Source organism: Streptomyces sp. NPDC047049, from assembly GCF_040643995.1.
Taxonomy (GTDB): domain Bacteria; phylum Actinomycetota; class Actinomycetes; order Streptomycetales; family Streptomycetaceae; genus Streptomyces; species Streptomyces mooreae.
Genome location: NZ_JBEYVM010000004.1, coordinates 1 through 113,691, shown reverse-complemented (window position 1 = coordinate 113,691; position 113,691 = coordinate 1). Strand labels below are relative to the sequence as shown.

The window sequence follows — 113,691 nt, the reverse complement described above, 5'->3', positions numbered from 1 at the left end:
CCGGCACTGGAAACTGGTCGCCGTCAACCGGGCGGCCCGACTCGTCTTCGGGTACGGAGAACTCGACCACAGCTGCCTGGTCAGCTTCTTCACCAGTGCGCACTTCCGGTCCGTGCTGTGTGGGTGGGAGGACGCGGCGCGGCAGATCGTCGGCCAGTTCCGGGCGGATGCCGCGCGCTATCCGGACGATCCGGAGTTCGGGCGGCTCGCGGAGGACATGTGTGCCGCCAGTCCCACCTTCGCCACCGTCTGGGCCGAACACCCGGTGGGCGCGGCGACCGAGGGCATCAAGTCGCTGGTGCACCCCGCTGCGGGGGAGCTGACGTTCCACTACACGATGCTGCCCGTCTCCGATCTGCCCGGCGCCCGGCTGCTGCTGTACACCCCTGCGGAGGGGACACCGACCGAGAGCCGGGTGGCCGGTCTGCTGGATGCGGGGGAACGGGCCGCGGTCCCTGCCTCGTAGGCCTTACCCGGGGGGGCAGGGGCCCGGACGGCACGGTGGCCCGGCCCTCGGCCCTGGCCGACGGCAGGTCGCCCGCTCGCGCGGCCTGAGGGTGGTGGTGACAGACCCAGGTTCAAGTGACACTGCCGGAGCGGTTCGCACCGCCGCAGGATCGTGGGCATGCAGCGATTCACGAACAAGACAGCACTGATCACCGGCGGCACCAGCGGGATGGGGCTCGCCACGGCGCGGCGGCTCCTGGACGAGGGGGCGTACGTCGTCATCACCGGCCGCGACCAGGCGCGCCTCGACGCGGCGGTCGCCCGGCTCGACGCGGTGGAGGGCCGCGTGCTGGCCGTGCGGGCCGACGCCGCCTCGCCGGCTGACCTCGACGCGCTGATGCGCCGTATCGAGACCTGGCGTGGCACGCTCGATGCCGTCTTCGCCAACGCCGGGACCGGCATCTTCAAGCCGACCGCCGAGATCACCGAGGACGACTTCGACCGCACCGTGAACGTCAATTTCAAGGGCGTCTTCTTCACCGTTCAGAAGGCGTTGCGGCTGATGCCCCGCGGTGGCGCCGTCGTCATCAACGCCTCCTGGACCCTGTACCGGGGGCTGCCCATCGCCTCGGTGTACTCCGCCAGCAAGGCGGCGGTCCACAACCTCGCCCGCACCATGGGATCCGACCTGGCCGCTCGCGGTATCCGCGTCAACTCCGTCAGCCCCGGCTACATCGACACGCCGATGTGGCGCGAGGCGAACACCGACCCGGACGCCGAAGCCCGCAACTCCGCCGAGGTGGCGCTGGGGTCACTCGGCCACCCGGACGAGGTCGCCGCGGCCGTGGCTTTCCTTGCTTCCGAGGACGCCGCGTACATCACCGGCCAGGATCTGGTCGTCGACGGCGGGCTCGTCGGCTCCGTGCCCGTCGCCTCGTCGACGTGAACCCTGGCCGGGCGCTCTGCGCCGCCCGGCGGATCAGGTCAGCAGACGGCTGGGGTGGGAGCAGCGGCGCGCCGTGGCCAGGAGGGCGTGGATCTGGGGACCGACCTGGTCGATGTCGGTCACCGGCGTCTTGAACGGCAGCCGCACGTCGTGGTGAGTGTGCGGGTATTCGAGGCGCAAGGTCACGCCGTAGCGGTCCATCGCCACCGGCAGGGCGCGCAGCATGCCGCTGCCCGGACGCGGGCGGACGAGGCGCAGCAACAGGGGAACGACCTCGGCGTGGTCGTCCAGGAGGTGGGTCAGCATGCCCGCCTCGCTCGTCGCGATCGGATCGAGGTCGGTTGCCTCCAGGGCGTGGAGGGTGACATAGGTGCGTTCCCGGGCGTCTTCGAGGACCGCCTGGCCGAACTCCATACAGGTGCTCTTCGTGGCCTCCGTGCTGTACGGGGCTGCCAGCAGCCCGGTCACCGTGACGCGGGCACGTACACGGTCCCGTACGGGTGTGGGGGCGATGTCGGTGAGCTCCAATTTCACCGGGACGCGCGTCGCCGTCCGGGCGTCGGCGTCCTCGAACGGGGGGTGCAGGTGGACGTGGCCCATTGCCCCGGTTCCGTCGAGGTGACGCACTTCGGTAAGCCTCCCGTCGCTCACCACGGTCATCGAATGGGCGGAGGCAAGGATCGACCGGACGCGCTCTGCGGCGGTCGGTGAGGCGGCGGTACGGGGGTGGAAAGGACGCATCCGGGTGCTCCAGGAGCGGTGAGAGAAGCAAGGTTGATTACTTAGGTAAGCCTAACCTAAATAGCCAGGGCTCGGATCACCCCCGGACCGTTGCCGCCGCACACCACAGGCTCTGCCCGTGACCGGTTGACCCGGTGGCGAGGAGCCCGGCTCTCTGAACCTCAGGCGACGACGCACGCGGGAAGTCGCGCAGGTGTCGCACCGGCGTCTGCCGCACCTGCGTCACCCCCTCGTGACAGGCGGCATCCCGTACACCACCCCACCCCTCGCCCCCCCCCGCAGCCGGCACCGTCCTCATCCGCTGCGGCACACCGGCCACGGAAGTCGCCCTCGATCTCTGATCGGTCGGCCAACGGCACGCGACGGAGCCCGCAGCGGAGCGGTTGCGGCCTCGCCGAACTCGCCCCGGAGATGGCGGAGCGGGGCAGCGGGGCGATCGTCAACGTCAGCACCATGGCGGCCGAGCTCGGCATCGCGGGAGCGGCGCTGTACGGGTCGAGCAAGGCCGCCGTGAACCTGCTGACCAAGTCCTGGGCTGCCGAATACGGCCCGCGCGGAGTCCGGGTCAACGCCGTGCAGCCCGGCCCGACGCGGACCGAAGGCACGGCAGGCATGGGGACGGACCTCGACACCCTCGCCGCCCAGGCACCCGCCGGACGGCCGGCCACCCCGAGGGAGATCGCCGAGGCGATCGCGTACCTGGCCGGCGACACCGCGAGCTTTGTGCACGGCGTGGTGCTACCCGTCGACGGCGGCCGCACCGCGGTGTGACGGCTCCGTCCACTGGCCTTCGCTCGATCGTCCTGCCGGCCATCGACGTGCGCCGTGCTAGCGGTCGCCGGCGGCCTTCTCCAGGAGCGAGGTGAGGACCGGTTCGGCGTGTGTCCACAGCAGTGCGCCGCCGGCTCCTGGTACGACACGGTGCTGAGCGCGGGGTATACGGGTGGCGAGCAGCGCTCCGTTGTCGGGCGAGTGGCTGGTATCCCGTTCGCCGTACCAGAGGTCGACCGGGACCGTGATCTCGTCAAGGGCGAAGGGCCACCGCATCATGGCCAGGACCGTGTCCCGGGCGTAGCCGGCCGCTCCTTGCCCGAAACCCTCGTCCAGGGCCCTGCGGTAGGCGACCGCGAAATCGCCGTCCTGGTACACGGCAAGGTCGCACGCAGGGCTCCCCGCCATGACCATGCGCCACATCGTCTCCGCGCTGAAGCCTGCGAAGAACGCCTCGGCGCCGGCCGGGTCGCCCGCGGTCCGTTCAACGAGGTCCCGCAGATCAGCCGGCAGGGCGGCAGCGAACTCCGGTGCGGCGACCTCGTCCGCGCCGGAGACGACCGCCAGTGCCGAGGCGACGCTCTCCACAGCGCAGGCGAGAGCGAACGGCGCCCCTTGCGAATTCCCCACCACGGCCGGGCACCCCAGCCCTCGCAGCTCGACGAGTTGCCGGATGTCGTCGGCGAAACCGGAGAAGGTCCGGCCGGGTTCGGGGCTGGAGGCACCGAGCCCCGGGCGGTCCACAGAGACGAGCCGCACCCCGAGTGCTTCAACGGCACCTGCCCCGAAACCCAGCCACCGGCTCGTGCCCGCTCCCGGACACAACAACACGGGCACGCCGTCCGGCGGCCCCCACTCGGCCCACCCCAGCAACCGCCCATCGGAGAGTCGGCTCTCACCGACCCGGGCGGGATCGTCGACATATACGGCCATGATCACCATCATGGCCCGTCAACTGGAAACCGCCCAACGGTTTTTCGCCGTCAGCAATTCGCCGTCAGTATTCGGCACGGGAAGTGGCAGGCGCATCGGGATCGTCCTCCCAGTCGTCTTCGGGGAAGCCGGGGGCGTAGACCGGTTCGATGAAGACGTTGCGGTAGTCGGGCTTCGCGGGGCGCGGGAGCGGGTCAGCAAGCTTGTGGTGCGGCTGCGGTGTCGTGGGGGGCATGAGGTTCCTTGGTGTTCTACGCCGCAAATGGCGGTCGGTTGGTGAGGGTCGCAGGTCAGAGCCGGCGTCGACGAAATTGCATGCGGTGCGCTGTGGTGCGGTGTGGCGTGGTGGAGGCCTGCCATGACGTCGGGGGCCGATACTCCCCCTCCCGCTCTCGGCGGGGTTCAACTCCGCCGGTACAGCCGTGGAGATGACGCGGTGGAGCCCGTCCGGTGCGGTGTCGTAACAGGTGTCAGTGCCGGCGAAGGACTGCGAATCGTGCCGGAGCCTCGATTCGGTGATCATGATACGTGCAGCGGCCCGGCGGCTCTTGTCAGGTGACGCGTGCGGGCATCCCTCGCGCTCCGCGCGAGCGGAGCAGTCTGCTCGCGGGTGGTCACGGCGGTGAGGGCCGCCCTGCCGTCGCCGGTCAGCCGGACCAGCGAGGACCGCTGGTGCGCGGGATGGGGCGCGAGGTCGACCAGCCCTCGGGTCGCGGCGTCATTGACCATGCGCTGCACGAATTGCCGGCTCAGCGCCTGCGCGCCCCATCTGCGGGACGGTCATGGGCTCGTGTTCGCGTGGCAGGTCCAAGACGGCGCGGCACACCATCCGCCGACCGGCATGAGAACCCACGGCGACACCTCCGACACGGTGCGCTACCACCGCAGCCGATGTCGCAGCTCAGCGGCCGAATGCCGCACCACAACGACCACCTTCATCCACGGCGTCGGGCGCTCCCAGGCCACGCCACGGCGAGTGGCAGGCCGGGATTCGGATCGTGCAGCTCGCGCGAGACGGTCCCGCTGGGCGGGAAGCCCGGATTCCCGCGGCTTGCTCTGGCGGCGTCACGCGGGAGTCACGCCAGTTCCACGCCGCCGTCATGGCCGACCTTTCACGCTGCAACAGATATGCCAGCTCCTCAAGACAAGGGGAAGCATCATGACGAATCTCCGGAAGCGGCTTCCGCACGTGATCGGCGCCTCGCTCCTGGCCGCGGCGCTCACCGGAACAATGGGCGCCATGAGCGCTGTGGGCGCTGAAGCGGCGCCCACGAAGGCAACAACGTCGAAGTCGGCACCGGATGTCAGGTGCCGATTGGTCCTCAACAAGAAGACCGGCAAGTTGTTCTTGTTCCCGAGGGGATGCAGGTTCATCGGCGGTGGAACCACCGGAGCCACCACAACAGGAGCCACCATCGGTGGACGCACCGGTGGAGTCACCACCGGCGCCACCACGACCGGCGCGACCACCACCACAACCGGTGCCACCAGCACCACCGGCGCCACCACGACCGGCGCGACCACCACCACAACGGGCGCCACCAGCACCACCGGCGCCACCACTACGGGCGCCACCATCGGCGGCGGCGTTGGCGGAACCACCGGCGCCACCACCACTGGCGCCACCATCGGCGGCGGGGTAGGCGGAACCACCGGCGCCACCACCACCGGCGCCACCATCGGCGGCCGCGTTGGCGGAACCACGGGTGCCACCACGACCGGTGCCACCATCGGCGGCGGCGTTGGCGGAACCACCGGCGCCACCACCACCGGCGCCACCATCGGCGGCGGCGTTGGCGGAACCACCGGCGCCACCACCACCGGCGCCACCATCGGCGGCGGGGTAGGCGGAACCACCGGCGCCACCACGACCGGTGCCACCATCGGCGGCGGCGTTGGCGGAACCACCGGCGCCACCACCACTGGCGCCACCATCGGCGGCGTACTTGGCGGAACCACCGGCGCCACCAGCACCGGTGCCACTATCGGCTGAGGTAACAGCCGCTGAGGCAACAGCCGTACGAGTGGCGCCACCACCGGCGCCACCCCCGGCTGGGGCGAGCGATGCGCAGCGCAGGGCTCGGCTCCTGCCGAAGGGCGGTCGCGATCTCGCGATCTCCCTGCACTGCGCGCGCAGTCGGCAGGTGAGGTGAACCCTGAGGTCTCTCCGGCGGATCGGCCCCACCACGGGCCGATCCGCCGGGGGGACGTTCGCCTCGTCCTGCGGGGAACGGACGGTGCGCCTCATCCCGTACAGCGGGTCAGCAGGTCAGCAGGTCAGCGAGTGAGCACGTCACTGAAGCAGTGAGTCTGTTGCCGTCGCTTCACACGCGGGCCTTCGCTCCGGTGACCTGTGGTTCCTTGTCGCGGCGAAGTGGGCGGGTGATGCGCTTCCGCGTGGACGACACCCTCGACCCGATCCAGCGCAGGAAGTTGGTCGGAAGGAAGACCATGTCCGCAACGACCATCGCCAGTGAGAAGAACGGCAAGCCGCAGATCACCGCGATCGTCGCGTGTTCGGTCATCAGGATCGCGAGCAGTACGTTCTTCACCCGGCGGTTGAGGAGGGTGAAGGGGAAGGCGACCTGGGCGACGACGGTGCCGTAAGTGATCAGCGTGACGATCACGGAGCCGCTGTCGAGCGCCTGGGACAGCGGAGTCCACGGGCTGAAGTAGTTCAGATGAAGGGGGTAGTGGAGGGCGGTTCCGTCCTGCCAGCGCGGCCCCTGGATCTTGTACCAGCCGGCCGTGGCGTAGAGCAGACACACCTGGGCGGCGATCACAAACATCGCCGAGTTGTGGACGAGGTTGGCGGTGACGTCCAATACCCCTCGCACCTCGGAGAAGCGGCTCCGCCCTGCCCAGTACCACAGGGCCTGGATCAGCCACATCCCCCAGAAGATCAGAATCCACCCCCACGGGAGCTGCGCGAATCCCGTGATCTGCGCGAGGGCGAGGCCCAGGCCGCAGAGACCCCACAGGGCCACGCCCACCGGATTCCTGTCCTCCTCACCCAACGCCGCCGCGCGCGCCCGCCGTCGTGCGTCCAGCGACCACACCTGCCCGCAGCGCGTCAGCACCAGATAGCTCGAGATCAGGTGGATGAGGGTGTCGCCACCGTCGCCCAGCAGGACGTTGCGGTTCAGAAGCGACAACACCCCGATCATGAACAGCAGCGAGGTCGTGCGGGTGTGCCACCCGACGAGCAGCAGCAGACACGCGAGGATCGTCCCGTGGTAGACCAGCTCGAACCACAGCCTGTCGCTCGACCACAGCAGCACCGTGAACGCATGGTTCGAGGCGACGAGGCGATGAGCCAGGTCCAGTCCCCACGGGCTGGTGGTGCCGTAGAGCTCCTGACGGTGCGGCCACTCGCGGAGGAGGTAGAGGCCGAAGGTCAGCGCGAAGCCGATCCGGACGACCGCGGCCTGGTAGGGCGCCAGCGTCAGCCCCGTGATCTTGTTCAGCCCTCTGGCGATGGCCCGGTCGAGCTTCGTGGCAAAGTCCTTGAAGGGGGAAGGTGCCCGGGCGGTGTCCTTCTCGACGCTCACTGGAACTCCTTCTTGGAGACCGGCCACCACGGAAGCACCTGGTACGTCGTCTGAGTGTTCACGCGCTCAGTACTCCACTTCGGCGGGATAATCGGGGTGTTCGACGCGTAGATCTGCACCTTGACCACCTGGCCGCCGTCGACACGGGGCCCGATCCGGTGTGCCGCGATCCGGCGTACATAGGCCTCGGAGAGCTCACCCCGGAGGCCGACCGGCCGCCCCTTGACGTCGTGTGTCCTGTTGTAGAAGTCCCAGGCCTGGCGAAGCAGGTTCTGGTGCGCGTGGCTGGGGGCGGGATTGCCCCTGATCGCTTTGATGTCCTGGGCGGTCAGGCCCACCCAGTTCGTCAAACGCCGGGAGCCGTCGGCGAATTTGACCTCGGCGCGCGCGTTCACGGCGATGTTCTGCTGCAGCGGGTTCGGGGCGAAGAGCTGCCAGTTCTGGTCGAACTCCGGATAGACCCAGCCGTTGACCAGCCCGGCGTACTGCCTGCTGAGGGCGTTCGACGGCGCGACGAACAGGAACAGCAGGACCACGTGGAGTGTGACGACGATCGCCAGCACCGCGATGGTTCCCGCGATCATGATCCGCGACAGCAGCGACCAGGACCCGTTGGGCGCCGGCGGCAGCGCACGGGGGGCGGTTGACGCACTCGGCGCAGGGCCTCCGTCGGCGCTTTCCGAACCGGTCTCGACCGAGGCTGTCTCGCGTGGCTCCACAATGCTCCCTCGGTCGCAGGTCCCGGACATTCGGCGGATTCACTGGCGGATCACCTGGTCTTTCATCGGATCACCGCTTCTGAATGAGAATAAATGCGCGGATTGCCGCACAAACACTCTATTGAGCCGAATGGTTGATGGGACGTTCCCCTGCAGGCGAGCACGTACGACGCCGGCACCGAGGCCGCCGGGGACCACGGAGCCGGCGGCACGTGGAACGGGTGGGACGTTGGCTGGGCGGCACGCGGAACGGTGCGGCAGCACCTTGAGGGGGAACAGGCTGAACCTCGGAGGGCCCCGACTCGGGGCCCTGAGGAATCCACAGCCATGCGGCCACGGAGGGTCACCAGCCGGAGGTGCCCACCGGCATCACCGGGCCACCGGCATCACCGGGCCCACCGACATCCCCGGGCCAGCCGGCGTCACGGGCCGACGGGCGTCACCGGGCCGACCGGAATCACCAGCCGGAACCCGGCCTCTGCAGTCCGTCCACCAAGTGGCACAGCCGCGGAGTGGGACGCAGTCCGAGCTCGTCGCGAAGGCGGTGCGTATAGCGTTCGAATTCGTCCAGCGCCTCGGACGGGTTGCCCTCCGCCAGGTGGGCGCGGATCAGCGAAGCCTGACTGCTCTCCCGCAGTGGATTCGCTTGTACGGCCGCGTGGGCGGCCGCCACCGCCCCGGCGAACTGCTTCGTGTCGATGAACGCTCCCGCCAGCGCCTCAAGGGCGTGGAGGCGGAGCTGCTGCCATTGTTCGGCCTCCCGCAGGGCCCACTCGTCGTACCAGCCGGGCAGCAGGTCGTCGGTGAGCTGGTCGACGGTGGCCGCGTTGATGTTGAGGTCCTCGGCCGGGACCCCGGGGTCGAGTATGCGCTGGGCGAGCGACCGGGCATGATGCAGGTCAACGGTGACCTTCCGCGCGAGGCGCACCTCGGTAGGGCAGACATCCAGGGCCTTCCTGCCGATGCCACGCAGGCGCGACAGCGCCGACCGCAGGTTCGCGTACGCGCTCTGTTCGCATGCCTCGGGCCACAGGCTCCCCGCAACCAGGGAGCGCGGAGCAGCGGCACGGCCGTTGAGCGCAATGAACGCCAACAGCCGCTTCGAGCCGACGGGCACCGTCACCGGGACGTCGTTCACCACAAGGTCGAAACCGCCGAGAAGGGCGATGTGCACGGTTGGCCGGCTGCTCGCGGGTGGCCAGGAAAAGATCAGGTCATCTGAGCTCATGGCTGGTGATTGCGGAGAGGGACGTCCGTGCGGCGTAAGCCGACTGGCCGTGCCCCCGATGCTCGAGGTTCGCAATCATCTGTGCACCTCCCACAACCACATGTTGCGCTGCCCTCGGTGGGTTGTCGAATTGTTCCAATTCAGCGGGACATCTTCCCTCCTGAGGCGCGTGGGCACACATACCCTCCGATGGCAAATGGGCACGCGTCCGGGACCGCTCCGCGACGACAACGGGGCGACTTCGGCGCCGCGAGGGTAAGGGCCGGGGGGCGAACCGGGGCCGCACAGACACCACGGCGCCGCACAGGCACCACAATGCGTACAGGTCCGATGACGGGAAGCGACGGAGCGGATATCTCTACGAGGTCCGGGCATGCCCATGGGCCGACGGGGGGGCACACGCTGCGTACGAGCCGGGGTGGTCCCCCTGCTGACCCCGGTCACGCTCCGCACCCCGGCCCTCCGTCTCACGGCGCGGGCAACCTCAACCCGTCTCCTACCGACGACGGTAGTTGAAGCAGGGCGCCCATTCCGGGCGGGAAGAACTCGGCGGTGGGAACCCGCCGGTGGACACTCGAGGTGCGGAGTGCGAAGTGCCAAGGTCCGGAGTGCGGGGTGCGGAGTGCACACCACGCATCAGCCGATGAGACAGAGAAGCACTCCGGGCGCGGTGGCGGAGCCGCCCGTAGTGGTGGCCGCGATGGTGACCGTGCCCAGGGAAGGGGCGGGAGCGATGGCTGCGACTTCGGTGTCGGACAGGACGGCGAATGCGGCGGGGACACCGCCGAAGATCACACCGGTGGTCGGACGCCCTGTTCCTGACGCCCTGCCCTGCCGCCGACTCATCAGGAGCCGGTGGCAGGGCAGGCGGGTGAACCGTTGCCAGGAGGATCGCTCACACGTAGGTGTATCCACCGGCGACGGTCGTGCTGCCGCCCGGGGTGGTGACGACGACGGGAACGTTGCCGAGCGACCCGGCCGGGGTGAAGCCGACCAGCGCCGTACCCGACGCATTCACCGAAACCCCCGTCGCCGCAACCCCGTTGAACGTCACCACCGCACCACTCAAACCACTCCCCGAGATCACGAACGCCGTACCACCCGCAGCACTGCCCGACGACGGCGACAGCGACGTCACCACAGGCGGGCGCGGGGCCGTGTAGGTGTACCCACCGGCGACCGCGGTGCTCCCGGCCGGGGTGGTGACCACGACCGGGACGTTGCCGAGCGGCCCGGCCGGGGTGAAGCCGACCAGCGCCGTACCCGACGCATTCACCGAAACCCCCGTCGCCGCAACCCCGTTGAACGTCACCACCGCACCACTCAAACCACTCCCCGAGATCACGAACGCCGTACCACCCGCAGCACTGCCCGACGACGGCGACAGCGACGTCACCACAGGCGGGGGTGCCGTATAGGTGTATCCACCGGCGACCGTGGTGCTCCCGGCCGGGGTGGTGACCACGACCGGGACGTTGCCTGCGGGGCCGGGCGGCGTGACGCCGGTGAGCACCGTTCCCATGGGATTGATGGACACTCCGGTGGCCGGCACACCGTTGAAGGTGACCGTTGCGCCGGTGAGATTAGTGCCGATGAGGGCGAACGCGGTACCGCCGGCGGTGGGCCCGCTGCTGGGCACGAGAGCGGTGACCGTCGGGCCACTGGGCGAAGCGACGTAGGTATAGCTCACCGAGTTGGTGTTGCCTCTCGATGTGGTGGCGATGATCTGGACGGTTCCCGCCGCGTGCGGGGGCGCGAGGACGGTGACCGAGCCGCCGGAAGGGTCCTGGGTGACGATGATGGCGGGGATACCGCCGAAGGTGACCTGACTCGTGCCCTGCAGGCCCGCCCCGGTGAGCAGGACGGTATTCCCTCCGGAGGTCGGCCCCGAGTCCGGAATGGCCTCGTAGAGCCTCGGATATCTGGGCCAGTTTCCCCCGTCCCCGCCGGGCCAGGAGCCCGAAGACTGCGGACTTTCTTGCTGCTGTACGGCTGCGGACATGGCTTCTCCCTGGGCAGCCGCCGCCCCTCCCGCTCACGAGTCCATTCGTGAACGGGTCTGGTGGGAGCGGAAGTTGCCGTCGTCGAATGTTGGGTGCATGCGACGGTAGGGTTCCCGGCCGTGCGAAAGAAGGCGCGTACGTGTCAGCAATGACGTGTACGACAATCAAGATGACAATAGGTAAATGAGCGCGGCTCCCGGGCCGCTGACCGGCGTGCGCGGGTATTCCGCAGAACCGGTTCGCGAGCCGCCCGGCGTACGCACCGGGCGGTCCCAGGCGGGCGGTCCCGGCCGGGCGGTTCCCCCCTGGGCGATCCTCTCCATGCGGCCAGTGGTGACGCCCGGGGACGCATACCGCTCGCCCCCGGGCCCCGTTTCCGTTGTTCGCTCCCCATTGTTCGTTTTCCGTTTTCGCCCCTGGGCCGAGGGGCGAACTGCTACTGGTGATAGATGGTCGCGGCCCAGTTGGCCTTCCAGTTTCCGTCGCCGAACTGGAGGTTGACGGAACAGCGACCGGTGTCGCCGTCACAGGTCAGGCTGTTCGCCGGTACGGGAGCGGCGATCCGTGTGCCCTGGGGGGACCGGAGCGCCTGGTGGAAGATGCCGGCCGACCAGCTCGCGCGCCAGTTCCCGTCGCCGAATTGCAAGTTGGCGGTGCACTTGCCGGTGTCGCCGTCGCAGCTGAGGCCCGTTACCGGTACCGGAGCGCGGTAGGCGGAGCGGGGTGCCTGGTGGTAGATGGTCGCGCCCCAGCTCGCCTTCCAATTGTTGTCACCGAAGCGGAGGTTGGCTGTGCACTTGTAGGTGTCGCCATCGCAGTTGAGCGCGGTCACCGGTACCGGAGCAGCAGCGGCCGGGCCGGCCAGCCCGATTCCCAGAGCAGCGAGTGCAGCGCAGGTGCCGACGATGATGCGTCGCATGGCCGTCCTTCCCTCATGGGCGCACGGCGCGCCCGGTTCCAGAGAAGGATTTGCTGATTTCCTGCTGCGCCAAGCCCACCGATAACGGCCTTCAGCAAAAAGAGTGCTCCCCCGCACCGACGACCGAAATCGGAGCTGGGCTGCCGGACGGCAGTTGGTGGTGAACGGCGCATGCGCGGTGGGCTCGGGGAGTGAAGAGGGTGCAGCGCCCGGTAGGGCCGACGGCCCGTGGCGTGCCACCGGCACGATCGGGGCTTCCGGGCGGCAGCCTCGCCGCGCGCGCTTCCGTGTGTGCCGGCTGCGCGGGTGAGGCGGCGGTCCGTGGGTAGTTTGTACGGTTCGCCCTTGTCCGCCGGCTTGCCGCCCACGGCGCCCTGCGTTCTCGGGGCCCCGCATTCTCGGGGCCCTGCATTCTCGGGGTCGGGGCTTCCCTTTCGCGGGGAGCCTGCCTTTCGCAGGGGCCCCTGTCTTTCGGGGGCGTGCCCCTTACACCGGCTCCGTCACGACGGGCATCGGGGGCCGCGCCTCGCCCCGGCAGGGACATGTAAGGATGCCGTCATGACTGACAACGTGTTTTTCGACATCACCATCGATGGCGCCCCCGCCGGGCGGATCGTCTTCACCCTGTTCGACGACGTGGTCCCCAAGACCGCGAAGAATTTCCGTGAGCTGGCCACCGGCGAGCACGGCTTCGGCTACGAGGGATCCGGCTTCCACCGCGTCATCCCCGACTTCATGCTCCAGGGTGGCGACTTCACCGCCGGCAACGGGACCGGCGGCAAGAGCATCTACGGCGAGAAGTTCCAGGACGAGAACTTCCAGCTCAAGCACACCAAGCCCGGTCAGCTGTCGATGGCGAACGCCGGCCCGAACACCAACGGCTCGCAGTTCTTCATCACCACCATCGTGACGGACTGGCTGGACAACAAGCACGTCGTCTTCGGCGAGGTCGTCGAGGGCATGGACATCGTCAAGAAGATCGAGGCCCTGGGCTCGCGCAGCGGCGCCACCAGCGCCGACATCGTCATCGCCAAGTCCGGCGTGGTCGCGTAGCAGCCACCGCGCCTCCGGCGTCGGCGGACCCCGTCGACGCCACCGATCAGGGCCCTCGGCGCCGATGTCCGCCGGGACGGTCCTGGGCACCGGAGCCGCGCTCGGGGCGGCCGCCGCCGTAGGTGCGGCGGCCGCCCGCGCCGGCCCGTTCCGTCACTCCTTGCGGGTGGCACGGGTGGCGTAGGCCAGAGCCTGTTCGCTCAGCAGGCCCTCGACGAGGTCGAGGAGATCCAGTACGGCTTCCGCGATCGTGTCCGGCTTCTCGCCGGCGACGATGCGTTGGCCGATCTCGGCATAGACCAGCGAGTGGAACCAGCCGATCTGGCTTGCCACCAGGCGTGGTGTGGGGTCGTCCAGCCCAGCGCCGGTCTCTTCGGCCAGAACGGTGGCGAGTGCGTCGGTCATCTGCCGGCCGAGGTCCTCCAGTCGGGCCGTGAGGGTGGGTGCCGCCCGCATCATGTGGAAGACGGGGCCGAAGCCTGCGGTCAGGCCCAGCGTGCGGTCGCGGCGCCTTAGTTCGTCCCGCAGCTGGGCGAGGACCGCCCGTGCGGCGGACTCGCCGGGCCGCCGGGCGCGCACGAGGTCGGCGAGCCGCTGTGGGGAGGCCTGGTCCGGTGGGAGGACGAGGTCTTCCTTGGCCTCGTAGTAGTTGTAGAGGGTGTTGACCGAGACCTCGGCGGCCGCCGCGACCTCGGCGATGGTGACGCGGTCAAAACCCCGCTCCACGAACAGGCCGAGGGCCACGTCGGAGATGCGTTGCCGTGTCTGCCGTTTCTTGCGTTCCCGCAGCCCTTCAGCCATGGGGTAAGTCTAGGAACTCCGCAGAGAGTGATCTTGCCGTCGGGTGCCGTGCCGGTACCCGGGCCGGCCCAGCAGTTCCCGCAGCCCTTCGGCCGCCGCGGCCACGACCGGCCGGCGGCCGGCCGGCGGCAAAACTTGTCGAGAGCCGTTTCCGCGGCTTCCCTCAGGGATTTCCCTTGTTTTCGGGCTCGCGGCTTTCTGCTTGCTCGCGGCCGAGGAAATGCGTGGGGAGCCATTGCGTGGATATTTTCGCGCGGGCGGCGAGGTGGGCGACGTAGGCGTCGCGAAGCTCGTCCGGAGTCGTGAAGCCCGGCTCGTGGGTCAGCCATTCGTCCGGGACGGCGGTGACGACCTCGCGCAGCAACTCCGGCGTCACACGGTGGGCGAGGTCGGCGTCCGCTGCCGCCATGTCAGGGCCACGGGAGCCGAGCACGTGGTGCCGGAAGGGGTACGCCTTCCCGACGGCGTCCGCCGCGGCCTCCCAGCGGTGGTGGAAGACGAGCGAGGCACCGTGGTCGATGAGCCACAGACGGGGCTCCTGGTGACCGGAGGCCGGCCAGACCATGAGGTTCGGGCTGTGCACCGTACGGTCCACGTTGGCGGTGAAGGCGTCCAGCCAGATGATCCTTGCGGCCTCCGCCGGGTCGACCTCCAGCGTGCCCGGCGTGAAGTCGGCGGCTCCCGGCAGGTAGTCCATGCCGAGGTTGAGTCCCGCGCTGGAGTGCAGCAGATCCTGGATCTCCTGGTGCGGCTCCTCGTCGGCGACGGACGGGTCGAAGTGCACCCGGACCAGCTCCGGTACGCGCAGCCCGAGTCGCCGCGCCAGCTCGCCCACGACGACCTCGGCGACGAGCGCCTTACGTCCCTGCGCCGAGCCGGTGAACTTGACGACGTAGGTGCCCAGATCGTCGGCTTCGACGACGCCGGGGACCGAGCCACCGCTCCGCAGCGGGGTCACATACCGGACAGCCGTCACGCTGCGCAGCCCGCCCTGGGGCGCTGCGGTGCCTGCCGCACCTGCCGTACGTGCCGTATCCGCCATTCCCACCCCACGTGCCATGCGTCTGCGCCCCTGTCCCTGTGCGGGGAGGCCTCGAGCTCACGCGGAGAGCCGCCCCGACCGCAACCAGCAAAGATGACCTCTACTGTAACTTTGCAGTGCATTATAGTTTTTTCGCGCGGCGCCGCGTTCCTGCCGCCGTCGCGCGTAAGGGATCTCGTCGAAGGGGAGTGGAACGTGGCAAGGCCGAAGGTTCACGACACGGCGGTGGAGCGGGCAAACGAGGCCCTTCAGACGTACACACTCTCGGCCGAGGGCTGGCGCAGTAGCCCCGGCGAGACGTTGCAGCAGATCCTCACCGACTTGCTGCACTGGTGCGACGACACCCAGCGTGACTTCGATGCGGCCCTGGAGCGGGCTCGTTCCCGGCACTCCACGGAGAGCGGACGGGGCGGCGAGGATGCCTGACGGCCCTCCGCGGCACGCCTGACGGGAGCCACCGGATCGCCGATACCGCGTCCCCACAGCGCGGGCTTCACGCGCAGGACACAGGAATCGCGGCCCCTGTGGGTCACCTCGCACCGCATCACTCCCGGCGTACGGCGCCTCGGGTGCGCTGCCGCTGGGCACCTGGCTCGACGATCTCCACCGCAACCTGCACCTGGGAGAGAACGGCCGCCTCTACAGCGAACTGGCTGCCAGCCGGCTGTGGGTGGTCGCCGGCGGCGGGCTCGCGCTGTGGATCGGCCGGAAGCGTACGCACCGCAAGCTGCGGGCCCTCACCCTGCCGGATCGCACCGCCACCGGACGGCGCCGGACGCTGTCATGGCACGGCGCGGTTCGCGCCGGCCGCGCTCGCCCTGGCGCTGATCTTCCTGATCCTCTGGGGATACCGGATGTGGTGGCAGCGTCGTCCGACCCGCGACCGTGCCCTGTCCTTCGGACGGCCGGTCGCGCGGGGTGCCTGGCGGCAGGTTCGGCTGCCCCTGCTGATTTCGCTCGCGCTCGTCGCCGTGGTGGTGGGCCGGGCGGTGCCGCTGCTCGGCGTATCGCTCGCCGCGTTCTTGGTCGTGGACAGCGTTCTGGGCGTGCTCGCACGCCCAGAAGCTCCCGCTCCGGCCCCTGCTGGGGACTGACCAGCTTCGGAGACCGTGCGGTCGTGCTACCAGTAGTGCTTCCGGCCGGCGACCGCGTGTCCCATCGCGCCGAGGAGCCACAGAATCGCGCCGATGACGGCAAGAATGACCCCGATGGTCCACAGGATGGAAATGCCGGTCACAAATCCGATGACGAGCAGAATGATTCCGAGAACGACCACGGTGTGCTCCGATCTCGCATGAGTGTGGCTTCAACTCTGATCCTCGGTTGCCGGATCGGCAAGTTTTGATAATGCGGCAATAGAGGGGGACCCCGGGCAGCTCAGCCACCGCTTGCCTTTCGCACGGCTTTCCCGGGCTGAGCGGCGGGCTGCTTGAGGCGCTTGGGCCGCTCGGGTCGCGTGGGCACGGCGGCGGCGACCGTGTCGACGAGTATGCGGGCGGACGATCCGGGGGGACCATGGAAGCCACAGCACTCACCTGCCAGGGGCAGGCCACAAAGGCACGTGGGCAGGTCAGGCCACGAACGGGTGTGGGTACACCCCGCGTGGTCCGGCGGACGGAAGGAGTGCCGGGGTGAGCGCAGACGAGGCGCGGCCGGCCGGTGCCGGTGGGCCGGCGGGTAAGTCGTCCCAGCCGAGCGGGCTGATGGACCTCCTCGCCGTCGCCGCAGTGCTGGTGAACGACGAGGGACGGATCGTGCTGTGGAGCCCGCAGGCCGCGGATCTGTACGGCTACTCCGCCGAGGAAGCACTCGGGCAGTACGCGGCGCCGCTGCTCATCCACGAAGAGCACCGGGAACTGGTGATCAAGAAGTTCGCCGAGGTGATGGAGACCGGCCGGAGCTGGGGCGGCACCTTCCCCGTCCGCCACAAGGACGGCGCAGCGCGGCTGGTGGAGCTGCGCAACATGCGGCTGACGGACGACCACGGCGATTTCTACGCCCTCGGGCTCGCCACCGACTCACCGACGCTCCGCGAGGTGGAGCGGGATGTCGCGCTGTCCACCCGGCTGATCTCCCAGTCCCCCATCGGGCTGGCGATCCTCGACACCGAGCTGCGTTATGTGGCCGTCAACCCCGCACTGGAACGGATGCACGGCATTCCCGCGGAAGACCATCTCGGCCGGCACTACCGCGAGATCATGACCGCCGCGAAGTTCGAGGTACCCGAGACCGCGATGCGGCAGGTACTCGAAACGGGCGTCCCCATGGTCGACCAGGCCACCGTCGTCGGCCGCAGCCCCTCCGACCCGGACCGCCAGCGCGCCTGGTCCATCTCGTTGTACCGGCTGGAGGATCCCCAAGGGCGGGTTCTCGGGGTGGCCGACCTGGTGGTGGACGTCACCGACCGGTATCAGTCCGCCATGGAGGCCAGCGAGGCCCGGCGGCGCCTGGCCCTGATCGCGGACGGGTCGGCCCGTATCGGCACCACCCTGGAGGTGGAACAGACCGCGCGGGAGCTGGCCGAGGTCACCGTTCCCGAACTCGCCGACGTGGTCACCGTCGATGTGCTCGACTCCATCCTGGGCGAGCACCGCCCGGCCCGTGACGAGGGCCCCGCGGTCTTCCGCGCGCTCGCCGTGAAGGGCGCCTATCCCACCGAAGCCCTCCAGGCCGCCGACCCTCCCGGCCAGACCGCCGCCTACGACGCCGACCGCCTGGCGACCCAGTGCGTACGCACCGGCCGCCCGATCCTGGTCTCGCACGCGGATGACGACGATCTGACGCGCATCGCCCGCGACGGCCACGCCGCCACATTGCTGGCCCGCGCCGGAGTGCACTCCTACCTGCTGGCCCCGCTCACCGCCCGCGGCCAGATCCTCGGCTGCCTGGGGCTCACCCGCGCCCGCAATCCGCTGCCCTTCGACGAGGACGACCTCGCGCTCGCCGCCGAACTGGCCTCCCGCGCCGCCGTCTGCATCGACAACGCGCGGTCGCACCAGAGCGTGCGCAACGCCGCCGAAACCCTGCAGCGCAGCCTGCTCCCCGACCATCCGCCCCACCTTCCCGGTCTGCAGATCGCCTCCCGGTACCGGCCCGCGCAGGCCACCTACGAGATCGGCGGCGACTGGTACGACGTCCTTCCGCTCGAAGGGGACAAGACCGCACTGGTCGTGGGCGACGTCATGGGCAGCGGTATCGACGCCGCCGCCACCATGGGCCGCCTGCGCACCGCCACCAGCGCCTTCGCCGATCTCGATCTCGACCCCGCCCAGGTCCTCCAGCACCTCGACAAGATCACTTCAGGGCTGGAGCACTACATCGCCACCTGTGTCTACGCCGTCCACGATCCGCATCGCGCCGCATGCCATATCGCCACCGCCGGCCATCTGCCGCCCGTCCTCGTCCGCAGCGGCAAGCGCCCCGAACTCCTCGACCTGCCCACCGGCACCCCGCTCGGAGTCGGCGGCGTCCCCTTCGAGACCACCACCTTCCGGCTCGGCCCCGGCGATCAACTCGTGCTGTACACCGACGGGTTGGTCGAAACCCGCCATCACCCCATCGACGAACGCCTCGACACGCTGATCCGTCTGCTCGACGCTCCCGGCCGCTCCCTGGAAGAGACCTGCGACCGGCTCCTCAGCGACCTCCGGCGGCCCGACGACCCGGATGACGTCGCCCTGCTCATTGCCCGTATACGGCCCTTCGCCGCCGGGGCGTAGCGTGCCGGCCCGGTTGACGGAGCGGTGACCGAGGACCACGCTCGCACGAGGTGGAGCCCGGCACGGTGGTCACCGGCATCTCCCCCACGGTGGCGGTCTCGTGATTCGCGGGACGGGCGGCCCTGGTGGCGTCGTCACCCTCGCGCGCAAGCCCTCCGTCAGTTGACGGATGTAACGCCGCGCCGGGACCCGTACGTTGACTCCGCCGCAGCAGGGGCCACAGCCAGGGGCGGGGCGCTTCCTGCCCTGTCCGGGCGGCCTTGCCACGGCACGAGGGCCGGTTGCCAAACCGCCCCCAGGCAAGAACTGCCCAAGGAGAACCGAATAAACATGATCACCGAGCCGACCCCCCACGGGCCAGCGCGGCGGACGATGGCCGCATTCGCCGCGGTCGCCTTCGCCACCCTCGCCACGTCAGTCTCTCCGCTCACGACCGGAACGGCTCACGCGGAAACGCCCGCCATGACCGGCCTGTCCCTGTCGCCGCGCCTGCCCCAGGGCGACGGTCTTGCGGCGTCATTGGATCTGGCGAAGGACTCGCCGGACTACGGGACGGAAATGGTCATCAACAAGTCGCCGATGGCGCATTGGAGCATCCTTCCCAACGGGGACGGGAGTTTCCTGATCCGCAACGACAAGACGCAGAAGTGCGTCGACTTCAACACCGACAACGACCACCTCGTCGAGCCGGTGTACTGCGACCGGAAGAACAAGAAGCAGAACTGGTACCTGCAGCCCTCGAACGGTGGTGACGGCTACTACCTGATCCGGAACGTCAACACCGACAAGTGCATGGATGTGTTCGGGGGAAGCGGCAACGACGGCACCACCGTGGGTATCCACGGCTGCAACGGTGACAGCAACCAGGAGTGGACCATCGGCCCGACGCCCGGCGCGGAGTACACCGGCCCCACCCTCGCGGACCTGGCCACCGCGTACGCCCTGAAGCAGTGCAGCACCGGTGCCGGCGCCGTCAAGTCGTGCGACTACGAGGTCACCGGCGACAGCGTGGCGTCCGTGGGGAACCTGCAGCGGGTCAGCTCCAACGTGTGGAACAACAGCACCGACCCCGGGGAGAGGACCATCACCTGGACGCAGACCACGTCCCAGACCAATACGGTGGGCACTTCCCTCACGGTCACCAGCGAGGTCGGGGTCAACGTCGAATTCGTCACGGCCAAGGTCAGTACGGCGCTCACCGCACGCTACGAGCACTCCTGGACCCAGACCGACACCGTGAGCGACGCGAACAAGATATCCGTGAAGCCGGGCAACTACAGCTGGGCGATGCGAGGCCAGCTGATGAAGACCGTGACGGGTAAGTGGACGTTCACCAACGATCTCGGTGACACCTGGTCCGGCGACGGCACCGCCACCATCCCGGCCAAGGACGGCACCGACAGCCTCAGCAGCAACCTGGTGCTGTGCACGAGCGACAGCCCCGCTGCGGAGTGCGTCAACAACCGGTGACCGTACGGTGCACTCCCCTCGTGATCCGGGTGCACTCCGCCGCGTGATCTGACGGCAGGCCGTCGGACCGTTCCCCGGCTCCCCGAACGGAGCCGGGGAACAACGCGTCGAGCGCCGGGGGTCAGCCCTGCGACGATGACCGCCCGGACTTCTGCCGTCGGGTCACCTCCGCGGCGATTTCGACCCGTGAGGTCATCGCCAGCTTTCTGAGGATGCTGGACACATGGGTGCTGACGGTGCTCCGGGCGATGGACAGCCGGGCCGCGATCTCGGGATTGGAACACCCTTCGGCCACGTGCTCCGCAACCAGGCGTTCGGTGTGGGTCAGGGCTTCCCAGCCGTCGCGAAGGCCGGTCCGGGGCCGGTGCGATCCCCGGCGGACAGCGACCGCACGCAGCCGGGACGTCGCCTGGGCCACGTCCCAGACCGCGCCCAGCTGCGTGAACGTGTCCAGCGCCTCATCGAGCAGGACGCGGGCCTCGGCCGGCCGCCCTCCACGGGCCAGCATTTCCGCCGCATCGGTAAGGGCCTGTGCGGCGCTGAGTGGCCGCGGAGCCTTGCGGTAGCAGCGGACCGCTTCCCCGAGCAGATCCGGGTCCCCGCTCAGCAGGCCTTGACAGCGGTAGGCGTCACCGAGGTGGTAGAGGCCGCCGCTGTGGTCGGCGCGCCGTTGCGCGGCGGCGGCGTACCGCTGTGCGTTCGCACGGTCTCCCTGGGCCAGGGCGAGGCGGACCAGATCAGGTGTCAGGAAGCTGAGGATCAGCTGGCCCGGCAGATGGCCGACACCGCTGTCGAACGCCTCGGCGAGCCGGGAGTGGGCACGCCGGGCATCGCCCCGCGCCTCGTCCAGAAGGACGTCGGCGCACAACGGCAGGTACTCGTAGAAGGCAGCGACCGTCGAGTTGTCGCCCTCGGGCAGCAGAGCGGCCAGATGTGCTTCGGCGAGGGGGCGCCTGCCTCGGTGCACGGCGATCAATGCCGCCAGCGCCCGCAGCGCCCGGCTCAGCGCGTCCTGGGCTCCGCAGTCGAGACCCGAGGCGATCTCCGCCAGCGCATCGTCCCAGCGCCCCGTGTGAAACGCGAGGAGCGCGCAGGACAGGTGGTACCAGGGCAGAAACATCCCTGCGGTCTGCTCCGCAGGGATGCGGATGGCGGCGAGGGTCCGCTGGGCGTCGTGTCCGAGATCGAGATCGACGTAGTAGTTCACCAGGGCGAGTTGCAGCCCCATCCACTGCGCCGGGTGCATGGTCTCGGGCGTGATGCGGGACGCCTGCCGCGCGAGTTCCACCGCTTCGGCGTCAGGCGTTTCGAGGAATCGCTTGGCTGCCAGTACGTGCAGGGCGCCGGCCAGGGCCTGGCTGTCGCCGGCCTTGTCGGCGGCGCGCCGGACACGTGAGGCGAGCGCACCGGCTTCGGCGATGTCGCCCAGCGCGAAGAGACACACCGCGCCGAACGACTGGAGCCGGACCGCCTCGATCGCCGGTACGTCCGGGCTCCGGCATCCGGCCCGCGTCTCCGCCAGGGCCAGGTCAGGCCGGCCACGGGCGAACGCGGCCTGGATGACGATCCAGCGCATCAGGCATTCCCACCCGGGGTCAGGCGCCTTGGCCAGGGCACAGCGGGCGCTCTCCTCCGCCTCGGCGAGGAGACCGCAGGAAAGCTGCGCAAGGGCGTGGTGCAGCCGGAGGCCTGCGTACCCGGCGTCCGTGGGGTCGCCGAGTTCCAGCGCCGTGGTGAGCAGCCGCAGGGCCATGGCCGGTGCCCGTGTGGTGAGCCGTGCCGCGGAGCCTTCCAGCCATGTGATCAGGAAATCCGGGCTCGGCAGCCCGTCCAGGAGGTGTTCGGCGACGCGTTCGGCAGCCGCCCCGGACTCGGCCAGACACTGCGCCGCTCTCATGTGCAGCATGGTCCGGACCGGCCCCGGGACCGCGTCGTACAAAGCGTGCCGGATGAGCTCGTGCCGGAAGCGCAGGCGTTGGCCGGTGTCCCTCAGCACCCCGGCCGCCTCGGCCTCCGCCATGACGGCCAGCAGGTCGCGCAGCGGAAGGTCCACCACCGCCGCGAGTTCGGCGGTGGTGCAGCCGGCGCCCAGTACGGAGGCGACGCGCAGTACCTGCAGCACGTCATCACGCAGGTAGCGGAGCCGGTGCGTCACCAGTCTGGTCAGCGAGGGCAGCGTGCAGCCGGCGGCGATCTCCGCCGTGGCCTCACCGGTCCCGATGGCCTGCTCGCGCCGCAGCGCGGCGATCAACTCGGTGAGGTACAGCGGGTTGCCGGCGGCCCCCTCGGCCATGCGGAGCAGCCGGGGACCGGCCGGCCGGCCGCACAGGTCCGCCAGCAGAGCCGCCACGGCCTCCGTATCGAGGGGAGCCAGCTCCAGCAGGGTGCGATTCCCGGCGATCGGGCTCCGTGACAGCTGGTCGACTTCCCCGACTCGGGACACGGGCCGGTGAGCACCCACCACCAGAAGCGGCAACTGATGCACCGAACCCACCAGTTTGTGCAGCACGGCCACGCTCGCCGAGTCCGCCCACTGGAGGTCGTCGAGGAACAGCGCCAGCGGCCCCTGTGCGCACAAGTCCTCGACCAGCCCGATGATCGCCTCGATCGTCGCGGCATACGCCCCGGCCGTCTCGCTCCTGGCGCCCGGCAGACCGTAGCGGGCATCCCCCCGCAGCACCTCGGCGACCTGGGCACGCCGGGGATCCGAGGGGGACTCCTCAAGCTTCAAGCAGCCCGATATGAAGGAGAACGGACATTCCTGCTCCCGCTCCTGGGCACCCCCCTGCAGCACCCGCAGGCCCCTGCGCTCCGCGCCCGCCGCGGCCCGCTCGAGCACCGCGGTCTTCCCGAGACCGGCCTCGCCCACGACGAACGCGGCCTGTCCCTCCCCCGCGAGCGTGGACTCCACCAGCCTGGACAGCTCCGCCAACTCAGCCGCACGCCCCACCAGCCAACCTTCGAATGAAGCCATCACTTCGCCCCCACGCCATGTAATGCCAGGTGCTTCTTAGCACATGTCTTGGATGTGCGTGGTGAACGACCGTCACCCGGACACGATCCGCTCGTCGGTCCAGGCAGCCGTGGAACCCGGGTGTACGGGGTGGCGGTGCTGCGCGGGAATCCGCTACTCGAAGCGCGCGGGGTCGCCGGCTCCGCGGCGGACGATCTCCAGGCCGTCACCGGAGAAGTCGATGACGGTGGTCGGCTCGGTGCCGCAGTCGCCCGAGTCGATCACTGCGTCCACCACGTGGTCGAGCCGTTCCTTGATCTCCCACCCCTGCGTCATCGGCTCGTCCTCGTCGGGCAGCAGCAGGGTGCTGGAGAGCAGCGGCTCACCCAGTTCCGCGAGCAGGGCCTGGGTGACGACATGGTCCGGGATCCGGACCCCGACGGTCTTCTTCTTGGGGTGCATCAGCTGGCGCGGCACCTCCTTCGTCGCGGGCAGGATGAAGGTGTAGCTGCCGGGTGTCGCCGCCTTGACCGCGCGGAACACATCGTTGTCGACGTGCACGAACTGGCCCAGCTGAGCGAAGTTCTGGCACACCAGGGTGAAGTGGTGACGGTCGTCGAGGTTGCGGATCGACCGGATCCGGTCGATGCCGTCGCGGCTGCCCAGCTGGCATCCCAGTGCGAAACAGGAGTCCGTCGGATACGCGATGAGCGCACCGGAGCGGATGCTCTCGGCCACGGTGCTGATGGTGCGCCGCTGGGGGTTGTCGGGGTGCACATCGAAGTATTTCGCCATCCATCGAGCGTACGGGATACGGCCTCCGGTGCTCGGGTGGCAGGAGCGGCGGGCTCGGCCGGCGCCTGGAGGCACCGGCCGAACCCGCTGGTCCACAAGCGGCTGAGGGGGTTACGGCGCCATTTCGTACGCCCCGGCCAGTGCCTCGACGCGCTCCCAGACGCGCGTCGCGCGGGCCTCGTCGACGACCGGACGCCGGACCGCGCCGAGCGCCCACTCCTGCTGCGCCGTGGTGGCCGAATCCTTGCCGTGCAGTTCGACGGCGTGCGCGGAGAAGTCGCGGACGAGGACGGCGAACAGCTCGTCGAGGACATCGGCGTCGAGGCCGGTCAGGCGCGCCTGCTCCAGGATCAGCTGGCCGTGCACGACCAGCGCGAACAGCTGGCCGACGGCGAGCAGGAGGTCGAGGTCGCGGCTTTGCTCCTCGCCGGGGGCGGCGGTGGTGACGAACTCGCACAGGGCGTCCGCCTGCTCCCGGAAGCGGGCGACGTTGGACACCTCGGCGTAGGCGTCGAAGGCGGCGCGCCAGTCGTGGAAGCGGACGGAGCCCAGGCCGCGGGCCGGTCCCTGCCGGAAGAGGAACGCGTCGTCGGCCGCGTCGAGGCGGGTCGGCACCGCCTCGTACTCGGCCGGGTTCAGCAGGTGGTTGCCCATGAACTTGAGGATCAGGGCGAGGTTGACGTGGACCGTGCCCTCCAGCTTCGGCAGGCCGCGGATCTCGGTGGCGGCCTGGGAGAAGTAGGTGTCCTTCTCGAAGCCCTTGGCCGCGATGACGTCCCACATCAGGTCGATGACCTTCTCGCCCTCGGTGGTCACCTTCATCTTCGTCATCGGGTTGAAGAGGAGGTAGCGGCGGTCGTCGGGTCCGGCGGAGCGGAAGTAGTCGACGGCACGGTCGCTGAACAGCTTCATTCCGACGAGGCGGACGTAGGCGTCGGTGAGCTCGCGGCGCACGTGCGGGAACGCGGTGACGGGACGGCCGTAGAGGATGCGGTTCTGCGCGTGGGTGACGGCCTCGTACATCGCGTGCTCGCAGATGCCGATCGCACCGGTGCAGAGGTTGAACTTGCCGACGTTGACGGTGTTGAGGGCGGCGTCGAAGGCGGCCCGGCCGGTGTGCAGGATGTCGTCCGCGCCGACCGGGTAGTCGTCGAGGCGGAACTCGCTGACGTACTTGGAGGAGTCGACGACGTTCTTCACGAGGTGGTAGGCGGGGTGGCGGCTGTCGGCGGCGAAGAAGACATAACCGTCCGGGCCCTCGATGTCGGTGCGGCGGCCGAAGACGGAGACGAGTCCGGCGGCATTGCCGTTGCCGATGTAGTACTTGGAGCCGCTGGCGCGGAAGCCGCCGGCACCGTCACTGTCCGGCTCCAGCAGCATGTCGGTGGAGTAGATGTCGGCGCCGTGGGCCTTCTCGGACAGGCCGAAGGCGAACACCTCACCCTGGGCGAGGAGTTCTGCCGCGCGGGCCCGCACGGTGGCGTTGTCGCTCTGCCAGACCGGGCCGAGCCCGAGGATGGTGACCTGCCAGGCGTACCAGTAGTCGAGCCCGTAGAAGCCGAAGATCTCGTTGAGGGCGGCGATCCGGGCGGTGTCCCAGCGCTTGTCGGGCTCCCCGTCGGCGGCCGAGGCCGGGGTGAGGAAGGTCGCGAACAGCCCTTCCTTGGCGGAGAACTCAAGGAACTCCGCCAGCCAGGCGCGGGAGCGGTAGTCCTCGATCAGCTTGCGCTTGCCGCGGTCCTCGAACCAGGCGACGGTGGCACGCAGCAGCCTGCGGGTCTCGGGGTCGAAGTGCGCCGGGTCGTAGGTGCGGGGGTTGAAGAGCAGCTGGTCGGCCATGGATGGTCGCCTTTCCTGATCGGGTTGCGGGTGGTGGCGGGAAGCTTCAGGGGCGGGCCGGGGGCCGGCGGGCGGTGGTGCGCCGCCGCCGGTTCAGCGCCCGGGACCGCCTCCGTGGAGCTCGGCGAGCCGGCGGAGGGTGGCGAGCACGTCGTCGAGCCAGGCGAGGGTCATCCGCTCGTAGGCGATGCCGCCGCGCAGCACGACGTGCTGGAGCTCTTGTCCGGCGTCGGGCGTGGCGGGGGCCTCGGGACCGGTGAAGTCCCGCCGCTCCCCCGCGAGATAGTGCGCGAGCCGGTCGGTGTGCGCCTGGTGGTGGCGCTCGACCTCACGGATCAGCGCGGCCGGGTCGTCGAACGCCGCGCCGCGGATCTTCACGGCGAGGTCGTGCCGGACGCTCTCGGGTTCGATCGGCTCGTGGAGCCATCCGGAGAGCGCGGCCCGGCCCGGGGCGGCGACGGAGTACTCCTTCTTGTCCGGCCGGGCCTGTTGCGGCACCTCGCGGACATCGACCCAGCCGTCGCTCTCCATGCGCTTGAGGACGCGGTAGATCTGCTGGTGGGTGGCGGTCCAGAAGTATCCGATGGACCGGTCGAACCGCCGGGCCAGCTCATAGCCGGAGCCCGGCTTCTCCAGCAGGGAGACGAGGATCGCGTGGTCGAGCGCCATGCCCCGAATCCTTCTATGCAACTTGTTGCATAGACAAGTGGGCACCGCCCGGGTGAGACGCGGCTCACCCCCGTGAACCCGTGCGCGGGCATGCGGCGGGGCCCGCCGGCGGAATGCGCCGACGGGCCCCGGGACGTCACTCAGCAGGCGACGTCGAGGACGTGGATCCCGGACACCAGAGTGCCTTCGAGCTTGTAACAGTGGTTCTTGTCGGCCTCGTTGATGTACAGGGGCTTGGAGCCGCCCGTCCAGTAGACGGTGACCGTGACCCCGGTCGCTTCGGCGGGGAAGTACCCCTTCCAACTGGTCCCGATCGGCCGGTCGTGCTGGCAGTAGTTCTTGCTCTCTATGCCCGCCGGGCCTTTCCACTCATAGCAGGTGTCGATGAGGGAGCCGGCGTTGTGCTCGAACGCGATGTAGTTGTCCGAGGCGGCAGCGGCGGACGGCGCGGACAGTACCGCGCCGGCCAGCGCCAGTCCGAGTGCCGCGGCACCATAGGTCAGGGAACGCTTTCTGCTTCGCATACGGGAATGCGCCTCTCGCTTCGCTGATCCGGACATGCTCTAACAGGTCTTTTCGGTGATCTTCGGGTTGAAGGTGTAGCCGCTCAGCTCGTAGCAGTGGCCGCGCTTGAGGTCCGTGATCTGCGGCGTCACATTGCCGCCCCCGATCTGGGCCGCCACCGTCACTTCGAGCTGGACGCCCTGGGCGTCGGCGGGGATTTCCACCCGCCAGTCGGTGCCCTTGGGCTTCGCGTAGTCGCACGAGTCCGAGGTCGACGAGCCCTGCCAGTGGTAGCAGGTGTCGACCAGGAACCAGCCGTTGTTGGTGAACCCGATGTAATTGCCCGAGCCCGCCGCGGCGGCCGACGGTGCCGTCATGACGGCTCCGGCCAGCGCGAGCCCCAGGGCGGCTGCACCGTACGCCGCCGACTTCTTGATTTTCCGCATGGAGTGCTCCTTAAGGGAGGGTTGGCGAGGGGGAGCGGCGGCTCAGCTGCCGTTCATCAGCTTTCCGCCGCATGCGACCTCGTCGGTGTCCGCCCGCGCCGCCGCACTGAGGGGTATTTCGGTACGGAGACCCGTGATCTTCGCGCCACCGAACTCGCCGCCCTGGATCCGCACATCGGAGACGCGCTGCTCCATGTCGTGGCCCAGCTTCAGCATGCCCTTCCGCCCCGGCTTGATGGTGATCCGGACGTCACCGCTCTTCGCCTCGGCATTGGTCTCGCTGTACTGCGCGGAGGCCCCCACTCCCAGCTTGTCCTTGACGAGGGTGATATCGACGTTGACGCCGACGTTCCAGCCCCAGGTGAAGGTCTTGCTCCCGCTGAGGGTCTGGTTGATTTCCCCTTGTCCTCCGCTGCAGTTCTGAATGGGGCCCACGCCCATGACGGTGTTCTCCACGTCGAACCACTTCGTCACGTTCTTGGACTCCACGGTCGTCGCCGTGCAGGACACACCGCTGCTGTTGCACTGGTCCATGGCCCGCTTGACTTCGTCAGCGGAGTTCACCTGGTACCCGTTGTCGTAGGTGACGGAGGGGCTGCCCTCCTGCAGCCAGTTGTTCGTGTGACCGTTGATGTCGGTGGAATCGGCGGCCGACGCCGTGGGCGTCGTCAGGGCAAGCGCGACGGTGACGGCACCGAGGGCGATACCGATGCGGGATGCGGATGTGGAGATCAACGTATTCCTCGCTCTGTGAGTGGGGGCCCGGGTCACTGGAACCCGGTTCACGGGAGACCGCGGCGGCGGAACTTCCCCGATTGCTGCGTTCAGCAGCCGATTTCCGTGAGCTTGGGCCGGTCGACGAGGCCCGTGATTTCGAAGCAGTGGTTCTTGCTGGTGTCGAATACCGCGGCACTGTCTCTCGTGGCGTAGTCCACGATGCTGGTGCTGAGGTCGATCTTTGCGCCGGTCGCGCCGTCGGGGAAATACGCCTGCCAGGTGTCGTTCACCGGACGGACATTGTGGCAGTAGTCCTTGCCCTCGACATCACGCCACTTGTAGCAGGTGTTGGCGAGAATTCCGGCGTGATTGGTGATCTGAATGTAGTGACTCGAATCCGCATGGGCGACGGGGGCTGTGAACACCGCCGACAGGCTTGCGGCGCCCGCCGCGAGAAGACCGAATACGGCCCGATGATTGAACCTCACGGTTGCCACTCCCTCTTGAACTCTCCTGCGACATCGGAAGAATGCGACGTCGTGAGATCTGAGTAAGTCATGAGCAGCCGGCCGAATCAATTGGTTCGGGCTAAGACTTCGGTACCCGGAGAAAGGGACCGGGGGTAACCACGAGAAGCCCCCCGGGAAACGGGACACCACGGCACCGGACCACGAGAACCACGGCTCTTCGCCCCTGCCCGACCACAGGCCGGCGAGGCTGCCCGCCGGGATGCCGAAAGGCCCCTCGCCAGAAGGTGAGGGGCCTTTCGGGTCCGGCCGGGCACACGCGTCCCGGAACCGCGCGTCAGGAGTCCGTCGTGCCGCTCCCCTGACGCGAGCGGTCCGCGGCCGCCATGGCCGCCGCCAGATACGGGCGTCCCGCGATCCCGAGCTTGCGGTAGGCGCCGGTCAGATGGGTTTCCACGGTCCGCAGCGAGACGACGAGCAGTTCGGCGATCTGTTTGTTGCTGTAGCCCTGTGCGGCCAGGGTGCCGACGCGCTCCTCCCCCGCGGTCAGCGCCCCCGCGCCCCCGGCCCTGCCGACCCGCCCGCCCGCGAGGTGCAGCCGCTCCTGCAGACGCGCGGCGAGCACCGGGGCACCGCACCCCACGGCGAGGTCCAGCCCGCGGCGCAAGGCGCTCCTGGCGCCCCGCTTGTCGTCCCGGTGCAGCAGGGCGGCCCCGAAGGCGTCCAGGGCGCGGGCGAGTTCGAGGCGGGCGGGGGTCGGGCCCAGTACGTCGACGGCCTCGGCCAGCAGGTCCAGCCCCGGAGGACCGCTCGTGGCGAGTCCCGTCACCCGCAGCGCGACCCCGAGGGCCCGTGGGATGCGGCAGCGCCGGGCGAGGTCGAGTTCCTGCTCGGCCAGCGCACGGGCCGACGCGGTGTCCCCCAGGGCGAGATGGGCGGCCACGGAGCGGGAGCGCCAGGGAGCCATCGCGGGACTGACGGTCCCCGCGGCCTCGCAGTGGTGGCCGCACTCGCGGAGCAGCGAGAGCCCCGCCCGCGGATTGCCCTGAGCGATCCGCAGCGCTGCCAGACTCATGAGGAAGCGGGGCCGCTCCCATGCCACTTCCGCCTGCCCGGCCACGGCATGGGCGCCCGCGATCCGCTCGGCCGCCTCCATCCGGCCCTGGGCGAGGAGGGCGTCGATCCTGAGGGTGTCCAGGGTCAGTGCGTACGGGAGCCGCCCGGTGGAGGACGCCTGGTCAACGGCGGTCTCAGCGGTGGCGAGCGCTTCGGTGATGTTCCCCCGGCGCAGCGCCAGTCCTGCCTGGTAGAGCATCAGGGAGGAGACGAGGAGTTCCATGCCCCGGCCCGAGATCTCCCGGGTCAGATGGCGGTTGAGCTGGTCGGCCGTATCGAGCTCGTCGAGGTACAGCAGCGTCTGGGCGACGAAGTAGTGCAGCGGGAACAGGTCGTGGGAGAAGGCCGGCAGGTTGACGGACGCGCGCTCGATGAGTCCGGCGACGTACGGGGCGGGCAGGGCGGCGCGCAGGGCGCGGAAGGCGCGGATCGCGAGCAGCTGGCGTTCTCCCGCGGTGCGGTCGGCCGGGTCGTCGTCCGCACCGGGGGCCGACGGCGGTGCCGGACTGGTGACGGACGGCCGCTCGAACTCCATCCATGCGCGCAGCGCCCCCATCCGCAGCGCCAGTTCGCGGTCGGCGGCCCCGGAGTCCGCCGTGCGCCGGTCGCACAGCGCCGCGATCTTCCGGTCCACATCCGACAGGTCCGTACGGGAGCCACGGGAGAGGAGCAGCGAGTAGGCGAGCACGCCCAGCGCGTCGCTGCGGGCCGTTTCGTCGGTCAGCTCCTCGAGCGCGCCGGTGACGCAGGAGATGGCCAGCGCGGCATCGTAATGGCTGGCCGCGGTGCCCAGTTCCAGGAGCACCCGGGCGCGCTCGGGATCGTCCAGCGGCTGGTGCAGGGCGGCACGCAGATAGGTCACGGCCGTCTCCGGTGCGCCGCGGTGCAGGGCCTGGCCGGCCGCTCTGCGCAGCACCGGCAGGACCCAGGAACCGTGTACGGGACCGGCCGCCAGCAGGTGGGCCGCCACTTCCTCGTCGGGGCGTCCGCTGAGGCAGGACACCTGGGCCGCCCGCGCATGACCGGCACCGAGTTCCTCGGGCGACAGCATCCCGAGCACCGTGTCGCGGACGACCCGATGGGTGAAGCGGAGGTCGCCGTCCGCACGCAGCAGGCCCAGCGACCGCAGGTCCTGGGCCGCGGAGAGCACCACGGCACGCCCCGTTCCGCAGTACGCGGCAAGCAGCTCCGGCGGCTTGCGGTCGCCCAGTAACGCCAGTGCCCGCACCAGCTCCACCACCTCGCCGGACGCCTGGCAGAGCCGGTGCGAGATCTCCCCCGCGAGCGTCGACAGCATGACCGTGGGGATCCGGTCCCGGAAGGACGCGGTCGGCCGCACCCCGCTGCGCTGCGCCTGGTGGAGCAGGGCGCGGACGAACAGCGGGTGCCCGCCCGTGGCGGCGTGCGCGGCGGCGCAGAAGGCGTCATCGGGTTCCTCCGCGCCCCAGAGCGTTTGCACCAGCTGTGTCACACCGGCGGTGTCCAGCGGCTCCACCACGAGGGTCTGGCAGTTCGCGGGACGGACGAGCTCGGCGAGCAGCGGATCGAGCCGTCTGACCTCGGCGCTCCGCGTGGTCACCGCGATCAGTACGGGGTGACTGTCCGCCCGTCCGGCGAAGTGCACCAGCCAGCGCAGTGAGGGCTGGTCGATCCACTGCAGGGCGTCGACCGCCAGGAGCAGGGGTTGCCGGCGGGAGAGCCGGGCGGCCAGGGTGTCGAGTCCCTGCAGCGTCGACGCCGTCACATCGGCCGCCTCCGGCAGCGGTTCCGTGCCGGCGGCGTCGTCCAGCGCCCGGAGCGTAGCCGCCGCGGAGCCCTCCAGGAGTCGGGCGCGGTCGGCCTCGGACACCGCGGCCAGCAGGGGCCGGAACAGCTGTCGCACCGCGCCGAAGGCGAATGCGCGCTCCAGGGGGTGGCAGCGGGCCCGCAGCACCCGGAACTGATCGTTCCGCTCCCACCAGGCGCTCAGCAGGACGGACTTGCCGACCCCGGCCGCCCCTTCGAGCTGTACGACGCGGGACCGGCCGGACAGGACCTCGGCGGCCACGGCATCGAGGGCGGCGAGCTCGCGTTCGCGCCCCACCAACGGCCAGTCGTCACCGCATGCATCGCGGGAATGTCCGAACGTCACCACTTGCTCAACTCTCGTCTTGCGCCTCTGCTGTTCGAGACGTTGCGATGCCCACCGCGGTTGCCTGAGCTGGGCACGCGGATCCGGGCCGCCGCCCCCGCCGCACGGCCGCGGGGATCTTGGGAGGCCGGAACCGCCGACGGATCCGCGGGCCCGCCGTCGTGTGCAACCACCTCGCAACGTGGCAGGGGGTTAACTGAGGCACTGCCTCCGTGGCGGCTCGGTGACCATGATCTCGGTGACCATGATCCGGTCCGTGCCGGGCCGGCCCGCCGCCGTCCCGGGAGCGCTGTCCGTTGTGGCCGGTCAGGAGAGGAACGGCACGTGTACCGAAAAGAGACCGACAATCCCCAGGTCAACGGCTTCGCGACACAGCCGGGGCGGCTTTGATGAGCGGCGCCGAACAGGCGCCTGCGGCCGCCGGAGGCGCCGCTGCGCAGGGAGCTTCCCGGATCGCGCTCAGTGCGGCGGCGACCGAACTGCTGCGTCTGCTGCACGACCGGCACGGCCCGCTGATGTTCCACCAGTCCGGCGGCTGCTGTGACGGCAGCGCCCCCATGTGCTACCCGGCCGGAGAGTTCCGTACCGGATCGTCGGATGTGCTGCTGGCCCGGCTGGCCGTGGAGGGCGTGCCGGAGCCGGTGGGGTTCTGGATGTCCGGGGAGCAGTTCGAGCGCTGGCGGCACACCCATCTGACGGTGGACGTCGTACCGGGGCGGGGCAGTGGCTTCTCCCTGGAAGCGCCGGAGGGGGTGCGCTTTCTGATCCGCTCGCGGCTGTTCACCGACGAGGAACGCGCGGTTCTCGGCGACTGAGGCCGCCCGGCGTCAGGAAAGCCCCCGGGGAGGAGCCAGGGCGAGCCGGAGAACACAGTGAGGCCCCACGCACGGGGGAGAGCGTGGGGCCTCACTCTTTACAACGGGTGAAAGGCGCATCAGGTTCCCTCACGGTGAAACTTCCGCAAGAAAATCTTGTGCGGGGTGTGCACGCCCCTGGCACGCCCCTGGCACATACCTGGCCCGGCCCCTGCCCCGCCCCGGACGACGTTCAGGCGTCGTCCTGCACCAACCGCTCCAGCATCGCCTGGAAGTCCGCGTCCGCCACCACCCGCAGTCCGCCGCCGGACGGCTCGCTCAGCGGAGTCATCACGCCCCGGCGCCACCAGAAAACCCGGGGGCTGATGGCGCCCGCCGCGTCCTCGTGGCCGGCCGCCGCGAACTGCGCCATGGCCTGCAACGCCGGGACGACCTGGGCATCGTGAATGCGGTGGAAGGCCAGCTGGTGGCGGAAGGGCAGGGCGACCAGCGCACCGTCCGGGGTGAGTTCGATGCCCATCAGCCGCTGCACCAGTTCGTCCAGCACCAGCACCCGGCTCGCGGTGAAGAAGGAGTCGCCGAGCAGCACCTCGAACGCGGAGCCGTCACCGCGCCGCACGGTCTCGTGCCCCTCGACCGGCAGGGCGCGCAGGTTGTTCATCGCCCGGATCCGCAGCTCCGCCACCTCCCCGAGATCGGTCAGCGAGTCCTCGCTCAGCATCTGCACCGCCTCGGGCAGATCGAGGGCGAGCACTTCCCGCAGCCCCGGCGCCGGGGCGCGGCCGTAGCGGAAGGAATCGGAGGCGGGCAGGGTCTCCTGGGCGACCACACGGGGGTAGAGGCAGGCCCGGATCTCGTCGGAGCTGAGGATTTCCAGCGGCTGCGGGCCGTCCATCGTACGGAGCACCTTGCCGACGTGGTCCCGGATCAGCGCGGGCCAGCTGCGCTCACCGCGCCGGTCGCGGTGGCACACCGCGGCGAGGTTGCCGAGGCCGAACTGCCGGCCCGCGGAGTCGGTGACCACGCCCGCATACGCGGTGACTTCGAGCCCCTGTTCCGCGAAGGCCTGCCGGACCTGCGATCTGAACACGCCGCCTTCGCGCTCGGAGAAGAAACCGAACTCCCCGTCGCGTGCCAGGTCGCGGGGATCCCGCTTCGGTCCTCGGCGGAACAGGCCCATCTCTTCCTCCCGGCAGCGGCCACGAACGACGGCCTCGAATGGGCCGATCGTAACGGGTGCGTCGCCGCCCACGCCGCCCTCGCCGTCTCCCTGATCGCCGCCCTCGGCAATGACGGCGACTGCCACCGTGACGACCGGTCAGCCCCCGGGAACCCGCGTCGCTTCGGTGCAAGGCTCCCCGGGTGCGCCGGGCGCGCCAGACGTGCCCGGCGCGCCGGTGGAGGCGCTGGAGGCCCGTACGACCAGCTGCGGTGCCAGCCGGACCGTGTGCCGCGGCCCCGGCTGTGCTCCGGCCGGGCCGCGGCTCAGCAGGCGGGCGGCTTCGGCGGCCAGTTCGCCGACCGGCTGGCGGACGGTCGTCAGCGCCGGGTCGGCGAGACCCGCGAGCGGGATGTCGTCGAAGCCGGTGACGGCGACCTCGCCCGGTACCTCCGCGCCCAGTTGCCGCAGCCGTTGCAGCGCACCGGCGGCGATGAGGTCGTTGGCGCAGATCAGGGCGTCCGGGCGGGACGGCCAGAGGCGGTCGACGGCGGCCCGTCCCCACTCCACCGAGAAGTCGCCGAGTGCGAGGCGTCCGGGGGCCTCGGGGTCCAGCGCCGCGGCGCCCGCCTCGTAGGCCGCGCGCCGTTCGACCGCCGCCGACGCGGTCCCGGCCGCGCCGACGAAGCACGGGCGGCGGCGGCCGGTGGCAGCCAGGTGATCGAGCACCAGCGCCATACCGGCCGCGTTGTCGACGGCGACGGAGTCGGCGACACCGGGTCCGCAGCCGCGGTCGAGCAGCACCAGCGGCACCCGGCCGGCCGCAGCGGCCACCGCTTCCCGGCTGCGCCGCTCGTCGACGGGTATCAGCAGCAAGGCGTCGACCTGCCGCCCCAGGAGGGCGTTGATCCGAGCCGCCTCGGTCACCGGGTCGTCGTCGCAGTCGGCGAGGAGCACGGCCCGCCCCTCGGCGTGCAGGGCGTGCTCCAGCTCCCGGACGAGGGACGGGAAGAACGGGTTGGTGATCTGCGGCAGCACGAGCCCGACGGTGCCGGTGGAACGGCTGCGCAGGGCGCGGGCCACCTGGTTGGGCCGGTAGCCCAGGCGCTCGGCCGCCGCGCGGACGGTGCGGGCGGTCTCGGCGCCGACCGGGCGGGTGCCGGCCAGGACGCGGGAGACCGTGGCAATGGAGCAGCCCGACGCCAGCGCGACATCCCTCAACGTGACTTCGGCCACCGTCTCCCGGCTCCCTCCGTTCGGCCCGCCCGAACCGGAGGGAGCATACGCCCCCTTGTCCGCCCGGCAAACGTTGTCCCGCCACAGGCGCACCCCCGGCCGTCGCCCCCACTCTTCGTCCCGATAACGTCCGGATGGCCAGAGATTGAACCATTGACAACCCGCGGGCCCATGGGTCAAGTTTCCGGAGAACGTTTTCCATGCTGCTCGCTCGCCGGCTGACTCCACGCCCGGGCTCACCATGGGTGACCGCCGGGCGCGCTGTGCGCCGGAGCCCATACCGGCCCGCACACACCACACCTTCATCACCGTTTTTCCGAGCAGCAGAGCAAAGGGGCTCCTCCGTTGGCCAGAAAGATCATCCTCGACTGCGACCCGGGGCATGACGATGCGATCGCCATGCTCCTGGCACATGGCAATCCCGACGTCGAGCTGGTCGCCGTGACGACCGTGGTCGGGAACCAGACGCTGGAGAAGGTGACCCGCAACGCCCTGTCCGTGGCGCGCATCGCCGGGATCACGGGCGTGCCCTTTGCCGCCGGCTGCCCGCGTCCGCTGGTGCGGGCCATCGAGACGGCGCCGGACATCCACGGCGAGACCGGTCTCGACGGCCCGGACCTGCCCGAGCCGGCCTTCGAGCTGGACCGCCGGCATGCGGTGGACCTGATCATCGACACGGTGATGTCCCATGAGCCCGGTGAGATCACCATCGTCCCGACGGCGGGCCTGACGAACATCGCCCTGGCCGTGCGCAAGGAGCCGCGGATCGCCGAGCGGGTCCGCGAGGTCGTCCTGATGGGCGGCGGCTACCACGAGGGCAACTGGAGCGCGGTCGCCGAGTTCAACATCGCCATCGACCCCGAGGCCGCGCACATCGTCTTCAACGAGCGCTGGCCGGTGACCATGGTCGGCCTCGATCTGACGCATCAGGCGCTGGCCACCCCGGCCGTTGAGGAGAAGATCGCCGCCGTCGGCACGGCGCCTGCCCGCTTCGTCCTGGAGCTGCTGGACTTCTTCCGCGAGGCCTACCGCGAGAACCAGGGCTTCGACCACCCGCCGGTGCACGATCCGTGCGCGGTGGCGTATGTGATCGACCCGGACGTCATGACCGTACGCAAGGCGCCGGTGGACATCGAGCTGCGCGGTGCGCTGACGGTCGGGATGACCGTGACGGACTTCCGTGCGCCCGCCCCGAAGGACTGCACCACCCAGGTCGCGGTCACGCTCGACCACGAGCGGTTCTGGGGCCTCGTCGTGGATGCGCTCGAGCGGATCGGCGACGTCGAGGCATGAACGTTTCCACCACTGCGCGCCCCGTCGAAGCGACGGACGGCGGCTCCGGCGTCCGGATAGGTGTCCTGCTCACGGCGCTGCTCGCGGCGTGCTTCGCCTTCCAGCTCAACGCCAGCATGCTCAGCCCCGCGCTGAAGAACATCGAGGACTCCCTCGGCGCCACGTCCGCCGAGATCGGCCTCACCCAGACCGCCTTCTTCACCTCGGCGGCGCTGTTCTCCCTGTTCCTCCCGCGGCTGGGCGATGTCATCGGCCGCCGCCGGGTACTGGCAGGCATGCTCGCCCTGATGGTCGTCGGATGTGTGGTCGCCGCGCTGGCGACCAGCGTGCCGATGCTGTTCGCCGGGCGTGTCATCCAGGGTGTCTGCGGTCCGGTCGTCCCGTTGTGCCTGATCATGCTGCGGGTCGAGGTGAAGGAGCCGAAGCGGTACGGCACCCTGCTCGGCGTGATCACCGCCGTCAACGGCGGTATCGCCGGTGTCGACTCCCTCGCGGGCGGCTACCTCGCCGACCGGCACGGTTTCGGCTCGGTCTTCTGGGCGATGGCGGCCGTTGCGGCCCTGGCCACCGTGCTGGTCGCGACCCTGACGCCCGAGTCGAAGGCGCCGGCGGCGACCCGGATGGACTGGCCCGGGGTGGCGCTGCTCGTCGTCTCCGTGGGCTCGCTGCTGATCGCGCTCAACGAGGCGGGCAAGCTGGCCGCCGCCGACTGGCCGCTGATCGCCGTCCTCCTCGTCCTCTCCGCGGCCGCCTTCGCGCTCTTCTGGCGGACCGAGAACCGCAGCGGGCACCCCCTGGTCGCCACCCGGCACCTCAAGCAGCGCGCGACCTGGGCGACCCTGCTGACCACCGTGCTCACCATGACCGGTGTGTTCGCCGTGATGAACGGGCTGATCCCGGCCTTCGCCCAGGACGCCCGGGCCGGGCTCGGGATGAGCGCCGAGGCCTCCGCGTGGTGGACGCTGTCGCCGTACGCGCTCGCCGGGCTGGCCATGGGTCCGCTGGCCGGCCGCCTCGCCGCCACCTTCGGCTACGGCCGCGTCCTGCGGTGCGGGCTGGTCGGATCGGTGGCGACGGTCGTGCTGATGCTGCTCACCATGCACAGCCATTCGCAGGTCCTGCTGCTGGTGACGTCCATCCTGGTGGGCATCGCCTACGCGGGCGTGGCGAACATCGTCCTCAACGGGCTGGGCATCGTCCTCTCCCCCGCCGAGAACCCGGGCTTCCTGCCGGGCCTCAACGCGGGCGCGTTCAACCTCGGGGCAGGGCTCAGCTTCGCGCTCCTCTACGCGGTCAAGACCGCCGCCACCCCGGCGGACCCGTCATCCCCCGGCGGCTACACCGCGGGCATGATCGCGGGCGTGGCCATCCTCGCCGCGGCCATCGGGACGTCCTTCCTGATCCCGAAGCCGGTGGCCGCCGAAGCCCAGGACTGAGGCGCACGCCTGCCACCGCTCACTCACCGCCCGCCGGCCGGACTCCGGCCGGCGGGCGGTGTGGTGCGGGGCCCCGGGTACGGCGTCCCGCGGATCACTCCGGCCCCGCGTCCACCGTCCCCCGCAGGATGGCGCCGAGCCCGCCGGTCGGTGCCCGGTCGGGGTCCCGGACCACCACGACGTCGGCCCCGGTCGCGGCCGCCGACCGCACCAGGGCGTCGTCCGCCCGGGCGACCGCGGGATGTTCCTCTCCCAGGTACGACAACTCCGTTCCGCGGACAGCGAGTTGGTCGGCGTCGGAGCCCACCCAGACCTGCCGGGCGATGTCCGAACCGTGCGGGCTGACCAGCAGGGTGTCGATCCGGTGCTCCCGCGCCGCCTCGATCAGGGCGGGGATACCGGCCGCGGCATGCGGGGCGCGCCCGTTCCCGGGCCCGGCGCCGGTGCGGAAGCGGTCCGCCACCCGCGCGATGTGTTCGCGCTCCTGTACCGCTCTGACCTGGGCGATGTCCCGGTCCACCAGGGCGCTCTCGGCACCGGGCGCACGCCCGCCGTGGGAACTCTCGTAGGTGAGGGCACGCAGCGGCTCGGGCAGCTTCTCGTGCACCAGGTGGCGCTCGCGCGTCTCGCCGACCAGGACGACGGCCTCGGCGCCGCTCTTCTCGAAGGCCTCGCGCACCGCGTCGGCGATCTCCCCGGCGTTGTGTTCCCAGGTGTTCTCCGTCTTGGTCCGGAAGTGGCGTTCGGACGGGTCGCCCGCGGCGGTGCGGGGCAGGGGCGAGGCAGTGCGGCTGTGCCGGCCGGGGCTCCCGGTGCCCCGTTCGCCGACGAGGGAGAAGTCCGCCCCGTCCCGGTCGAGACGGACCACGAGACAGACCGGGTCGTCGCCGATGGCCGCCAGCAACGGAGTGACCCTGGGTACCGGGCCCCAGGCCGCGAAGGGCATGGCCGGGGGCCCGGGGAGCGGGGTGTCGAGCACGATCTCACCGTGGGCGGCGAACAGCACCCGTCCGGAGTGCGGCCCGCGACTGCCCTCCTGCGGCGTGAGCAGGGCCTCGTGCACGGCACCGCAGGTGGCCTCGTCCGCGCCGAGCGCGAACAGCTGCGCCGTGGTGGCGCTCGCCGTCAACTCTTGCTGCTTTGCGGCGTCCTCGGTACTGAGCGGGACATTGGCATAGACGGATGCCCAGGGGCCGGGCCGGTTGATGACCGGTTTCAGGAGCGAGAGTCGCATGGCGCTGCCTCCTTGGCTTCCTCGGATTCCGCGGAATCTCCCGTGGTGGTGGGCTGTCGTCGGTGTGCGGCCGGTGTCACCGGTATGCCGTTATGGGCCGGGTGCCTTACGAATTCCCGTTCCCGAAAGCCATATGCATGGCGGGCATATGCATCTGCCGTCACGTTGCGCGCATGCCCGGATGTTTTCCGTGTGCGCGAGGGGAAAGGGCCGCCGCAGGGTGGTACCGGGTGGTGAAGGGCGCCGTCGGGTTGTTACGGCTGGGGGACCAGGGAAACTGGGAGTAACGCGTCGGGTCTGTACGACTCGTAGAGCCGGAGGCACCCATGGTCATGGAACACGGCACGGACAAGACCGGCCCCGCCCGGGATGACGTGATGAAGAAGCAACTGCGGGGGCAATTGACGGCGGAGCGCTCCCTGCGGACCGATGAGGAGCACGAACTCCAGCCGGCGGGAGAGGACCAGCCGGTGGCGGCCTGGTCCCCCGAGAGCGACTTCAGGGGCGGCACGCCGAGCGGGATGAGCGAGCGGGATGTCGGGCTGCGTTCCGAACTCGCCCAGCACCTCGGACGGAGCCTGTATCCGGCCGACAAGTACGCGATCATCGAGACCCTGCGGCGGAACAACGCTCCGGACCGGCTGGTCGCGATGGCCGAGCGGCTGCCCGCACACGAGCGGTTCGGCAATGTGCAGAGCATCGCCGAGGCCGTCGGCATCGCGACGGAACACCGGCGCGCCTGAGGCGGGCGGGAGCGTGCCTCCTGGCGCTGCCGCCGGACGCCAGGAGGCGGACAATCGGTTGTACACGCACCTGCCGCACCCCGCGGCCGGTCCGGAGAAGGCGGAGAAGGAGGGCGGTTATGTCCGACGACGCAATGGGCGACGAGGTCTATCAGCCGCCCAGGTCCGACCCCCAGGACAACCCCAACGACCTCGACATGGAGGACGCCCTGGACGAGCCGGATCTCGACGAGACGCTGGACACGGGGTATTCGCCCCCGGAGCGGCCCTTCGTGGTGAACCACGAGGGGACCACCGCGCGGGAGCTGCACGACCGCGAGACGCTCGACCACCGGCTGGCCGTGGAGGTTCCGGACGTCCGCGCGCCCGACGGCGACGGCATCGGCGATCTCCCGGGCGGGGTGGGGGAACCCACGGACGTCGAATGCGGCGAGGAGCGGGCCGGCCGGCTCGTGGGCTCCGACGAGGGATTCTGGCGCGGGGGCAGCAATGACATCGCCGCGCGGGACGTCGGGATCGACGGCGGCGCCGCGTCGGCGGAGGAGGCGGCGGTGCATATCGCGCGGGACAATGCGGGGGACGGGGAGCGGGAGAGCGGCTGACTGCCCGCGGGGATTCCTTTCCGGTGGCCCGCAGGCATTCGTTTCCGGTGGCCCGCAGGCATTCGCTTCCGGTGGCCCGCGGGGATGCCTGTCCGGCGGGCCGTGGGGATCGCTTTCCGGCCGAACGGCGGAGCGCCACGACACCACCATGTGTATCCGGCCGCTCACCGGTTAGCCGACAGGGCACCACACCCTCGGTGTGCCTGCGCGGGCCGTCCGTCACACCGGACCGCGACCGCCGCGCCCGGCCCGGCGCTGGAGCACCCCTCGACCGCAGGAGTCCACGTGAACCGACGTCGTCCTCGGATCGTGATCGTCGGAGCCGGCTTCGCCGGGTTCGAATGTGCCCGTACGCTCTCCCGGCTGGCCAGGGGGGCCGCCGAGATCGTGCTCCTCAACCCCCATGACTACTTTCTGTACGTTCCGCTGCTGCCGGAAGTGGCGGCCGGAATTCTCGAACCCCGCCGGATCGCGGTATCGCTCACCGGGAACCTGCCGGGCACCCGGCTCGTCCTCGGGCAGGCCCACGACGTGGACCTCGATGCCCGCCAGGTGCGCTACACCGGCCCCGAGGGCGGGAAGGGCGCGCTGTCCTACGACCGGCTGGTCCTGACGGTCGGCAGCGTCAACAAGCTGCTGCCCGTCCCCGGCGTCGCCGAGCACGCCCACGGCTTCCGCGGTATGCCCGAAGCGCTGTACCTGCGCGACCACATCACCCGCCAGATCGAACTGGCCGGTGCGTCCGAGGACCCGGCCGAGCGGTCCGCCAGGACCACCTTCGTGGTGGTGGGTGCCGGATACACCGGCACCGAAGTCGCCGCCCACGGAGTGCTGTTCAGCGCCGACCTGGCCCGGCAGAACACCGGGCTGAAGGACGGTCCACGCCCCCGCTGGCTGCTGCTGGACGTCGCCGACCGGCTGCTGCCCGGACTCGACGAACGGCTGTCGCACACCGCCGACCGGGTCCTGCGCTCCCGTGGCGTCGATGTCCGCACCCGTACCTCCGTCAAGGAGGCCACCGCCGACGGGGTGCTGCTCGACGACGGCGAGTTCATCCACAGCCGTTCCCTGATCTGGTGTGTGGGCGTACGGCCCGATCCGCTGGTCGACTCGTTGGGGCTGCCCACCGACAAGGGGCGCCTGTGCGTGGACAAGTTCCTGGGCGTGCCCGGCCGGCCGGAGGTGTTCGCCTGCGGTGACGCGGCGGCCGTGCCGGACCTGACGCGCCCCGGCGAGGTGACGCCGATGACCGCCCAGCACGCCCAGCGGCAGGGCAAGGTCGCGGCGCACAATGTCGCGGCGTCCTGCGGCCGGGGTTCACCGCGCGCGTATCAGCACCATGACCTGGGGTTCATGGTCGACCTGGGCGGTGTACAGGCCGCGGCGAACCCCCTGCACCTGCCGATCTCCGGCCCGCTCGCCGCGGCCGTCACCCGCGGCTATCACCTGATGGCGATGCCGGGGAACCGGGTCCGGGTGGCCGCCGACTGGTTCCTGGACGCCGTGCTGCCGCGCACCGGCGTTCAGCTGGGTCTGCTCAACTCCTGGTCGGTACCGCTGGACACGGAAGCCCCCGAACTGCCGCGCCTGCCGGGAGACGAGTCCGCCGGGACGTAGGGAGCCTGCGCGGAGGGGGCTTTCCAGGGGAGCTACTGCACCCTTTCCTCTTCCTCCTCCTCGGGGAGCCACACATCGCTCACCGCGATATTGACCTCCACGACCTGGAGACCGGTCATCCCCTCGACCGCGGAGATCACGTTCTGGCGCACGGCTCTGCCCACCTCGGGGATGACCTCGCCGTAATCGACGACGATGTCCAGGTCGACCGCGGCCTGTTTCTCGCCGACTTCGACCTTGACGCCGTGCACGGTGGTCGTGCCCCCGCCGGGTACGCGTTTGCGCAGGGCTCCCACCGATCTCGAAAATCCGCTGCCGAGGGCATGAACCCCGTCGGATTCAGCGGCTGCCAGATAGGCGATTTTGGCGACCACACCGTCGGCGATGGTCGTCCGCCCCAGGTTCCCGGTGTTCCGCGCCCCGCGCTCTGCGGATTCGGTCATCGCGCCTCACCTCTTCGCTCCATCGAGGGGAAGTCTTCGGACCCTCTCTTCACGCTATGGCCGTACGGGTGACGCTGCCTCCCGAAGCGGGGCGGGACGGCTGCGGGCAGGCAGGGGCACCCCGGCCTCCGCCCCGGCAGCATCCCGCCCTTTGCCGGTCCGGCAAGGAGTTTTTCCCGCTTGCGGGCCTTCGGCGGGCCCCCGGTACCTCACGCGGCCGGCGCCGCTCAGCAGGCGGCCAGCACCAGGACATTCACCAGCACCAGGGCGGCCAGCACGGCCAGCGCGGCCGCCAGGACACGGCGTTTGAGGCAGTCGTAGCGCTGCTGGTACTCCCGGCGGAGCTGGAGCGCCCGGCCGGCGATACGGGTGACGGCCCGCTGCGAGAGATCGAGCTGCCGGAGGGCCAAGAGGCGCACCAGCTCCTGCCGTTGGGCCGTGGTCGGCCAGTCGAGGGCGTCGACGAAGGCTTCGGCGTCGGCGCGGGCGCGGTCGGTCTCCGCCTGCCACAGCAGGTATCCCTCGATGTCGGCGATACCGGCCCGGACGGTACGGCTGTCCGGCGTGCGGCTGTCCGGCGTGCTGTGGTCGGTCATGGCGTACCCCCTCAGCGCGGTTCGTCCCCCGAAGGGCGGCCGGTGCGGCCCGGCACTCCTGGTGCGTCCACGTCGCGCCGCGCGCCCTTCCTGGCGTCTTCCAGGGCGGCGACGTCGGGGTGGTGCAGGTCGAAGGCCGGGGACTCGGAGCGGACCCGGGGCAGCGTGGTGAAGTTGTGGCGCGGCGGCGGGCAGGAGGTGGCCCACTCCAGGGAGCGGCCGAAGCCCCACGGGTCGTCGGCCGCTTGCTTCGGCGCGTACTTGGCCGTTTTCCAGACGTTGTAGAGGAATGGCAGTACCGAGAGGCCCAGCAGGAACGCGCCGATGCTGGAGAGCGTGTTCAGTGTGGTGAAGCCATCGGACGCCAGATAGTCCGCGTAACGGCGCGGCATGCCTTCGACACCCAGCCAGTGCTGGATGAGAAAGGTGAGATGGAAACCGATGAACAGGGTCCAGAAGTGGATTTTGCCGAGCCGTTCGTCGAGCATTCTGCCGGTGAACTTGGGCCACCAGAAGTAGAAGCCGGCGAACATCGCGAAGACCACGGTGCCGAACACGGTGTAGTGGAAGTGAGCCACGACGAAGTACGAGTCGGAGACGTGGAAGTCCATCGGCGGTGAGGCCAGCAGAACGCCGGTCAGGCCGCCGAAGAGAAAGGTCACCAGGAACCCGATCGACCAGAGCATGGGGGTCTCGAAGGACAGCGAGCCGTGCCACATCGTGCCGACCCAGTTGAAGAACTTCACCCCGGTCGGGACCGCGATGAGGAAGGACATGAAGGAGAAGAACGGCAGAAGTACCGCGCCGGTCACGAACATGTGGTGCGCCCAGACCGTGACCGACAGCCCCGCGATGGTGATCGTCGCCGCGATCAGTCCGATGTAGCCGAAGATGGGCTTACGGCTGAAGACGGGGAAGATCTCGGTGACGATGCCGAAGAACGGCAGCGCGATGATGTACACCTCGGGGTGACCGAAGAACCAGAAGAGGTGCTGCCACAACAAGGAGCCCCCGTTCGCGGCGTCGAAGACGTGCGCACCGAATTTCCGGTCCGCCTCCAGCACCAGCAGCGCGGCGGCCAGCACGGGAAAGGCGAGCAGCACCAGCACGGCCGTCAGCAGGATGTTCCAGGTGAAGATCGGCATCCGGAACATCGTCATGCCCGGCGCGCGCATACAGATGATCGTCGTGATGAAGTTGACCGACCCCAGGATGGTGCCGAAACCGGAGAAGGCCAGGCCCATCACCCACAGGTCGCCGCCGGTTCCCGGGGTGTGGAGCGGGCCGGACAGCGGGGTGTAGGCCGTCCAGCCGAAATCGGCGGCGCCGTCCGGTGTGATGAAGCCGCTCACGGCGATCAGGGAGCCGAACAGGTAGAGCCAGTAGGCGAACATATTGAGCCGCGGGAAGGCCACATCGGGCGCGCCGATCTGCAGCGGCATGATCCAGTTCGCGAATCCGGCGAAGAGCGGCGTCGCGAACATCAGCAGCATGACGGTGCCGTGCATCGTGAAGGCCTGGTTGAACTGCTCGTTCGAGAGGATCTGCAGCCCCGGGCGGGCGAGCTCCGCCCGGAGGGCGAGCGCCAGAACCCCGCCGAGCATGAAGAACCCGAACGACGTGCCCAGATAGAGCGTGCCGATCGTCTTGTGGTCGGTGGTCGTCAGCCAGTCCACCACCACGCGTCCGGCATTCCGCCGCCGCTTGACCGGTTGCAGGGATTCCGTCTGCTGAACGGCTGTCACGGTCCGCACTCCTCATCGCCCGCGGTCGCCCCCCTGCCGGGCTGACGGTACAGACACCTCGGAACACGCCAAAGAGGCTCGCCGTCGCAGCCCATCAGTCACATGAAGGGGGCAGCGCGGGGCGGCGGCATCGGCGCGGCTCGTCCGCTCCTGTGCGGTCAGGTGGCGAGCGGCGTCGCGGGGGCCTGGGCCATGACGGAGAAGCGGACCGTCCCGGCGGCGCAGGGCCCGGCCGAGGGAGGGGGCCGCGGTCATGTCACCGTCAAACCCGTTCACTGCCCGATACAGGAACCACCGCCGGCCGGTCCGTCAGCCGGACCGGCCGGCGAACGCCCCGTCAGCCGGCGTGTCAGCCGCCCGTCAGCCGGTCTCCACCAACTGCACATACTTCTTGCCGAGTTGCGACATGGCGTGGCCGAACTCCTTCTCCGAAATGGCCTCGTGCAGCGTGCCGAGCACCGCACGCAGGCCGCGCCCGGCTTCCGGCCGGGTCAGGCCGGTGCGCTCACGCACCCTGCGGATCGACTCGTCCGGCCCGAAGGTCTCCGTCTCACCGCTCCCCCGCTGGAGCGAGCCACGCAGGGACTCGGGAAGTTCGAGGGCCAGGTCACGGACTTCGCCGTCGCTGAGCCGAACGCCGAGCGTCTCCAGAGTCGCACGGGTGAGATCGGCCGCTTCCTGCCGCGAGAGTCCCGCCCGAACGGCCACCAGCTGGAAGAACTCCTTGTCGTCCATGCGAGCCTCCACATCGGATTCGAGGGGTGGGCGAGGGAGGCCACCTCACTCACCACCTTGCCACGGCCGCATCCCACGTGCGAGGCGCCGCGAGGCCACCCCTCGCGGGCGGCGGGTCACCCAGCGTCGCGGGACACCTGCTGCGACCGAAGGGTCACCGGTGGTGCCAGGTGGGCACCGCCCCCGCACCGCGCCGCGTCAGCTCAGCGTCCGCAGCATCGAGGCCTGGAACGGCTGGAGTTCGCCGGTGCGGCCCTCGAAGATCTTGGCCGCCCACTCCGGGTCACCGAGCAGGGCCCGCCCGACGGCCACGAGGTCGAACTCGTCGCGCTCCATCCGGTCCAGCAGCCGGTCGATACCGGTGACGCCGGCCTGTTCGGCCCGGAACGTCCCGATGAACTCGTTGTCGAGTCCGACGGAGCCGACGCTGACCGTCGGCCTGCCGGAGAGCTTCTTGACCCATCCGGCGAGGTTGAGGTCCGAGTCCTCGTACTCCGGCAGCCAGTAGCGGCGCGTCGAGCAGTGGAAGGCGCTGACCCCGGCGTCGCTGAGCGGACCGACGATCTCCTGGAGCTCGTCCGGTGTCTCGGCGAGACGTGCCTGGTAGTTGCCCATCTTCCACTGCGACATCCGGAAGAGGACCGGGAAGTGCGGCGACACCGCAGCCCGGCAGGCCGCCACGATCTCGGCCGCGAAGCGCGTACGGGCACGGAGGCTGCCGCCGTACGCGTCGGTGCGGTGGTTGGTGGCCGACCACAGGAACTGGTCGATCAGGTAGCCGTGCGCACCGTGCAGCTCGACGCCGTCGAAGCCCAGGCGTTCGGCCGCTGCGGCCGCGTCGGCGAACGCCGCGATGACGTCGTCGAGGTCCTGCTGGGTCATGGCGTGACCGGACGGGGAGCCGTCGAGGGCGAGGCCGGACGGCCCGGAGGGCGGGGCGTCCGGGAACGGCGGCGCGCCCGCCGCGCGGGCCATGCCGACGTGCCACAGCTGCGGCATGATCGTCCCGCCCGCCGCATGCACCGCCCGGACGACACGCTCCCAGCCGGCGAGGGCGTCCTCGCCGTGGAAGCGCGGCACGGCCCCGCTGGTCCCGGCGGCCGGGTGATCGACGTAGGTACCCTCGGTGATGATCAGCCCGGTGCCGCCGGCGGCCCGGCGCGCGTAGTAGTCCGCGACATCGGCACCCGGGACTCCGCCCGGCGAGAACTCGCGGGTCATCGGCGCCATGGCTATCCGGTTGGGCACGGTGAGGCCGCCCAGGGTGAAGGGGCGGGAGAGCACCTGGGCCGCGCGGGCGGCGGAATCGCTGGAATGCACGTGTGGGCTCCTGAGACGAGAAGGCGGTCGCGGAGCGCCGCGGGTGGACGCTCCGCTGTGCACCAACACGCGAGAACGGAGCCGTCATCCGTTTTCGGCTGTCGTCTGCGCCACAGTGCCCGTCCGCTTGCGCCGACAGGGGCCGGCCGTGCTCGGCCCGCTCCGGCCGGGGTGGGCCGCGCCGGAGTCCTCAGATCGCCATCGCCTCCTGGATCCACCGGTTCACCCGGTACGGCAGCCACCACAGCAGCGGCCCGGTGCGGGAGACCAGGCGCTCCTCCAGGAAGTCGGCGGCGATCCCCGCGGGTACGGCCGACAGCGGTGCGCCGTAGGACAGTTGGCCGATCGCCTCCCGGTAGCCGGGCTCGTCCGTGGTGAAGCGGCGCAGGTGGCCCCATCGGCGGTCGCGGATCTGGACGAAGCCGGGGCCCTGCCGCCACACGCACTTGCAGAGGTAGTGCTCGCCGCGCCACCCGGAGAGCGCGGCCGCCTCGTCGGCGGGCCCGCTGAGGGTTTGGGGCGGCTGGAGGTGGCAGAGCTCGCGCCAGCCGTCGGCGGGCCCGTCCGGCAGGCGCAGCTGCCACTGGACGAATACGGCACGTGCCGTCAGATCACGGACCAGGCACAGCTGCCGGACCGCGTGCGCGGCGGCGTCGGGAGCCGCACCGGGGTCGTCGACGGCGGCCAGGTCGATCTCCTCGGCGAGCCGCACCCGCCGTACCCCCAGCTCCCACAGCCGGGCGGCATGCTTCTCCGGCGGTCCGGCCAGGTCGAGTTCGCCCAGACTCATGCCGGGCAGGGTGCAGGCATCCTCGTCGTAGTCCCGCCAGGCGGCGAGCGTCAGTGCCCGGGGGGCGGGGGTGGTGGTGCAGGTCATGGATGTCTCCTCGTGGGCCGGACGGCGGCGGGGCTTTGAAGACCGGCCCCAGAAGGTGTCTCCCTAGGCGTGGACGACGTCCCGGGGTGTCTGCGGCGTCTCGTGGTGGGCGGGCGCGGCGTGGCGGTGGCGCATGAAGTCGAGGCGCAGCAGGTCCTCGTTGACGGCGGCCGGCGCCAGGTGGACGTACTGTCCGCCGTCGGTGAAGACCAGCCCGAGCGTCACCCAGCGCTGGAGGAGGGTGTGCACGGCGGCCGCGTCGAGCCGCTGTCCGGGCAGCCGTGCGGCGAGCTTGCGGGTCAGTGCGGCGGGGGCGTGCGGCTGGTCGAGCAGCTTGAAGGCCGCGATCTCCAGGGGATCGGTGAGCTCCATGACCCCCCAGCCGAAGGCGCGTCTGCGGCTGACCAGCACGATGCGGTCACCGAGGTCGGTGTGGGTGAGCCTGCTGTCCGCGTGGTGTTTGCGCCAGGCGGCCAGCGCGTCGTTGAGGGCGGTGACGATGGGCTCCCCGATGCCGCGTTCGGGGGCCTCGAAGACGTAGGCCAGGTCGTACAGTTCGGACTCGGGCAGGTCGTAGGTGAAGCGGTAGTGCTTCTCGGGCCGCAGACCGGTGAAGCCGAGTTCGGGCCGGTTGAAGTACGGGCTGAAGCGTTCGATGGCGATGCGCGCGGAGAGGTCGACCGGCGGGTCGAGGTGTTCCAGCGCGGGCAGTTGGGCGATCACCGGCTCGTAGTCGGCGGCGCTCTCGCCGGGGAAGCCGTGGAGGTAGTTCCAGCAGACGGAGAGCCCGGTCTCGGCTCCGTCGCGCAGCATACGGACGTTCTGGCAGCCGCTCACGCCCTTGTCCATCAGGTCGAGCACCCGGCTGTTGAGACTTTCGATGCCAGGCTGGACGTAGATCATTCCGGCGTCGGCGAGGGTGCGCAGCTGGGTCCGGCGCATATTGGCCTTGATCTCGATGTGCAGGCGCAGGTCGTAGCCGCTGTCGATGATGCGGGGCAGGACGGTGTTGAGGTAGCCCATGTCGAGGATGTTGTCGACCACGTACATGTCCAGCACACGGTGACGGCGCGCCAGGTCCATGATCTCTTCGTAGAAGGTCTCCGGGCTCTTGCTGCGGAACTGCATGAAGGAGCCGTTGAGGCCGCAGAAGGTGCAGTGGTGTTTCTCCCCCCACCAGCAGCCGCGGGCGCCCTCGACGACGAGTTTGGGCTCCACCCAGTTGCGGGCCACGGAGGACGCCAGCCGCTCGAAGTAGCCGGTGTAGTCGGGCGGCAGGATGGTGGCGGGCGGCAGCGGGCTGGTGCTCATCGGGTTGGCGGTGCTGGTGCCGTCGGGGCTGCGGTGGCACAGCCCGGGGACGGCGGACAGGTCGCCGCCCTCGTCGAGGGCGGTGAGCAGCTGGGGGAAGACGGCTTCGCCCTCGCCGCGGACCACGTAGTCCAGGAAGGGGAAGTTGCGGTGGCCGGCCGCGCCCTGTTCGGCGTCGCAGTTGGCGCCGCCCATGACGGTCTTGATGTGCGGGGCGAGGCGTTTGACGTACTTGGCGGCGGCGAGCGCGGCGGTGTTCTGCTGGAAGGTGGAGGTGAAGCCGACGACGTCGGGGCCCGCCGCGACGATCCGCTCGGCTGTCTCCTGGACGAACTCCGGTACCACGCGGTGCAGTTCCTGGGACATTTGCAGCCGTTCCTCGCGCAGCTTGCCGTGCATCGAGGCGCGGAACTCCGGTACCCGCCACTCGGGATCGTCATAGAGCGCGGAGGAGAACACCCAGTCGCCGCATCCCATGAAGTAGGAGGAGAGCGCATAGAACTGGTAGTCGTCCGCGGTGAACTCGGTACGCCGGGTGATCCAGTCGGTGAACTCCAGGTTGGCGTGCAGGACATCGGCGTGACCGGAGGTGCGTTCGTCGACGCTGCGCCGGAGGATTCCGAGTGCGAGGGACGGGAGGTCGATCGGTGACCAGGGCATGTTGACCAGCAGGACGCGCATGTCGGCTCCTCGTAGGCGGCGGGGTGGGAGGGGAGGTGGCCGGGCGGCCGGCCGGTGACGTGCGGCGGTCCGGCCGGCCCGGCGGTGTACCGGGCCGGCCGGGGAGGGTCAGTCCTCCTCGGTTTCCTCGGCGTTGCGGAACGGGACGGTCACCGTGATGCCGATGCTCGGCTTGCGGTTCTCCTCGTCACCCGCGAGCGGGTCGTTGTGGATGATGTCCTTCTGCATGGCTGTGTCTCCTGTTCTGCCGGATGGCGGGAACGGTTCTCACGCTTCCCGGGGCGCCGGACGGGCCGGTGCTCCCGGAGACCCCGTCCGCTGTGGGACGGGGGGTTCGGTGGGCCGCGGGGTGCGGCGCAGATGCCGGCCGAGGAAGCCCATGGCGTGTCGCAGGGCGGCCACGTGGTGCGTGCCGGTGTAACCGTCGTGGCCGGTGTCCAGCCAGCGGGACTCGTGTGCGACACCGGCCCGGTGCAGGGCGGCCAGGTAGCTCCGGACCTGGCCGGGCGGGCATTTGGCGTCGCGGGTGGCGGCGATCACCAGCAGCGGGGCACGGACCTCGGCCGCGTAGTGGACGGGCGAGCTGCGCGCGTAGCGTTCTGGCACGGCGTCGGGGGTGCCGCCGAACAGCCGCTCGTCCAGGGCACGCAGTGCGGGGGTGCCGAAGCGGTGGGCCGCGGCGCAGTCGGCGACCGGTTTGACGGCGACGCCCGCCTGCCAGAGGTCCGGCCGGGTGCCGAGCGCGAGCAGGGTCAGGTAGCCGCCCCAGGAGGTGCCCCACAGGCCGATCGCGTCCTCGCGGGCCAGGCCGCGGCGGAGCAGGTCGGCCCGGACCGCGACGAGGTCGGCGACCTGGGTGAGCCCCACCCCCTCGCCGTACGCGGCGCGCCAGGCTGGCCCGTAGCCGGTGGAGCCGCGGTAGTTGACCCGCGCGACGGCGAACCCGGAGGCGATCAGCGAGTGCACCTGCGGGTCGTAGGCGTCGCGGTCGTGGTCGGCGGGTCCGCCGTGTATCAGGAACACCAGCGGGGGCCGCGCGCCGCGGGTCGGTTCCGGTTCGCCGAGCAGGGTGTGCACGGGGCCGTCCTGGCCGGGGGTCCACAGGTCACGGTGCCGGCCGGGTCCGGGGGCCGGCAGGGCGGGGAGCGCGGGCAGCCGGGTGCCGGCGGTGGAGCCCATCCGCGGCGGGGTGGCCGTATCGGTCCAGAGGTAGTGCACGTCATCGCGCGAGTGCGGGACGGCGTCGAGCAGGGTGCCGGGCGGGGTGGGCACCGGGCTCAGGGTGCGCCGCTCCAGGTCGGCGGTGGTGAGGGCGGAGCGGCCGTGGCGGTCGTGGCGGATGAGGACCCGTCGTCCTTCGGGGTACCAGCGTGCGGTGATCTCGGTGTCGAAGCGGCACCAGCTGTGCGGCCGCAGTCCGGCGCCGGGCCGCCAACTGGCCAGGTGGTAGCCGTCGTTGTCCTCCTGGACCAGCAGGAGTTCGGTGGTGGCGGGGGTCGGCGCGAAGCCGAGCGCCCACAGCCGGCCACGCCGTCCGGAGAGCTGGTCGAGGACCGCTCCGGAACAGGTCACGAGGGTGACCGCACGGTCGGCTCCGGCCGCCCCCGACAGCGCCAGGAGCCCGCCCGACGGCGAGATGCCGGTCAGCAGCGCAGGGCCGTCGACGGTGCGCACCGGCCGGGCCGGGCCGCCCGGTGTGCCGAGGTGGACGGTCATCGAGCGGCCGTCGCCGAGGCCGAGGGCCACGGTGCCGGCGTCGCTGAGAGCGAGGCCGCACGGGAGCCCCGGGCGCAGGCCGGTCAGGCCGGGGTGCCGCGGTCCGCCCTCGAAGTCCTGGAAGTACCAGAGCCCCTGGCCGCCGCGGTCCTCGGTGAACCACCACACCCGGGCATCGGCGTCGAGGGCGCAGTGCACCGTGCCCTCCGGGCTGTCGGTGACCTGGCGTGCGGTGCCGGTGGCGGCGTTCCAGGTGAAGATCTCGCAGCGGCCGTCGGCGTCCGCGGCCAGGGCCATCCGTGCCGGGTCGCGCGGGCAGACCTCGGGGAGCGCCGGCCGGTAGACCCGGAAACCGGTGCCGGGCTGCGGTGCGGCGGTACCTGCCGCGGTGGCGGTCATACGGTCTCCTCCTTCGTCCCGCGGGGGAGGCTCGATGCCCCGCGGGTCGCGTACAGCGCGAGCACGGTCAGCAGCACCGCACAGCCCAGGAGGGTCGCTCCGGCCCCGGCGCGGCCGGCCGCCAGCCCGGCGAGGGCCGGGGCCAGGGCCGCCGCCGCGCCCGACGCGGTGGCCAGCACGGTGCCGGTGCGGGCCTGCAGTCCGGGCGGGGTGATCCGTATGATCCGGGCCTGCAGCGCCACGGTGGCCGGCGGCGTCAGGAAACAGAGGAGTCCGAGGAGGAGTCCGAACTGCCAGGCCTCGCGGGCCACCGCCAGGGCCGCGGCGGGCGGCACCATCAGCCAGGACACCGCCACCAGCACCGTAGCCGCCGCGTGCCGGCCGGCCAGTCGCGGTGCGGCCAGCGCACCGGCCAGGCCGGCCGCCCCGGACAGCGCGAGGACCAGGCCCAGCGGAGCCGCGCCCCGGCCGTGGTCCTGGAGGGCGAAGACCGTCGTGTAATACAGCGCGACGAGCAGGGCGTTGACGGCCGAGATCCAGACGAGCGCCAGTCGCAGGACGGGCTCCCGGCGCAGCAGCCCCACCCCCGCCCCGGCCTCGGCGAGCAGCGCCCGCCGGGGCCGGCGCGGCGTACCGTCCGGCGACCGCTGCTCCGGCCGCGGGGACAGACCCGAGCGCATGGCGCGGATGCCGCCCGCCGCGACGACGTACGACAGGGCGTCCACGAGGAACGGCAGCCACGCGCCGGCGGCGAAGAGCAGTCCGCCCAGTGCGGGCCCGACGACGAGGGCTCCCCGCTCCCCCGCCTGTAATCGGGCCAGCACCCGCCGGTGCTCCTCCGGGGGACACACCAGCGCCACGGTGCCCAGCGACGCCGCCTCGTAGCAGGCGGTCGCGCACCGTTCGACGAGTACGGCGGCCAGCAGAACGGCCAACGGGACCCGGCCCGCGGCGACTGCCGCGGTGACCCCGGCCATCGCCGCGGCGGACACCAGCGCGGCGCCCACCATCACCCGCTTACGGGCCCCGCGGTCGGCGGGCACAGCGGCGAGCGGGCCGAGGACCAGCGTGGCGACCGCGAAGAGCCCGGCGAGGGCGCCGACTTCGGCGGGCGAACGCCCCAGCCGCAACAGCAGCAACGGCAGAACGAACCCGGACACCTGGCTGCCGAGGGCGTCACAGGTGCCCGCCCACCAGAACAGCCGGACGTCGCGGCGGGCGTGCGGCAGAGGGGCGGCGGGGGCCGGCGCCGGCGCGGAGTGCGTCATCAGGGACGGCCCGCGGCCGGTCTCGTGGCGGTGCGGGCGGTGCGGGCGGTGCGGTCGGCGCGGGCCTCGTGGTCGGGCCGCGTCCGCGCCGGGTCCTCCCCCGGACGGGCTGCTGCCGGACGGATTGCTGCCGGACGGCTTCCCGGCGCGCCGCGGAAGAACGCCGCCGGTAAGCCGTGCGGTGAGTCGTCCGCTCGCGGGGTCGCTGCTCGCCGTTCCATGCGAAGCCACCTCACGTTTGTGGGCAGATCGTGAAGATTGCCACACCAATAGGTCAACTTGCGGAGGAAATGTGCCAGAAGCGTGCTGGAGCTTAACCAGCCAGTGACTCAGGCCACAAGGTGTCGGGCAGTGAGCCTTTTGCGGCCTCGGCGTGAGCGGGTCGTGTGGAGGGGGACGACGGCCTGACCGAGGGCGGTGATGCGGCTGGTGCCGCACCTCTTCGTGGGCGGGGAAATCGGCCGCGCCCCGTGCGGCGAGCCGTTAACTTCCGCCTGGGCACTGTGAGATGCGAAACATGGGACGGCGGCCCAGGAGGCCGGACATGGGGCCGGGGGGCGTTCCTCGCCTCACCTCCTCGGACGACCGGCGGAGCCGCCGATCGTCCGAGGAGGACCGGCAGCTCCGCCGAGCGGAACCCATCGCCGGTCAGGTCGCCGCGAGCGCCTCCGTCGGATGCAGCCGGGAGGCCCGTACCGCCGGGTAGAGGCCCGCGATGACGCCGATCACCAGGGTGGCGCCCAGACCGCCGGCCAGCGACCAGGGCGGTACGACGGCGGTCCAGCCCTGGGCGTGCGCGAAGACGGCCGTGGCGGCGGCGCCCAGTGCGGCGCCCGCCAGCCCGCCGAGGGCTGACAACAGCAGTGATTCGGTGAGGAATTGGAGCCGGATCGAGCCTTTTGTCGCGCCGAGGGCGCGGCGCAGCCCGATCTCCTGGCGGCGTTCCAGCACCGAGATCACCATGGTGTTGGCCACGCCCACCCCGCCGACGAGCAGCGCCACCGCGCCCAGGCCCAGCATCAGGCTGGTCATCCCCTCGTCGGTGGCGGCCTTGGCCGCGAGGGCGTCGGAGGGCCGGGAGACCTTCACCGAGGCCTCGTCACCCGGGTTGACCGTACGGGCCAGGACGCCCTGGACCGCCTCCACGGAGGCGTCCGTGGAGCGCTCGAAGAGCATGGTCGGGTGGCCGTCGAAGCCCAAGTAGCGCTCGGCGGAGGGGTAGCCGACCAGGGCGGTACGGTCCAGGGTCGGCACCAGCTCGATGGGCGCGAGGATGCCGGTGACGACGTACCAGCGGTCGTTCAGCAGGATCTTGGCGCCGGGCTCGGTGATGCCGAGGCGGCCGGCGGCCACCGAGCCCAGCACGACCGTGGGCAGGCGTTCACTGGCGCGGTTCAGCCAGCTTCCCTGAGCGGTACGGGCGTTGAGTGCGCCCAGCAGGTCGGTACGGGCGGCCTGGACGGTGATGCCCGCCGCCATCTCCTCCGGCACGGCGTCGCTGCGCCGCACCCGGGCGTCGACCGCGCCGATGGCGGTGGCGTGCTGGACGGGGCCGATCCGCTCGACCATCGCCGCGGCGTTCTTGGGGAGTTTGGCGGTGCGGCCCATGGCGTCCTTGCCTGCCTCGGCGGTGAGCAGGTTGGTGCCGAGCCGGTCCATCCGGTCCATGATGTCGGCCCGGCTGGACGTCGACAGGCCGATGACCGCGACCATCGTGGCGATGCCGATCGCGATGCCGAGGGCGGACAGCACGACGCGGGTGCGGCGACTGCGCAGGCCCTCGGCGCCGACCCGCAGCACATCGGCCGGGGAGAGCCGGGCTGCCCGGAGTGCGGGGCCGCTCATCGGGTCGCCTCCTCGGTGCGCTCGAGGGGCGGGCCGGGTGCGGCGGACGAGCCGGAGGCGGACGACGAGCCGGAGGCGGACGACGAGCCGGATGCGGCGGGTGCGGTTCCGGAGTCGTCGACGATCTCGCCGTCGCGGAAGCGGATACGGCGGGGCAGCGAGTCGGCGATGTCGTTGTCGTGGGTGATGACGCAGACGGTCGTCCCGCCCGCGTGGAGCTCACGGATGAGGTTCATCACCAGCTCACCGGAGGCGGTGTCCAGCGCGCCGGTCGGCTCGTCGGCGAGCAGCAGATCGGGGCCGCCGACCAGTGCGCGGGCGATCGCCACGCGCTGCTTCTCGCCGCCCGACAGCTGATGGGCGAGGTGGCCGGTGCGGTGTCCGAGCCCCACCTCCTCCAGCGCCGTACGGGCGCGGGCGCGCCGCTCCCGCAGGCCCGTTCCGCCGTACAGCAGGCCGTCCGCGACATTGTCCTGGGCGCTGCGGCCCGGCGCGAGGTGGAAGTGCTGGAAGACGAAGCCGATGTGCCGGGCGCGCAGTGCGGAGAGCTGGGCGTCGGACAGCCCGCTCACGTCGTACCCGGCCACCCGGACCTCGCCCGAGGTGGCCCGGTCGAGGGTACCGAGCAGGTTGAGCAGGGTGGATTTGCCGGAGCCCGACGGGCCGACGATGGCGGTCAGTTCGCCGCGCTCCACCCGGAGGTCCACACCCCGCAGGGCGTGCACCCCGCCCGGGTACGACTTGGTGGCAGCCCGCAGTTCGATCACGGCTGGGGTCATTGCTCGGCCGCCCCCACCTTCATGCCTTCGGCCAGGCCGGGGCCACTGACCTCGATCCGGCCGTCGGCCGTCAGACCGGTCTCGACCGCCACCATGCGGGTCTTGGCGCCCTGGACCAGCTCCAGCCCGTAGCCGCCCTCGCGCAGCGCGACGATCGCCTCGACCGGAACCGTCAGCACGTCCTTGCGGCTCTCGCTGACGAACTTCACGCTGAGGGTGCCCTGCCGGTCCTTCTCCTGGAGCTTGGTCTCGTCGTCGAGCGTGATCTCCACGTCGATGTCCTGGCTCGCGTCACCGGAGCCGGCCGGCCCGCCCGTGGCGGAATCGGACTCCTCGGGGGCCACCACACCGCTGACCTTGCCGTGCCGGGTGCCTCCGCCGGGCATGGTGATCTCCACCTTGGTGCCGGCCGCGGCCAGTGCCCCGTCGGCCTGGTCGAGCGAGGCCCGTACGACGGGCTTGGTGGAGGCGACCGTCAGGACCGCCTTGTCCGGGCCGACGGCGTCGGCGAGGGCGGCGTCCGCGGTCACCACCCGGACGGGACCGCGCTGGAAGACGACGTCCCCCTGGCCGATCTCGCCGTTGGCGGTCACATCGAGGGACTTCTGCCACGCCTTGACGGCGGCCTTGGTCGCCTCGTCATAGCGGACGTCCACATACAGCCCGGAGCCGAAGCCCAGATCGCGGAGGTTGCGCTCCAGCTGGAGGACGTCCGGGCCGCGGGTGCCGGCCTTCATCGCGCGGAACATCGGCGTCGAGCCGTAGAGGAGGACCACCGGCCGGGCGTCGCGCTCGTACAGGCGCTGCCCGAGTGCCACGGTCTTCCCCGGCTGGGCGGCCTTGGTGATCGTGCCCTGCACGGGGGACTTCACCGCCCGGCGCTGCGCGTAGTCCAGCTGTCCGTCGACGGTCTTGCTCTGCACGAGGTCGGTGCGGGTGATCTCGGTGGTGGTGGGCGGCCCCTTCGGCTTCCGGCCGTCAGCCGAGGCGTCCTGGCCGGGGTTGGTGAGGAGCATGACACCGGCGGTCACCGTGGTGGCGGTGACCGCCGTCGCCAGGGCGACGAGCGCCCGGCGGCGCTGTGGTGCGGAGCTCACTGCCTGCCGTCCAGTCCGTCGAGGAGCTTGTCCTTGCAGGCCTGACGGGCCTCCTTGTAGGTGGAGGAGTCGGTCTTGACCTCGGGCGAGGTGGGGTTCGCGTCACCGCCGGGCATGACGTTGCCGTTCTGCAGCTGCGGGTTGGTGAATTTCGATACGCCGTGGGCACGCATGCACTTGGCGTGCGCGAGCATCGACTCGTATTCCTTCTGGGTGTCGCGGGGCGGCTCCAGATTCATGGCCTTTCGCATCTCGGGCGCGCACACCCGGCCCCGGGTGCCCTTGACAAGGCTCTCGCCGCCCATCGAGGTCTCCAGCTCCTCGATCTTCGTCCAGTCGAGATAGCCGCTCAGCTTGGGGGCGGGGAAGTCTTTGGAGACGTTCTTGCGCAGGCACTGCACGTACTTCATCTGTGCGTCGTAGAAGGCGCTCTTGCCCTGGGACGCACCGCCCTTGGAACCGCCGTCCTTGGACTGGCCGGTGGTGGGCGCGTCGCTGACGGAGGCGACACCTTCGCCGGACGGCGCGGCGCCCCCACAGGCGGTGGTCAGCGCCAGAGCGGGTACGGCGATCAGCAGCGCGAGGCGCGCGGCACGGGAACGGGAACCTGTCTTCTGCGTCATGCGGCCCAATGTCGGGGCCGTAGTTGGTGGCCGTTCCATGGCCGCATGATGAGAACGTAACAATGTCGCGGCCCCGCGCTTTCGCCCTGTGGATAACCCCTGAGCTGCACAAACCCTCGCCCATAATCGTCGGCATGCCGCATGTGCTCTTGATCGAGGACGACACCTCCGTACGCGACGGAATGGAGCTGGTGCTGCGCCGGCACGGCCATGAGGTCGACGCCGTCGCCACCGGTGAGGCGGGCCTGACGCTGCTGTCGCGCCCGTGCGGCGGCGGTATCGAGATCGCGGTGGTCGACCTCATGCTGCCCGGTATCGACGGGTTCGAGGTCTGCCGCCGCATCCGCGGCCGGGGGCAGCTGCCGATCATCATGCTCACCTCCCGCGGCGACGATCTGGACGTGGTCAGCGGGCTGGAGGCGGGCGCCGACGACTATGTGGTCAAACCGATCACCGGCCGGGTGCTGGAGGCCCGTATCCGTGCGGCACTGCGCCGGGCCGGGCCGGGCCCCCGCACGGACACCGACGACTTCGCCGGACTCGTCATCGACCGGTCCGGCCTGACCGTCACCAAACACGGCGCCCCCGTCCCCCTCCCGCCCACCGAGCTGCGGCTGCTGCTGCAGCTGTCGGCCGCCCCCGGCCGGGTCTTCAGCCGGGAACAGCTCCTCGAACTCGTCTGGGAGCACGACTTCCTGGGCGACTCCCGGCTGGTGGACGCGGCGGTCGGACGGCTGCGCGCCAAGCTGGAAGACCTCCCCGCCAAGCCTCGCTACATCCAGACGGTGCGCGGCTTCGGCTATCGCTTCGGGCCGCTGTGAGCGCGATGCGGACGACCGCGACGGGGAGCACGGCCCAACCCGCTGCGAAGACCGCCCCGAGAGCCGCCGCGCGGGGGCGTTTCCGGCTCCCCCGCCTCGACGGGCTGCGCGGCCGGCTGATCATCACCGTCGTCGTGGTCGCCCTGATCAGCGCCGTCACCGCGACGGCACTGGCGTACCGGGAATCGCGCGACGCGGTCCTCAAACGGGCGCAGAGCGCCGCCGTCGATGACTTCCACAACCGCGTCGGCCAGCTGGCGACGGAACTCGACGTCCCACCCGATCTGCGCTCCCTGACCCGGTTCGCCACCGAGGTCTCCTCCGGCCTGCACGGCTCGCTGGTCCTCGCCCGGTACCGCGAGTACACCGCCTCCTCCGACGCGTCCGCCGACCGCACCCGGATCACTCCCGAGCTGCGCGCCGCCGTGCGGGACCGCGCCCGGGTCTCGCAGCAGCGGGTGGAGTACGGGGGCAAGCCGTGGCTGGTGCTCGGCGCCCCGGTCGGCCTGGATCCGGCCTCGCACGCCGGCTCCGGAGCGCCGTCCGGGGTCGAGGTATTCGCGGTCGTCTCCCTGGCGGAGGAGGAGCGCGACACCGCCGAACTGGTGCGCACTGTGCAGCGCGGCCTGGTGCCCGTGGTACTGCTGGCCGCCCTGCTGGCACTGCTCGCGGCCCGTACGGTGCTGCGCCCGGTCCGCAGGCTGGCACGGGCCACCCGCAGACTGGCCACCGGCGAACTGAGCATCCGGGTCGAGGAGAAGGGCCGCGACGAACTGGCCGAACTCGCCCACACCTTCAACGAAACGGCCGGCGCGCTGGAGCACACCGTCGGCGAGCTGCGCGAACAGGAGGCACTGGCCCGCCGTTTCGTCGCCGATGTCTCCCATGAACTGCGCACCCCGCTCGCCGCCATGACCATGGTCTCCAGCGTCCTGGAGGAGGACGCCGACCACCTCACCCCCGACACCGCACACGCGGCCCGTACGGTCAGTGCCGAGACCGCCAAGCTGGCCCGGCTCGTCGACGACCTCATCGAGATATCCCGCTTCGACGCCCGCGCCGTGGCGCTGACGGTGCACGAAGTGGACCTGGCCGAGGCGGTGCGCGCCACTCTCGCGGCCCGCGGCTGGGCCGACCGGGTCGAGGCCGATCTCCCGCCGGGCATACGGGCCCGGCTCGACCGCCGCCGCCTCGATGTCATCGTCGCCAACCTCGTCGGCAACGCCCTCCGGCACGGCGCACCGCCGGTGGCCGTCACCGTACGGGCGGCGGACGACCGGCTCACCGTCTCGGTCGCCGACCACGGCCCGGGGCTGGCCCCCGAGGCCGCCCGCCATGTCTTCGACCGCTTCTACAAGGCCGACAGCGCCCGCAGCCGCTCGGAGGGCAGCGGCCTGGGCATGGCCATCGCCCTGGAGAACGCCCGTCTGCACGGCGGCACCATCGAACTCGCGCCCCCCGAACCGGGCATCGGCGCCGTCTTCACCCTCCGCCTCCCGCTCCGTACGGAATCCGCCTCATGACGCGTCCCCGCACCGCCCTCAGCTGCTGTGTGCTCGTCCTCGTCGCCGCGGGCTGCGGCATCCGTCCCACGGGTGTCACGGACGGCGGCACCGCGCCGGCCGGGATCCCGACGGGCATGCGGGTCTACTTCGCCTCCGGCACCGGACTGCGCGGGGTGCCCCGGCCCGGCATCGATGTCGATCATTTCAACGCCGCCTACAAGCTGTTGCTCAGCGGGCCTACCGCGCAGGAGCGGGCCCACGGGCTGACCAGCCTCGTCAGCCTCGAAGAGCGGCTGAGTGTCACCTCCCACCGCGGCAATGTCACCATCGATGCCCGGCACTACAGCGCCGACTTCCCCCAGGACCAGAGCACCGGGCAGCTGGTCTGCACCTTCGCGCGTGCCGAGGTCCTGATCCACGGCACCCGTCCGGACCAGGTCCAGGTGACCCTCATCGGCCGGGACGGGCGCGCCGGGCCCTATCAGTGCCAGCAGTTCCTCTCGCGCTGATCGTCTCGCGCCGGCTCTCACGCGCAGGGCCCCGGGCCGGGATCTGCCGCTGGCCGGTGGGCCGGCACCGCCCGTCACAGGTTCAGTCCTCGACAGGTGGCAGCCCCGGCAGCACCTTCTCGATCGTGATGGGGAAGTCGCGCACACGCGTCCCCGTGGCGTTGAACACCGCGTTGGCGACCGCCGCACCGGACCCGCAGATGCCCAGCTCGCCTATGCCCTTCGCGCCCAGGACATTGGCCTTGTCGTCGTACCCGTCGAGGATGACGACCTCGACGTCGGGGATGTCGGCGTGGACCGGAACCAGGTATTGCGCGAGGTCCCGGTTGACGAAGGCGCCGGACCGCAGATCGACCACGGCTTCTTCCTCCAGGGCCGCGCCCGCTCCCCAGATCATGCCGCCGATCAGCTGCGAGCGGGCCGTCTTCGGGTTGAGCACCCGCCCCACCGAGAACACGCCCAGCATCCGCCGCAGACGGATCTCGGCGGTGTCCGCGTCGACCCCCACTTCGGCGAAGTGGGCGCCGTAGGTGTGGATCGAGTAGGCCGAGTAGTTCGGGTCGTCGCCCATGAAGAGGGTCGTGCCCTCCGCCTCCGCACCGTCGGGATGATGGCGGGCGACGATCTCGCCCATGGCCTGGGACGCGTCGCCGATGCGTACGGTGCCCTCGGCGAACACGGCGTCGGCCGGGTCCCGGCCGTGCAGCGCAGAGCGTTCATCGCCACACGCCGCGACCAGCAGCTTCTCCCGCAGGGCCGCACACGCCCGGTGCACCGCGGTGCACGAGTTGGCGGCGCCCCACGAGCCACCCGACCCCCAGCTGGAGGGCAGTCCGGAACGCCCGAGCTCGATCCGCACCCGGTCGGGCGGCAGCCCCAGCCCCTCGGCGGCGACCTGGGTCAGGATGGTGTAGGTGCCCGTGCCGATATCGGTCATGTCCGACTGGACGACGGCGGTGCCGTCCGCCTCCAGACGCACCCGCACCGCCGTCGGTCCCTGGAAGTGCCCGCGGATGGCGGCCGACATGCCGTAGCCGACCAGCCACCTTCCCTCGCGGACGGTCGCCGGGGCGGCGGGGCGGCGCTCCCAGCCGAACCGCCGCGCCCCGTCGCGCAGGCAGTCGACCAGATGCCGGTCGCTGTAGGGCACGTCCCGCTCGGGATCGACGGTGGGCTCGTTGCGGATCCGCAGCTCGACCGGGTCCATGCCGAGCGCATCGGCCAGTTCGTCCATCGCCGACTCCACCGCGAGCATGCCCGGTGCCTCGCCCGGCGCGCGGACGTCCGACCCGCGCGGCAGATCGAGCGGCGTGAGCCGGTGGCTGGTCAGCCGGTGGGGCGCGGCGTAGAGGCTGCGGGTGGTGGCGGCGGTCTGCTCGGCGTACTCCAGGTCGCGGTTGGTGTGCATGGTGACGTCATGGGCGAGCGCAGCCAGCCGTCCGTCGCGCCCCGCACCCAGCCGCACCCGCTGATTCGAGGTGGGGCGCAGGCCCACGAGTTGGAAGACCTGCTGCCGGGTCAGCGCGACCTTGACCGGTTGACGCAGCTCGCGGGCGGCCAGTGCGGCCAGGATCGTCTCGGAGTGGATGCCCAGCTTGGAGCCGAATCCCCCGCCGACGAAGGGGCTGACGATATGGATCCGCGCGGGGTCCATCCGCAGCGTGCCGGCGACCGAGGAGTGCGCCGCGTCGACGATCTGGCAGCTGGCGTAGACGACCAGGTCCTCACCCCGCGGTTCCACCAGACACGCATGCGGTTCCATCGGCATCGAGAACTCGTACGGCGTGGTGTAGTACTCGTCGACCCGCACCTCGGCGGCATCGAATCCGGCATCGAAATCGCCCACCGACGTATCGGTGGGGAGCCCGGCATTGACCACTTTCGGGATGTACGTCTCATCGTCCCCGGCGAAGTCGAACCGCCCCCGCCCGACCGCGTACTCCACCTCGACCAGCTCGGCCGCCGCTCGGGCCTGCTCGAAGGTCTCGGCGACGACGAGCGCCACCGGCTCGCCGTAATAGTGAATCTCCGGGCCGGTCAGCACCGGCTGGGCACGCCAGTACTCCAGCACAATGGACTCATCACGCGGGCCTTGCACCGGCGCGTTGTGATAGGTCATCACCATGCGGACGCCGACCGCGCTTTCGGCGTCCTCGGTGTCGATCCGGGTGATGCGGCCTTTGCCGATCGTCGCGCCGACGATGACCCCGTACAGCGGTTGGCCGGCCTCCCAGTGCTCGTAGGCGTACGCGGCCCGGCCGGAGACCTTCAACGGGCCGTCCACGCGGTTCAGACCTTGCCCGATCATCTCGCCTCCTCAGCTCGGCTCAGCTCGGCTGGGCCGCTTGCGCCAGCGTGCGGCACAGCGTGCGCCGGGCCAGTTCGATCTTGAAGTCGTTGTCTCCCTGCCCCACGGCGTCACGCAGGGCGGCCTCGGCGGCGGCGCGATAGGTGGCCATCGTGGCGGGACGGCCGGCCAATGCGGCCTCCGCGTCGAGGGACCGCCACGGCTTGTGCGCCACTCCGCCGAGCGCCACCCGCGCCTCGCTGATCGTTCCCTGCCCGGCCGAGACGACGGCCGCCACGGAGACCAGCGCGAACTCGTAGGACGCCCGGTCGCGCACCTTGCGGTAGAGCTGCCGGCCCGGCAGGGGCGGGGGCAGGGTCACGCCCGTGATCATCTCGTCGGCCCGCAGCACGGTCTCGATGTGCGGCGTATCGCCCGGCAGCCGGTAGAAGTCCGTGATGGCGACGCGGCGCACCGCCCCGTCGGCGGCGAGGAGTTCGATCTCGGCCTCCAGCGCGGTCATCGCGACGGCCATGTCCGAGGGGTGGGTGGCAATGCAGGACGCGCTGGTGCCGAGGACCGCGTGGATCCGGTTGAAACCGCCGATGGCCGAGCAACCGGATCCGGGGGTGCGCTTGTTGCAGCCCGCTGCCGTGTCGTAGAAGTAGGGGCAGCGCGTGCGCTGCAACAGATTTCCCCCGGTGGACGCCTTGTTCCGCAACTGGCCCGAGGCGCCCGACACCAGCGCCTGCGACAGCACCGGATAGCGGGTACGCACCCGGGCATCGGCGGCCACGTCGGAATTCCCCGCCTGGGCGCCGATACGCAGTCCGCCGTCCGGCAACTCCTCGATGTCCCGCAGCGGAAGCCGGCTGATGTCGACCAGATGGCTGGGGCGCTCGATGTCGAGCTTCATCAGGTCGAGCAGATTGGTGCCGCCGCTGATGAACTTCGCACCGGCCGTGGACACCGCGGCGACGGCGGCCTGGACGTCCATCGCCCGCTCGTAGGTGAAGGGCCTCATCGCGGGCCTCCCTGCGCGATGCCGCGGATGGCCGCGACGATGTTCGGATAGGCGGCGCAGCGGCAGATGTTGCCGCTCATCCGCTCGCGGATCTCCTCGTCGCTCAGGGCGATCCGCGACGCGGCCACCTCGGCGGTGGCATGGCTGGGCCAGCCCGCCTCCACCTCGGCGAGCATGCCGACAGCCGAACAGATCTGGCCGGGTGTGCAGTAGCCGCACTGGAAGCCGTCACAGTCGACGAAGGCGCGTTGCATGGGGTGCAGACCATCGGGATCACCCAGGCCCTCGATCGTCACCACCTCGTCGTCCTCGTGCATGACGGCGAGCGTCAGACAGGAGTTGACGCGCCGGCCGTTGATCAGCACGGTGCAGGCACCGCACTGCCCGTGGTCACACCCCTTCTTGGTGCCGCTCAGGCGCAGATGTTCGCGCAGCGCGTCGAGCAGCGAGGTCCGCGGATCCACCTCGAGCCGCCGCACCTGATCGTTGACCCTCAAGGCGATCGCCGACAGCGGGGCGGCCTCGCCCTGGCTCCGCCCCGCGGCGCTTGTCTCTGCCTCGCTCATCACGGCCCGCCCTCCTCGACCGGGTGCGGTGTCATGCCGGATCACGCCGGATCACGCCGGATCGCGCCGGATCGCGCGGGAAACGCATCACCCCTGTCGGGCGCGCTCCCCTGATCACCAGGGTCTCGCACAAACATGACCGCCGCACCGCGAGGCCTTCCTCGGCGCTCCTCCCGGAGGCGCCCCTACGACCTGCGGGCAGGTCCTAGAAACTGAAGCTCATGAACGCCCCGTATCCGCCCGCGGCCGCCGCCGTGAAGAAGTCGACGAGTTCTTCGTAGGAGCGCCGGAGCCAGTCCAGCCCACCTTCGGCATCGTGCGTCCACGTATGCGGATACACCTTCTTCCCCATCATCCGCTCAGGGGCGTAGTGAGCCGCCAACCGCTCCCACGGCGTCGCCTGCAGCTGCCCCGCCACCCTCGCGATCTGCTCCGCGGACCAGCCGAACAGGGTGCCGTCCTCCAGGATCGGGTACCCGTCCATCAGGAACTCCAGCTCGACGTCCGTCTCGTCGAACAGGAACTGGAGGCCGGCCCACGCCTTGTCCGGACCGCCGCTGGGACGAGCCGACATCAGGACGTCATCGTCGTCATACAGTTCGGAGACGCAGGAACGGGCCCAACTCGGGTCCTCCTCCGCCCTGTCCAGCTCCTCCGTTGTCGCGCCGATGAATCCCACACTCACGCCCATGACAGGCAATCCCCCTTGGTGTACCACCGTGGTGTACCGCGTGATCGGCCCTTGGCCCGAACCACGAAGGCGAGTGTTCCACGCAGCTCTGACAATCGGGCTCCACCCAGCGGCGAGCGGCGGTGCGGCGGGAACGCGTCCCGGCGGGCGGCACCGAGGCGAGCGGTTCGCGGCGGCTCCCATGCATGTCCCGAGGGGCGCCGAGCGTGTTCGCCAAGTGACACCGAGGCGTGCCCGGCGGATTGCGAAGGTGACGACCTGACGTACCGTCAGGAGGCTCACCGAAAGACCGGGCAAGAGCACGACCAGAGGCGACCGGCGATGACCGGAACCCGCCTCCCGATGCGAGCCGCGGGCGGCCTCTTGACCCGGGAAGACGCAGGTCGCGAGACCGCCCCCGGCCCCATCGTCACCCGATTCGGGCGATCCCCCGCGTCGCCCGAACCGGGCAGCTCGACCGGATTCCGTCGACAGACGAAACCCTGCATTGTACAAAGTATATTGGTCCTGAGCCAGTCAACGCAGGAGTTATAGGATGTCCCCCCGCAGCGCATCGGTCAATGAAGAATTGCGGCGGCGTTCCCGCGAGCGGCTGCTGCAGGCGACGGTCGAGCTGGTGGGAGAGCGCGGCTTCGAGGCCACGACGCTCAAAGACATCGCCCAGCGGGCGGGGGCGGCGCGGGGGCTGGTGTCGTACTACTTCCCCGGCAAACAGCAGCTCCTCCAGTCCGCCGTGCACCGGCTGATGCATCTCACGCTGCAGGCCGCACTGGAGCGCGCGCCACGGCCGAGCGGGCCGGCGGCGGGGCGGGAGCTGCTGGCGCGGGCCATCGACGCGATCCTGGGCCTTGCGCATGACCGCCCGTTGCTGATGCGGACGCATATGGCGGGAATCCTGACGGCCGACGGATTCATCCAGTGCCCCGAACAGCAACGGCTGGCCCAGTTGCTGCGCGAGACGGTCGTGGCGTACGGCTCCTCGGACCCCGATGCCGACTATCCGCTGCTGCGGGCGCTGCTGATGGGTGCGGTGGTGGCGATGCTGTTGCCGGGAGCCCCGATGCCGCGCGTGCGACTGCGCGCCGAGCTGTTCCAACGGTACGGACTGGACTGGGCGTTGGGCGAACCCCACGCAGACGACGAGGTGCCGGCTCCCTGATCTTCGCCGGTCAGCAGCTTATTGGTCAGCGCTTGTTGTGCCGTGGCGTCAGGAGCCCTTCGTCGCGGGCGCCGGCGATCAGGCGTAGCGCTCTTCGGCGATTACGGCCGGTGGCAAGCATGACGGCCAGCACGGGATCGCTCCCCTCCCGCTGAGCCCGGCGGTACGCGTCCGCGGCGACCCTGCGACGCTCACCGGCCCGCGAACGGGCGAGGACGGCGGAACGGGCACGCTCGGACGCCGGGGCCGCGGCGGACGACCCGGGTGACGTCGAGGGGTCGGACGGCGTCGCCGACTCGGACACCGACGGCTCGGACACCGACGGCCCGGGCGACTCGGACGACGTCGATGACTCTGACGCCTCCGACAGTGCCGAGGGCCCCGACGGCGCTGAGGACGCGGACACCGGGGCGGTCGTCGACGTAGCGGATGCCGCGGACGCAGCGGACAGGGCAGACGCGGCGACCTCCCCGCCTGTCACCTCCTCCCCCGGCGCGGCCTCCCCCTGCGTCGCAGGTGCCACGCATCCCTCTGCCATCACCCCCTGTCCGGCACCCGTCGGCCCCGGCTCCCATTCCGCCTGCGGCCCGGCCTGCGGCCTGCCGTCCGGCTCCGCCGCCGTGGTCACCGAGGTGGTCAGCGGGCCGGCCTGCCGGAGCGTGGCCCGGGTCCTGTGCGGCCGCCCGGTGGCGGACCGGAAGGCGTCGTCCAGCGGGCCTTCGATCCAGCGGGCCAGGTCGGTCAGGCCGGCGAGCGTCAGCGGCGGGTCGGCCCGTACGTCCTCGACGGTGATGTGGTCGTCGGAGACCGTCACGAGGACATCGACCCGGGCACCGTCGGCGAACGTCAGCCGGGCGCTGCACCAGGGGCCCAGCGGATCGAGCCGGGGCAGCGGACACCCGGGACCCCGGGAACCGGAGGGATCCTCCGGGGCGGCGGAGCCGGGGGCGGGAGCGGGCGCGGCCGAGCCGTGCGCCCGCAGCTCCCACGTGGGCCACTCCAATGGCGCGCCCTGGGCTTCATATCGGTGATTAACGGTATAAAAGTCACTTTCCGACACATTGAAAACCTAGCCCCCCGCTCACCCGGCCCAGTAGCGCGGCACGCTCATCCCACCGGGAGCAACCCCGATAGCGCATCTCCCGCAGCGCGTCCGCCGGTGCGATCCTGGGGGTATTCCGCGGAAGGGGCCACTCGTGCTTCGTGTCGCAGTGATCGGTTCTGGACCCAGCGGCGTCTACACCGCCCAGTCCCTGATCGAGCAGCAGACCGTACCGGACATCGAGGTGTACGTCCTGGACCGGCTGCCCTGCCCGTACGGTCTGGTGCGCTACGGCGTCGCGCCGGACCACGAGAAGATCAAATCGCTGCAGAACAATCTGCGTACGGTGCTGGAGCACCCCAGGGTGCGCTTCCTGGGGAACGTCGAGGCGGGGGCGCCGGGGCTGGGCGTCGAGGAACTGCGCGAGATCTTCGATGCGGTGGTGTTCTGCGTGGGCGCCGCCACCGACCGGCACCTGGGCATCCCCGGCGAGGAGCTGCCCGGCAGCCGTCCGGCGACCGAGTTCGTCGCCTGGTACAGCGCACATCCGGACGCGGCCGCCGTCCGCTTCACCCTCGCGGCACGGTCCGCCCTGGTGATCGGTGTGGGGAATGTGGCGGTGGACGTGGCACGGATGCTGTCCCGTGGTGCTGCCGAGCTTGCCGCCACCGATATGCCACAGGGCCCGCTGGGCGCGCTGGCGGACAGCCGCGTCCAGGACGTCTGGATGGTCGGCCGACGCGGCCCCTCCCAGGCCAAGTTCACCACCAAGGAGCTCCGGGAACTGGGCTCCCTTCCGGATACCGAGGTGTGCGTACGGCCCGAGGAGCTGGCGCTGGATCCGGCGTACCGGGATCCGGGCGGGCTGCCTGCGGTGGGGCGGCGGAACATCGAGGTGCTGCGCGGCTGGGCGGAGCGGTCGGCGGCACGGGCGGCGACTTCGGCGGGCCCGGACACCGGGGCCACCGGTGGCCGTGGGCGCCGTATTCATCTGCGGTTCTTCCTGCGCCCGGTCGAAGTGCTCGGGGATGCCACCGGGGTGCGCGCGGTCCGGTTCGAGCGGACGACGCCCGACGGGCACGGCGGAGTGACGGGCACCGGCGAATTCGAGGAGATCGAGGGGCAGTTGGTGCTGCGTTCGGTCGGCTACCGGGGGACGCCGATGCCCGGCCTGCCGTTCGACGAGACGACCGGGACGGTGCCGCACCAGGAGGGACGGGTGCTGCGGGACGGGGCGCCACTGCCCGGTGTGTATGTGGCCGGCTGGATCAAGCGGGGCCCCACGGGGGTGATCGGCACGAACCGGCCGTGCGCCAAGGAGACCGCGCGGTCACTGCTGGCCGACGCCCCCGCACTGGCGGTGCACGAGGCGGCCGAGGACCCGGTGGCCGCGCTGATCCGGGCGGGGCAGCGGCCGGTCCCGTGGCCGGGCTGGCTGGCCATCGAGGCGGCCGAGGTGGAGTGGGGCCGCGGGCTGGGCCGCGGCACCGTCAAACTCCCGGACTGGGCGGGGCTGTTGGAAGCGGCCGGGTCGGCGGATCCGACCCGCTGAATCCGCGGGCGGTCGGGGCGGCGGGTTCCGGCCCGCCGGGCCGCCGGTCCGCCGGCCCGCCGGGCCGCCGGGCCGCCGGTCCATCGATCCGGAGGGGCCCCGCGCTCCGGCCGGCCCGGCATTCCCGGCAGCCCCGGCACTCGCGCCTCCCCCGGCGGCCCCGCTACTCCTCCCCGAGGCGGCCGGCCTGCAGATCCGCCGCCCGGAGCACACCGTCGATCAGGCCGGGGAAGAGGGCTTCCAGGTCGGCCCGGCGCAGCCCGTTCATCTTGGCCGTGCCGCGGTAGAGCTGCTGGATGACGCCGTGCTCGCGCAGCACCCTGAAGTGGTGGGTGCAGGTCGACTTGCTGACCGGGAGTTCGATGTCCGCGCAGTTCAGCTCCCCCTCGGCGGCCGCCAGCGCGCGGACGATCCGCAGCCGTACGGGGTCGGCGAGCGCATGCAGGACATCGGCCAGCCGGATGTCCGCACGGGCCGGGTGCTCCAGCGACCGGGAACCCGACGGAGCCCGCCTGGAGGTCGTTTCGGTCGGCATGACGACTCCTGACTCATTCTGCGGGGCTCGGTGTGGCCTGGCGCGCCGCCCGCCCGCTCATTGTACGAGAAGCATCGTAGTTTGACATCCACCGTAGTACGACGCCTATCGTATGAGTGCGGGGCCGGCCGGCACCCGTTCGCCTCCAGGTACAGGAGCTTGCCGTGAGCGCACTCTTCGAGCCCATCACCCTTCGCGCGCTGACCGTTCCGAACCGCCTCTGGATGGCACCCATGTGCCAGTACTCCGCGGCTCCCGAGGGCCCGGCGGAAGGGGCGCCCGGCGACTGGCACTTCCAGCACCTGGCCGCGCGGGCGGCGGGCGGCACCGGCCTCATCCTCACGGAGGCCACCGCCGTGAGCCCCGAGGGGCGCATCAGCCCGTACGACCTCGGCCTGTGGAACGACACCCAGACCGAGGCCTTCCGGCGCATCACCGGCTTCCTCAAGGACCAGGGCACGACCCCCGGCATCCAGATCGCCCACGCGGGCCGCAAGGCGTCCACCGAGCGCACCTGGGTGGACCGTGGCGCGCCGATCCTCCCCGGGCAGCGGTACGGCTGGGAGCCGGTCGGGCCGAGCCCGGTACCGTTCGGCGAGGGGTTCGCGGCACCGGCCGAGCTCACCGTGGCGCGGATCCAGGAGATCGTCGCGCAGTTCCGGGCAACGGCCCGGCGGGCGCTGGCGGCCGGCTTCGAGGTGGCCGAGATCCACGGTGCGCACGGCTACTTGATCAACCAGTTCCTTTCGCCCTTCACCAACCGGCGCACCGACGCGTACGGCGGCTCGTACAAGAACCGGACGCGGTTCGCGCTGGAGGTCGTGGACGCCGTACGGGAGGTCTGGCCCGACGAACTTCCGGTCTTCTTCCGGATCTCGGCGACCGACTGGCTCACCGAGGACGAGAGCGACGCCCGCGAGGGCTGGACGGCCGACGACACCGTGCGCTTCGCCCGCGAGCTGCGGGAGCACGGGATCGACCTGCTGGACACCTCCACGGGCGGCAACGCGCCGGACGCGAAGATCAGCACGGGTCCCGGCTACCAGGTGCCGTTCGCCGAGCGGGTCAAGAAGGAGAGCGGTCTGGCGGTGGGCGCCGTCGGCCTGATCACCGAGGCGCGGCAGGCCGAGAAGATCATCGCGGACGGTCAGGCCGACGCCGTGCTGCTCGGCCGGGAACTCCTGCGGTCCCCCAGCTTCGCGCAGCACGCGGCACGGGAACTGGGTGCCCGCGCCGCCGTGCCCCAGCAGTACCACCGGGCGGTCTGAGGCCGTCAGGAGGGCGTGCGCCGGCCTCGCGGGAACGGGGCCGCACCGTCCGACCTGCGCGGACACGTTCCGGGACGCCATTGTCAGTGGCCGGGTGCAGACTTGCCCCTATCTGAGACAACGGCGTCCCGGAGGTGTTCCGGCATGACTGACGTAGTACTCGCGGTGGGCACGCGCAAAGGGCTCTTCATCGGCCGTCGGCGGCACGGCGACTGGGAGGTGAGCGGTCCGCACTTCTCCGCGCAGGCGGTGTACTCCCTCGCGATCGACACCCGCCGCGCCACGCCCCGGCTGCTGGCCGGGGCCGACAGCGCGCACTGGGGCCCCTCGGTCTTCCACTCCGACGACCTGGGAGAAAGCTGGCAGGAACCCTCCCGCCCCGCGGTCAAGTACCCGGCGTACACCGGGACTTCACTGGAACGGGTGTGGCAGCTGCATCCGGCCGGCCCCGCCGCCCCCGATGTGGTCTATGCGGGCACCGAGCCCGGCGGCCTGTTCCGCTCCGAGGACCGCGGCGAGACCTTCGAGCTGGTGCGGGCGCTGTGGGACCACCCCAGCCGGGAGAGATGGCAGCCGGGCGGCGGTGGACTGGCGGTTCATACGGTGATCACGGACCCGCGGGACGCCGATGCGGTCACCGTCGCCGTTTCCGCTGCCGGGGTCTTCCGGACCCTCGACGGGGGCGCCGGCTGGGCCCCGTCGAACAGCGGAGTGAAGGCGGTCTTCCTGCCGGACCAGCATCCGGAGTTCGGCCAGTGCGTCCACAAGATCGCGCAGGACCCGGTGCACCGCGACCGGCTGTATCTGCAGAACCACTGGGGTGTCTACCGCAGCGACGACGCGGGCGCGCAGTGGACGGACATCGGCGGCGGACTGCCCTCCGACTTCGGCTTCGCCGTGGCCGCCCATCCGCACACGGGAGACGTCGCCTACCTCTTCCCGATCACCGCCGACATCGACCGGGTGCCGGCCGGGCACCGCTGCCGGGTCTACCGCACGGCCGATGCGGGCGACAGCTGGCAGGCGCTGAGCGAGGGGCTGCCGGACGAGGACCATTACGGCACGGTGCTCAGGGACGCGCTCTCCGTCGATGACGCCGATCCCGCCGGGGTGTATTTCGGCAACCGCAACGGCGAGCTGTACGCCAGCGCGGACGACGGCGACAGCTGGCAGCAACTCGCCTCCCATCTGCCGGACGTGCTGTGTGTGCGGGCGGCCGCGGTGGCCTGAGGGAAACCCGGGGGGGGGACGGCACGGGGCGATGGACCCGGGAGCCTGGGCCATCGGTTGATCGGGAGCGGTCCTGGGCCAGTAGGGTGATCCCGTGGCTGCACGACCTCTCCAAGACATTGTCGAACCCGGCTGGGCCAAGGCACTTGAGCCCGTTGCCGGACGGATCGCCGCGATGGGCGACTTCCTGCGGGCCGAGATCGCCGCGGGACGTAGCTATCTGCCGGCCGGCAACAATGTGCTGCGCGCTTTCCAACAGCCCTTCGACGAGGTGCGGGTGCTCATCGTCGGACAGGACCCCTACCCCACACCGGGGCATGCGGTCGGGCTCAGTTTCTCCGTGGCGCCGGATGTGCGTCCGCTGCCCGGCAGCCTGGAGAACATCTTCCGCGAGCTGCACTCCGACCTCGGGCTGCCCCGCCCGTCGAACGGCGACCTGACCCCGTGGACCCAGCAGGGCGTGCTGCTGCTGAACAGAGCCCTGACGACGGCCCCCCGTAAGCCCGCCGCGCACCGCGGCAAGGGCTGGGAGGAGGTCACCGAGCAGGCCATCCGTGCGCTGGTGGCGCGCGGGCGCCCGCTGGTGTCCGTGCTGTGGGGGCGCGATGCGCGCAACCTGCGGCCACTGCTCGGCGATCTGCCGGCCGTCGAGTCCGCGCACCCCTCCCCCATGTCCGCCGACCGCGGCTTCTTCGGCTCGCGGCCCTTCAGCCGGGCCAACGACCTCCTGGTGCGGCAGGGCGCACAGCCCGTCGACTGGAGGCTGCCCTGACACCGGGCGATAGTGTGCCTGGCATGACGAATGCGAACATCCCTGCGGGCTGGTACGCCGATCCGCAGGGCACCCCCCACCAACTTCGCTGGTGGGACGGGTCCCAGTGGACCGAGCACACCCACCCGGGACAACAGCCCGCGGCTCCCGGCCAGGGCCAGGCACCGCAGCCGGCGCAGGCCGCGCCGCAACACGCTCCCCGGCAGCAGGCCCCGCAGCAGCAGATGCCGCAGCAGTCCGCGCCGCAGCAGGCGCCGGGCCAGGCCCCGTATCCGGGTCAGCAGCACGGCGGCGCGCCGTACGGTCAGCAGGGTTACGGCTACCCCCAGCAGGCGCCCGGCCAGCAGGCGCCCGGCCAGCCGATGCAGCAACCGATGCAGCAGCCGTACGGACAGCAGGCTATGCCGGGTGCACACCCGGGCGCCGTGCAGCAGCAGGTGCAACAGCAGGCCGGGGTGGCACCGGGCGGACCGGGCGGCGGCAGCCTGTTCACCGAGCCGGTGCTGGTGGTCAACCAGAAGGCCAAGCTGATCGAGGTCAGCAACGAGTACAGCGTCTTCGACCAGCACGGCAACACGATCGGTGCGGTCGTCCAGGTCGGCCAGAGCACGGCGAAGAAGGTGCTCCGCGTCGTCTCCAGTCTCGATCAGTACATGACCCACAAGCTGGAGATCCGGGACGCCTACGGCCAGCCGCAGCTGATCCTGACCCGCCCCGCGAAGATCCTCAAGTCCAAGGTGATCGTGCAGCGTCCGGACGGCTCGCCGGTCGGCGAGATCGTGCAGCAGAACGCCATCGGGAAGATCAACTTCGCGATGATGGTCAACGGCCAGCAGATCGGCGCCATCAAGGCGGAGAACTGGCGCGCCTGGAACTTCGCCATCGTGGACCACGCCGACACCGAGGTCGCCCGGATCACCAAGACCTGGGAAGGCCTCGCCAAGACGATGTTCACGACGGCGGACAACTACGTCCTGCAGATCCACCACCAGCTGCCCGACCCGCTGCTGAGCCTGGTCGTCGCCACGGCCCTGACCGTCGACACCGCCCTCAAGCAGGACGCCCGCGGCTTTGGGTGAGCCCGCGGGCCGCACCCCGGACGCCCCCGGGCCCGGCCCTTCCCCCTGGGTGCTCGGGGTCGACTCGGGCGGGTCCGGGCTGCGGGTGGCCGTCGCGCCCGCCGACGACCCCGTGGCCCGGCCGCCGGCCTCCCGCACCTGCGACGAGCCGGTGCCCACCGGCCCCGCCGGGATCGACGCGGAGCATCTGCTGTCCCAACTCCTGCCCGTCGCGGAGGAGTTGAGGCGTGAAGCGGGCGTGCACGGGTTCGCCGCGGTATGCGTGGGAGCGGCCGGTATGGCGAGTCTGGGCGAGGATCTGCGGGCCCGGCTGCCGGGCGCGCTGGCCGCCGCGTTCGGGGTGCGCCACCTCGCCCTCGCCGCGGACGCCGTGACCGCCTACGCCGGTGCGCTGGGCCAGCGGCCCGGTGCCGTCGTCGCCGCGGGCACCGGCATGATCGCCCTCGGCACGGATCTGACCGCGGAGGGCGGCTGGCGCCGGGCGGACGGCTGGGGTCACCTGCTGGGCGACTGCGGCGGCGGCGCATGGATCGGCCGCGCCGGGCTGGAGGCCGCGATGCGGGCGTACGACGGGCGGCCGGGTGGCTCGGCCGCCCTCCTGGCGCGCGCGGAAGCGGTGTTCGGGCCGGTCTCCGGGCTGCCCGGCGCGCTCTACCCGCGCCCCGACCGGCCCGCCGTCCTGGCCTCGTTCGCCCCGGAAGTGGCCCGCTGTGCCGCCGAGGACAACGCCGTGGCCCGTGGCATCATGCATGCCGCGGCGGGCCATATCGCCGATGCCGCCGCCGCGGTCTGCCCGCCGGGGGACCAGGCCGCGGTGGGCTGCACCGGCGGACTCTTCGGCCTGGGCGAACCGCTGCTGGCTCCGCTGCGCGGGGCACTGGCCGAGCGGCTGCCCCACGCACGTCCGGCGGCCGCCGCGGGCAGCCCGCTCGACGGGGCGCTGGCCATCGCCGCGGCACTGGCCGCAGGCCGTCTGGCACTGCCCGTCGAGGGGCGGTTGTTGCAGATCACACGCCCTGCGCCGGGGTAGCGCGGGCGTGACGCGCGGGATAAATCGGGACGGATACCTCTCCACCGAACCCTCCCTCCGCGCAGGGGTGGTCCGAACCGTTAGCATGCGGCGCCATGAGTTCCCCCACTGGGCCCGCACCTGGCTCGCCCGATATTGACGCCGCACCCCCGAGCCCGGGAGCCGCACCCGGCCTGCCTGTACGAATGCCGCGACGGCAGTCCGGCCGCCACCGCAAGCCGGAACCGCTGGCCGCACCCGAGGGCGCGCCCGCGCTGGTGCTGGCCGTGCCCGGCACCCCCTCCACCGCCTCGCGCAGCCTGGCGGAAGAGGTCTCCAGCATCGCCCGCTCCGAGCTCCCGGGCCTCGACGCCCGGATCGGCTATGTCGACGGCGGCGACGACGAGTTCCCGTCCCTGGAAGCAGTGCTGGCGCAGGCCGCCAACGAGCACAAGGCCCGGGAGGACGCCGACGGCCGCACCGACCCCGGCCCCGCCGCCGTGGTGGTGCCGCTGCTGGCCGGACCGGACAGCGCCCTGCTGCGCCGGATACGCCAGGCCATGATGAACAGCGGCTCCGGCGCCGAGCTGACCGATGTCCTCGGCCCGCACCCGCTGCTGGCCGAGGCGCTGCACGTCCGGCTCTCCGAGGCCGGTCTGGCCCGTGCGGACCGTGCCCGGCTGTTCACCGTCGCCACGGCGGCGGACGGCATCATCCTCGCCACCGTCGGCGGCGAGGAGGCCGTGCAGGCCGCCGGGATCACCGGCATGCTGCTCTCCGCCCGCCTCGCGGTACCGGTGCTGGCCGCCGCCCTCGACGAGGAAGGCGCCATCTCCCGTACGGCCGAGCAGCTGCGCGAGTCCGGTTCGCAGCAGCTGGCACTGGCCCCGTACCTGATCGGCCCGGAGATCACCGACGGCCTTCTGGGGGCGGCCGCGGCGGAGGCGGGCTGCGCGTCGGCCGAGGCCCTGGGCGCCTACGGCACGGTCGGCCGCCTGGTGCTGTCGAACTACGCGGCGGCGGTGGGCATCAACCTGCCGACGCAGGCGCAGGGGGCACCGGTCCGCTAGGACCTTCCCCGGAACGGACGCCGCTCACGGAAGGGCCGTCTTCGCGCACCGCGCGGGGCGGCCCTTCGTCGCGTCCGGCCGGCTTTCCGGGCACCGTGCCGGGACACCCCGCACCGTTCCCGGACACCCCGCCCCGCCGTTCCGCCGCCTTGCCTCTCCGCCTTGCCCGCCTGCCGCCTTCAGCCGGAGGCGAAACGTCCGATTCGGCTCCGACCGGCGCAGTTACCCGCCAGAAGGCCCAGGAGGCCGGCGGCCGGGTCGCAGGCGGGCCGACGGCCGTACGTCCGCCAGATGCCCGCACAGGGGGCTTGCCGTACGCCTGACGCGCCAACCGATGAGTGCGGAAACGCCACGAGGTCTACCGTCCTGCAGAGGCCACTCGCCGGCTGCTCGCCCCTCGTAGGGCGAGCGGGCCGCCCACGGAAGGAAGTTCATGTCGCACGTCGACCTCGTCCGCGCCGCCTTCGGGGCCTACCTCGGCCAGGACCGTGCCGCCATGGACCGGCTGCTCGCCGAGGATTTCGTCTTCACCAGCCCGCAGGACGACCACATCGGCAAGGCCGCGTTCCTCCACCTCTGCTTCCCCACGGCGGACCGGCTGCGCTCGCAGGAGATTCTCGACGCCGTGGCCCTCGACGGCGAGCAGGTCTTCGTCCGGTACGAGTACGAGCTGAAGACGGGCGAGCGGCACCGCAACGTCGAGGTGACGACGGTGCGGGACGGCCGGCTCGCCGAGACACAGGTGTACTTCGGCGGGCGCTTTCCGCAGGGGTAAGACGGGGCTTGCGCAGGGGGAGACAGCTCTCCCAGGGGCGAGCCGGCAACCCACCGCAGGGACGGGACGGCCGCCCTGGGCAGCTCAGGCGAAGACCACGCAGGACGCGGCCGGCGCCTCGACGGATCCGCCCCGGGCCGGGAGCCCGGTCGCCGGGTCGACGGTGAACCAGGTGACGTCACCGGAGCGCTCGTTGGCGGCGTACAGGTGCCGGCCCTCGGGGTGCAGCGCCAGGTCCCGGGGCCAGTGGCCGCCGCAGGGGACGGTGGTGACGAGGGTGGCGGTGTCGCCGTCGAGGGAGAGGACGGCGAGGCTGTCGTGGCCCCGATTGGCGGCCCAGGCGAACCGGCCGTCAAGGGAGACGACCAGTTCGGAGGGGAAGGTGCCGTCCTCGTCGGCTCCGTCCGGGAGGAGGCGGGTCTCCGCCAGCGGCGTCAGGGCACCGGTGCCGGCGTCCCATCGGCAGACCGTGACCGTCGGGTCGAGTTCGTTGAGGACATAGGCGCGGTCGCCGCGCGGGTGGAAGGCGAGGTGGCGCGGGCCGCTGCCGGGCCGCAGCCGGGTTTCGGCGTGGACGGACAGCGTGCCCCCGGCCGGGGCCAGGGCACAGCTGCGGACCGAGTCGGTGCCCAGGTCGACGCTGAGCAGCCAGCGGCCGCTGGGGTCGGGCAGGACGGCGTGGGCGTGCGGGCCCTCCTGGCGGTCGGTCCGCGGGCCACTCCCCTGGTGGACGAGCACGGTGGCGGGGCCGGTGAGCGTGCCGTCGGCCCGTACGGGGAGCGCACTGACGCTGCCGGAGCTGTAGTTGGCGGTGACGAGGTGGCCGTCGGCCAGGGTGAGGTGGGTGGGGTCGGCGCCGTCCACGGGGACGGCGGGTGCCAGCAGCTCGGGCCCCTGAGGGGTGAGGGCGAAGGTCGCTGCGGTGCCGGCCGGCGTCTCGCTGACCGCGTAGAGGAACCTGCCGTCGGGGCTCGGGGCCAGGTAGGAGGGGTTGGGGAGGACGTCGGTGGAGTGCAGCGGGGTGAGTGCGCCGGTCTCCGGGTGGACGGCCGCGGTGGTGATGCCGAGGCCGCCGGCCGCGGTGAACGATCCGATGTACGCGCGTCGCCCGTGGTCGCTCGCCACCGCTGGTCCGCCCTTCGTCACGTGGTCCGCCCTTCGTCCGCCCGCCGACCGGCGAGGCCGTTGGAGGTTCGGCGGCAAGGTGTCCGTCAAGGTGCCCCGGCGACGCTAACAGCCAGGGGCGGGGCTGCGGTCGCGATGGCCGGTTCCCGCCCACGGGCGCGCGTCGTCGTGAGCCCGGGGCCCGTCCGTGCGTCACCGAGCGCTCGGACGGGATGCCGAGGCGGGCGCACGGGGCCCGCGTCCGGCCGGCCGGCTGTCTGTCTGCCCGCCTGCCCGTCTGCCCGCCTGTCTGTCTGTCTGTCCGTGGGAACCGTGGTCAGGCGTCGACCAGCGGGGCACGCGGAGAGCTGCGGAGCGGCGCGGAGAGTTCGGCCAGCGCCCGCTCCAGGCCGTGGAGATGCGCCAGCGCGGGTTCCGCGGCGGGCGGGTGCGCCACCACGACGGTGGCGGCTCCCGTATCGCGCGCCCCGCGCGGTGTGGTCAGCGCCTCGACGGCGGCCTCCACGCGCTGGCACGCGGCGGTGAGCCGGGCATCGTGGGAGGCCTCCGGGTCGGCGGCGATGGAGGCCAGTCCGCGCACCTCACGGGCGCAGTCGTCGAGCAGCGCCAGGACCTGACGGGCCCGCGCCTTGCGGGCACGCAGCGGGCTCAGGGGGTGCACCAGAGGGGAGAGCGAGAGTCGCACCCGGCCCAGCAACGGCCCCAGCTCGGCGACGTGCGGGGCGGGGTCGGCGGTCGGGGAGCCCGCGAGGCGGGCGGCGGCCTCGGCGGTGCAGTGGTGCACACAGCGCAGGGCGCGCTCGATCCAGGCGTCGGTGGTGGCATGGGTGGTGACGGGCAGCACGAAGACCACCGCCAGCGCCGCGCCGAGCGCCCCCACACCGGTCTCCGCGAGACGCAGCGTGAGGAGACCGGGGTCCAGCACTCCCAGCAGCCCGTACAGCAACGTGGCCATCAAGGTCACCGCGAGCATCATCCACGTATACGAGACGGCGGCGGTGTAGAAGATCCCGAACACGCTCACCGCGACCAGGACGACCGTGGGGACGACGGCGCCGTGCAGCGGGACGGCGACGAGCAGACCGAGGACGATGCCGATCACCGTGCCGAGGGTCCGGCGGAAACCGCGCACCAGCGTCTCGCCGCGCGAGGTGGTGTTCACGAAGATCCACCACGTGGCGCCCACGGCCCAGTACCAGCGCTGCTCGGAGAGCAGCTGGCCCACCAGGAGGGCGAACGCGCTGCCGGCGGTGGCCTGGATCGCCTGGCGGGTGGTCGCCCGGGCGAGCCCCCGGCCGGCCGGCGGGACGGGCAGGACCGCCGGGGGCAGCCTGCGCTCGTAGCACCACACTCCGAAGCGGACGAGCGAGGAGGCGGCCAGGGCGAGGGCGACCGCGGCGTACAGCTCGGGCAGTTGGCCCGGCACCGTGTGGAGGAACTGCGCCGCGAAGAAGGTCATGAACGCGAACACCCCCAGGGCATGGCCGCGCGGTCCCCAGCGGCGGGCGTAGACACCCATGCCCACCACAGCGGTGAAGACCACGCCCCGTCCCACCGGATGGTCGTGGAGCACCGCCGCGACGGCGAGCACCGGGAAGCCGACCGCGGGCAGCAGGCCGGTGGTGACCATCTGCGCCCGGACCGTCGCGTCGGTGACCGTGAAGAGGGCGAGCAGCGCGGCGAGCCCGCCGGTGATGGCGGCGACGAGCGAGTGCCCGGCGAGACCGCACACGGTGACCGCCAGGCCGATGCCGAGGACGGACCGGGCGGCGCTGCGCAGCCGCAGCCACCCCGGATCCGGAGCCACGAACATCCTCTTCAGCACAGCGTTCCGCCCTTCGCCGTTCCGGCATGAAAAAGGCGCCGCGGAATCCCGCAGCGCCATCGACGGGGCCATCAGAACACCTCTTCGGCATATTGCTCAACAGACGCCGCAAGAGCTGTGCCATTGGTACAGCTGGATGAGCTCACGCCGGGCCAAGAGGGGGCCAATGGGCGGTACCGGGGCGGGAGCCCGGTCCGTGGGTCGGTGGCCGGCGGTCTCCGCCCGGGCTGCCTTCACCGGGGCCCTGGGTACAGTCACGACTCCCCAGGAAGCCCGCCGCCCTCGTCAGGAGGCCGTTGCCCCATGTCCGTGGATGCCCTCGACGCCAAGATCCTCAGCCTGCTGCTGGAGCAGCCGCGCACCAGTGTGCGGGAGTACGCCCGTCTCCTCGGGGTCGCCCGGGGCACCGTGCAGGCGCGCCTCGACCGTCTCGAACGGGACGGTGTGATCACCGCCTACAGTCCCCGGCTGTCCCCCGCCGCACTGGGTCACCCCGTTCTCGCCTTCGTCCACATCGAGGTCACCCAGGGCCATCTGGAGGAGGTGGCCGACGCGCTGGCGGAGGTCCCGCAGATCATCGAGGCGTTCTCGACGACCGGCGGCGGAGATCTGCTCACCCGGGTGGTGGCACGGGACGCGGAGCATCTGGAGGATGTGATCCAGCGGCTGATCAGCCTGCCGGGCGTGGTCCGTACCCGTACGGAGGTGGCACTGCGCGAGCGGGTGCCGCATCGCATGCTGCCGTTGGTCGAGGCGGTGGGCGCCGCCGGATCGCGTTGAGCCGGGGCGCTCGGGCGTGTCCGCGAAGTCCCGGCGTTCGCGAGCGCCGGGACTGCCGTTCCAGGGCGGCCAGGGGGAAGGTACGGCGCGGGTCGCGTACGACCGGCGCGGGCAGCCGGTCGGCTCTTCCCCCTGACCGGGGCCGGTCACTCCAGGTCGAGGGACTTGCACTCGGCGGCGAGACCGTCGCAGAGCAGGTCGATGCGGACGGCGCCGTCGCGGACGACGGTGTCCTTCAGGTTCTTCCGGGTGACCATCTGCGCCTTGAACAGCTGGGCGGGGATACCGGACTTGCTCTTGTTGTCGGCGGTGGCCGAGGTGAGGGACTTGATGCTCTTGCCCCGCAGCAGGCGGAAGGCGATTTCGGCGGCGGTCTCCGCCTCCGGCCTGACTTCCTTGTAAATGGTGAAGGTCTGGGTGCCGGCTACCAGCCGCTGCAGCGCGGGGAGTTCGGCGTCCTGGCCACCGACCGGCACATTCTTGATACCGGCCGACTTGAGTGCCGCTGCGATACCGCCCGCCATACCGTCATTGGCCGAGTAGACCGCGTCGAAGCCCGCCGCGCCATGGGCGTCGATGAAGTCGCCCATCTCCTTCTTCGCGGTCGCCGCCGACCAGCCGGGGATGTCCTTCTCGTAGACGATCTTCCGGACCTTGCCGTCGAGGACGGCATGGGCGCCCTTCTTGTAGGACGGCGCATTCGGGTCGGTCGGTGAGCCGTTCATCATGACGACGTCGGAGGCGGCCGCCTGGGAACCGAGGGCGGCGAGAATTCCCTGCCCCTGGAGCCGGCCGATCTTCTCGTTGTCGTAGGAGACATACGCCGCGACATCGCCCTCGGCGAGCCGGTCGTACGCGATGACCTTGACGCCCTTCTTGGCGGCGGAGTCCACCCAGCTCTTGGCCGCCGCGGCGTCGACCGGGTCCAGGATGATGACCTTGACGCCCTTCTTCACCAGGCCGTCGAACTGTCTCTTCTGGGCATCGACCTGCTGCTCGGCATTGTGGTAGTCGACTTTGCATTCGAGGCAGAGGGACGCAACGCGCGACGAAATGATGCGGCGGTCGAACTTCTCGTACCGGGCCGCTTTGCTCTCCGGAAGGAGCAGCCCGATCGAGTCCTTACCGGCACCGGTGTCCTGATGGTCGCTCCCACAGGCCGTCAACGGCGCTGCGAGCGAAAGCGCCATCGCGCCGGTGAGGGCACGCCGCATTATTGCATTCATTCCCGGTACCTCCAAAGGGGCCGCCTGACCGACCCATGAACGGCTGAAGTGAACGTCATCTCCGGCCCTACCGTCAAGAATCGAAGCAATAACGATAGGGAAGGGTCCTGTGATTTGACTCTCTGAACCCCCGTCACGCGGCGGGCATTCCGGACAGTACCGAAACGGTCAATTCATTCCGGAACACGCCGTAACGTTCCGGTTCCGGCCCCGCCACGTCGACCGCCTGACGTGGGCCGACGCCGGGGTTTCATGCTGCCGCTCGACGCGCCAACCACGCGCTACGCAAAAGGAGTTGACCGGACGCACCGAGCTTCGGCGCACACGCGACGCGGAGGCGAACGCGGACACGAGCGCAGCCCCGCACGCGGACACTCCTTTCACCACAATGCACCGGACCGCGAGCGCGAGGAGAGAAATAGATGCTGCGCGCAGCCTTTCCGGAGAACCGCCGAGCCGAACGACGAGTGGTCAAGACCAATCTGCGGCGAGACCGTGACGCCCCGAGCGAGGGGAGCACCAAAACCCTTCCGCTCAACAACCAAATGACACAACCGAAATGAAGAATCCCGGGTAATTCCTGAGATTATTTTCTGCGGCCGGGTCCCCTTCCTCAAGGGAACCCGGCCGCGACCATCCCGGGAATCGCATGCGCCGGGTCAGCCCACCCAGCCGCCGGTGAGGCCGAGTACCGCCGAGCCGTCCACGTCGGCGAGCTTGGTGCCGGTGAAGCCGCGCGCCCAGTCCGACGTCTGGATACGGAACGCGGGACGGTCCGCGGTGAGCGCCTCCAGCACGGCCCCGGCGGCCTCGGCCGGGGTCTGCGCACTGCCGGCGAACTGCGCGACGGTGCGGTCCAGGTAGGCCTGCAGCGCGTCCGCGTAAGGACCCGCGGCGGCGACCTCAGCCGCCAGGTCGACCCCGATGTTGTTGACGAACTCGGTCGCCACCGCGCCGGGCTCCACGACGGAGACCGTCACCCCGGCCTTCGCCGCCACCGGCGCCAGGCTCTCCATGTAGCCCTCGACGGCGAACTTGGCAGCGCAGTAGGCCTCGTTGAAGGGCTGGCCGACGACCCCGCCGACGCTGGTGACGGTGATCAGGCGGCCACCGGAGGCGCGCAGGTGAGGCAACGCCGCCTTCGAGACATGAAGCACGCCGAAGAAGTTGACCTCCATCACCGTGCGCACCTCGGCGACGGACTCGTTCTCCAGCGTGCCGAGGTGTCCGGCCCCCGCGTTGTTGATCACGGCGTCGAGACGGCCGTGCTCGGCGATCACCCCGTCGACCGCGGCGGCGACGGACGCCTCGTCGGTGACATCGAGCTGCCGCACCTCGAGCTCCACCCCCGCTTCCGCGGCCGCCTCGCGCAGGGCGCCGGCACGGCCGGTGTCGCGCAGCGTGGCGACGACCCGCCAGCCGGCCCGCGCCGCGGCGACGGCGGCAGCCAGGCCGATGCCGGAGGACGTGCCGGTGATCAGAACAACCTTGGAAGACATGGCGAACCTTTCGGCCCCGTAGCGACGGAGCAATTTAAGTGCGTGTACACACACCATAGACATTACGTGCACGCACACGCAACCGGTAGCCTGTCCGGCATGGCGAAAAGGAAGCTCACCCAGGCCGAGATGCCGGTGGCCGACCATGCCTTCTACGGGCTGGTCTGGGCCGGCACCGTCCTGACCGAACGCGTGGACCGCGCCCTGATCAAGGCCCACGACCTCCCGGTCTCCTGGTTCGAGGTGATGCTCTGGCTCGCCTCCAGCCCGGACCCGGTCCCGGCCTCCGTGCTCGGCAACAGCACCATGCTCAGCCGCAGCCAGGTCTCCCGGGTCGTGGACGCCCTCCGGAGCCGCGGCCTGGTCACCCGCACCCCCTCCGCACATGACGCACGCTCCGTCGAGGTGTCCCTCACCCCGGAGGGCCACCGGCTCTTCGAAGAGGCCGACGCCACCCGCCGCTCCTGCCTGGCCCCGGTGTTCACCGATCTCCTCGACCAGGAAGACCTCGAAGCGCTGAGCACGGTGTGGCGGAAGCTGAAGGCCAACAAGGACGGCTGAGGAGTCCCCGCACGGGGCTGCCGTACCGACGGGCCTACGCATCAGAGCGGACCGCCGCGGCACCGGCGGCCCTCAGTGCGCGATCGTCCGGGCGATGTCCAGGGTGAGCCGCTGCCAGGGGTCGCGCGGGTCCCGCGTGGTGAGGTCGGCGATCCGGCGCAGCCGGTAGCGCAGCGACTGCGGGTGCAGGCCGAGCTTCCGGGCGGCGGCGTTCGCGGAGCCCGTGTCGAGGTAGGTGGTGAGCGCGTCCATGAGGTGCCGCCGGCCGGGCTGGCGGAGCGGACCGAGGATCAGCCGGCTGATCTGCTCGGGAGTGGTGGCGGGGCGGCCGCCGAGGAGCGCCAGCACCTGGGCATCGCCGTCCGTCAGGACCCGCTCGGGGTGGTGGGCGTGTGCGGGTGCGGTGTCCAGCGCGTCGGCCGCGAGACGGTAGGCGACGGCGATCCGGTCCAGGCTCTCCCCCGAGAGGGCACAGCCCCGCAGCCCCCGCTCCCCCAGGACCCGGGGCGCGGACGCACCGGCCGAGGCGGGCAGCAGCAGGACGGCGCGCGAGCCCCGGACCGTCACCAGCGGGGTGAGGCCGCCGTCGTGGCCGCCGAACGAGGACAGGAGACCGGCGGCCGTCTCCTGCGTCACGCGCGCACCGTCCACATCAGCCGGCTCGGCCACCAACAGGCAGTAGGGGTCCGGGAGTTGCCTGCCCAGCCGGGCGGCCCGGTCGGTCAGCGCGCCGATGGAGGCGTGCCGTCCCGCGATCAGGTCGTCGAGGAGCAGCCGCAGCGCCCGGTCGCGGTCCGCGGTGAGATCTTCGCTGGTGGCGGTGTAGGCGGTGGCCATCTCCTCGGAGAGGGTGTCCAGGGTGGTCAGCGCCATCCGGGCGAGGGCGAAGGCGTCCGGTGCGGCCGGCGGGGGCGTCGCGGCCGCGATCTCGTCCGTCAGCACCGTCGCCGCGACCCGGTAGGCCCGCAGAACCGCCTGCATCGGGCGGCCGTCCGCGGCCCGCGCCGCGGCGATCCCGCGGAACCGGCGGAGGTCGGCGGGGGTGAGGGCGCCGTCGGTGACCCAGAGGTGGAGCAACCGGTCCAGCGCCCAGGCGGCGATGGACCGCACCTCGTGGAGGCGGCTGTCATCGAGGGCGGCATAGGCCGGGACCTGCTCGCGCACGGCGGTGACGACCGTGGCGACCACCCCGGGGTCGGCGATCAGCCGCTGCCGGATGCGCTCCCGTTCCTTCATCACAGGGTGATGATTCCACCCGCGTGTTGTGCGCACCGCGGTGGACGGGTGTGGTCACGGTCGCCAGGATCTCGGGTGAGCACGCAGTCTCAGCGACGAGAGGCGGGACGTACGGATGGCGAAGCACTGGGCGGACTTCCAGTACGAGATCTATCTCCACGGCATGACCGGCGCCGTACCGCGGCTGCCGACCGATCTGACGCGACTGGAGGAGCTTGCCGAGCGGCGCCTGGGTCCCGGCCCGGTCGGCTATGTGGCCGGCAGCGCGGGCACCGGCAGCACCGCCGACGCCAACCGGGCGGCGCTGCACCGCCATCGGATCGTCCCGCGGATGCTGCGCGAGGTGGACGCACGCGATCTGTCCGTGGAAGTGTGCGGCCGGGCGCTGCCCGCGCCGCTCGCACTGGCGCCGGTGGGCGTGCTGTCGATCATGCATCCCGACGCCGAACCCGGCGCCGCCCGCGCCGCCGCGGCCCAGGGGGTGCCGTACATCCTGTCCTCCGCCTCCAGCACCCCCATGGAAGAGGTCGCCGAGGCGATGGGCGACGGCGAGCGGTGGTTCCAGCTCTACTGGGCCAAGGACCGCGAGGTCACCAGGAGCTTTCTGCAGCGGGCGAAAGCGGCCGGGTACACCGCCCTGTTCGTCACCCTCGACACCCCGCTCCTGGCCTGGCGGCCGCGCGACCTCGACCAGGCGTACCTGCCGTTCCTGCACGGTGTGGGCACCGCCAACTACTTCACCGATCCCGCGTTCCGTGCGGGGCTCGCCAAACCGGTGCACGAGGACCCGAACGCGGCCGTGACGCACTTCCTGGGGATGTTCGCCGACCCCGCCAAGACCTGGCCGGACCTGGCGTTCCTGCGGGAGAACTGGGACGGCCCGATCGTGCTCAAGGGCATCCTGCACCCCCAGGACGCCCTGCGGGCCGCCGAGGCCGGGATGGACGGTGTGGTCGTCTCCAACCACGGCGGCCGCCAGGTGGCGGGCTCCGTCGCCGCCGCCGATGCGCTGCCCCGCGTGGTGGAGGCGGCGGCCGACCGGCTCACCGTGCTCTTCGACAGCGGCATCCGCACGGGTGACGACATCTTCAAGGCACTGGCCCTGGGCGCGAAGTCGGTGCTGGTGGGGCGCCCGTACGCCTATGGCCTCGGCCTCGACGGGCAGGCGGGCGTCGAGCACGTCATCCGCTGTCTGCTCGCCGAACTCGACCTGACCCTCGCCCTGTCCGGGCACTCCCGCCCGGACACGCTGACCCCCGACGACCTCATCAAGGAATCCGTATGACCAGCTCGCCGGAGTCGTCCTCCACCGCGCGGCCGCGCCCCGTGCGCAACGTCCTCGCCGTCGTCTCGCCGCATGTCGGCGGCCGCGCCGCCGGAGCCGCGCTGGCCGGCCTCTTTCCCGGGCAGGCCCGGGTCACCGTCGTCGAGACGACCGACGAGGACCCGGCGGCGCTGCGCGAGGCGCATCTCCTGATCACCGGCCTGGGCCCGGTCACCGCCGGCCATCTCGCCGCGGCACCGGACCTGGAGCTCATCCAGTGCGCCAGCCACGGCTTCGACTACGTCGACCTGGACGCGGCCCGCCAACGCGGCATCCCGGTCTGCAACATCGGCTCCAGCGGCGCGGAGAAGCAGAACGTCGCCGAGCAGACCTTCGCCCTGATGCTCGCCCTGGCCAAGCAGCTGGTCCCGGCCCATACGGCGCTCACCGAGGCCGACTGGGCGCTGCCGCGCCTGCAGCAGTCCATCACCGAGCTGTCCGGCAAGACCCTGGGCATCGTCGGCCTCGGCCACATCGGCGAGGAAGTCGCCCGCCGCGCCCTCGCGTTCGACATGGACATCGTCTACGCCGGGCCGAAGCCGGTCGCCCCGAAGACCGCGGCCCGCCTCGGCGGTGCCCGTCATCTCGGTCTCGACGAACTGCTGCGCACCTCCGACTACATCACCCTGCACGCCCCGCTCACCGAGCGGACCCGCCATCTGCTCGGCGCGGAACGCCTGGCGCTCCTCAAGCCGACCGCCTTTGTGATCAACACCGCCCGCGGCGCCCTGATCGACCAGGACGCTCTCGCGGACGCCCTGGCGGCCGGCACTCTCGCCGGCGCCGGTATCGACGTCTTCGACCCCGAACCGCCCACGGCGGCCCTGCGTCTGCTCAAGGCCCCGAACGTGGTGCTCTCGCCGCACGTCGCGGGGGTCACCCGCGAGACGCTGGTCCGCATCGCGCTGGCCGCCGTTCAGAACGTCCTCGGCCATCTGGAGGGCGAGCCGCTGCGGGACATCGTCTCGTAACGCCGCACCGGGCCGGCGCCCGCCGGGGCCGGTGCTCTCCGGTGTCAGCGGCTCCCGCGCGACCGGCCGAGGCCGCGCTCGTGCGGGAGCGGCCGGCCGCCGGGGCCTCTCGTGTCCCTTCGTCTCTCTTCTCTCCTGCCTTCCCTGCCTTTCCCGGCTCGCCGCACACCGCTTGGCCCCTCATTCCGGCCAATGTTCGGCGCATCGGTGCGGTACCGGTACGGCTCCGTTGTGATCACCATGGACAGCGTCCCGCCGATCACCCCGGCCGGCCGGGCCGGTTCCTCATCCGTGGCGGCCCTCCGGACCCGGAACGGCAGCCAGGAGAAACAGGAACACATGCGCGTCACCCACCAGGCACCGCTCGCGCCGATGACCACGCTGGGCATCGGCGGACCGGCGGCGGCCCTCGTCGAGCTCTACGACCCCGCGGACTTCCCCGAGTTCGTGGCGCTGGCCGGCACCTTTCCCGGTGCGCCCGTCTGCCTGGGCGAAGGGAGCAACGTCCTGGTCGGCGACGCCGGATGCGACAGCGCCGTGCTGCGGATGAGCACCAAGGGCATACGCATGACCGGGAGCACCGCCGACGGGCGGGTGCTGGTCGAGGTGCAGGCCGGTCATCCGCTCGCCGATCTGGTCAACGCCACCGTCGCCGAGGGCCTGACCGGTATGGAGATGCTGGTGGGCATCCCCGGGACCTCCGGTGCCACCCCCGTCCAGAATGTCGGCGCCTACGGTCAGGAGACGGCCGACACCCTGGTCGAAGTGACGGCATGGGACTGGACGTTGCGCCGCAAGGTGACCATGGACGCCGCGGCCTGCGGCCTGGGCCACCGCACCAGCGTCTTCAAACACTCCCGCCGCTGGACCGTGCTGAGCCTGGTGTTCGCACTGCGCCGGTCCGGCCTGAGCGCGCCGGTCACCTACCGGACGGTGGCCGCGGAACTCGATGTACCGGTCGGGAGCCGGGTGCCGCCGGCCGAGGCGGCCCGGGCGGTGCTCACCGTCCGCAGGAGCAAGGGCATGGTGCTGGGGTGCGGTGGCACCGACGACCGCTCGGTCGGGAGCGTGTTCCTCAGCCCCGAGATCTCCCCTGCCCAGGCCGACGACCTGCGGGCGCGCCGCGCACCGGTGAACCGCTTCCCCGACGGCTCGATACGGGTGAGTGCGAGCTGGCTCATCCGCCAGGCCGGATTCGAGCTGCGTCAGCCGGTCGTCACCGGCGTACGGATCTCCTCCCTGCACTACACCCTGGTCGCCGAGGAAGGTGCGAGCGCCGCCGGTTTCACCCGGGCCATCGACATCGTGTTCCAGGAGGTCCTGCACCGCACCGGAGTACGACTCACCTCCGAAGTCGACTTCCTCTGATATCAGCCCCATTCCCCGTGGGTGAGCGAACTCACGCCGCCTTATCGGTTTCACGTCCTGATGATTCGGCATGCACCCGGAGCCGAATGCCCCGAACGCAGGCGGCAAGCGGCTTCTGACGGCCCGGACGGACACACAGCGGCATTCCGTCATGCCCTTTTTCCCTCCTACGCTTTTGTCAGGCATGAGTAAACCCTTTTCGTTGAGGTGCTGTTCAAGCCATTCTTGATGGCTCGAACAGCCGGGGAGGGGGCCCCTGTTCACTCGCCCTGCCGTCAGAAAAAGGACCCGCAAGGATCCGAACCGGATTCCATCGTTCCGGAATCCCCGAGAAGCGGAGCGCACCTCCCCACGCTTGACATGACATGCACCCTCCGATGAAATGACCGGCGGTTGCGAAATCCCTTTGCAACAACCGGACACAATCCGGGATTAACACATCTTTCTTTGGAGGGGACCATGGAGAACATCATCACCAGCATGGACGAATTCGACCTCGACCTCGACATGGAAATCACGGATTCCGCCACGGTCGCCATGAGTGCGCAGGAGTCGAAGCTCATGACGCAGGTCTGTCCGGTCACCTCCTGGAGCTGCTGAGACGAGCAGCTGAGACGGCGGTGCGGGGCGGCACGGAGGACGTGGTCCCGCCGCCCCGCACCGTCGTCAGGAGAAGTGGTGGGCGGGGAACGGGTGGAGAGAGTCATGGGTGGCAAGCGCGAAGTCGATTTCACCTGCGGGGAGGTGGCTCTGGTACGGGCCGCGGCCCTGCCCCTGCCCCTGCCCCCGGACGACGCACCGGCCCGGCCGCCGCGGCCGTCCGCCGGGGACCCGGACGAAGAGCGCTGGCTGCGCCGTCAGGTGAACCGGCTCGCCGCCGATCCACGGCTCATGGAAGCGGTGAATCTCGCCAGCGCAAGCCTCGCGGCGGAGGTGGACCGAGTCGTCGCGGGAGAGCGGCTGCGGCTGAAGTCACTGCGCCGCATCGCGGTGTCCCTGATGAAGTACCACTCGCGGATGTCCCACCGCCCCACCCCGTTCGGGTACTTCGCGGGGGTCGGCGTCGCCGGGTTCGGAGCTGCCCCCGCGCAGGAGCCGGTCGGTGGCGGGCGCAGCGTGACCCGGCCGGACGCGGACTGGCTGGACGGCGTTCTGGCGACACTGCTCGATATCCCGGCCGCATGGCAGTGCGCACGGCTCACCGCCAACAACCTGCACACCGTACGGGACGGCCGGCTGGTCCTGGTCGACCACCATGACCGCACCGGGACACAGCAGTGGACCGGCTCGGTACGGCACACCCGGGTGGTCCGTCACCTGCTGGCGGCCGCGGCCCTGCCCACGCCCTTTGCCGCACTGGTGGAGGAGGGGAAGCGGGAGTTCCCTCAGGCGCCCGGGGGTGCGGTCGAAAACAGCCTCGCGCAGCTCGTCCGCGGTCACTTCCTGCTCAGCGAGCTGACCCCGCCGCCCGACTGCACCACCCCGCTCGACCACGTCTGCGACCTGCTGCACGGCGTCGACCACCCCACGGTCCACCAACTGCACGCCATCAGAGCCGAGTTACGCTCCTTGGACGCCGCGTCACCGGACTCCCGGGGCGCCCGGCTGACCGCGGTCCGTGCGCGGATGCGGGCCCTGCAGCCGGCCACGGACGTCCTCCAGGCGGATCTGGCCCTGGACCTCCGGCTGACCCTGCCGCACGAAGTGGCCCGGGAAGCGGAGCGCGCCGCGACGGTGCTGTGGCGGACCTCCCCGGTGCACCGCGGCAACCCGCACCTGCGCGACTACCACCTGGCTTTTCTCGACCGGTACGGCACCGACCGGCCGGTCCCGGTGCTGGAACTGCTCGACGAGACCCGGGGGCTGGGGCTTCCTCGCGAGGACCGGCAGCACGGTGCCCCGCTGCCGGCCTCGTCCGCCGCGTCCGCCGCCGATGCCCCCGCACGCGACCGCGTCCTCGGCGAGCTGCTGATGGACGCCGCCCGCCGCGGCAGCGCGGAAGTGGTCCTCGACGAGGAGGCGGTACGCGCCCTGGAACCGGCGGAGCGCGGGCCGGCCCCGCCGAGCATGGAGCTGGGAGGCGAGCTGGTGACACCGGGCCGGGCCGCCCTGTGCGGCGGGGACTTCCATCTCGTGCTCAGCCCTCATGCGGTATCCCCGCTGGCCGGGGCGGTGTTCAGCCGCTTCGCGCCGGTGCTCGGCGACGGGTCGGCCGGCCGGATCCGGGCTCTGGCCCGGCACACCGAACGGACCGCACCCGAGGGCGAGATCCCGGCGTGCGTCGCCTACCGGCCCAGGGTGGCCCGTTCCGGCAATGTGTCCGCCGTCCCGCAGTGGCTGTCCCACCGCCTCCCCCTGGGCGTCGGGCCTGCCGTGGCGAAGACCGCGGACGATCTGCGCCTGGAGAACCTGGCGGTGTACGCGGACCCGGACCGGCTCCGGCTCGTCGACACCTCGACCGGCCGGAGGGTGCGGCCGCTGTCGTACTCGATGCTCCGTCCCAGCAGCGGCCATCTTCCGTACGTGGCCCGGTTCCTGCTCGAACTCGGGCAGGAGGGGCAGGCCTTCTGCGCGCCGTGGAGCTGGGGCAGCTGGGCCTCGGCGCCCGCGCTGCCCCGGGTGCGCCACGGCCGGACCGTGCTCTGCCCGGCGCGCTGGCTGCCGGACCGGGCGCTGCGCGCCGCGGCCGACGGCGGGGACGAGGAGTGGGAACGGCAGGCCGGGCAGTGGCGGCAGCGGTGGGACGTGCCCCGGCAGGTGCTGCTCACCAAAGCGGACCACCGCATCGCGGCCGACCTCGACGACCCCCTGCACCTCATGGCCTTCCGCGACGAGGTGCGGCGCTCCCCCGGCCTGACGGTGGTGGAGCAGTTCGGGGGCACAGCCGGGAGGCAGTGGTTCCGGGGGCCCGAGGGCTCCCATGCCGCGGAGTTCTTCTTTCCCGTCTTCGCCCGGCCCACCGGTCGCGGCGCCTCCCGCGACACCCGGCGCGCCCTCCCCGCGCCGGTGCCGGTCCCGCCCCTGACGCGGGGCACGGACAGCGGCCGCGGTACGCGCGCTCAGCTGCCCGGTGGCGCATGGCTCTACGCCAAGATCTATCTGCCCCGGGCCCGCCAGGACGAGGTGCTGGCCCGTCACCTCGCACCGCTGACCGACCCCGGCCTGCTCCGCAGCGCGGGCGCCGGCCTGTGGTTCTTTCTCCGCTACGAGGATCCGGCACCCCACATCCGGCTGCGCTTCCACGGCAGGCCAAAATCCCTGTGGCCGGTGCTGCTGCCCGAGCTCCACTCCTGGGCGCAGGCGCGCACGGAGGCGGGGCTGCTCGCCAAGGTGGTCCTGGACACCTATGAGCCCGAGACCGAGCGGTACGGAGGCCCGGACGCGCTCCCGCACGCCGAGCGCTTCTTCCACGCCGACAGCGAATCCGTCGTCACGCTGCTGGCCGGGTCATCCGGCCAGCTGGGCGATCCGACCCTGTCGGCCGCGCTGGGCATCCTCGACATCCTCACCCACCTCGGGACCCCGGAGCAGGCGCTCGGGTGGCTCAGCACCCCTTCCGTACTGGCGCACCGCAAGGACGTACCGCGAGCCCAAAAGCAGGCCGTCGCCGCCCTGCTGGGCCCGCACGGCAGGCCCCGGCCGCCGGCCACCGCGGACGGCCGGTGCGCCGGATGGAGCACCCGCGGCCCGGCCCTGGCCGGTCTGCGCGAGGTGCTTACCGCCGGTGAAGAGGACGGGGACCGGACGGGACGGATCGCCCTGAGCCTGACGCATCTGCACTGCAACCGGCTGTTCGGCCCCCGCCCCGAACAGGAACGGTCGGCCCATGTGACGGCACGTGAAGCGCTCGCCCTGTGGCTCGGCCGGAAGCGGCACGACCGATGACCGGAACACCCCACGGTCTGTGCGGCACGGCGTCGGCCGTCGCCCACCGCGTCGCCGACCTGCTGAGCACGCCGGAGCAGGTAGCCGGCGCCGCCCGCGACGCCTTCGCCGCGCTGCCTCCCCCGCTGCGGCAGTCCGGCTGGCAGCCTGCCTCACTGCTGACCGGACACCCCGGCATCGCGCTGCTGCACACCCGCTGCGCCCGCGACGACGCCCGGTACGCGGCCCTCGGGCACTCCCATCTCGCGGCGGCCGTGGCGGCGGCCACCGAGGCCGGCCCGGCCGCCGTCGGCGACCTGCTGCTGCCCGCGCGGCTGCACGCGAACGCCCACGGTGGATACACCCGGCTGCTGGCACGCTGCACCGAGCTCCATGCCGCCTACGTCCGGGCCCGGGTCGCCCACCTCGTCGCACGACGGCAGGAACACGGCCCCGGGCTGGCATACGGCGACTACGACGCGATCGCGGGCCTGGCGGGAGAGGGACGCAGCCTCCTGCTGGCGGCCGACCACGGCGACGAGCGGTGCGTACCGGCCCTCGACGACGTCCTGCGCTTTCTCGTCGGGATCAGCCACCCCGTCCGTCTTGACGGCCCCGGCCGCACCGGCCACCCCGGCCACCCCCGCCGCTCCGGCCGCCCCGGCCGCCCCATGGAAGAAGACGGCATCCAGGTACCGGGATGGTGGTGCGCACCCGACCGGTACCTCGTCCCGCGCGACCGCCGGGAGTTCCCGAGAGGTGACTTCAACGTCGGTGTCGCCCACGGGATCTGCGGCCCGCTCGCACTGCTGTCACTGGCCCTCCGCTCCGAGCACCGGGTACCGGGGATGCCGGACGCCATCCGGCGGATGGCCGACTGGGTGCGGAGCGTCGGCTACACCGACGGCCACGGCATGCAATGGCCCGGCCGGGTCGCCTTCCCGGGCCGCCCCGGAGTGCCTTCCCGGCGCCGCTCCTCCGCGCAGGCGGGGACCCGCAGCAGAGCGGGCTGGTGCTACGGGACATCCGGCATCGCCTGGAGCCTCCACCTGGCCGGGCAGGCGCTCGGCGACCACCGGATGACAGCGCCGGCCGAGGAGGCGATCGGCGCGCTCGCGTCCCGCCCGCAGGACGGGCCGGCGTCCGACGACCCGGGCCTCTGCCACGGCCGTGCGGGCGTTCTCCACGCCACCGTTCGCATGGCCGCCGCCACCGGACGCCCCGCGTTGTGGGCAGCCGCGGACGCCCTCGCCCGGGAGCTCATCGCGGAATTCGACGAGCGAACCCCCTTCGGCTACACCCAAGTCCTGCCGCCCGCACCCTCGCAGTCCCCGTCTTCGCGGACCGCCCCGCACCGCGTCCACCACCCCGGGCTGCTGGACGGCGCCAGCGGAATCGCCCTCGTACTGGCCGACTACGCCGACGCCCGCCGGGGAGCCGCCCCCGCCGAGCGCAACGGCTGGGACGCGGCGCTGCTCATGGGCTGAAGGGACGGCCGCGGTGCGGTCACGCTCACTAGAACCCGCCGTGCGTCGGCCGGACCTCGAAGCCCGTGAGCCCCTGCGGCTCTTCCTCATGGACGGACGCGGTGTTGACGGTCGCCATGGGAGGCCCCTCGTGCGCCCAGTCCACCAGTTTCCGTACGTGCTCGGACTCCCCCTCGAACACGGCCTCCACCGTCCCGTCGGACAGGTTGCGTACCCAGCCGGCCACACCGTGCTCGTCGGCCAGGCGCCGGCAGGTGTCGCGGAAGAACACCCCTTGTACGTCTCCGGAGACCACCACCCGTCTGCGGATCATCCGTGCCTCACCTCGTTCGCTCGCCCCGGCGGTACGAGCGCAGATATATCCCGCCCCCGCGGTCAGCGGGCGGAGCCACGCCCGGACGGCGTACGGCTCACGGAGCGTCCGGTGGCCGACACGGCGCGGGCGAAGTGGCCGGCGTCGAGGACGGCGGCCCCGCCCGTGTCGTTGTTGAAGTAGGTGTGGACGTCGGCCCGCTCCGGCCAGGTGTCGGCGATCCGTCGTGCCCAGGTGGTGAGCGCCTGCCTGCCGTAACGCGGCCCGGGTTTCGCACGGCCCCCGTGGAAGCGCAGATACCCCCAGTCGGCGGTACGCCAGAGGGGTGTCACGGGCCGCGAGCCCCGGTCCGCCCAGCACAGCGCGGCACCGCGGCACTCCAGGACGGCGCGGATCTGTGGGGTCCACCACGAGGTGTGGCGGGGCTCGACCGCCACGCGGGTACCGGCCGGGAAACAGCCCAGGCAGGCATCGAGCAGCCCGGCGTCCGCGGGCAGCGTGGGCGGCAGTTGGAGCAGGACGGGCCCGAGCCGGGGGCCCAGGGCGGCGGCGCGCGACATCAGCCGCCCGACCGGTTCCTGCGGATCCCGCAGCCGCTTGATGTGCGTCAGGTAGCGGCTCGCCTTGACGGCCATCACGAACCCGTCGGGGGTGCGGTCCCGCCAGGTGGCGAAGGTCTTCTCCTCGGGCAGCCGGTAGAAGGCGGCATTGCTTTCGACGGTGGCGAACTGCCGCGCGTACTCCTCGAGCCAGAGCCGCTGCGGCTGGTCGTGCGGGTAGAGGACGCCGCGCCAGTCCTTGTACTGCCAGCCGGACGTCCCGATGAGGACGGTCATGACCGGATCCCTGCCCGGTCCGGGCCGGCGGTTATCCACCGGGCAGTGGCTGTCAGCCGGGGCTCGTCCGACCAGGTGGCGTCACCCGGCCCACCGCCCGGACAGGAAGGTGAGGGCGAAGACCGTCATCAGCGGCGCCGCGAGGCAGAGGTACACGGTTTTCACCCGCGGATCGCGCAGGCTCCATCCGGCCAGGAGGACCCACAGCGGCCACCACAGGAGGGTGGCGCGGGGTATGGAGGTGTACCAGTACGAGGTGCCCAGGGCCCACAGGCTGAGGCCGACGTAGACGGCCTCCGGCCAGCGGCGCCGCCGGACCAGCACCCCGGCGAGCACCAGGCCGACGACCATGGCGAGGAGTTCGGCCTGGGACATCAGGGCGTACCCGGTGGGCAGTGACTCGGCGAAGGCGGCATGCCAGGTGTTCCGCCAGGCTTCCCAGGGGGCGTGGAAGTCGCGGTACCAGCCGCGTTCTTCGGCGTGCTTCCAGGCCATCCAGTCGCCGGTGTGCATCCGGAGATAGGCGCTGTAGACGAGGGGCGGCAGTGCGGGGAGCGCCAGCCACGGCAGTGCGCGCCACTGGCGGCGGGTGCGGACGGTGACGGCGAAGTGGACTGCGAGGGCGGCGGCGAGGAAGAGGCCGCTGACCCGGACGGCGGTGGCCAGCGCTGCCAGGGCGGCAGCGGCGGGCCAGTTCTGCCGCTGGGCGGCGAGCCAGGCCGGCAGCGCGAGCGCGAGGAAGAGCGCTTCGGTGTACCCCGCCGCCAGGAATATCGCGCACGGTGAGAGCAGCAGGAAGAGGACGGCCCGGCGCCCGGCGCGCTCGTCGGGCAGGTGCAGCCGGGCGATCCGGGCGAGCGCCAGGACGGCGACGGCGCCGGCGACGAAGGAGATCAGCAGGCCCGCGGTGGCCCAGTCCGGGATGACGGTGTGCACGGCCCGCAGGAGGAGGGGGAAGCCGGGGAAGAAGGCCTCCCTGTTGTCCCAGCCGTTCCTCCACGGCCCGGCCTCACCGGGGAAGTAGCCCTCGCTGGCGATGTGCAGGAAGTGCCCCCAGTCCCAGCGCTGCCACGTCTCGAGGAAGGCGGCGGCGTGATGGGTCGCACGGTCGTCGGGGAACAGCCACCCGGTGCAGTAGGCGGTGGTCCAGATTCCGACCCGGGTCAGCAGATACAGCCACAGCACCTCACGGTCGGCGGGGCCGGGGACGTAGCGTCGTCGGCGGGATTCCGGCCCCGGCCGGCGGGTCGGACGCGGGCGGGTCGGACGCCAGCGGGTCGGACGCGGGCGGGTCGGACGCGGGCGGGTCGGCGGCGAGTGACCGGCCGGGCCGGTGTCGCCTGCGGTGTCGCCGCCCGGGGGTGCCGTGCCACCCGGGAGCGTCGTACCGCCCCCGATCGTCGTGCCGGCGGTGCGCGCCGGCGCCGAGGGGGCCCGAGGCCCGGCAACGGGGCTGGTGGCGAGCGGCGGATGCGTCCGGCGCAGACGGGGCGACGAAGCGGGCATGACGGGAGCTCCTGCTGTGGTGCGGGCGTGCGGGACCGCCCGGCGGCCGGACCGCCGGGTCAGGGTGCGGAGGGGTCAGCGCGGGGGCGCGGTGAACGGAGGGGACGTGCGGTGCGTGGCGGTGGCGGACGCCCCCAGGGCTCCCTGGCCGGTCCGGGGCGGCTCGGTGGTGGGCGGTGTGCCCGGTGTGGTCCGGCCGGGCACGGGAGTACTGGTCGCCGACGACGTGCTGCGGGGCGGCGTCGGCGCGGGTTTCGGGGTGGCATTCGGCCGGGAGGGAGACGGGGTGACGGCCGGAACCCCGGTACTCGGGCTGCCGGGCAGCAGTGCGACGGCGGCCGCACCGGTACCGGCGAAGACCAGGCAGGCACCGGCGGCGAGCGCGGCGATCCGACGGCGGCGCAGCCGCTCCCCGCGCCGGGCGACGAGCTCGACCGGTGCACAACGCGCACGGGACTGCCCGGTGGAGGCCGCTTCCTGGAACAACGACCGCAGCAGGTCATGGGGTTCAGGCACCGGGTGCCTCCTCAATACGCGGGTCCTGCAGACGAAGGGAGAGTGCCGTCCGGCCCCTGACCAGATGGGTCTTGACGGTGCTGGCGGACAGCCCGGTCTCGACGGCGATCTGCTCCACGGTCAGGTCGCACACGTAGTGCAGCGTCATGGTCCGCCGCTGATTGGCGGGCAGCTGCCGCAGCGCCGCCACCAAGGCCACCGATTCGGGCCCGGGGCCCTCGACATGCGGCGGGGCGCCGCTGCGCTGCCAGGCATCCGCGGCACGGCGCCGTACACGCCACCGGCTCACCGCCAGGCGCCACGCGACCGTACGGATCCAGGCCTCGGGCTGACCGTTCCGGTCGAGCTGACGCCGCCGGCTCCAGCCCCTGGCGAACGCCTCCTGCACCACGTCCTGCGCCTCGTGCTGATCGCCGAGCATCACGTACAGCTGCCCGGTCAGCCGGGCGACCGTCTGCGCGTAAAACTCTTCGAACTCCTCGACGGTCAACAGCCACTCCCCGGTTCTTTTCGGTCTCCCCCCGCATACGCCTGGCGCGCGGCATCCGGTCGACACAGAACGCAAAGTTCCGGGGTGACGGTCATCACAGACCGTGGCTCACGGGCATCCGGCACCGCCGGCCACCGGCCCGGCCCGGCCCGGCCCCGGAGTCATGCGACCACCCGCGCCCCGGCCACCCCGCTTCCCGCTTTCCCCTCGTCCTGGTGAATCGGTGTCCGGGAGCCGGTCAGCGGGGCACCCGTGCCGCCGTGGCGTGCCGCGACGATCTCGGCGGCGATGGACAGCGCGGTCTCCTCGGGGGTGCGGGCGCCGAGGTCGAGGCCGATCGGGGAACGGAGGCGGGCCAGTTCGGGGGCGGTGACGCCGGCTTCGCGGAGTCTGCGGTTGCGGTCCTCATGCGTACGGCGTGAGCCCATGGCGCCGACGAAGGCGACCGGCAGCCGCAGGGCCTCCCGCAGCAGGGGGATGTCGAATTTGGCGTCGTGGGTGAGCACGCACAGGACCGTGCGGCCGTCGGTCTCGGTGCGCTGGAGGTAACGGTGCGGCCAGTCGAGCACGATGTCATCGGCCTCCGGGAAGCGGGCCCGGGTGGTGAAGACGGGGCGGGCGTCGCACACGGTGACGTGGTAGCCGAGGAACTTGCCCGTACGGACCAGGGCCGCGGCGAAGTCGATGGCGCCGAAGACAATCATGCGGGGCGGCGGCACGCTCGACTCGACGAAAAGCGTCAGGTCGGCCGCGCAGCGCGATCCGTCCTCCGAGACCGCGAACGTACCGGTGCGGCCCGTGTCCAGCATGGCGCGGCTCTCCGCCACCGCCGCACGGTCCAGCTCCGGAGGCCCGTCGAGTCCCCCTTCACAGGAGCCGTCGGGGCGTATGAGCAGTGCTCTGCCCAGCAGTTCGGCCGGTCCCCGGGCCACACGGGCGACCGCCGCCGGCTCCCCCCGGGCGGCGGCCGCCAGCGCCGCGGCGAACACCTTCCTGCCCGGTGTGTCCGCCCGTACGGGTGTGACCAGGACCTCGATCGCCCCGCCGCAGGTCAGGCCTACCGCGAAGGCATCCTCGGCGCTGTAGCCGAACTCCTCCAGGACCGTCCCGCCGTCCTGGAGTGCCTGGGCGCACAGGTCGTACACCGCTGCTTCCACACACCCGCCGGAGACCGATCCGATGGCCACGCCCCGGCTGTCGACGGCGAGGGCAGCGCCCGGGCTGCGCGGCGCGCTGCCGGCGACGGCCACGACGGTGGCCACGGCGAAGTCCCGGCCCTCCGCCATCCATCGGTTCAACTCGTCGGCGATGTCCAGCATCTCGGTTCTCCTCGTGGTGTGCAGGTCATGGTGTGCAGGCCCTGCACGAAAGCCCGTTCGTCGCGAGGCGGACGTCATCGAGCCCGGACGCCCGCGTGCGACGGGACCGAGCCCGGACTCCCGGGCAGGCGGGAGCCGAACCGGGACGCGCGTGCAGGACCGCAACCGAACCCGGACGCCCGTGCAGGACCGGAGCCGAGCCCGGACGTCCCTGTGGGCTCAGCCGGCTCCGTTGTTCCCGATCCCGGCTCCCGTCAGCAGGACACGGTCCGGACGGATCGGCAGGTTCCGGTGACGTACACCGGTCGCGTGCCAGACCGCGTTGGCGATGGCCGCTGCGGCTCCCACGATCCCGATCTCGCCGATGCCCTTGATCCCGACCGGGTCGTCTTCGTCCGGGTCGTCCACCCAGTCCGCTTCGATGAGCGGTACATCGGCGTGCGCGGCGAAGTGGTAGCCCGCGAGGTCGGCACCGACATGGCCGCCCGACGCCTGGTCCCTGACCGCCTCCTCGTGCAGCGCCATGGAAAGGCCCCAGGTCATACCGCCGATGAACTGGCTGCGCGCGGTCAGCGGATTGATGATCCGGCCCGCGGCGAAGATGCCGAGCATCCGTCGTACGCGTACCTCACCGCTGGTGACGTCCACCGCGACTTCGGCGAACTGCGCACCGTAGGAGTGCCGTTCCTTCTTCGCCAGCGCGCCGATGGCCTCGCCGGTGTCCGCCCGCGCCGTGATGCCCTGCGGCGGGATCGCCCCGCCCAGGGCCAGTTGTTCCTTCAGCTCGCGCACCGCGATCGTGATGGCCCAGCCCCACGAGCGGGTGCCCATCGATCCGCCGGCGACCATCGCGGGGCCGAAGTCGCTGTCCGCGATCTTTATACGGATGCGTGCCGGTTCCACCCCCAGCGCGTCCGCGGCGATCAGGGCCAGCGCGGTCCGGGCGCCGGTCCCGACGTCCGCCGCGGTGATCCGTACGGTGAACGTGCCGTCCGCCTCGGCCGTCACGGCCGCCGTGGACGGGGCAGCCGCTGAGGGGAAGGTGGACGCAGCCGTGCCGGTGCCCAGCAGCCAGCGTCCTTCGCGACGGGTGCCGGGGCGCGGGTCCCGGTCCGACCAGCCGAAGCGTGCGGCGCCCTCCTGGAAGCAGGCCAGCAGATTACGGCTGCTGAACGGCAGACCGGAGAGGGGTCCCACCTCCGGTTCATTGCGTGTCCGCAGCGCGATCGGGTCGATACCGCACTTCTCGGCGAGCTCGTCGAGCGCGGACTCCAGGGCGAACGAGCCCGGGGCCTTGCCCGGCGCACGCATCCAGCTCGGTGTCGGCACATCGAGCGGGACGACACGGTCGACGGTGTGGTGCGCGTCCGCGTCGTACAGCACCCGTCCGAACTGCGCGCTCCGCTCGACGAATTCATGGACGGTCGAGGTGAGGCACTGCGCCTGGTGATCGAAGGCGCGCAGCCGTCCGTCGGCATCGGCGCCGAGTCTGACCCGCTGCACCGTGGGGCTTCGGTAGCCGATGACGGAGAACATCTGCCGTCGGGTCAGTACGACCCGGACGGGGCGGTGGAGAACGGTTGCCGCCATGGCGGCGAGCACGACATGCGGACGGGTCGCCTTCGCCCCGAAGGCGCCGCCGACGTGCTCGGACCGCACCCGCACCGAGGCCGGGTCGAGCGAGAACAGCTTCGCCAGCTCCTCCGAGACGAACCTGCTGCCCTGGTTGGAGTCGACGACTTCGAGCCGGCCGCTGTCCCAGCGCGCCATCGCCGCATGCGGCTCCAGCGGGCTGTGGTGCTCTTCCGGGGTGGTGTATTCCGCGTCCACGACCACAAAGGACGCGGCAAGCTCGGCCGCCAGGTCCCCCTTCTGCGCCTCCGTCGGCGTACCGGGGGAACCATCCGGTGTGCGCACCCCCGGGCGTCCGGGGAAGAAGGCGATGTCGTGCGGCTCCTGGTCGTAGTGGACCACCAGGGTTTCGGCGGCTTCCCTGGCCTGCTCGGAGGTTTCGGCAACGACGAGCGCGACCGGCCAGCCGGCGTGCGGCACACGGTCGTGCTGGAAGACCTGAAGGATCGGCTCGGCCGTCCCGAAGCCATTGGAGTAGTCACCGTTGAGCCGCGGGGCGTTGCCGTGGTGCAGGACGGCGAGAACACCGGGCATGGCGAGTACGGGGCCGGACTCCACGGAGCGGATGCGGCCGCGGGCGATGGTGGACAACACCAGCCAGCCGTGGGCGAGTTCGGCGAAGGGGATCTCGCCCGCGTAGCGCGCCGCCCCGGTGACCTTGTCCCGGCCCTCCAGGCGGGTGTGGGCGGTGCCGGAGGCCGGCGTCACCGCGACGCTTTCCGTCGTCGTGGTCATCGGGCGGCCTCCTCGGTGAGTTCGGACAGCACGGCCACGACGAGGTTGCGCATCAGGGTCACCTTGTATCCGTTGTGGGGCAGCGTCCGGGCGGCTGACAGTTCGGCATCCGCGGCGGCGGCGAAGGCGTCGGCGCTCGCCGGTCCCCCGGTCAGCACCCGCTCGGCTTCCCGGGCCCGCCACGGCCGGGACGCCACCGCCCCGAAGGCGAGCCGGACCTCGTGGACGACTCCCTCCCGGACATCGAGGGCGGCGGCGATCGAGCCGATGGCGAACGCGTACGACGCGCGCTCCCGGACCTTCCGGTAGCGGGACACCGCGGCAACGGGGGCCGGCGGCAGGGTGATGCCGGTGATCAGCGCACCGGGCGGCAGCGCCGTCTCCAGATGCGGGGTCGCGCCCACCGGACGATAGAAGTCCGCCAGCGGCAGCTCCGCCGGTCCGTCCGCCGTTTCGTACCGGACGACGGCATCGAAGGCGGTGAGGGCCACCCCCATGTCCGACGGGTGGATGGCCACACAGTGCGCGGAGGCGCCCAGGATCGCGTGGTTGTGGTGTTCGCCCTCGATGGCGGGGCAGCCGCTGCCGGGGTCCCGCTTGTTGCACGGCTTGGTCGCATCGGTGAAGTAGCCACAGCGGGTGCGCTGGAGCAGATTCCCGCCGACCGTGGCCATATTGCGCAACTGCCCCGAGGCACCGGACAGGACGGCCTGCGCCAACGCCGGGTAGCGGCGCCGCACTTCGGGATGGGCCGCGAGCTCGCTGTTGGTGACGGTCGCGCCGATGTGCAGACCGCCGCCGGCCCCCGCCTCGATCCGGTCGAGGGGGAGCTCCCGTACGTCGATGAGCAGCGCGGGCCGCTCCACCCCGGCCTTCATCAGGTCGACGAGATTGGTGCCCCCACCGAGCGCGCGCGCCTCGGGATCGGAGCCGAGCAGGGCGACCGCACCGGGGACGTCGAACACGCGCTGGTAGCCGAACTCCCTCATGCCGTCACCTCCGCGTCGCCCGCGTTGCCCGCGCCGTCCGCTTCGCCCGTGCCGGCAGCCGCGGCGGGGCCGCCTTCCTGCCGCGGCCCGGGTGGGGCGGACGCCGCACCGGCCCGCGCCGCCTGCGCGACCGCCTGCACGATCGACACATAGGCGCCGCAGCGGCACAGGTTGCCGCTCATCCGCTCCCGGATCTCATCGGCGGTGAGCGGCGGCACCCCCGCCTCGGGCCGTACGTCCGCGCTCACGGCGCTCGGCCAGCCCGCCGCATGCTCCTCGATCACCGCGATCGCGGAGCAGATCTGACCCGGTGTGCAGTAGCCGCACTGGTAGCCGTCCAGGTCGAGGAACGCCTGCTGCACCGGATGCAGCCGCTCGCCCTCCGCCACGCCCTCGATGGTGGTGATCACGCGCCCCTCGGCGGCCACCGCGAGCTGCAGGCACGCGACGGCCCGGCGTCCGTCGAGCAGCACCGTACAAGCGCCGCACTGGCCGTGGTCACAGCCCTTTTTGGTACCTGTCAGATCGAGGTGCTCGCGCAGTGCGTCGAGGAGAGTGGTGCGGTGGTCGACGGGCAGCGTGTGTTTCTCGCCGTTGATGTTCAGGGTGATGGCGCTGGACGTCGATAGGGCCATGGTCAGCCTTCTTTCGCGTATGGGAGGCGCGGTGGGCGTCGGGGCGTGGGCCCCGAGGCCGACGCGGCCGGCCCGGAGGCCGAGCGGTCCCTGTCCCTCGGGAGCCGGAGTGCCGGACGACGGAGGATCCCGGGGACAGTTCGGAAGACGGTGGAGGAGGAGGCGGCAGGGTGCGGGCGGCGCCGGCTCGGAGCGCCGGCGGCGTAGGCGCTGGACGGTAGGCAGGTCACAGTGGTCACCGGTCGCCCACACCGGCCGTATCTGCCGCTATGGTGGACCTAAGCGGACAACTGTCCATTACCTTCGTAACGTACCGGACAACTGTCCGGTTAGCAAGCCCGGCCATCGCTGATTTCCGGAAGGAGGACGCGTGCAGCAGAAAAAAGACGCGCCCCTGCGCTCGGACGCGCAACGGAATCGCGAACGCATCCTGGAAGTCGCGCTGGAGGAGCTGACCCGGTCGGCCGATGCCCCGCTGAGTTCCATCGCGAAGAAGGCCTGCGTCGGACAGGGGACCTTCTACCGCCACTTCCCCAGCCGCGAGTCACTGGTCCTGGAGGTCTACCGCTACGAAGTCCAGCAGGTCGCCGACACCGCGGCCCAGTTGCTGGAGACCCGCACCCCCGACCAGGCCCTGCGGGAGTGGATGGACCGCCTCGCCCAGTACGCCATGGCCAAGGCCGGCCTGGCCGACGCGATGCGCCGGGCCACCAGCGAGCAGAACGCCCTGGCCGGCCTGGGCCACGGCCCCGTCACCTCGGCCGTCACCCTCCTGCTGCAGGCGAACGAGGAGGCCGGAACCATCCGACCGGGCGTGACCCCCGACGACTTCGTACTCGCCATCGCCGGCCTCTGGCAGCTCGACCCCCACGGCGACTGGCAGTCGCGCGCCGGACGACTCCTGGACCTGGTCATGGACGGACTGCGGGCCGGCGCTCCCGGCGCGTGACCCACCCGCACCCGCCCGCCGCGAGCCGCACCGCCGCCCAGGCCACCCACCCCGACGCGACTGCCGCCCGCGACGTCACCGCCAAGAAACCCCTTACCGCCGATACCGCATCGCACACCTCGGCCGTAACTGCCGGTAAGTGATCACTTTCACTCAGCAGCCGGCCCGTCCACAGCCCATACCGGTCTCCCGACTGCCATCATCCCTACCGGTGCGGGGGCAGCGGATACCCGCGCCGACCAAAATGGCAGCAATGGCAGGGGAGTTGGCGTGACATCAGCGTGGTGGCGGTGGGTTGTCCCCAAACAGGCGGGCACCAGGGCGAGTTCCGTTCCCAGCAGGCCGGGGGCAGTCCGTCGCCCGCTCAGGGCAAGACGTTTCGTAGCGAGCCAATCCGCCGTGAGGCAATCCGCCGCGAGCCAATCCGCCGCGAGGCAATCCGCGACGAGGCGCTTAGCGACGAAGCACCTCGTCGCGAGGCGCTTGGCGTCAAGGCGTCTCACCACAGCCACTGCGGTCGCCGTACTTCTCGGCCAGCTCCTCGGCGGGCTGCCCGCCGCGGCGCAGACCAGCGCCCTGCCGGGATCGGCGTTCCCCCTCGTCCTCGACGTGGACCTGACGCCGAATCCGGTGTGCAGCGGAGCCGTCCACGGCCGGGTGCAGGTCTACGACCCCGCCGCGGCCAAGACCGGCGCCACCGTGGAATGGCGCGTGCGCGCCGGTGAGAAGCAGCTGGCCGGCGGACGCCTCGCCATGACTGCCCCGGTCGGCACAGCAGAGTTCAGCGTCCCCTTCGACCGGGTGCCCGCGGCCGAGACCGCTCTACAGGTCGACGCCCGCCTCGCCGCCTCGTCCGGGAGCCCTGCCCCCGGACACTACGGAAAGGTCTGGCGGGACACGGTGCGCCGGGGGTGCGATCCGGTGCGGGTGGCATCCGTCGGTGACTCCGTGGTCTGGGGGCAGGGTCTGGACCACGACCAGAAGTTCCCCTATCTGACGGGTCAGTTGCTCGGCCGGGAGACCGGCCGGGGCCATCAGAACATGGACTACTCGATCTCCGGCGCGGTGCTCGACGCGCCCGACCTGCCCGTGGGCAACGACGACGCGGCCTGCCTGCGCACCACGGAGAAGCAGGACCCGGACGGCGACGGGGAGATGGAGTTCGGCGAGGTCACCCGGCAAACGCCGGACGTGTTCTGTCAATTGGAAAAGGCGGGGGCACAGGCACGGGCGGGCGGCTACGGTCTCGATCTGGTCGTGATCAACGGGTGCATCAACGACCTCGATCCCTTCTTCGGCCTCGGGGCCGGGATCACCCCCGGCTCTGAGAGGGTGCCCGAGGCGGTGAAGCGCGAGTGCTCCGGCATCGGCGCGGCACCGGAGAACCCGGCCAAGGACGTCCCCTACTTCAGCGGCGCGAAGGTCGGATACGGCGGACGCGGGATGCAGGCGGCGATCGAGAAGGCCCATTCCCTGCCGGGACGGCCGAAGGTGCTCGTGGCCGATTTCTACTACGCGCTGAGCCGCAGCAGTTCGCCGATCCCGGTGCGAACCTGCTCGGCTCCAGGAGTCGCCGGGGCCCGGCTGGCTTCCTGCAAGGGAGCCCTCGGCAGGGTGGCCGAGCGCTATGAGCAGTACACACAACTCGCCAATGCCGCCTACCGCCAAGCGGCGTCCGCGGCCAACGAGGCGTCCACGGACGGTCCGTACGCGGTTGCCGCCGACGGACTGTTCACCGTGGACAATGCCGTGCTCGCCCGGGACTCCAAGGTCTGGGGCACTCCGGTGAGCGACCCGGCGTTCCCACTGCGCACCCGGGCCTGCCCCGAGCTCAGCCCGACTCCGGCGCAGTGTCTGACCGCCGCCGTCGCGCACCCCGACATCGACGGCGCCCGGCAGTACGCCGACGCCTTTCTCCTCAACCCGCAGGTCCGCGAGTGGTTCCACCTCCGCCGGCAGGGCCCCCGGGCGCAACTGAATGTCCCGGAGAACGCCCCCGTCGGCAGTGAGGTCCGCATGTCGGCAACGGTGAACGGAAAACCGCCCGCCGCCGGGTACCACTACCACTGGTACTTCGGCGACGGTACCCAACAGGAGACGAACGAGGCGGCCGTCACCCATGCCTACGACCGTAAGGGACCGTGGCTGCCACGCCTCGTGATGACCGGTCACGACGGAAGGAAGTCCCTGGTCGAGGCCACCCGGGACCTCACCGCGGACTGACGGCTCCGTCCGGGGGCGGCTCGCAGAAACGGCCTGCGGGCCACGCGGACCGCCCCTCGCACGACCGCGCCGCGAGGCGCGAGCGTACGTGCCGATACGGGCAGTTCGCGTGGGGAAGCGCCCTGTCGTACTAGCCGCCGGCCGAGACGGCCGGGCATGTCCAGAACGTCACCGTCGGCCCGTAGGAGCCGTCCTCCTCGTCGCTCACCTCGACGGTGATCTCCCGGTCGGGGTAGCGCGCGGACACGACTCCCTGCCAGCACTCCCCCAACGCCAGCGCGAGTTGGGGCAGATCCTCTCCGAGCTGATCGTTATCCGTCAAGGGGGTATTGCTGAACATGTCCCACAACTCCACATGATTGACGACGAGTTCGATACGGCGTCCGTCGCCCTCCAGACGCGTGAACCAGTCGTCGACGATGTTCTGCCGGAAGTTTTCCTTGAGGAATACGCAGCCGCGGTAGTCGACCGTCTCGGGGCAGAACAGCCAAGCCGCGGCCAGGGCGAAACGCAGGCCGCCCTCGAAGTCGAGGTAGTTGTCCGGGGAGAGCTCTTCCTCCTTCCAGTCGGTCCGCCACCGCCGGAAAAACGCCGGCAGCTCACGCCCGGACCACGCGGGTTTGCTGCGGCTCACGGGATCTCCCAGGGAAACACGGCGCGCGCACCGTCCTCGATCGACGCCCGAAGACTTCACCGCCTTCGGATCGGCCTGTTGGCACACACCCTACGAGCAAGATCTTGCCCAGGTCGTGCACCATCGGCGACTCCGTGCGGCGACTCGTCCTCACCAGCTCTGCTGCGAGAAGCGACTCGGTGCGCGGCCGTGCGCAATAGCGTGGACGGTGGCCGTGGGCAGTAGTCGTGGGCAGTGCCGTGGGCAGTGTTCGTGCCGGCTGTCCACGGCCGCGCTGCCGGTTCAGCGAACGTGCACCGTCACCACGTCAGAGGCGTGCAAGCGCACGGGCTTCTGGTCGTGCGCGCTGGTCAGGCCGTACAGCACCGCACGGAACTTCAGGTCGCCGCGGCGCGCGGACGTGCCGTGCGCAGTGACCCGCGCGTCGCCGTCGGCCACGGGGCTGCAGGTCTCCTGGTGCCACCCTTCGCCGAAGCCGTTCTCCTCCAGGCACAGCTGATGCAGGAAGCCGGCGCTGTCATCGTCGCCGTGCGCCTTGACCGTGATGGTCTTGCCGACCTGCGCCGTGCGCGGCGCCGTGATGTCCACGTCGCCCTTCGCGAAGGCCGGCCCGGCGGTCAGCGCCACCGAGGCCAGGCCCAGCGCACCGATCACCGCCACACGGCCGCCCCGCGCCTTGATCCCGGTCTTCTTCGTCCTGGTCATGGACTTCCCCTCCCGCGGGCCCCCTACCAGGGCAGACCCGCCCTTCGCGAAGACGCCCGGTGCGCCTCGCCGCCCCTCCAGATGAGCCGGCCGCCCCACGCGTTGCTCCTGGCCCGGCATCGTTACAAATTTCCGGCATAGTTCGGTAACCGGTGCCTGATCCCAACAACAGGTGCCAAATGGCTTCTTGGAGGCGCCAAGGGCGGCCCGTCACCCTGACCGCACCGCTCCGGAATCGCATCGCGAGCAGCAAGACCGCAGCGGCTCCGGCTCCGGCTCCGGCTCCGGCTCCGGCTCCGGCTCCAGCAAGCTCTCCAGGTTCTTCCTGGCGATCTGCTTGCGGAACTCCCCCTCGTAGGAGGGATCACCGGAGTCGTGCATGACCTCGGTCGTCCAGACTGCGGACGCCTGCTGCCGCCATGTGTGGTCCAGGCAGGTGTCGGAGTAGCTGTCGAGCAGACTGGAATCGTGGTTCTCGACCTGGTGAATGAACGCGCGAGCGAGCACGTCGGCGTCGTGGAGGGCGAGACTCATCCCCTGTGCGCTCATGGGTGAGATGAGATGTGCCGCGTCCCCCAGAAGGTAGAGCGCGCCGTAGCTCATGGGGCTGAAGACCACTCCGCGGAGCGGCACGACCTGCTTGCTGGTGATCGGCCCCCTGGGGGTTAACGGCTCGCCGAAGCGAGCGTCCAGTTCGTTCCAGATTCGGTCGTCCGGCCATTGCTCGATGGTGTCGGTGAGCGGGCACTGCAGGTAGAGACGACTGGCGCTCGGGCCACGGGTGATCTGGGCGGCGAAGCCGCGGGAGTGCACTGCCAGCACGGCCGGAGGATCCGCGGGTACCTCGGTCATGACGGTCAGCCAGGCGTACCCGAACTCGTGGGTGGAGCAGCTGAGGATGTCATCGGGGATGGCCGACCGGCTGACACCACGGAAGCCGTCGCTGCCGGCGACGAAGTCACAGCTGACGGTCTTGGTCGAGCCGGCGGCGTCCCGGTAGCGCACCAGAGGGTTGACGGTGTCGATGTCGTGCAGGGAAACGTCTTCGACCCCGAAGCGCAGATCGCCACCGTCGCGGAGGAAGACCTTGATGAGGTTCTGGACGAGGATCTGCTGGGGGCAGAACACGCCGTCGACATCCTCGGAGTCGTCATCCCGTCTCCACCGCCGCATTTCCCCCTCGACCAGCAGCGGCACACCCGAATCGGAGTCACCGTGGCTGTGGCCCTCGACGGCCTCGGCCAGTCCCCACTCGTGCAGCCGGCGGACCCCGCCGGCGTCGAGAGCTCCGGCCCTCTGCCGTTTCTCCACGTAGCCACGACTGTGCCTTTCCAGAACGATGCAGGACTTCCCGTTCCGCAGAAGGAAGTTGCCGAGCGCGAGTCCGGCGACCCCGCCTCCCACGATGACGACGGTTGCATTCTTGCCGGTTCGGGTCATGTGCTCCGAGCTCCTTGCAGACGGCGAGGCCGGACGCGCCTGAGCGTGAGCGCCTGTGCCGCCGAGATGGTGTAGGTCGTACTGACCACCACTGTGAAACTCGACCACAGGGGCACCCAACCGGTAAAGGGACAGCCGATACCGCAAACCCGCCAACCTGGCCAGCCTGCCAACCCGCCACACTCCGATACACGCCGCGCGTCCGCCGGTGACTCCTGCCGCTACGGAAGCGCGGGGCTGGTGCGTAGATCTGCCTGGTAGCTGCCCGGGGTCTGGCCGACGACCGAGTGGAAGGCGTCGATGAAGCTGGAGGGGTTCGACCACCCGCAGGCCATCGCTGTGTCGGTGACCGACCTGCCGTTGGTGAGGTGGCCCAGGGCGTGGTGGATGCGAAGCGTGGTGCGCCACTGGTGGAAGCTCATGCCGAGTTCGGTGTGGAACAGGCGGCTCAGGGTGCGTTCGCTCGCTCCCGCGGCGCGTCCCAGCTCGGCCAGAGTCGCGGACCGCGCAGGATCGGCGTGCAGGAGGCCGGTGACGGTGCGCAGCCGGTCGTCGCTGGATTCGGGCAGGTGCAGCGATTGCTCGGGAGTGTCACAGAGCTCGTCGATGACCACGGCGAGCAGGCGTTTGTGGGCGCCGGGGCGGGCCTCCGGCCGCTCGCCGGTGAGCACCAGGACGGCCTCGCGCAGCAGTGGACCGACGGCGAACACGCTGGGGTGGTCCACCAGTTCGCCGCACAGATCAATCGGGATGGTCAGGAGGCGGGCGTCCGTACGGCCGTAGAAGCGATGGGAGTGGGCAAAACCGGGTGGCGTCCACGTCACGCGGTTGGCCGGGGCGACCCAGGTTCCGCGCTCGGTCGTGGTGGCCAGTGTCCCGGCGGCCGCGTGGACGAGCTGGCCCTGTTCATGGGTGTGGGGGTCGAGGTGGTAGCCGTGCGGCAGCCACCCGGCGCCGCTGGGCATGGGCTGTGGTTCCGAGGGCCCCGGAGGGGGCTGGCAGGATTTCAGCATCAACTGACAGTCTGCCGGTGGCGCGTCACCCTGGTTCAGCGGCCGACGCGGAGATGGCAGGGCCGGTTGATCCGGCGGGCATGCGTAGCGGACTCGCCTCGCACAGGTGGGAGCGGACCACCGCGCGCGAGTTCTGCGGACCGTTCGCGGGTTTCGTCACCGGCTGGTCGCACTGGGCCGCCTCCTGCATGGCAGAGGTCACGGCCGTCGGTCACTCCTTCGTCGTCCTCACCGCCGCGCTGTCCGCCTGCAACTCCGGCATCCACTCCGCCGGTCGCATGGTGCGCGGCCTCGCCCTCAACGGCGAGGCCCCCAGGGCCATGGCCGGCCTCAGCGACCGCCATCTCCCGCTGCCCGCGGTGGTGCTCTCCACCCTGGTCATGGGCGCCGGTATCGCCGTGAACGTCGTCTCCCCGGACAAGGCCTTCGTCTACATCACCTCGGTCAGCGCCTGCGCCGGGCTGTGGACCTGGTCCATGATTCTCATCTCTCACCTGCGCTACCGGTGCCGGGTGCGCGCTGGGCTGCTGCCCGCCGTCGGCTTCCGCATGCCCGGCGCCCCGGTCACCCACTGGACCGTGCTCGCCGCACTCGCCTTCGTGGTCGTGCTGATGACCGCCTCCCCCGAGACCCGGCCCGGACCGTATGTGTGGGCGGTGTGGTTCACCGCTCTCACCGTCGTCTACGGGTTGGTCATCAAGAGGGGTGTACAGCAACGGAGTTGAGCCAGGCAGCCGGCGTCGCTCCGCGCTCTCGTGCGCGTGACTGGACGCGGCTGTGCATGCCGCCGAAGGAGCCGTACGAGCCCGCCACCCTGGGACAGGCCGTTTTCGCCGGTTGAGCCCACGCCGGCCGGCCGCCGGCCCCAGGCAGGCCCCTCCCGTGCCGGCCGGCTGGTCAACGCCCCGAATCCGGTACCTTTCGCGGGGCGGACGGAGCCTGGTCTCCGGGCCGAGAGACCCAGCCGACGGTGGCGGCCAGAGTACGCAGGACGGTGGCGCCGGCGAACACCGCCGAGGAGACCGGCCGTCCCATCCATCGCGTCAGATCACCTCGCAGGTCGGGATCGACCTCGACGGTCACCCGGAGGTATCTGTTCTGCAGCGTGGTGACCGTGGTGGACCGAGGCGCCGGGACATCATCCTGCCCGCGCCGCAATGCCGCCCGGTAGCTCTCCTTGCGCCGGCTCATGCCTCATCCTGACGTTTGATCAGTTCCTCCGCGAAGTCCATGTACGCCGACCCCTTGGCCTGGACCGGATTCCCGAAAGACTGGGCGTACAGGTCGAGCCGCGCGATCTGGGTGCGCAGCACCTCGAAGCCTTGCTCGGTGAGTGCCTCGCGAGCGTCCGCATCGGGCCCGGTGCGCGTGGCATCGGGACGGTTGGTGCGATTGAGCAGCACCGCCGAACGGGCCGGCTCGGCACGCAGGGACTGCACGTCCGCCATCTCGCCCCGGATGGGGGCCATCCGGTCCAGTTCGATGGGGGCGGGGGTCACGGGCACGATCCACTCACCGGCGTACCTCATGATGCTGCGGGTGATGCGGGGATGGTCCTCCAGCTGGGGCGCATCGAGCACGACGGCCTGCCGGTCGCCGAGGAAGTCGTTCACGCGGCGGTGGACGTCCCCCACCGGCAGGGCGATCACCGGAAACGGAAAACCACCGGCCAGCTCGCTCCACCGCAGCGCGGAAGCGGCCGGGTCACCGTCGACCAGCAGCGGCGTCATACCCGACTCATGAAGCGCGTGGGCCAGCCAGACAGCACTCGTCGTCTTCCCGACACCGGGCTTGAGATTCACGAACGCACAACTCAAAGGCACGAGAACGGACAATAACGGGCGCGATCGTCCAGTTCCGGTCGGCACGAGGGCGTGGCCTCGTGGTTCACCCGCAAGCAGGGAGAAACGCCGGACACGGCACACCGAGGCCAGTCGCGACCCGGCAGGATCGGCGAGCAGCCGGCGAGCAGGTGCCCCCGGGCGGCCTGGCGGAGTGCACCGAGCCGGGAGCGGGGTCATTCCTCCAGTGCTGCCGCCATGCGGTCGAGGTCGGCGAGGAGCGCTGTCAGGCGCTGCGCCGGGATCGCTTCGACCATGCGCTGTTCGACGGCGTAGACGGCGGCCTGGACCGCGGCCAGGCGCGCGGTGCCTTCCTCGGTGAGGCGGGCGGGCCGGGCGCGGCCGTGGTCGGCGGTGGCGGGGCGGGTGATCAGCCCCGCTTCCTGCAGGCCCCGCAGAACGACGTTCCCGGATTGCCGGGTGACGAAGGTCGCGCGGGCGAGGTCGGCGTTGGACATGCCGGGATGCAGGGCCAGGAGTTCGAGGGTGGCGTACTGCGGCACGGTCAGGCCGTGCTCGCGCAAGACCTTGTCCATGGCCCCACGGAGGGCGGCCTGGGTGCGTTTGAGCAGGTAGCCCACGTGTTGAGTGACGTCTTTCGCGGGATGGGGCCGCTCGGCCGATGCATTCTCCAGCATGTCAGCATGCTGACATACGCGCTCCGGCCGCCTTAACCTCGGGCATGTCAAAGTCCTGACATTGACTCCAAGGAGACCCATGACTGCCACCATCGACGGCCCCGACTTCGTCGCTCTGCAGGTGCGCGACCTGAACGCGGCAGCGGACTTCTGCGAGCAGCACCTCGGCCTGCGCCGGGCCGCGGTCTCGCCACCCCACGCGGTCGTCTTCGACACCGAGCCGACCCCCTTCGCCGTCCGCGAGCTCCTGCCGGGCACCGACCTCGCCGACACCGCACGGCCCGGACTCGGCACGGTGCTCTGGTTCCGGACCTCCGACGCCCACCAGCTCCACGACCAGCTCACCGCCGCCGGGATCAAGATCCTCACCCCGCTCACGGACAGCCCCTTCGGGCCGGTGTTCTCCTTCGAGGGCCCCGAGGGCTACACCCTCACCGCGCACGGAGGCTGACCGTTGCCCGCCGTCACCCTCACCCCGGCCGGGCCCTTCTCGCTCGCCTCCGGTATCCGGTTCCTGGAGGGCTTCGCCCCCGCGAGCTACGACCGCCCGGCGGACGGAATCCTCCGCCTGGCCTTCCCCGCCGACGACGGCGTCTCGGTCGTCGCGGCCGGCGTCCGGCAGGAGGTGAGGGCAGACGGCGGCGCGGGAACGGTCCGGGCCGAATTCACCGTGCATCCCGGCACCCCGGACCCGGCGAAGACAGTGACCGCAGAGGCAGCGGCCGAAGGGGACGTGCGGGCCCAACTCGCCCGCATCCTCTCGCTCGACGTCGACGCCACCGGTTTTCCCGGCCTTGCCACGGACCCCGTGGTGGCCGGGCTCCTGGCGGACCACCCGGGGCTGCGCCCGGTGTGCTTCCACTCCCCCTACGAAGCCGCCGCCTGGGCCATCATCGGCAACCGCATCCGCATGACCCGGGCGGCCGCCATCAAGTCCCGCATCGCCCACCAGCACGGACACCGGGTCCACATCGCAGGCCAGACCCTGCACGCATTCCCCACCCCCGCGGCCCTGCGCACCCTCACCCACCTGCCCGGCCTCACCGACCTCAAGATGCAGCGGCTGCACGCGCTGGCCGAAGCAGCCCTCGAGGGGAAACTCGACGCACCCCACCTGCGCACCCTGCCCGTCGACCACGCCCTCGCCGAACTGCGCACCCTGCCCGGCATCGGCCCCTTCTCCGCCGAACTCATCCTCATCCGGGGAGCAGGACACCCCGACGTCTTCCCCCGCCACGAACCACGCGTCCACAAGGCCATCGCCACCGCATACGGACTCGGTGCCCCGACCACCGACGACGTCACCCCCTTGGCCGAGATCGCCGATCGGTGGAAGCCCTACCGCAGCTGGGTCGCCTTCCTGCTCCGCGTCCGCGCCCAGGACACGCTCTCGCCGGGCTCCGTGTGCTCCAGAGCCTTGCCCGACGAGCTGCCGCAACTGGCGCCCTCAGGGGGTGTCGTCTCCCCCTAGGTGTGCTGTCCCGGCACGTTGGTGACAGGCGACATGCGCCTTCGTGGTGCTTGAACGAGGTGAGGGCCTTCTGGCTCGGTGGGGATTGCGACATCT

The 113,691-nt window shown here is 71.3% G+C and carries 104 protein-coding genes and 2 pseudogenes (1 of these 106 only partly in view); 41 read left to right on the top strand and 65 right to left on the bottom strand.

Annotation, left to right across the window (positions count from 1 at the left end):
- Both ABZ851_RS11925 and ABZ851_RS11920 read left to right on the top strand, forming a co-directional pair.
- Positions 1–466 carry the 3' portion of a helix-turn-helix transcriptional regulator gene (locus ABZ851_RS11925; protein ID WP_361125153.1) on the top strand. Its footprint begins 401 nt before the window's first position, so 466 of the gene's 867 nt are visible here — the last part of the coding sequence; the start codon falls outside the window, past its left edge; it ends in the stop codon at positions 464–466.
- A 159-nt stretch (positions 467–625) separates the two neighbouring features.
- Positions 626–1,393 (top strand): glucose 1-dehydrogenase, encoded by a 768-nt coding sequence (locus ABZ851_RS11920; RefSeq protein WP_361125151.1) that lies wholly within the window; start codon positions 626–628, stop codon positions 1,391–1,393.
- 33 nt (positions 1,394–1,426) lie between these two features.
- Here the strand turns inward: ABZ851_RS11920 and ABZ851_RS11915 are convergent, their stop codons facing one another.
- Complete coding sequence (locus ABZ851_RS11915) at positions 1,427–2,134, bottom strand: DUF2470 domain-containing protein (RefSeq protein ID WP_361125149.1); 708 nt, start codon at positions 2,132–2,134, stop codon at positions 1,427–1,429.
- 90 nt (positions 2,135–2,224) lie between these two features.
- On the opposite strand from ABZ851_RS11915, the gene ABZ851_RS11910 reads away from it, so the two are divergent.
- A complete protein-coding gene (locus tag ABZ851_RS11910; protein WP_361125147.1) occupies positions 2,225–2,905 on the top strand; it encodes an SDR family oxidoreductase in 681 nt (226 codons plus the stop codon).
- A 57-nt stretch (positions 2,906–2,962) separates the two neighbouring features.
- On the opposite strand, the gene ABZ851_RS11905 is transcribed toward ABZ851_RS11910, so the two are convergent.
- The 3 genes and pseudogenes from ABZ851_RS11905 to ABZ851_RS11895 all read right to left on the bottom strand — a co-directional run.
- Entirely contained in the window at positions 2,963–3,838 is an 876-nt protein-coding gene (locus ABZ851_RS11905; RefSeq protein WP_361125145.1) for an alpha/beta hydrolase, read from the bottom strand.
- A gap of 64 nt (positions 3,839–3,902) precedes the next feature.
- The gene (locus ABZ851_RS11900; protein WP_361125143.1) at positions 3,903–4,073 is read right to left on the bottom strand and encodes a hypothetical protein; all 171 of its coding nucleotides are present in this window, start codon (positions 4,071–4,073) and stop codon (positions 3,903–3,905) included.
- Positions 4,074–4,441: 368 nt separating this feature from the next.
- Positions 4,442–4,658 (bottom strand): annotated as a pseudogene (locus tag ABZ851_RS11895) (MarR family transcriptional regulator); the annotation flags it as partial.
- A 339-nt stretch (positions 4,659–4,997) separates the two neighbouring features.
- On the opposite strand from ABZ851_RS11895, the gene ABZ851_RS11890 reads away from it, so the two are divergent.
- Positions 4,998–5,831: a hypothetical protein gene (locus tag ABZ851_RS11890; protein WP_361125141.1), complete on the top strand. Its 834-nt coding sequence runs from the start codon at positions 4,998–5,000 to the stop codon at positions 5,829–5,831.
- A 331-nt stretch (positions 5,832–6,162) separates the two neighbouring features.
- On the opposite strand, the gene ABZ851_RS11885 is transcribed toward ABZ851_RS11890, so the two are convergent.
- The 6 genes from ABZ851_RS11885 to ABZ851_RS11860 form a co-directional block, all read right to left on the bottom strand.
- Positions 6,163–7,389 (bottom strand): HTTM domain-containing protein, encoded by a 1,227-nt coding sequence (locus ABZ851_RS11885; protein WP_361125140.1) that lies wholly within the window; start codon positions 7,387–7,389, stop codon positions 6,163–6,165.
- The gene (locus ABZ851_RS11880; protein ID WP_336049178.1) at positions 7,386–7,973 is read right to left on the bottom strand and encodes a DUF5819 family protein; all 588 of its coding nucleotides are present in this window, start codon (positions 7,971–7,973) and stop codon (positions 7,386–7,388) included. Before ABZ851_RS11880 ends, ABZ851_RS11885 begins: the two co-directional genes overlap by 4 nt.
- A gap of 592 nt (positions 7,974–8,565) precedes the next feature.
- Positions 8,566–9,282: a BTAD domain-containing putative transcriptional regulator gene (locus ABZ851_RS11875; protein ID WP_241721196.1), complete on the bottom strand. Its 717-nt coding sequence runs from the start codon at positions 9,280–9,282 to the stop codon at positions 8,566–8,568.
- A gap of 690 nt (positions 9,283–9,972) precedes the next feature.
- The gene (locus ABZ851_RS11870) at positions 9,973–10,182 is read right to left on the bottom strand and encodes a hypothetical protein (RefSeq protein ID WP_361125139.1); all 210 of its coding nucleotides are present in this window, start codon (positions 10,180–10,182) and stop codon (positions 9,973–9,975) included.
- A gap of 49 nt (positions 10,183–10,231) precedes the next feature.
- Positions 10,232–11,338, bottom strand: coding sequence for an IPT/TIG domain-containing protein (locus ABZ851_RS11865; protein ID WP_361125137.1), 1,107 nt, complete (start codon positions 11,336–11,338; stop codon positions 10,232–10,234).
- A 437-nt stretch (positions 11,339–11,775) separates the two neighbouring features.
- Positions 11,776–12,258 carry a hypothetical protein gene (locus ABZ851_RS11860; protein WP_361125135.1) on the bottom strand — a complete coding sequence of 161 codons (483 nt, stop codon included), beginning with the start codon at positions 12,256–12,258 and terminating at the stop codon, positions 11,776–11,778.
- 558 nt (positions 12,259–12,816) lie between these two features.
- Here ABZ851_RS11860 and ABZ851_RS11855 point away from each other — a divergent pair.
- Positions 12,817–13,311, top strand: a complete 495-nt coding sequence (locus tag ABZ851_RS11855; protein ID WP_336049175.1) for a peptidylprolyl isomerase — start codon at positions 12,817–12,819, stop codon at positions 13,309–13,311.
- A gap of 153 nt (positions 13,312–13,464) precedes the next feature.
- Here ABZ851_RS11855 and ABZ851_RS11850 read toward each other — a convergent pair whose 3' ends face one another.
- The gene (locus ABZ851_RS11850) at positions 13,465–14,112 is read right to left on the bottom strand and encodes a TetR/AcrR family transcriptional regulator (protein ID WP_361125133.1); all 648 of its coding nucleotides are present in this window, start codon (positions 14,110–14,112) and stop codon (positions 13,465–13,467) included.
- Between the two features lie 163 nt (positions 14,113–14,275).
- Positions 14,276–15,154 (bottom strand): HipA family kinase, encoded by an 879-nt coding sequence (locus tag ABZ851_RS11845; protein WP_361126201.1) that lies wholly within the window; start codon positions 15,152–15,154, stop codon positions 14,276–14,278.
- Positions 15,155–15,349: 195 nt separating this feature from the next.
- Between ABZ851_RS11845 and ABZ851_RS11840 the strand changes: the two genes are divergently transcribed.
- The gene (locus ABZ851_RS11840) at positions 15,350–15,580 is read left to right on the top strand and encodes a hypothetical protein (protein ID WP_336049172.1); all 231 of its coding nucleotides are present in this window, start codon (positions 15,350–15,352) and stop codon (positions 15,578–15,580) included.
- A 130-nt stretch (positions 15,581–15,710) separates the two neighbouring features.
- Positions 15,711–16,248 (top strand): annotated as a pseudogene (locus tag ABZ851_RS11835) (PepSY-associated TM helix domain-containing protein); the annotation flags it as partial.
- A gap of 26 nt (positions 16,249–16,274) precedes the next feature.
- On the opposite strand, the gene ABZ851_RS11830 reads toward ABZ851_RS11835, so the two are convergent.
- Positions 16,275–16,430, bottom strand: coding sequence for a DUF6131 family protein (locus tag ABZ851_RS11830; protein ID WP_336049171.1), 156 nt, complete (start codon positions 16,428–16,430; stop codon positions 16,275–16,277).
- Between the two features lie 427 nt (positions 16,431–16,857).
- Between ABZ851_RS11830 and ABZ851_RS11825 the strand changes: the two genes are divergently transcribed.
- Complete coding sequence (locus tag ABZ851_RS11825; RefSeq protein ID WP_361126198.1) at positions 16,858–18,873, top strand: SpoIIE family protein phosphatase; 2,016 nt, start codon at positions 16,858–16,860, stop codon at positions 18,871–18,873.
- 330 nt (positions 18,874–19,203) lie between these two features.
- Positions 19,204–20,343, top strand: a complete 1,140-nt coding sequence (locus ABZ851_RS11820) for an RICIN domain-containing protein (RefSeq protein WP_361125130.1) — start codon at positions 19,204–19,206, stop codon at positions 20,341–20,343.
- A gap of 121 nt (positions 20,344–20,464) precedes the next feature.
- On the opposite strand, the gene ABZ851_RS11815 is transcribed toward ABZ851_RS11820, so the two are convergent.
- The 9 genes from ABZ851_RS11815 to ABZ851_RS11775 all read right to left on the bottom strand — a co-directional run bounded on the left by ABZ851_RS11815 (position 20,465) and on the right by ABZ851_RS11775 (position 31,983).
- Entirely contained in the window at positions 20,465–23,293 is a 2,829-nt protein-coding gene (locus ABZ851_RS11815; RefSeq protein WP_361125128.1) for an AAA family ATPase, read from the bottom strand.
- Between the two features lie 177 nt (positions 23,294–23,470).
- The gene (locus ABZ851_RS11810) at positions 23,471–24,091 is read right to left on the bottom strand and encodes an L-threonylcarbamoyladenylate synthase (protein ID WP_336049168.1); all 621 of its coding nucleotides are present in this window, start codon (positions 24,089–24,091) and stop codon (positions 23,471–23,473) included.
- 111 nt (positions 24,092–24,202) lie between these two features.
- Positions 24,203–25,930 (bottom strand): acyl-CoA dehydrogenase family protein, encoded by a 1,728-nt coding sequence (locus ABZ851_RS11805; RefSeq protein ID WP_361125126.1) that lies wholly within the window; start codon positions 25,928–25,930, stop codon positions 24,203–24,205.
- Positions 25,931–26,023: 93 nt separating this feature from the next.
- The gene (locus ABZ851_RS11800) at positions 26,024–26,599 is read right to left on the bottom strand and encodes a PadR family transcriptional regulator (RefSeq protein WP_361125124.1); all 576 of its coding nucleotides are present in this window, start codon (positions 26,597–26,599) and stop codon (positions 26,024–26,026) included.
- Between the two features lie 140 nt (positions 26,600–26,739).
- Positions 26,740–27,123 carry a hypothetical protein gene (locus tag ABZ851_RS11795; protein WP_361125122.1) on the bottom strand — a complete coding sequence of 128 codons (384 nt, stop codon included), beginning with the start codon at positions 27,121–27,123 and terminating at the stop codon, positions 26,740–26,742.
- Positions 27,124–27,162: 39 nt separating this feature from the next.
- Positions 27,163–27,549: a hypothetical protein gene (locus ABZ851_RS11790; RefSeq protein ID WP_361125120.1), complete on the bottom strand. Its 387-nt coding sequence runs from the start codon at positions 27,547–27,549 to the stop codon at positions 27,163–27,165.
- A 42-nt stretch (positions 27,550–27,591) separates the two neighbouring features.
- Positions 27,592–28,284, bottom strand: coding sequence for a hypothetical protein (locus ABZ851_RS11785; RefSeq protein ID WP_361125118.1), 693 nt, complete (start codon positions 28,282–28,284; stop codon positions 27,592–27,594).
- 89 nt (positions 28,285–28,373) lie between these two features.
- Positions 28,374–28,754, bottom strand: a complete 381-nt coding sequence (locus ABZ851_RS11780) for a hypothetical protein (RefSeq protein ID WP_361125116.1) — start codon at positions 28,752–28,754, stop codon at positions 28,374–28,376.
- Between the two features lie 316 nt (positions 28,755–29,070).
- Positions 29,071–31,983 (bottom strand): AAA family ATPase, encoded by a 2,913-nt coding sequence (locus tag ABZ851_RS11775; RefSeq protein ID WP_361125114.1) that lies wholly within the window; start codon positions 31,981–31,983, stop codon positions 29,071–29,073.
- Between the two features lie 386 nt (positions 31,984–32,369).
- On the opposite strand from ABZ851_RS11775, the gene ABZ851_RS11770 reads away from it, so the two are divergent.
- Complete coding sequence (locus ABZ851_RS11770; RefSeq protein WP_361125112.1) at positions 32,370–32,795, top strand: DUF779 domain-containing protein; 426 nt, start codon at positions 32,370–32,372, stop codon at positions 32,793–32,795.
- A gap of 232 nt (positions 32,796–33,027) precedes the next feature.
- Here ABZ851_RS11770 and ABZ851_RS11765 read toward each other — a convergent pair whose 3' ends face one another.
- Together ABZ851_RS11765 and ABZ851_RS11760 are read right to left on the bottom strand one after the other, a co-directional pair.
- The gene (locus ABZ851_RS11765; RefSeq protein WP_361125110.1) at positions 33,028–33,975 is read right to left on the bottom strand and encodes a hypothetical protein; all 948 of its coding nucleotides are present in this window, start codon (positions 33,973–33,975) and stop codon (positions 33,028–33,030) included.
- A 138-nt stretch (positions 33,976–34,113) separates the two neighbouring features.
- A complete protein-coding gene (locus ABZ851_RS11760) occupies positions 34,114–35,190 on the bottom strand; it encodes a LacI family DNA-binding transcriptional regulator (RefSeq protein ID WP_361125108.1) in 1,077 nt (358 codons plus the stop codon).
- Between the two features lie 345 nt (positions 35,191–35,535).
- Here ABZ851_RS11760 and ABZ851_RS11755 point away from each other — a divergent pair, with 345 nt between their 5' ends.
- The gene (locus tag ABZ851_RS11755; protein ID WP_361125106.1) at positions 35,536–36,483 is read left to right on the top strand and encodes a nucleoside hydrolase; all 948 of its coding nucleotides are present in this window, start codon (positions 35,536–35,538) and stop codon (positions 36,481–36,483) included.
- A complete protein-coding gene (locus ABZ851_RS11750; protein ID WP_361125104.1) occupies positions 36,480–37,919 on the top strand; it encodes an MFS transporter in 1,440 nt (479 codons plus the stop codon). The genes ABZ851_RS11755 and ABZ851_RS11750 overlap by 4 nt, the downstream gene beginning before the upstream one ends.
- 94 nt (positions 37,920–38,013) lie before the next feature.
- Here the strand turns inward: ABZ851_RS11750 and ABZ851_RS11745 are convergent, their stop codons facing one another.
- Positions 38,014–39,153: a Vms1/Ankzf1 family peptidyl-tRNA hydrolase gene (locus ABZ851_RS11745; protein WP_361125102.1), complete on the bottom strand. Its 1,140-nt coding sequence runs from the start codon at positions 39,151–39,153 to the stop codon at positions 38,014–38,016.
- A gap of 326 nt (positions 39,154–39,479) precedes the next feature.
- On the opposite strand from ABZ851_RS11745, the gene ABZ851_RS11740 reads away from it, so the two are divergent.
- From ABZ851_RS11740 to ABZ851_RS11730, 3 genes are all read left to right on the top strand, one after another.
- Positions 39,480–39,896: a DUF2795 domain-containing protein gene (locus ABZ851_RS11740; RefSeq protein ID WP_088801286.1), complete on the top strand. Its 417-nt coding sequence runs from the start codon at positions 39,480–39,482 to the stop codon at positions 39,894–39,896.
- 119 nt (positions 39,897–40,015) lie between these two features.
- On the top strand, positions 40,016–40,498 hold the full coding sequence (locus tag ABZ851_RS11735) for a DUF5709 domain-containing protein (RefSeq protein ID WP_361125100.1): 483 nt from the start codon (positions 40,016–40,018) through the stop codon (positions 40,496–40,498).
- A 309-nt stretch (positions 40,499–40,807) separates the two neighbouring features.
- Positions 40,808–42,115, top strand: coding sequence for an NAD(P)/FAD-dependent oxidoreductase (locus ABZ851_RS11730; protein ID WP_361126195.1), 1,308 nt, complete (start codon positions 40,808–40,810; stop codon positions 42,113–42,115).
- A 32-nt stretch (positions 42,116–42,147) separates the two neighbouring features.
- Here ABZ851_RS11730 and ABZ851_RS11725 read toward each other — a convergent pair whose 3' ends face one another.
- The 13 genes from ABZ851_RS11725 to ABZ851_RS11665 form a co-directional block, all read right to left on the bottom strand.
- Complete coding sequence (locus ABZ851_RS11725) at positions 42,148–42,558, bottom strand: Asp23/Gls24 family envelope stress response protein (RefSeq protein WP_336049154.1); 411 nt, start codon at positions 42,556–42,558, stop codon at positions 42,148–42,150.
- Positions 42,559–42,785: 227 nt separating this feature from the next.
- Positions 42,786–43,154 carry a hypothetical protein gene (locus ABZ851_RS11720; protein WP_361125098.1) on the bottom strand — a complete coding sequence of 123 codons (369 nt, stop codon included), beginning with the start codon at positions 43,152–43,154 and terminating at the stop codon, positions 42,786–42,788.
- 11 nt (positions 43,155–43,165) lie between these two features.
- Positions 43,166–44,872, bottom strand: coding sequence for a cytochrome c oxidase subunit I (ctaD, locus tag ABZ851_RS11715; RefSeq protein ID WP_361126192.1), 1,707 nt, complete (start codon positions 44,870–44,872; stop codon positions 43,166–43,168).
- A 387-nt stretch (positions 44,873–45,259) separates the two neighbouring features.
- Positions 45,260–45,634: a DUF2267 domain-containing protein gene (locus ABZ851_RS11710; RefSeq protein WP_361125096.1), complete on the bottom strand. Its 375-nt coding sequence runs from the start codon at positions 45,632–45,634 to the stop codon at positions 45,260–45,262.
- A 198-nt stretch (positions 45,635–45,832) separates the two neighbouring features.
- Positions 45,833–46,954 carry an NADH:flavin oxidoreductase gene (locus ABZ851_RS11705; RefSeq protein WP_361125094.1) on the bottom strand — a complete coding sequence of 374 codons (1,122 nt, stop codon included), beginning with the start codon at positions 46,952–46,954 and terminating at the stop codon, positions 45,833–45,835.
- A 190-nt stretch (positions 46,955–47,144) separates the two neighbouring features.
- Positions 47,145–47,831, bottom strand: a complete 687-nt coding sequence (locus tag ABZ851_RS11700) for a DUF5825 family protein (protein ID WP_361125092.1) — start codon at positions 47,829–47,831, stop codon at positions 47,145–47,147.
- A 63-nt stretch (positions 47,832–47,894) separates the two neighbouring features.
- On the bottom strand, positions 47,895–49,823 hold the full coding sequence (locus ABZ851_RS11695) for a RiPP maturation radical SAM C-methyltransferase (RefSeq protein WP_361125090.1): 1,929 nt from the start codon (positions 49,821–49,823) through the stop codon (positions 47,895–47,897).
- 267 nt (positions 49,824–50,090) lie between these two features.
- Positions 50,091–51,938: an alpha/beta fold hydrolase gene (locus ABZ851_RS11690; RefSeq protein ID WP_361125088.1), complete on the bottom strand. Its 1,848-nt coding sequence runs from the start codon at positions 51,936–51,938 to the stop codon at positions 50,091–50,093.
- Positions 51,935–53,206: an MFS transporter gene (locus tag ABZ851_RS11685; RefSeq protein WP_361125086.1), complete on the bottom strand. Its 1,272-nt coding sequence runs from the start codon at positions 53,204–53,206 to the stop codon at positions 51,935–51,937. The genes ABZ851_RS11690 and ABZ851_RS11685 overlap by 4 nt, the downstream gene beginning before the upstream one ends.
- Before the next feature lie 648 nt (positions 53,207–53,854).
- The gene (locus ABZ851_RS11680; protein ID WP_361125084.1) at positions 53,855–55,051 is read right to left on the bottom strand and encodes an ABC transporter permease; all 1,197 of its coding nucleotides are present in this window, start codon (positions 55,049–55,051) and stop codon (positions 53,855–53,857) included.
- Positions 55,048–55,830, bottom strand: coding sequence for an ABC transporter ATP-binding protein (locus ABZ851_RS11675; RefSeq protein ID WP_361125082.1), 783 nt, complete (start codon positions 55,828–55,830; stop codon positions 55,048–55,050). Before ABZ851_RS11675 ends, ABZ851_RS11680 begins: the two co-directional genes overlap by 4 nt.
- Entirely contained in the window at positions 55,827–56,927 is a 1,101-nt protein-coding gene (locus ABZ851_RS11670; RefSeq protein ID WP_361125080.1) for a peptidoglycan-binding domain-containing protein, read from the bottom strand. The genes ABZ851_RS11675 and ABZ851_RS11670 overlap by 4 nt, the downstream gene beginning before the upstream one ends.
- The gene (locus ABZ851_RS11665) at positions 56,924–57,550 is read right to left on the bottom strand and encodes a hypothetical protein (protein WP_361125078.1); all 627 of its coding nucleotides are present in this window, start codon (positions 57,548–57,550) and stop codon (positions 56,924–56,926) included. The genes ABZ851_RS11670 and ABZ851_RS11665 overlap by 4 nt, the downstream gene beginning before the upstream one ends.
- Positions 57,551–57,684: 134 nt before the next feature.
- Between ABZ851_RS11665 and ABZ851_RS11660 the strand changes: the two genes are divergently transcribed.
- From ABZ851_RS11660 to ABZ851_RS11650, 3 genes are read left to right on the top strand one after another with little or no spacing between them, the layout of a single operon-like run.
- A complete protein-coding gene (locus tag ABZ851_RS11660) occupies positions 57,685–58,371 on the top strand; it encodes a response regulator transcription factor (RefSeq protein ID WP_361125076.1) in 687 nt (228 codons plus the stop codon).
- A gap of 5 nt (positions 58,372–58,376) precedes the next feature.
- Complete coding sequence (locus ABZ851_RS11655; protein WP_361125074.1) at positions 58,377–59,894, top strand: HAMP domain-containing sensor histidine kinase; 1,518 nt, start codon at positions 58,377–58,379, stop codon at positions 59,892–59,894.
- Positions 59,891–60,385 carry a hypothetical protein gene (locus ABZ851_RS11650; protein ID WP_361125072.1) on the top strand — a complete coding sequence of 165 codons (495 nt, stop codon included), beginning with the start codon at positions 59,891–59,893 and terminating at the stop codon, positions 60,383–60,385. Before ABZ851_RS11655 ends, ABZ851_RS11650 begins: the two co-directional genes overlap by 4 nt.
- Before the next feature lie 82 nt (positions 60,386–60,467).
- Here ABZ851_RS11650 and ABZ851_RS11645 read toward each other — a convergent pair whose 3' ends face one another.
- The 4 genes from ABZ851_RS11645 to ABZ851_RS11630 form a co-directional block, all read right to left on the bottom strand.
- Complete coding sequence (locus ABZ851_RS11645; protein WP_361125069.1) at positions 60,468–62,693, bottom strand: xanthine dehydrogenase family protein molybdopterin-binding subunit; 2,226 nt, start codon at positions 62,691–62,693, stop codon at positions 60,468–60,470.
- A 19-nt stretch (positions 62,694–62,712) separates the two neighbouring features.
- On the bottom strand, positions 62,713–63,696 hold the full coding sequence (locus ABZ851_RS11640; RefSeq protein ID WP_361125067.1) for a xanthine dehydrogenase family protein subunit M: 984 nt from the start codon (positions 63,694–63,696) through the stop codon (positions 62,713–62,715).
- Entirely contained in the window at positions 63,693–64,262 is a 570-nt protein-coding gene (locus ABZ851_RS11635; protein WP_361125065.1) for a 2Fe-2S iron-sulfur cluster-binding protein, read from the bottom strand. Before ABZ851_RS11635 ends, ABZ851_RS11640 begins: the two co-directional genes overlap by 4 nt.
- A gap of 205 nt (positions 64,263–64,467) precedes the next feature.
- Positions 64,468–64,953, bottom strand: a complete 486-nt coding sequence (locus tag ABZ851_RS11630; RefSeq protein WP_361125063.1) for a DUF1877 family protein — start codon at positions 64,951–64,953, stop codon at positions 64,468–64,470.
- 535 nt (positions 64,954–65,488) lie between these two features.
- On the opposite strand from ABZ851_RS11630, the gene ABZ851_RS11625 reads away from it, so the two are divergent.
- On the top strand, positions 65,489–66,112 hold the full coding sequence (locus ABZ851_RS11625; protein ID WP_361125061.1) for a helix-turn-helix domain-containing protein: 624 nt from the start codon (positions 65,489–65,491) through the stop codon (positions 66,110–66,112).
- Positions 66,113–66,137: 25 nt separating this feature from the next.
- On the opposite strand, the gene ABZ851_RS11620 is transcribed toward ABZ851_RS11625, so the two are convergent.
- Positions 66,138–67,115, bottom strand: coding sequence for a DUF6214 family protein (locus tag ABZ851_RS11620; protein WP_361125059.1), 978 nt, complete (start codon positions 67,113–67,115; stop codon positions 66,138–66,140).
- Positions 67,116–67,308: 193 nt separating this feature from the next.
- Between ABZ851_RS11620 and ABZ851_RS11615 the strand changes: the two genes are divergently transcribed.
- Entirely contained in the window at positions 67,309–68,706 is a 1,398-nt protein-coding gene (locus ABZ851_RS11615; RefSeq protein ID WP_361125057.1) for an FAD-dependent oxidoreductase, read from the top strand.
- Between the two features lie 163 nt (positions 68,707–68,869).
- Here ABZ851_RS11615 and ABZ851_RS11610 read toward each other — a convergent pair whose 3' ends face one another.
- Positions 68,870–69,241, bottom strand: coding sequence for a helix-turn-helix domain-containing protein (locus tag ABZ851_RS11610; protein ID WP_361125055.1), 372 nt, complete (start codon positions 69,239–69,241; stop codon positions 68,870–68,872).
- Between the two features lie 164 nt (positions 69,242–69,405).
- Here ABZ851_RS11610 and ABZ851_RS11605 point away from each other — a divergent pair, with 164 nt between their 5' ends.
- The 7 genes from ABZ851_RS11605 to ABZ851_RS11575 all read left to right on the top strand — a co-directional run bounded on the left by ABZ851_RS11605 (position 69,406) and on the right by ABZ851_RS11575 (position 76,444).
- Positions 69,406–70,509, top strand: a complete 1,104-nt coding sequence (locus tag ABZ851_RS11605) for an NADH:flavin oxidoreductase/NADH oxidase (RefSeq protein WP_361125053.1) — start codon at positions 69,406–69,408, stop codon at positions 70,507–70,509.
- Positions 70,510–70,653: 144 nt separating this feature from the next.
- Entirely contained in the window at positions 70,654–71,739 is a 1,086-nt protein-coding gene (locus ABZ851_RS11600; RefSeq protein WP_361125051.1) for an exo-alpha-sialidase, read from the top strand.
- Positions 71,740–71,833: 94 nt separating this feature from the next.
- On the top strand, positions 71,834–72,511 hold the full coding sequence (locus tag ABZ851_RS11595; protein ID WP_088801258.1) for a uracil-DNA glycosylase: 678 nt from the start codon (positions 71,834–71,836) through the stop codon (positions 72,509–72,511).
- A 23-nt stretch (positions 72,512–72,534) separates the two neighbouring features.
- The gene (locus tag ABZ851_RS11590) at positions 72,535–73,590 is read left to right on the top strand and encodes a phospholipid scramblase-related protein (protein ID WP_361125049.1); all 1,056 of its coding nucleotides are present in this window, start codon (positions 72,535–72,537) and stop codon (positions 73,588–73,590) included.
- A complete protein-coding gene (locus ABZ851_RS11585) occupies positions 73,583–74,620 on the top strand; it encodes a BadF/BadG/BcrA/BcrD ATPase family protein (protein ID WP_361125047.1) in 1,038 nt (345 codons plus the stop codon). The genes ABZ851_RS11590 and ABZ851_RS11585 overlap by 8 nt, the downstream gene beginning before the upstream one ends.
- A 185-nt stretch (positions 74,621–74,805) precedes the next feature.
- Complete coding sequence (locus ABZ851_RS11580; RefSeq protein ID WP_336049128.1) at positions 74,806–75,669, top strand: hypothetical protein; 864 nt, start codon at positions 74,806–74,808, stop codon at positions 75,667–75,669.
- Between the two features lie 433 nt (positions 75,670–76,102).
- Positions 76,103–76,444 (top strand): nuclear transport factor 2 family protein, encoded by a 342-nt coding sequence (locus tag ABZ851_RS11575; protein ID WP_361125045.1) that lies wholly within the window; start codon positions 76,103–76,105, stop codon positions 76,442–76,444.
- Positions 76,445–76,528: 84 nt separating this feature from the next.
- Here ABZ851_RS11575 and ABZ851_RS11570 read toward each other — a convergent pair whose 3' ends face one another.
- Together ABZ851_RS11570 and ABZ851_RS11565 are read right to left on the bottom strand one after the other, a co-directional pair.
- A complete protein-coding gene (locus ABZ851_RS11570) occupies positions 76,529–77,590 on the bottom strand; it encodes a lactonase family protein (protein ID WP_361125043.1) in 1,062 nt (353 codons plus the stop codon).
- Between the two features lie 295 nt (positions 77,591–77,885).
- Positions 77,886–79,394, bottom strand: coding sequence for an FUSC family protein (locus ABZ851_RS11565; protein WP_361125041.1), 1,509 nt, complete (start codon positions 79,392–79,394; stop codon positions 77,886–77,888).
- 303 nt (positions 79,395–79,697) lie between these two features.
- Between ABZ851_RS11565 and ABZ851_RS11560 the strand changes: the two genes are divergently transcribed.
- The gene (locus ABZ851_RS11560; protein ID WP_336049124.1) at positions 79,698–80,174 is read left to right on the top strand and encodes an Lrp/AsnC family transcriptional regulator; all 477 of its coding nucleotides are present in this window, start codon (positions 79,698–79,700) and stop codon (positions 80,172–80,174) included.
- Between the two features lie 146 nt (positions 80,175–80,320).
- On the opposite strand, the gene ABZ851_RS11555 is transcribed toward ABZ851_RS11560, so the two are convergent.
- Both ABZ851_RS11555 and ABZ851_RS11550 read right to left on the bottom strand, forming a co-directional pair.
- Positions 80,321–81,400 (bottom strand): substrate-binding domain-containing protein, encoded by a 1,080-nt coding sequence (locus ABZ851_RS11555; RefSeq protein ID WP_361125038.1) that lies wholly within the window; start codon positions 81,398–81,400, stop codon positions 80,321–80,323.
- 659 nt (positions 81,401–82,059) lie between these two features.
- On the bottom strand, positions 82,060–82,899 hold the full coding sequence (locus tag ABZ851_RS11550; protein WP_361125036.1) for an SDR family oxidoreductase: 840 nt from the start codon (positions 82,897–82,899) through the stop codon (positions 82,060–82,062).
- Between the two features lie 99 nt (positions 82,900–82,998).
- Here ABZ851_RS11550 and ABZ851_RS11545 point away from each other — a divergent pair, with 99 nt between their 5' ends.
- Positions 82,999–83,460: a MarR family winged helix-turn-helix transcriptional regulator gene (locus ABZ851_RS11545; protein WP_361125034.1), complete on the top strand. Its 462-nt coding sequence runs from the start codon at positions 82,999–83,001 to the stop codon at positions 83,458–83,460.
- 72 nt (positions 83,461–83,532) lie between these two features.
- On the opposite strand, the gene ABZ851_RS11540 is transcribed toward ABZ851_RS11545, so the two are convergent.
- Positions 83,533–84,696: a helix-turn-helix domain-containing protein gene (locus ABZ851_RS11540; RefSeq protein ID WP_361125032.1), complete on the bottom strand. Its 1,164-nt coding sequence runs from the start codon at positions 84,694–84,696 to the stop codon at positions 83,533–83,535.
- A 115-nt stretch (positions 84,697–84,811) separates the two neighbouring features.
- Here ABZ851_RS11540 and ABZ851_RS11535 point away from each other — a divergent pair, with 115 nt between their 5' ends.
- From ABZ851_RS11535 to ABZ851_RS11510, 6 genes are all read left to right on the top strand, one after another.
- The gene (locus tag ABZ851_RS11535) at positions 84,812–85,981 is read left to right on the top strand and encodes a lactate 2-monooxygenase (RefSeq protein WP_361125030.1); all 1,170 of its coding nucleotides are present in this window, start codon (positions 84,812–84,814) and stop codon (positions 85,979–85,981) included.
- A complete protein-coding gene (locus tag ABZ851_RS11530; RefSeq protein ID WP_361125028.1) occupies positions 85,978–86,991 on the top strand; it encodes an NAD(P)-dependent oxidoreductase in 1,014 nt (337 codons plus the stop codon). The genes ABZ851_RS11535 and ABZ851_RS11530 overlap by 4 nt, the downstream gene beginning before the upstream one ends.
- A gap of 240 nt (positions 86,992–87,231) precedes the next feature.
- Positions 87,232–88,359: a UDP-N-acetylmuramate dehydrogenase gene (locus ABZ851_RS11525; protein ID WP_361126189.1), complete on the top strand. Its 1,128-nt coding sequence runs from the start codon at positions 87,232–87,234 to the stop codon at positions 88,357–88,359.
- 459 nt (positions 88,360–88,818) lie between these two features.
- Positions 88,819–88,959 carry a hypothetical protein gene (locus tag ABZ851_RS11520; protein ID WP_164993100.1) on the top strand — a complete coding sequence of 47 codons (141 nt, stop codon included), beginning with the start codon at positions 88,819–88,821 and terminating at the stop codon, positions 88,957–88,959.
- A 105-nt stretch (positions 88,960–89,064) separates the two neighbouring features.
- Complete coding sequence (locus tag ABZ851_RS11515) at positions 89,065–92,244, top strand: lantibiotic dehydratase (RefSeq protein ID WP_361125026.1); 3,180 nt, start codon at positions 89,065–89,067, stop codon at positions 92,242–92,244.
- Complete coding sequence (locus ABZ851_RS11510) at positions 92,241–93,710, top strand: lanthionine synthetase C family protein (RefSeq protein ID WP_361125024.1); 1,470 nt, start codon at positions 92,241–92,243, stop codon at positions 93,708–93,710. Before ABZ851_RS11515 ends, ABZ851_RS11510 begins: the two co-directional genes overlap by 4 nt.
- Positions 93,711–93,738: 28 nt before the next feature.
- On the opposite strand, the gene ABZ851_RS11505 is transcribed toward ABZ851_RS11510, so the two are convergent.
- From ABZ851_RS11505 to ABZ851_RS11465, 9 genes are all read right to left on the bottom strand, one after another.
- Positions 93,739–94,023: an acylphosphatase gene (locus tag ABZ851_RS11505; protein WP_361125022.1), complete on the bottom strand. Its 285-nt coding sequence runs from the start codon at positions 94,021–94,023 to the stop codon at positions 93,739–93,741.
- A 62-nt stretch (positions 94,024–94,085) separates the two neighbouring features.
- On the bottom strand, positions 94,086–94,859 hold the full coding sequence (locus ABZ851_RS11500) for a DUF72 domain-containing protein (protein ID WP_361125020.1): 774 nt from the start codon (positions 94,857–94,859) through the stop codon (positions 94,086–94,088).
- Between the two features lie 81 nt (positions 94,860–94,940).
- A complete protein-coding gene (locus tag ABZ851_RS11495; RefSeq protein WP_361125018.1) occupies positions 94,941–96,365 on the bottom strand; it encodes a mannosyltransferase family protein in 1,425 nt (474 codons plus the stop codon).
- A gap of 75 nt (positions 96,366–96,440) precedes the next feature.
- Positions 96,441–96,881: a hypothetical protein gene (locus tag ABZ851_RS11490; RefSeq protein WP_361125016.1), complete on the bottom strand. Its 441-nt coding sequence runs from the start codon at positions 96,879–96,881 to the stop codon at positions 96,441–96,443.
- Complete coding sequence (locus ABZ851_RS11485) at positions 96,874–97,371, bottom strand: SigE family RNA polymerase sigma factor (protein WP_336049112.1); 498 nt, start codon at positions 97,369–97,371, stop codon at positions 96,874–96,876. The genes ABZ851_RS11490 and ABZ851_RS11485 overlap by 8 nt, the downstream gene beginning before the upstream one ends.
- A gap of 161 nt (positions 97,372–97,532) precedes the next feature.
- Positions 97,533–98,690, bottom strand: coding sequence for an XdhC/CoxI family protein (locus ABZ851_RS11480; protein WP_361125014.1), 1,158 nt, complete (start codon positions 98,688–98,690; stop codon positions 97,533–97,535).
- 219 nt (positions 98,691–98,909) lie between these two features.
- Entirely contained in the window at positions 98,910–101,057 is a 2,148-nt protein-coding gene (locus tag ABZ851_RS11475) for a xanthine dehydrogenase family protein molybdopterin-binding subunit (RefSeq protein WP_361125012.1), read from the bottom strand.
- Positions 101,054–102,046: a xanthine dehydrogenase family protein subunit M gene (locus ABZ851_RS11470; RefSeq protein ID WP_361125010.1), complete on the bottom strand. Its 993-nt coding sequence runs from the start codon at positions 102,044–102,046 to the stop codon at positions 101,054–101,056. Before ABZ851_RS11470 ends, ABZ851_RS11475 begins: the two co-directional genes overlap by 4 nt.
- Positions 102,043–102,681, bottom strand: coding sequence for a 2Fe-2S iron-sulfur cluster-binding protein (locus ABZ851_RS11465; RefSeq protein WP_361125008.1), 639 nt, complete (start codon positions 102,679–102,681; stop codon positions 102,043–102,045). The genes ABZ851_RS11470 and ABZ851_RS11465 overlap by 4 nt, the downstream gene beginning before the upstream one ends.
- Positions 102,682–103,051: 370 nt before the next feature.
- Between ABZ851_RS11465 and ABZ851_RS11460 the strand changes: the two genes are divergently transcribed.
- From ABZ851_RS11460 to ABZ851_RS11450, 3 genes are all read left to right on the top strand, one after another.
- Positions 103,052–103,630 carry a TetR/AcrR family transcriptional regulator gene (locus tag ABZ851_RS11460; RefSeq protein WP_361125006.1) on the top strand — a complete coding sequence of 193 codons (579 nt, stop codon included), beginning with the start codon at positions 103,052–103,054 and terminating at the stop codon, positions 103,628–103,630.
- Positions 103,627–103,773, top strand: a complete 147-nt coding sequence (locus ABZ851_RS11455; RefSeq protein ID WP_361125004.1) for a hypothetical protein — start codon at positions 103,627–103,629, stop codon at positions 103,771–103,773. The genes ABZ851_RS11460 and ABZ851_RS11455 overlap by 4 nt, the downstream gene beginning before the upstream one ends.
- A 340-nt stretch (positions 103,774–104,113) precedes the next feature.
- Entirely contained in the window at positions 104,114–105,853 is a 1,740-nt protein-coding gene (locus ABZ851_RS11450; RefSeq protein WP_361125002.1) for a PKD domain-containing protein, read from the top strand.
- A gap of 130 nt (positions 105,854–105,983) precedes the next feature.
- On the opposite strand, the gene ABZ851_RS11445 is transcribed toward ABZ851_RS11450, so the two are convergent.
- From ABZ851_RS11445 to ABZ851_RS11430, 4 genes are all read right to left on the bottom strand, one after another.
- Entirely contained in the window at positions 105,984–106,487 is a 504-nt protein-coding gene (locus ABZ851_RS11445) for a hypothetical protein (protein WP_361125000.1), read from the bottom strand.
- Positions 106,488–106,769: 282 nt separating this feature from the next.
- Complete coding sequence (locus ABZ851_RS11440) at positions 106,770–107,192, bottom strand: hypothetical protein (RefSeq protein ID WP_361124998.1); 423 nt, start codon at positions 107,190–107,192, stop codon at positions 106,770–106,772.
- A 210-nt stretch (positions 107,193–107,402) separates the two neighbouring features.
- Positions 107,403–108,632: a 4-hydroxybenzoate 3-monooxygenase gene (locus ABZ851_RS11435; protein WP_361124996.1), complete on the bottom strand. Its 1,230-nt coding sequence runs from the start codon at positions 108,630–108,632 to the stop codon at positions 107,403–107,405.
- Between the two features lie 221 nt (positions 108,633–108,853).
- Positions 108,854–109,597, bottom strand: coding sequence for an AraC family transcriptional regulator (locus tag ABZ851_RS11430; RefSeq protein ID WP_361124994.1), 744 nt, complete (start codon positions 109,595–109,597; stop codon positions 108,854–108,856).
- A 128-nt stretch (positions 109,598–109,725) separates the two neighbouring features.
- Here ABZ851_RS11430 and ABZ851_RS11425 point away from each other — a divergent pair, with 128 nt between their 5' ends.
- The gene (locus ABZ851_RS11425; RefSeq protein WP_361124992.1) at positions 109,726–110,370 is read left to right on the top strand and encodes a hypothetical protein; all 645 of its coding nucleotides are present in this window, start codon (positions 109,726–109,728) and stop codon (positions 110,368–110,370) included.
- Between the two features lie 172 nt (positions 110,371–110,542).
- On the opposite strand, the gene ABZ851_RS11420 is transcribed toward ABZ851_RS11425, so the two are convergent.
- From ABZ851_RS11420 to ABZ851_RS11410, 3 genes are read right to left on the bottom strand one after another with little or no spacing between them, the layout of a single operon-like run.
- Entirely contained in the window at positions 110,543–110,836 is a 294-nt protein-coding gene (locus ABZ851_RS11420) for a hypothetical protein (RefSeq protein ID WP_361124990.1), read from the bottom strand.
- Positions 110,833–111,666: a ParA family protein gene (locus ABZ851_RS11415; protein ID WP_361124988.1), complete on the bottom strand. Its 834-nt coding sequence runs from the start codon at positions 111,664–111,666 to the stop codon at positions 110,833–110,835. Before ABZ851_RS11415 ends, ABZ851_RS11420 begins: the two co-directional genes overlap by 4 nt.
- Positions 111,663–112,124, bottom strand: a complete 462-nt coding sequence (locus ABZ851_RS11410) for a MarR family transcriptional regulator (RefSeq protein WP_361124986.1) — start codon at positions 112,122–112,124, stop codon at positions 111,663–111,665. Before ABZ851_RS11410 ends, ABZ851_RS11415 begins: the two co-directional genes overlap by 4 nt.
- A 79-nt stretch (positions 112,125–112,203) precedes the next feature.
- Here ABZ851_RS11410 and ABZ851_RS11405 point away from each other — a divergent pair, with 79 nt between their 5' ends.
- Positions 112,204–112,575 (top strand): VOC family protein, encoded by a 372-nt coding sequence (locus ABZ851_RS11405; protein ID WP_361124984.1) that lies wholly within the window; start codon positions 112,204–112,206, stop codon positions 112,573–112,575.
- A gap of 3 nt (positions 112,576–112,578) precedes the next feature.
- Positions 112,579–113,595, top strand: coding sequence for a DNA-3-methyladenine glycosylase 2 family protein (locus tag ABZ851_RS11400; RefSeq protein ID WP_361124982.1), 1,017 nt, complete (start codon positions 112,579–112,581; stop codon positions 113,593–113,595).
- Positions 113,596–113,691 lie beyond the last annotated feature (96 nt).

Coding starts and splice junctions, on each gene's coding strand:
- ABZ851_RS11920 (WP_361125151.1), top strand. CDS start 626: ATGCAGCGATTCACGAACAAGACAGCACTGATCACCGGCGGCACCAGC.
- ABZ851_RS11915 (WP_361125149.1), bottom strand. CDS start 2,134: ATGCGTCCTTTCCACCCCCGTACCGCCGCCTCACCGACCGCCGCAGAG.
- ABZ851_RS11905 (WP_361125145.1), bottom strand. CDS start 3,838: ATGGCCGTATATGTCGACGATCCCGCCCGGGTCGGTGAGAGCCGACTC.
- ABZ851_RS11900 (WP_361125143.1), bottom strand. CDS start 4,073: ATGCCCCCCACGACACCGCAGCCGCACCACAAGCTTGCTGACCCGCTC.
- ABZ851_RS11890 (WP_361125141.1), top strand. CDS start 4,998: ATGACGAATCTCCGGAAGCGGCTTCCGCACGTGATCGGCGCCTCGCTC.
- ABZ851_RS11880 (WP_336049178.1), bottom strand. CDS start 7,973: ATGATCGCGGGAACCATCGCGGTGCTGGCGATCGTCGTCACACTCCAC.
- ABZ851_RS11870 (WP_361125139.1), bottom strand. CDS start 10,182: ATGAGTCGGCGGCAGGGCAGGGCGTCAGGAACAGGGCGTCCGACCACC.
- ABZ851_RS11865 (WP_361125137.1), bottom strand. CDS start 11,338: ATGTCCGCAGCCGTACAGCAGCAAGAAAGTCCGCAGTCTTCGGGCTCC.
- ABZ851_RS11860 (WP_361125135.1), bottom strand. CDS start 12,258: ATGCGACGCATCATCGTCGGCACCTGCGCTGCACTCGCTGCTCTGGGA.
- ABZ851_RS11855 (WP_336049175.1), top strand. CDS start 12,817: ATGACTGACAACGTGTTTTTCGACATCACCATCGATGGCGCCCCCGCC.
- ABZ851_RS11850 (WP_361125133.1), bottom strand. CDS start 14,112: ATGGCTGAAGGGCTGCGGGAACGCAAGAAACGGCAGACACGGCAACGC.
- ABZ851_RS11845 (WP_361126201.1), bottom strand. CDS start 15,154: ATGGCGGATACGGCACGTACGGCAGGTGCGGCAGGCACCGCAGCGCCC.
- ABZ851_RS11825 (WP_361126198.1), top strand. CDS start 16,858: ATGGACCTCCTCGCCGTCGCCGCAGTGCTGGTGAACGACGAGGGACGG.
- ABZ851_RS11820 (WP_361125130.1), top strand. CDS start 19,204: ATGATCACCGAGCCGACCCCCCACGGGCCAGCGCGGCGGACGATGGCC.
- ABZ851_RS11810 (WP_336049168.1), bottom strand. CDS start 24,091: ATGGCGAAATACTTCGATGTGCACCCCGACAACCCCCAGCGGCGCACC.
- ABZ851_RS11805 (WP_361125126.1), bottom strand. CDS start 25,930: ATGGCCGACCAGCTGCTCTTCAACCCCCGCACCTACGACCCGGCGCAC.
- ABZ851_RS11800 (WP_361125124.1), bottom strand. CDS start 26,599: ATGGCGCTCGACCACGCGATCCTCGTCTCCCTGCTGGAGAAGCCGGGC.
- ABZ851_RS11795 (WP_361125122.1), bottom strand. CDS start 27,123: ATGCGAAGCAGAAAGCGTTCCCTGACCTATGGTGCCGCGGCACTCGGA.
- ABZ851_RS11790 (WP_361125120.1), bottom strand. CDS start 27,549: ATGCGGAAAATCAAGAAGTCGGCGGCGTACGGTGCAGCCGCCCTGGGG.
- ABZ851_RS11770 (WP_361125112.1), top strand. CDS start 32,370: ATGAGCGGCGCCGAACAGGCGCCTGCGGCCGCCGGAGGCGCCGCTGCG.
- ABZ851_RS11765 (WP_361125110.1), bottom strand. CDS start 33,975: ATGGGCCTGTTCCGCCGAGGACCGAAGCGGGATCCCCGCGACCTGGCA.
- ABZ851_RS11750 (WP_361125104.1), top strand. CDS start 36,480: ATGAACGTTTCCACCACTGCGCGCCCCGTCGAAGCGACGGACGGCGGC.
- ABZ851_RS11745 (WP_361125102.1), bottom strand. CDS start 39,153: ATGCGACTCTCGCTCCTGAAACCGGTCATCAACCGGCCCGGCCCCTGG.
- ABZ851_RS11740 (WP_088801286.1), top strand. CDS start 39,480: ATGGTCATGGAACACGGCACGGACAAGACCGGCCCCGCCCGGGATGAC.
- ABZ851_RS11735 (WP_361125100.1), top strand. CDS start 40,016: ATGTCCGACGACGCAATGGGCGACGAGGTCTATCAGCCGCCCAGGTCC.
- ABZ851_RS11725 (WP_336049154.1), bottom strand. CDS start 42,558: ATGACCGAATCCGCAGAGCGCGGGGCGCGGAACACCGGGAACCTGGGG.
- ABZ851_RS11720 (WP_361125098.1), bottom strand. CDS start 43,154: ATGACCGACCACAGCACGCCGGACAGCCGCACGCCGGACAGCCGTACC.
- ABZ851_RS11710 (WP_361125096.1), bottom strand. CDS start 45,634: ATGGACGACAAGGAGTTCTTCCAGCTGGTGGCCGTTCGGGCGGGACTC.
- ABZ851_RS11700 (WP_361125092.1), bottom strand. CDS start 47,831: ATGACCTGCACCACCACCCCCGCCCCCCGGGCACTGACGCTCGCCGCC.
- ABZ851_RS11695 (WP_361125090.1), bottom strand. CDS start 49,823: ATGCGCGTCCTGCTGGTCAACATGCCCTGGTCACCGATCGACCTCCCG.
- ABZ851_RS11690 (WP_361125088.1), bottom strand. CDS start 51,938: ATGACCGCCACCGCGGCAGGTACCGCCGCACCGCAGCCCGGCACCGGT.
- ABZ851_RS11685 (WP_361125086.1), bottom strand. CDS start 53,206: ATGACGCACTCCGCGCCGGCGCCGGCCCCCGCCGCCCCTCTGCCGCAC.
- ABZ851_RS11680 (WP_361125084.1), bottom strand. CDS start 55,051: ATGAGCGGCCCCGCACTCCGGGCAGCCCGGCTCTCCCCGGCCGATGTG.
- ABZ851_RS11675 (WP_361125082.1), bottom strand. CDS start 55,830: ATGACCCCAGCCGTGATCGAACTGCGGGCTGCCACCAAGTCGTACCCG.
- ABZ851_RS11665 (WP_361125078.1), bottom strand. CDS start 57,550: ATGACGCAGAAGACAGGTTCCCGTTCCCGTGCCGCGCGCCTCGCGCTG.
- ABZ851_RS11660 (WP_361125076.1), top strand. CDS start 57,685: ATGCCGCATGTGCTCTTGATCGAGGACGACACCTCCGTACGCGACGGA.
- ABZ851_RS11655 (WP_361125074.1), top strand. CDS start 58,377: ATGCGGACGACCGCGACGGGGAGCACGGCCCAACCCGCTGCGAAGACC.
- ABZ851_RS11650 (WP_361125072.1), top strand. CDS start 59,891: ATGACGCGTCCCCGCACCGCCCTCAGCTGCTGTGTGCTCGTCCTCGTC.
- ABZ851_RS11645 (WP_361125069.1), bottom strand. CDS start 62,693: ATGATCGGGCAAGGTCTGAACCGCGTGGACGGCCCGTTGAAGGTCTCC.
- ABZ851_RS11640 (WP_361125067.1), bottom strand. CDS start 63,696: ATGAGGCCCTTCACCTACGAGCGGGCGATGGACGTCCAGGCCGCCGTC.
- ABZ851_RS11635 (WP_361125065.1), bottom strand. CDS start 64,262: ATGAGCGAGGCAGAGACAAGCGCCGCGGGGCGGAGCCAGGGCGAGGCC.
- ABZ851_RS11630 (WP_361125063.1), bottom strand. CDS start 64,953: ATGGGCGTGAGTGTGGGATTCATCGGCGCGACAACGGAGGAGCTGGAC.
- ABZ851_RS11625 (WP_361125061.1), top strand. CDS start 65,489: ATGTCCCCCCGCAGCGCATCGGTCAATGAAGAATTGCGGCGGCGTTCC.
- ABZ851_RS11610 (WP_361125055.1), bottom strand. CDS start 69,241: ATGCCGACCGAAACGACCTCCAGGCGGGCTCCGTCGGGTTCCCGGTCG.
- ABZ851_RS11600 (WP_361125051.1), top strand. CDS start 70,654: ATGACTGACGTAGTACTCGCGGTGGGCACGCGCAAAGGGCTCTTCATC.
- ABZ851_RS11590 (WP_361125049.1), top strand. CDS start 72,535: ATGACGAATGCGAACATCCCTGCGGGCTGGTACGCCGATCCGCAGGGC.
- ABZ851_RS11580 (WP_336049128.1), top strand. CDS start 74,806: ATGCCGCGACGGCAGTCCGGCCGCCACCGCAAGCCGGAACCGCTGGCC.
- ABZ851_RS11575 (WP_361125045.1), top strand. CDS start 76,103: ATGTCGCACGTCGACCTCGTCCGCGCCGCCTTCGGGGCCTACCTCGGC.
- ABZ851_RS11560 (WP_336049124.1), top strand. CDS start 79,698: ATGTCCGTGGATGCCCTCGACGCCAAGATCCTCAGCCTGCTGCTGGAG.
- ABZ851_RS11555 (WP_361125038.1), bottom strand. CDS start 81,400: ATGAATGCAATAATGCGGCGTGCCCTCACCGGCGCGATGGCGCTTTCG.
- ABZ851_RS11550 (WP_361125036.1), bottom strand. CDS start 82,899: ATGTCTTCCAAGGTTGTTCTGATCACCGGCACGTCCTCCGGCATCGGC.
- ABZ851_RS11545 (WP_361125034.1), top strand. CDS start 82,999: ATGGCGAAAAGGAAGCTCACCCAGGCCGAGATGCCGGTGGCCGACCAT.
- ABZ851_RS11540 (WP_361125032.1), bottom strand. CDS start 84,696: ATGAAGGAACGGGAGCGCATCCGGCAGCGGCTGATCGCCGACCCCGGG.
- ABZ851_RS11535 (WP_361125030.1), top strand. CDS start 84,812: ATGGCGAAGCACTGGGCGGACTTCCAGTACGAGATCTATCTCCACGGC.
- ABZ851_RS11530 (WP_361125028.1), top strand. CDS start 85,978: ATGACCAGCTCGCCGGAGTCGTCCTCCACCGCGCGGCCGCGCCCCGTG.
- ABZ851_RS11525 (WP_361126189.1), top strand. CDS start 87,232: ATGGACAGCGTCCCGCCGATCACCCCGGCCGGCCGGGCCGGTTCCTCA.
- ABZ851_RS11520 (WP_164993100.1), top strand. CDS start 88,819: ATGGAGAACATCATCACCAGCATGGACGAATTCGACCTCGACCTCGAC.
- ABZ851_RS11515 (WP_361125026.1), top strand. CDS start 89,065: ATGGGTGGCAAGCGCGAAGTCGATTTCACCTGCGGGGAGGTGGCTCTG.
- ABZ851_RS11510 (WP_361125024.1), top strand. CDS start 92,241: ATGACCGGAACACCCCACGGTCTGTGCGGCACGGCGTCGGCCGTCGCC.
- ABZ851_RS11505 (WP_361125022.1), bottom strand. CDS start 94,023: ATGATCCGCAGACGGGTGGTGGTCTCCGGAGACGTACAAGGGGTGTTC.
- ABZ851_RS11500 (WP_361125020.1), bottom strand. CDS start 94,859: ATGACCGTCCTCATCGGGACGTCCGGCTGGCAGTACAAGGACTGGCGC.
- ABZ851_RS11495 (WP_361125018.1), bottom strand. CDS start 96,365: ATGCCCGCTTCGTCGCCCCGTCTGCGCCGGACGCATCCGCCGCTCGCC.
- ABZ851_RS11480 (WP_361125014.1), bottom strand. CDS start 98,690: ATGCTGGACATCGCCGACGAGTTGAACCGATGGATGGCGGAGGGCCGG.
- ABZ851_RS11475 (WP_361125012.1), bottom strand. CDS start 101,057: ATGACCACGACGACGGAAAGCGTCGCGGTGACGCCGGCCTCCGGCACC.
- ABZ851_RS11470 (WP_361125010.1), bottom strand. CDS start 102,046: ATGAGGGAGTTCGGCTACCAGCGCGTGTTCGACGTCCCCGGTGCGGTC.
- ABZ851_RS11465 (WP_361125008.1), bottom strand. CDS start 102,681: ATGGCCCTATCGACGTCCAGCGCCATCACCCTGAACATCAACGGCGAG.
- ABZ851_RS11440 (WP_361124998.1), bottom strand. CDS start 107,192: ATGACCAGGACGAAGAAGACCGGGATCAAGGCGCGGGGCGGCCGTGTG.
- ABZ851_RS11435 (WP_361124996.1), bottom strand. CDS start 108,632: ATGACCCGAACCGGCAAGAATGCAACCGTCGTCATCGTGGGAGGCGGG.
- ABZ851_RS11430 (WP_361124994.1), bottom strand. CDS start 109,597: ATGCCCAGCGGCGCCGGGTGGCTGCCGCACGGCTACCACCTCGACCCC.
- ABZ851_RS11425 (WP_361124992.1), top strand. CDS start 109,726: ATGCGTAGCGGACTCGCCTCGCACAGGTGGGAGCGGACCACCGCGCGC.
- ABZ851_RS11420 (WP_361124990.1), bottom strand. CDS start 110,836: ATGAGCCGGCGCAAGGAGAGCTACCGGGCGGCATTGCGGCGCGGGCAG.
- ABZ851_RS11415 (WP_361124988.1), bottom strand. CDS start 111,666: ATGACCCCGCTCCCGGCTCGGTGCACTCCGCCAGGCCGCCCGGGGGCA.
- ABZ851_RS11410 (WP_361124986.1), bottom strand. CDS start 112,124: ATGCTGGAGAATGCATCGGCCGAGCGGCCCCATCCCGCGAAAGACGTC.
- ABZ851_RS11405 (WP_361124984.1), top strand. CDS start 112,204: ATGACTGCCACCATCGACGGCCCCGACTTCGTCGCTCTGCAGGTGCGC.